This is a genomic window from Bradyrhizobium sp. 62B, assembly GCF_030272265.2.
Lineage (GTDB): Bacteria > Pseudomonadota > Alphaproteobacteria > Rhizobiales > Xanthobacteraceae > Bradyrhizobium.
On the sequence record NZ_CP092841.2, the window covers coordinates 970,001 to 1,081,275 of the forward strand.

Sequence of the window (111,275 nt, forward strand, 5' to 3'; positions counted from 1 at the left end):
ACGAAGCGCTGAAGACGCCGGCGCCTCAGGTCGAGAACAAAGGCAATATCGATCTCGTCGCCAAGTACTACGACAAGCTGGTCGCCGTGCTCGGCGACGACGAGAACTGAAGATATTTGGTGCGTTGTTTGCGCCGTGCATGCCCCCCGTACGAAAACTAGGTCTCGTCATCCCCAGTCTCGTAGGGAGAGCAAAACGAAGCGTGCCCAGGCGTCTGTCTAAGTTGAAAGAACGTGGGCACGGCGCTGTCGCGCCTTTACCGACCCTACGAGAGCTGTTGAATGGCAAAAGCCCCGGAGACATCTCCGGGGCTTTCGTCGTTTTGGACTTCGCTGTGCGTTGCAGTTATGTCCGTGTCCGCATCCGCATCATGAAGCTGTCGAAGCTGAGCTCCGCGACTTGCATCCAGGCCAGCGAGTCGGCGCGGTATGCCGTCAGGCTCGCATACATCTTGCCGAAATGCGGATTGCTCTTGGCGAGATCGGCGTAGATTTCGTTGGCCGCGCCGTAGCAGGCCTCGAGCACCTCCTGCGGGAACGGCTTGAGCGTCGCGCCGGCCGCCAGGAGTCGCTTCAGCGCCGGCGGGTTGACCGAGTCGTATTTGCCGGTCACCCAGGTGAAGGTGTCGAGCGAGGCCGCCGAGATCGCCGCCTGATAGTGCTTCGGCAGCGCGTTCCACTTTTCGAGATTCATGAGGTTGTGGCCCTGGCCGGTGCCTTCCCACCAGCCCGGATAATAATAGTACTTTGCGACCTTCACGAAGCCGAGCTTCTCGTCATCATAAGGGCCGACCCACTCCGCCGCGTCGATCGTGCCCTTCTCCAGCGCGGGATAGATGTCGCCGGCCGCGATCTGCTGCGGCACGCCACCGAGTTTTGCGATGATGGTGCCGGCGAAGCCGCCCACCCGGAATTTCAGGCCTTTGAGATCGTCGATGGTCTTGATCTCCTTGCGAAACCAGCCGCCCATCTGGGCACCGGTCGAGCCCGTCGGCACGCTGATCGTATTGTACTCCTTCAGGAGATCGTTGAGCATGTCCTGGCCGCCGTTCCATATCAGCCAGGAAATGTGTTGGCGCGTGTTGAGACCGAACGGCAGCGACGTGCCGAAGGTGAACGCCGGGTTCTTGCCCCAATAATAATAGAGCGCCGTATTGCCCATCTCGACAGTGCCGTTCGAGACGGCGTCGAGCACTTGCAGGCCCGGCACGAGCTCACCGGCCGCAAAGGGCTGGATCTGGAATCGATTGTCGGTGATCTCGGCAACGCGCTTGCAGAAATATTCGCAGCCGCCATAGAGCGTATCGAGCGATTTCGGCCAGCTTGCGGCCAACCGCCATTTCACTTCGGGCATCGATTGTGCGATAGCCGGCGCGGCCACCGCTGTGCTCGCAGCGAGACCGACGCCCGTTGCCTTCAGGAAATCACGACGTTTCATGCGTATCCCTCCAATGTGCCGATTGCTCGACTTAGGGAACGATCTTGCTGTCGTTTTGGCTTCGCCGATAACCGACGTTGTTTTGTGACGATAGGAATTACCCGGCGGCCCTTGAGGGCTTCTTCGTGGATTCCGTGCGTTGCGGCTCCGGTGGCGAGGATGGCGGGTCGTCTTCCGATAATCAAGCGTTGTCAGATCGCTCGCAGTTGCGAAGGCAGCGATCCCGCCGATGTCTGCGAGAGCTGCGCTCAACGGAAGAAGCCCCGGAGCTATCCCCGGGGCTTCTCCGACTTTAGTCGAGGAGGCGGTGACCTTACGTCTTGGCCCGCATCCGCGCCATGAAGCCGTCGAAGCTGAGCTCGGCGACCTGGGTCCAGGGCAGCGAGTCGTTCTTGAAAGCATTCATGCTGGCGAGCATCTTGCCGAAATGCGGGTTGGTCTTGGAGAGGTCGGCATAGATCTCGTTAGACGCGTTGTAGCAGGCTTCGAGCACCTCCTGGGGGAAGGCCTTGAGAATGGCGCCACCCACAATGAGCCGCTTCAGGGCCGGAGCGTTCACTGCGTCATACTTTCCGGTGATCCAGGTGAAGGTGTCGCGAGACGCCGCGTCGATCGCCGCCTGGTAGTGCTTGGGCAGCGAATTCCACTTTTCGATATTCATGATGTTGTGGCCCTGGCTCGTGCCTTCCCACCAGCCGGGATAATAGTAGTACTTAGCCACTTTCGCGAAACCGAGCTTTTCATCGTCGTAGGGACCGACCCATTCGGCCGCGTCGATCGTGCCCTTCTCGAGCGCCGGGTAGATGTCGCCGCCGGCCAGTTGCTGCGGCACGCAGCCGAGCTTGGCGAGAATGGTGCCGGCAAAGCCGCCGATACGCATCTTCAGGCCCTTGAGATCGTCGATCGATTTGATCTCCTTTCTGAACCAGCCGCCCATCTGCGCGCCGGTCGAGCCGGTCGGAATGCCGTAGACGTTGTACTCCTTGAGGAGGTCGTTGACGAGTTCTTGCCCGCCGCCCCAGAGCAGCCAGGAGATCTGCTGGCGCGTGTTCAAGCCGAACGGCAGCGCGGTGGCGAAGGTGAAGGCGGGGTTCTTGCCCCAATAGTAATAAAGCGCGGTGTTGCCGATCTCGACGGTGCCGTTTGATACGGCGTCCAGGACCTGCAGGCCGGGGACGATCTCGCCGGCTGCAAACGGCTGAATCTGAAACTTGTTGTCGGTGATGGCGGCTACTTGCTTGCAGAAATATTCACAGCCGCCGTAGAGCGTATCGAGCGACTTCGGCCAGCTCGTGGCATAGCGCCACTTGATCTCGGGGGAGCTTTGCGCGATCGCGGGCGCGGCGACGGCGGTGCTGGCGGCCAGGCTGGCGCCCGTCACCTTGAGAAAATCACGACGTTTCATGCGTATCCCTTCCATTGCGTCGATGCGTCGAGCAGAAGCGATCTTGATGTCGTTTCGTCGAGGATCGACGTTCTTTTGTTGAAATGGTCTAGGCGTTCCCGAATGGCCCTGAGGGGGCTCTTGTTGCTGGAATCCGAGCGTTGCGGTTCCGTCAGCAAGGATGACCGTTCGTTGCCCGATAATCAAGCGATCTGCATCTCGCGACTGCGAAGCGTGCCAGACACAAGTCGGGACCGTCAGCAGCCTGCTAGACGATGAGGCAATGATCAAAGAGGAAGCGCGCAATGACGGGCAAGAAGTTGGTGGTCGCCGGTGCGACCGGTCTCGTTGGCAACGCCGCCTTGCGGCACTTCGGCGCGTCGGAGCCTTGCGAGATCGTGGCGCTGTCGCGGCGAAGACCGCGCAACTTCTATGGCGCCCGCCACGTCCCGATTGACCTCACCAGTGCCGCGGATTGCCGCCGTGCGGCGGCCGAGTTCGCGGGCGCCACCCATCTGGTCTACGCCGCGCTCTACGAAGCGCCGCAGCTCGTCGATGGCTGGCGCGATGAGCAACAGATCAAGATCAACGACCAGATGCTGCGCAACCTGATGGGCGAGCTCGAGCCGGCGGCGCTCGGGCTCAAACATGTCGCCCTGTTGCAGGGGACCAAGGCATACGGCGTCCATGTCCGCCCCCTGACCGTGCCGGCGCGTGAGGGCCGCTCCGAAATGTATGAGCAGCCCAATTTCTATTGGGCCCAGGAAAACTTCCTGCGCGAGCTCCAGAAGGGAAAGGCCTGGCACTGGAGCATTTTGCGCCCCGTCCTGATCGTCGGTCTCGCCATGGGCGGCGCGATGGATCTGATCCCGCCTCTCGGCGTCTACGCCGCGATGCTGCGCGAGCAGGGCCGGCCGCTGGATTTTCCCGGCGGCGCCCCGCGTGTGGGGCAGGCCGTCGATGTCGATCTCCTCGCCCGCGCGATCGCCTGGTCGGGCGAAGCGGGGACGGCGCGGAACGAGGCCTTCAACGTCACCAATGGCGATGTCTTTACCTGGGAAAACATCTGGCCCGCCGTGGCCGACGCGCTGGAGATGAAGCCCGGCAAGCCGGTGCCGCTTTCACTTGCAAAGGAGTATCCGAACTGGATCGACGTTTGGGACGAGCTGCGGGCCAGGCATAACCTCGTCTCGCCCGGTCTCGCCGACTTCGTCGGCCTCTCATTCCAGTACGCCGACTACAGCATGCGCTACGGCCACACAGAATCCGGCCCGCCCTCGATCGTCTCCACCGTGAAGATCAACCGCGCTGGCTTCACCGAGATGATGGACACGGAAGACATGTTCAGGAAGTGGTTTCGGCAAGCGAAGGAAGAGAGGTTGTTGCCGTAACGCTTGTTGTGATGGCGGCGCAACTGTCTCTCCGCAAAAGCCGTCATGCCCGGGCTTGTCCCGGGCATTCCCGTATTTTGCGCCGCAAGGAGGCGTGGATGGCCGGGCCATGACGCCGCGGAGGTCTCACTCCTCCTTCGCGAACGCTGCCTCCATGGCCTTGCGCGTCTTCACCGTCTCGTTGCCGGGATCGAACTCGACATCGCTCCAGCGCACCACCGCGCCGTGCGCGACGTCATGCTTCAGCTTCACGCGGTGGGCGAGGCCAATCGGCAGGGCGCCCGCCTTCAGGCTCGCGGCTGCAGGTACCAGCTTGCCCCACACCGTGTAGCCGCCTTCGCCGTCCAGCATCTCGCCCGCACGCAAATTGCGCTTGGCTACCGCCGCGACGTCGCCGCGGAAGCCGCTCGCCTGTCCGGTCGGCTCGCCGCGCAGCGCCGCCGACAACACCGAGATGTTCAGCTCGAGCCCGATCAGGTGATAGGGTTTGTACATCGCCGCATAGCGTCCGCTGGCATCGGTCTTCAGGCCATATTGCCGGAAGCAGTCGGCGGCATAATCGTTCGGCGCCTCCAGCACCACATAGACGCCCCAGCGCAGGTCGCGGAATACCGGCCGGCCGTCTCGCTCGAGCGAGGAGACGACCTCGACCAGGCCGGGTCGGTCCAGCACGCCGCCGCGCGAACGCGGCCGCATGATATGCGGCAGATCGTCGACGCCGCAGGGCGGAAACAGCAGGCCGTCGGCGGGCACGTCGAGCGCGCAGGCATTGGCGATGGCGGCCATCTCGATGGCCGATTTGGTGCCGTCGAGAAACGAGTTGAACATCTGCGGATTCATGCCGGCCGACTGCGCTTCGCCTGCGGTCAGACCGTAATGATGCCAGACGCCATCAGGCGTCACGTCGTGATACGCCGGCAGATATTTTGTGCCCTTGCCGGCGGCGACCACGCGAAAACCGGTCGCGCGTGCCCAGTCGACCATCTCGGCCGTCAGCGCCGGCTGGTCGCCATAGGCGAGCGAATAGACCACGCCGGCCTTGCGTGCTTCCTCGGCGAGCAGCGGACCTGCCAGCACGTCGGCTTCGACATTCACCATCACGATGTGCTTGCCCGCGGCGATCGCGGCGCGCGCGTGGCGGATTCCAACGGCGGGATTTCCGGTCGCTTCCACCACCACGTCCATCGCGCCGCCGGCAATGGCCCGCGCGCCGTCGTCGGTGAAGACCGTCTTCGCGATGAGCTCGGCACTCCAGCCGACGGTGCGGCACGCCTCGCGCGCGCGCTCGCGGTCGAGATCGACGATGATCGGCACCTCCAGCCCCGGCGTATGCGGCACCTGCGCCAGAAACATCGAGCCGAATTTGCCCGCACCGATCAATGCGACACGGACAGGCTTGCCGGCGGACGCGCGGGCCTGGAGGAGGCGGAAGAGATTCATGGGGGATGTCCTGCGGAGCTATCGTGTCCCCGGACGCGGTGCGGCGCGAAGTGCCGCTCCGCTGAGCCGGGACCTAGAGAGAAAATTATCGATACAGTATGAGCCCCGGCCCTGCAGCGCACCGCTGAAGAAGCGCTGCGCTGCGTCGGGGCACGAGACCTGTCTACTCCGCCGCCTGCCGCGGCGCACGGGCAAGCCGCACCAGCGCATCGTCATCCACCGTCTTGATCGGCGCAAAATCGCGATGGGCGATGTAGTCCGGTCGCGTCGGGGTGCGAATGTAGTTCGAGACCGCATTCAGCGTCAGGTACACGATCTTGCGCGGATAGGGCGTGATGTTGCCTGCCGAGCCATGCACGAGATTGCCGTGGAACATCAGCATGCCGCCGGGCTTGCCGGTCGGCGCGACGATGCCGCCCTGCGCGACGAGCCGCGTCACTGTCGCTTCGTCCAGCGTCCATAGCGGATAGGAGGTGGTGGCGAGGTCGTGCGAGGCTTCGAGATCGCCGGCGTACTGGCTGCGTGGCACCAGCATCAGGGGTCCGTTGATCGGCATCACCTCGTCGAGGAAGATCGCGATGTTCATCGCCCGCGGCTCCGGCATGCCGTCGTCGCGCTTCCAGGTGCCGTAATCCTGGTGCCATTGCCAGACGTCGCCGGTGAAGGCCGATTTCGCGTTGATCTTGAACTGGTGCATGTAAACAGGCTCGCCGAACAATTGCTCGACCGGGTCGATCATGCGCGGATGGGCGCCGAGGATGCCGAACGCCTCGTTATAGAGATGCGCGGCAAACGCCGTGCGCGGCGCGCCGCTCTTCTCGCGCCAGACTTCCGGCCGGTTGGTGTCGTAGATGCCGACAGCCTCGCGCGCGAGCAGATCGACCTCCTCCTGGGCGAACAGCTCGGGCAGGAACAGCCAGCCCTCGCGGTGGAAGAACTCCAATTGCTCCTGCGATAGTTTCATGGGTCGTCCTCCTTGATTTTGTCATTCTGCTTATTGTTGTCATTCCGGGGCGTGCGAAGCACGAGCCCGGAATGACGGCGCGACTACGCCGCCGCCTCCGTCGTCCTCAATCTCTCCTCAGTCATTCGCCCCGCCGTCTGCGCATGCGCCAGCGCCGCGCGCTCGGCCGCGCTCGCATCGCCTGCGAGAATGTGCCCGGCGATCTCCGCGTGCTCCGCCCAGGCGCTGCCGCGATAGTCGAGCTCCGACAGCACCGTCGCCATCGAGCGGCGCATATGCGGCCATTGCGGCGCGATCGTCTCCTCGATCACGGGATTGCCGGCGAGCTGATAGATCGCGCGGTGAAAATCGACGTCGAGCGTGATGAGCTCGGCCAGCGGTGTCGCGCGGTCGATGCGGCCGCCGGCGGCCAGCGCCGCTTCCAACCGCGCGCGGCCTGTCGCGTCGTATCCCGCGCGCGTCGTCGCAAGCCGCGCCGCAAGCGCATCGATCGCCCCGCGCACCTCGTAGAGCTGGCGGATCCGTGAGGGATCGAGCTGGGTGACCTCGAACCCGCGCTTGCCGCTTTCGGCGACGAGGCCTTGTCGATGCAGCAGATGCAGCGCGTGCGACACCGGCTGGCGCGACACGCCGAGCCTGTCGGCGAGCTCGTTCTGCCGGATGCGCTGGCCGGGCTCCAGCGTGCGGTCGGAGATCGCCTCCAGGATGCGCGCATAGACCTGGTCGATCAGGTTCGGAAGCGGGTCGAGGGGGATCACGCCGGTAGCTCCGACAGCCAATGGGAATACGGAATTCCGTATTCGAATCTACGCTTCGTGAGGTGGGGCGGTCAAGCGGTATCGGAGGGTGACGGAATGACCTTCCGTCAGATCCGGTAAGCCATTGATCTTGCTGGGCCAGTCTACTGTGCATGGGGTTGTTTTCGCAGAATTGCGCCCAGCCTCAGCCCTCGAGCACCTCCACGTCCAGTGCGGCGACCTGCTCCGGGTCGGCCAACGCCTCGATCCCAACGATACGGTCGTCCCTGAACATCACGCGCAGCGCGATGCGCAGCCGTCCGCCGAGGATGACGGCCACTCCGATCTTGCCATCGACCAACGCCGTTCGTGCAGCCTGGGCACGGCCCTTGTAGAGCTGCGCCACCGCGTCCGCGCCGCGGATCTCGGCCAGCGTGCCGAGCCGCACCGCGGCCTGGTCGGCGCGGAAGACGACGTCGGGATCGAGCGCGGCCAGCAGCCCCTCGAAATTGCCCTCGCGCGACGCCTTGAGGAAGGCATCGACGATTGCGCGCTGGCGCGACTGGTCCGTCTCGGGCACCGGCGCGCCCTGCACCCGTCGTCGCGCCCGGCTGGCGAGCTGCCGCGATGCGTCGACCGATCGGCCGACAATCGGCGCGATCTCCTCGAAGGGCACGGCGAACATGTCGTGCAGCACGAAGGCGAGCCGCTCCGCAGGCTGCAGCGTCTCCAGCACGACGAGCAGCGCCGCACCGACGGAGTCAGCCATCTCCGCCTCGCGCAGCGGCCCCTCGTCGGCCGGCTCCGGCACATCCGGGCCCATCGGCTCTTCCTTGCGCGATTTCCGCGCGCGCAGCATGTCGAGGCAGATGCGCGCGACCACGGTGGTGAGCCAGCCGCGGAGGTTCGCGATATCAGACATGTCGTAGCGGCTGACCCGCAGCCAGGCCTCCTGCACGGCATCGTCGACCTCGGCGCGGGAGCCGAGCATCCGATAGGCCACCGCGCGCAGATGGTCCCTGCTGGCCTCGAATTGCTCAGTGAGAAGATTTTCTTCAGTCATCGGTCACATTCCCTCGTCGCGATCCGTCATCCACATGACGAAGCCAATCCGGCCGATGTGACCGGAACCTTCGAAATTCGAGCGATGGAGACGAAAAAGATGCACGCCCGCATGAATCACCCCGTGATGGTCCTTCCCGAAGCCATGAATGTCTTGCAGTCCCTCGGCAATCTCACCAAGCAGGGCCTGCCGGAAAAGCTTCTGGAACTGGTGCACCTGCGCGCCAGCCAGATCAACGGTTGCAGCGTCTGTGTCGACATGCATCCCAGGATCGCCCGCAAGCTGGGTGAGACTGACGAGCGTCTGTTCGCCGTGTCCGCCTGGCGCGATGCGCCCTATTTCACCGATGCCGAGCGCGCCGCGCTGGCGCTGGCGGAGTCCGTCACGCGTCTTGCCGATCGCGAGGATCCGGTGCCGGATGCGGTCTGGAGCGAGGCCGACAAGCATTTCGACGAACGCGAGCTCGCAACGCTGATCCTCTCGATCGCCACCATCAATGTCTGGAACCGGCTGAACGCAGCGATCAAGATGCCGGTCGGCGTGTGGAAGGTATAGGTTTTCTTCCTTCGCCTCTCCCCGCTTGCGGGGAGAGGCCGGCCGCTGGCGCCGACCTCCTTACAAGCTACTCCGCCAAGAACCTGCTCACGACCTCGCCGAAGCCCAGCGGGTCCTGCTCGAACATCCAGTGGCCGGCGTTGGGAATGACCGCCGTCTCAGCTCCCGCGATATGCTCGGCGAGCACGCGCCACATCACCGACAGGCTGCCGGTGGTGGCCCCGCCGCCGATCAGCAGCGTCGGCGTCCGGATCGCCTGCGCATCGTTCAGCGTGTAGGGCCGGCGCTGCTCGTTGATCTGGCCGAGGAAGGTCAGGGCGTTGTCGCGCAGCTGCTGCTTGGCGGCGGCCGGCACCCGGCGCCACGAACCGTCGCCCTCGATGCCCTCGTAGAAATTCTGCAGCGCGCCTTCGAGGTCGCCGGTGCGGATCATCTCGACTGAGCGCGCGGTGCGCGCCGCGAGCGGCGGATGTGCGGGCGTGCCTTCGGGTAGCGGCAGGCTGGCATCGAGATCGCCGCCCGGCTCGGCCAGCACCAGTTTCCGCAAGAGATCAGGCCGTGCCTGCGCCACGCGGAAGGCGATGTGGCCGCCGCGCGAATGGCCCATCAGATCCACAGGTGTAGGCCTCACCTGCTCGATGAACGCGATCACATCGGCGACGTGCTGCGCCATCTTGTAGTCGTCGCCGACGGCGTCCCAGTGCTCGGGAAAGAAGTGCCGCAGGCTGACCGAGATCACCCGATGGGCCTTCGACAATGGCCCGAGCACCGAATACCAGGTGCGGAAATCGCCTAGCGTGCCGTGCACGCAGACCAGCGGCGGGCCGCTTCCGACCTCGAGATAGGCCATGTCGTAGTCGTTGACGCGGAATGACTGCATGATCAGCTCGCCAGAAAATCGAGGACGATTTCAGAGTATTTCTGCGGCGCCTGTTCGAACATCGGATGCGTCGCGTTCGGGATGATCGCGGTCTTGGAATAGGGCACATGCGCTGCGAGCGCATGCAGCACCTTTGGCAAGAGGCCCTTGGTCCGCGCGCCCAGGATGAACAGCGTCGGCATCCTGATGGACTCCGCGTCCGCCTTCGAGAAAGGCGGGCGATTGTCGCGGACCTGGCCGATCAGGGTGTAAGCATTGTCGCGCAAATTCTGCTTCACCATGGCCGGCAGCCGCGGCCAGGTGCCGGCGCCTTCCAGCGTGTCGACGAAGACGGCAAGGCCGCCGTCGACATCACTGGCGGCGATCTTCTCGGCCGACGCCGTGAAGCGCGCCAGCAGCGGCGAGGGGCCGCCGACGTAATCCGGATCGAGGCTCGCATCGAGCTCGCCGCCGGGCTCCGCCAGGACGAGCCGGCGCAACAGATCAGGGCGGGCTTGCGTGACGCGGAAGCAGATGTGTCCGCCGCGGGAATGGCCCATCAGGTCGACGGGCCCGAGGTCGAGCGTCTCGATGAAGGCGATGACGTCCTGGACATGCTGGGCGATCGAATAGGTGTCGCCGATGCCGTCCCAGCGTTCCGGAAAGAAATGCCGCAGGCTGACGGCGATCACGCGACGCTGCTGCGTCAGCGGCCCGAGCACGCAACCCCAGACCCGGAAGTCGTTGAGCGAGCCGTGCACGCAGACCAGCGGCGGCCGGCCTCGGTCTTCGCCCGCGTCGAGATAGGGCATGTCGTAACCGTTGACGTGGAGGCTTTGCATTCGGGACTCGCGGGGCAGGCGGAACTGCTGTGCAAGATTCCCGGAAACCGGGTGGATCGCAACTATTTCCAAGCCTAGATTGTGGCTCAGCACACAATGGGGGCATGCGACAAGGACGCTAGCTCAGGAACCAAGCCATGACCGACCAGCATTTTGCCCTGTTCGACACCAGGATCGGCCTCTGCGCCGTCGCCTGGGGCCCGCGCGGCATCAACGGCACGCAATTGCCCATGGGTGGCGAGCAGAAGATCCGCACCCGCATCAGCCAGCGCCACGCTGACGCCGTCGAGACCGAGCCGACCGCGGAGGTGCGAGAAGCGATCGACCGCATCGTCAAGCTGCTCGCGGGCGAGCCGGACGACCTCACCGACATCGAGCTCGATCTCGATGGTGTGCCCGAGTTCAATCGCGGCGTCTACGAGATCGCCCGCGCCATTCCGCCGGGCAAGACCATCACCTATGGCGACATCGCCAAGCAGCTCGGCGGCGTGCAGCTGTCGCGCGATGTCGGCCAGGCGCTCGGCCGCAACCCATGCCCGATCGTGGTGCCCTGCCATCGCGTGCTCGCAGCCGGCAACAAGCCCGGCGGCTTCTCGGCGAATGGCGGCGTGGTGACGAAGCTGAAGATGCTCGAGATCGAAGGCGCGCTGGTGAATCACACGCCGAGTCTGTTTGATTGAGGTTCAAGGTCTCGTGCCCCGGACGCAGTGCGGCACGAAGTGCTGCACTGCTGAGCCAGGGCCCAGCATCTTGGCGAGATGGGTCCCGGCCCTGCGGTGCACCGCTCCGCGGTGCACCGCGTCCGGGACACGAATCCTCTCCTAGATCTTCGCCGTCGTCTTCGGCCAATATTTGTCGCGCAGATGCCGCTTCACCAGCTTGCCGGTCGGCGTGCGCGGCAGCTCGGGCTCGAAATCGATCGAACGCGGGCACTTGATGGCGGAGAGGCGGCCCTTGCAATAGGCGATCAGGTCGGCCTCCAGCGCCTTGCCGGCGCGGCTCATGTCGTGCGGCTGCACCACCGCCTTGACCTCTTCGCCCATTTCCTCGTTCGGGACGCCGAACACCGCGACGTCGGCGACGTCGGGGTGGGTGATCAGCACGTCCTCGGTCTCCTGCGGGTAGATGTTCACGCCGCCGGAAATGATCATGTAGGACTTGCGGTCGGTGAGATAGAGGAAGCCATCCTTGTCGAGGTAGCCGACATCGCCGAGCGTCGACCAGCCCTTGGCGTTGTAGGCCTTCTTCGTCTTCTCGGGGTCGTTGTGATAGGTGAACGCCGGTGCGTCGGCGAAGTAGACCGCGCCGATCTCGCCCGTCGGTTGCTCCTCGTCGTTCTCGTCGAGAATCTTGATCTTGCCGACCACGGCGCGGCCGACGCTGCCGCGATGCGCCAGCCATTCCTTGGAGCTGCAGACCGTGACGCCATTGCCCTCCGAGCCCGCGTAATACTCGATCAGGATCGGCCCCCACCATTCGATCATCTTTGCCTTGACGTCGACCGGACACGGAGCTGCGGCGTGAATGGCGCCCTTGAGCGTGGAGACGTCGTATTTGGTGCGAACGTCGTCCGGCAGCTTCAGCATCCGCACGAACATGGTCGGCACCAGCTGTGATTGCGTGACCTTGTACTTCTCGACCAGCTTCAGGAACTCTTCGGCGTCGAAGTGCTCCATGATGATGGAGGTGCCGCCGAGCACGATTGCCATCATGTTGAAGCGCAAGGGAGCGGCGTGATAGAGCGGCGCCGGCGACAGATAGGTGCTTTCCGCGTTCATGCCGCACATGTCGGCACAGAGCACGCGCAGAAGCGGATTCGGCTCGTCGACCGCCTTGCCCTCGAACGCCTTCTTGACGCCCTTGGGCCGACCGGTGGTGCCTGACGAATACAGCATGTCGTAGCCGGCGACCTCATCGGCAATCGGCGTCACCGGCTGGCTCGCTGCTTCCTTGTCATAGGAGCGGAAGCCTGGCAGTGGCTCGTCCATCATGTAGAAGATCGGCTCGCCGGCGGCGCCCTTGATCAGGCCCTTGATCTGGTCGGCGCATTTCGGCGTGGTGATCACGACCTTGGCGCCGCAATCGGCGATGATGTAGTCGATCTCGTCCTGCTTCAGATAGCGGCTGATCGCGGTATAATAGAGCCCGCTGCGCTGCGCGGCCCAGCACAGCTCCATGAAGGCAAGCCGGTTCTCCATCAACAGCGCGATGTGGTCGCCGGCCTTGAGGCCCAGCGAACGGAACAGGTGCGCGCCCTGGTTCGAGAGCTCGTCGAGCTCGCGATAGGTGATCGCCTTGCCGGTGCCGGCCATCTGGTAGGCGATCTTGTTCGGCGTGGCGCGGGCGTGGACGGAGGGGTGAGTCATGGCGTTTCCTCAAAACGCGAATGGCGAGCAGCGAATGGCGAATAGGGGAGAAGGGCAATCGCTCTTCGCCTACTCACCATTCGCTACTCGCCATTCACTGCTTGCTTTTGTTTTTCTTACAGTCGTTCGACGATCGTGACGTTGGCCATGCCGCCGCCTTCGCACATGGTCTGCAGGCCATAGCGCTTGCCGCGCTGGTGCAGGGCGTGGACCAGCGTCGTCATCAGCTTGGTGCCGGAGCCGCCGAGCGGATGGCCGAGCGCGATGGCGCCGCCGTTGACGTTGAGACGCTCGGGATCGGCGCCGGTGGTCTTCAGCCAGGCGGTCGGCACCGAGGCGAAGGCCTCGTTGACCTCGAACAGGTCGATGTCGCCGATCTTCATGCCGGCCTTCTCCAGTGCGCGCTTGGTTGCGTGCAGCGGAGCGTCCAGCATGATGACGGGATCGCCGCCCATCATGGTCATGTGATGGATGCGCGCCAGCGGCTTGACGCCGAGCTGCTTCAGGCCCTTTTCATTCACCACCATGACGCCGGAAGCGCCGTCGCAAATCTGACTGGCACTGGCGGCGCTGAGCTTGCCGTTCTCTGCGATCAGCTTGACACCCTTGATGCCGTCGAGCGTGACGTCGAAGCGGATGCCTTCGTCGATGTGGTGGGTGTCCTTGGAGCCGTCGGCGCGGGTGATTTCGAGCGGCACGATCTCCTTCTTGAAGTGGCCGGCCTGCGTCGCCGCGATCGCGCGCTGATGGCTGTTGTAGGAATATTGGTCGAGCTCATCCTTGGAGAGGCCGTATCGCTCCGCCATCATCTCGGCGCCGGTGAACTGGCTGAACACGATGTTGGGATATTTCGCTTCGATGCCCGGGCTCTTGTAATTGCCGAAGCCGTTCTTGGCCGGAAGCTGCGAGGACAGGCCCATGGGCACGCGCGTCATCGATTCCACGCCGGCGGCGATCACGACATCCATCGTGCCGGACATCACCGCTTGGGCTGCGAAGTGCAGCGCCTGCTGCGAGGAGCCGCACTGGCGGTCGATCGAGGTGCCCGGCACGCTCTCCGGCAGCTTCGAGGCCATGATCGCGTTGCGCGCGACGTTGTTGGACTGCTCGCCGACCTGCATCACGCAGCCCATGATCACGTCCTCGACCTGGGCGGGATCGACCTTGGTGCGATCGACCAGCTCGTCCAGCACCTTCGCGGCGAGGTCAGCCGGATGCCAGCCGGCGAGGCGGCCCCCCTTGCGCCCGCCGGCGGTACGCGCGGCGGCGACGATGTAAGCCTCGGCCATGTCGGTTTCTCCCTGAATTCTTGCTTGGGTTGGTTGTCGGGGACGGATTTAAGGGACGGGAGATCGTTTAGTCAATCGATCAATTAACTCTTGTGATGAGGCGCTGCTTGGGCTTATCTGCGCCCCGCTTCGAGCGGCAAACAGGGATCTTCCGTGGCGACCAGCGTACCGAACAGGCTCCCCAGCGGGAAGAATTCCACGGCGGAGAAATTGCTCGTGGCCGCGAGCGAGCTGATGATCGAACGCTCCTCGATCGAGATCTCGCTGTCAGACATCGCGCAGAAGTCGGGCGCCAACGCCGCGCTGGTCAAATATCATTTCGGCAACAAGGACGGCCTCCTGCTGGCGCTGCTCGCGCGCGATGCGGCGACCGAAATGTCCAATCTCGAGTACCTGTTGGCGCAGCCGATCAATTCGACGGCGAAGCTGAAGCTGCACATTGCCGGCATCATCCGCGCCTATCACCGCTTCCCCTATATGAACCGGCTGATCCACTATCTCCTGCACGAGACCAGCGCGAGCTCGGCCGATGAAGTCTCGAAATTCTTCGTCGCCCCGCTCTTGGATTTCCACCGCCGCCTGCTCGCGGAAGGCGTCAGCCGCGGCGAATTCCGCCAGACCGATCCGGTGCTGTTCTACACCAGCCTGATCGGCGCCTGCGATCATTTGTTCTTCGGACGGCACGCGATGTCCCGCGCGACCGGCGTCGGCCCTGTCACCGACGACGTGTGCCGGCAATATATCAAGCACATGGAAACGCTCATCTGCGGCGGCATCCTCACGCAAGCCGGGGAAGCTGCCGCGGCCGGATAATCCGGCCAATACTCTCAAGTCTAGAGAAGAAACGCCCAAGGAAAGGTGCCTGTCATGGAATTGAAAGACGTAGCCGTTCTCATCACCGGCGGTGGTTCGGGCCTCGGTGAAGCCACCGCTCGCGCCATGGCGGCCAAAGGCGCCAAGATCGGCGTGATCGATCAGAACAAGGAGAACGCCGAGAAGGTCGCTGCCGAGGTGAAGGGCGTTGCGCTGCATGCCGACGTCACCAGCGAGGAGCAGATCAAGGCGGCAATCGCCAAGGCAGAAGCCGCTCATGGCGTCGCCCGCGTGCTGATGAATTGCGCCGGCATCGGCGGCTCGCAGCGCATCGTCGGCCGCGATGGCGTCTATCCGCTGGAAAAGTTCGCGCGCATCATCAACGTCAATCTGATCGGCACGTTCAACTGCCTGCGTCTGTTCGCCGAGCGCCTCGTCACGATCGAGCCCGTCGGCGAAGAGCGCGGTGTCATCATCAACACGGCGTCGGTCGCAGCTTACGAAGGCCAGATCGGACAAATCGCCTATTCGGCCTCGAAGGGCGGCGTCGTCGGCCTCACCCTGCCGGCCGCGCGCGATCTCGCCAGCCAGAAGATCCGCGTCAACACTATCGCGCCCGGTCTGTTCTTCACGCCGCTGCTGATGGGCTTGAACGAGGAGGCCCGCAAGAGCCTGGGCGCCCAGGTGCCGCATCCCTCGCGCCTCGGCGATGCCAAGGAATACGGCGCGCTCGCCGTGCACATCGTCGAGAACGCGATGCTTAACGGCGAAACCATCCGTCTCGACGGTGCGATCCGGATGGCGCCAAGGTAGCTCCTTCCTTCCCCCCTTTTGGGAGAAGGTGGCGCGAAGCGCCGGATGAGGGGATCTCTCCGAGGTCTGATCTGCGGAGACAGACCCCTCACCCAAGCGAGCATGTTGCAACGAGATACGTGCCCTCTCCCACAAGGGGCGAGGGCGCAGTAATAGCCATCTCCCGCGCGGATATAAGAGGCATGCATGTCCCAACCGCTGCTGATCGAGCATGACGATGGCGTTGACCGGGTAACGCTCAATCGTCCCGAACACCTCAACGCGCTCGATCCGGCGCTGATCGACGCGCTCAACGTTTATTTCCTGGGCCTGCAGCGCAATCGCGACACGCGCGTCGTGGTGCTCAGAGGCGCCGGCAAGAATTTCTGCGCCGGCCTGGATCTCAAGGCCGCGATGGCGCGCCGGGCCGGGCAGCAGGAGCCGCCCGGTGTCACGGAGTCGCTGGATTCGCAGCGCCGCATTGCCGACATCGTGATGCTGATGCGGCGCTGCCCGCAGCCGATCCTGGCGCTGGTACAGGGCGCGGCGGCCGGCGGCGGCTTTGCGCTGGCGCTCGCCTCCGACATCCGCATTGCCTCGAAATCTGCGCGGATGAACTGCGCCTTCATCAAGCTCGGCCTCGGCGGCTGCGACATCGGCACCAGCTATTTCCTGCCGCGGCTGGTCGGCGTGTCCGTCGCGTCGGAACTGATCCTCACCGGACGGTTCATCGGCGCCGAGCGCGCGCTCGCGGTCGGCCTCGTTTCCGAAGTCGTGGACGAGGACAAGCTCAATGATGCGGCCGAGCCCTATGTCGAGGCGATGATGACGGCTTCGCCCGTGGGCCTGCGTCTCTCCAAGGAGTGCCTCAACATGAGCGTCGATGCCGGGTCGCTGGAAGCCGTGATCGCGATGGAGGATCGCAACCAGGTGCTGTGCAGCCGTTCCGAGGAATTTTCGGAAGGCATCAGGGCCTTCCTTGAGAAGCGAAAGCCTGTCTATATCAAGCGCTGAACCAGAACGATCCGCAAAGGACGATAATTCCGGGAGACGCAAAATGAGTGGAAGCGCGGCGGCCGTGATGACGAAGCCCGCCTTTCGCAAGATCGAATGGCTTGCGCGCGACATCGACGTCGAGCGCCGCAACGACGGCACGGTGGTGCTGAAGTCGCGCATTCCGCTGCAGCCTTACGAGAAACACATTCCGGCATCGCTGGCGAAGTGGGCGAAGCAAGCCCCCGAGCGCATCTGGCTGGCACAGCGCGGCGGTCCCCATCGCGAATGGCGCAAGGTCTCCTATGCCGAAGCCAAGCGTACCGTGGATGCGCTGACGCAAGGTCTGCTCAATCTCGGGCTGGATGGCCGCCCCGTTGCGATCCTCTCCGGCAATTCGATCGAGCACGCACTGATGACGCAGGCGGCGATGCAGGCGCGCGCCCCGGCAGCGCCGGTGTCGCCGGCCTACTCGCTGATGAGCCACGATCACGTCAAGCTGAAATACCTGTTCGACCTGATCAAGCCGGCCGTATTGATGGTGCAGGACGGCCCGACCTTCGAGAAGGCGCTGAAGGCGCTCGATCTCGCCGGCGTCACCGTGGTGCACGTCGCCCGGCCCTGCGACGGCATCCCAAGCGTCAGCTTCGCCGAGCTCGCGGCGACGCCGGTGACGAAGGATGTGGAGGCGTCGATCGCGAAGATCACGCCGGACACCGTCGGCAAGCTGCTGTTTACGTCAGGCTCGACCGGCATGCCCAAGGCCGTCATCAACACGCAAGGCATGATGTGCGCCAATGCGGCGATGATGATGCAGGTTCGCCCAAGGGATCCCAATGGTCCTGTTACGACCATGCTGGACTGGATGCCGTGGAACCACACCATGGGCGGCAATGCGGCGTTCCACCCGATCCTGGTCGATGGCGGCACGCTCTATATCGACGACGGCCGGCCGATGCCGGGCCAGTTCGAGGAGACGCTGCGGAATCTGCGCGAGATCTCACCCACCTATTACGCCAACGTGCCGGCCGGCTATGCCGCGCTCGCGGCGGCCATGGAGAAGGACGACGCACTCTGTCGCTCCTTCTTCAAAAATCTCTCGATCATGGCCTATGGCGGCGCGCGGCTGCCGGACGATCTCTATGACCGCATGCAGGCCCTCGCCGTGAAGACCACCGGCGAGCGCATCGTGTTCTATACCGGCTGGGGCTCGACAGAGACCGCGCCGACCTCGACCGGCACTTATTGGGACACCGAGCGCGTCGGCCTGATCGGCCTGCCGTTCCCCGGCGTCGAATTGAAGATGGTGCCGTGCGGCTCGAAATATGAGCTGCGGCTGCGCGGAGTCAACGTCACGCCCGGCTATTTCGGCCAGCCGGAGCTGACGAAGAAGATGTTCGACGAGGAAGGGTTCTACTGCATCGGTGATGCCGGCATTTTCGTCGACGATTCCGATCCGGTGAAGGGCATCATCTTCGCCGGCCGTGTCGTGGAAGACTTCAAGCTCACCACCGGCACCTTCGTGCATGTCGGCTCGCTGCGAACGGATGCGATCGCGGCGGCAACGCCCGTCGTGCATGACGCGCTGGTGGCGGGACAGGACCGCGCCTTCATCGGCCTCCTGGCGTGGCCGAACCTGCATGCCTGCCGCCAGCTCGTCGGCAATCCCGATCTCAGCTTCGCGGACGCGGTGAGGCATCCCGAGGTGATCGCCTGTCTCAGGCGGGGGCTGGAGACGCACAACCGTGAATGCGAAGGCGCCAGCAGCCGGATCATCGCGCGCGCGATGCTGATGGCCGAGCCGCCCTCGATCGACGGCAACGAGCTCACCGACAAGGGCTACATCAACCAGCGCGCCGGTCTGGAACGGCGCGCCGAATTGGTGGAGCGGCTTTATGCGGACAAGCCGGATCAGGATGTGATCGTGCTGAGATGAGTTGCGCAATTCTTCACCTCGTCATTCCGGGGCGCGCGCAGCGCGGGCCCGGAATCCATCAGGCCGCATCGATGCGGTGAAATGGATTCCGGGCTCGCCGCTCCGCGGCGCCCCGGAATGACGGCATCGATACAAGCGACAAACAATAAAAGGTAGCCCGCCATGAACTTCGACTTCTCCGACGACCAGAAACAGCTTCGCGACCAGGCGCGCAAGTTCCTCACTGAGAAATGCTCGCCCAAGGCGGTACGTGTCGTGCTCGACGGCAAGGCGCCTTACGACAAGGAGCTGTGGAAAGGCCTCGCCGAGATGGGCTTTCTCGGCGTCGCCATTCCCGAGGAGTTCGGCGGCGCGGGCGCCGGCCATCTCGAGCTTTGCGTGATCGCGGAGGAGATGGGCCGGGCCAATGCGCCGGTGCCGTTCTCCTCGACCGTGTACCTTGCCGCCGAAGCGCTGCTGATCGCCGGCAGCGACGCGCAGAAGAAGAAATGGCTGCCTGCGATTGCCTCGGGCGAGGCGATCGGCACGCTGGCACTGTTCGAGGGCAAGGGCAATCCGTCGCCGAAGAACGTCAAGCTCACCGCTGCAAACGGCGTGCTCAACGGCGTCAAGAAGCCGGTTGCCGACGGCGCCATCGCCGATTTCGCGGTGGTTGCCGCGCGCACGGGATCGAGTGGGCGCGACAGTGACATCTCGCTGTTCCTGGTCGACCTCAAGGCCGGGGGTGTCGAGGTCAAGAGCCTCACCAATCTCGATCCGACCCGCGGGCAGGCCGAGGTCACGTTCAAGGACGTCAAAGCCGAGCCGCTTGGCGCCGCGGGTGAGGGCTGGGGTATTTTGACCCAGGTGCTCGATCGTGCCGCGGTGCTGTGCGCGTTCGAACAGGTGGGCGGTTCCGACCGCGCGCTGGAGATGGGCCGCGACTACGCGCTCGACCGTATCGCCTTCGGCCGCCAGATCGGTTCGTTCCAGGCCGTCAAGCACATGCTCGCCGACATGTATGTCTCGGCGACGCTGGCGCGCTCCAACAGCTATTACGGCGCCTGGGCGCTCTCGACCAACGCGGCCGAGTTGCCGGAAGCAGCGGCTGCCGCCCGCATCAGCGCGACGCAGGCGTTCCAGCATTGCGCCAAGAACAACATCCAGGTTCACGGCGGCATGGGCTTCACCTGGGAGTTCGACTGCCACATGTATTACCGCCGCGCCAACGCGATGGCGCTGGGGCTCGGCAGTCTCAGCTATTGGGAAGACCAGCTGATCGACCGCATGCGCAAGAAGAACGCGGCGTAAGCCGATGTGCGTGTCCCGGACGCGATGCGGCGCGTAGTGCCGCTTCGCAGAGCCGGGACCCTGGGCCGCAATGGGCCCCGGATCTGCAGCGCATCACTTCGTGCTGCGCAGCGTCCGGGGAACGAACCGAGAGAAAACAGATGAATTTCGACGACACCCCGCAGGAAGCCGAATTCCGCGCCACCGCGCGGGCCTGGATCGGCGCCAACGCTCCGAAGCAATACGAGGAGGAGCTGCGCAAATCCTCGCTGGGCCGCACCGTGCTCAAGAACGCCAATATCCTGGAAGTCGCAAAGGAGTGGCAGAAGAAGAAGGCCGATGCCGGCTGGGCCTGCCTGCACTGGCCGAAGGAGTATGGCGGCCGCGGATCGTCGCCGATCGAGCGTGTGATCTGGTCGCAGGAAGAGGGGCCGTTCGGCCAGCTCTCCCGCATGTTCATCATCGGTCACGGCATGTGCGGGCCGACCATGATGGCGTTCGCGCGCGAGGAGCATAAGCGCACCTACCTGCCGCCGCTCGCCTCAGGCGAAAAAGTCTGGTGCCAGCTGTTCTCCGAGCCGGCCGGCGGCTCGGACGTCGCGGGGCTGCGAACGCGCGCCGAGAAGGACGGCGATGACTGGGTGATCAACGGCCAGAAGATCTGGACCTCGGGCGCGCATTATTCCGACTACGGCATCCTCTTGACGCGCACGGATCCGACCGTGCCCAAGCACAAGGGGCTCACCATGTTCTTCCTGGACATGAAGAGCCCCGGCGTCGAGGTGCGTCCGATCAAACAGGCGAGCGGGGCGTCCGACTTCAACGAGGTCTATTTCACCAACGTCCGCATTCCCGACCATCAGCGCCTCGGCGAGGTCGGTGACGGCTGGAACGTCTCGCTGACCACGCTGATGAACGAGCGTAGCGCGATCGGCGCGGCCGTCTCGACCGGTTTCCCTGAATTGTTCGAGTACTGCTCCAGCCTAATGCTCGACGACGGCCCGGCGATCGAGGATCGCGCCGTGCGCTCCAAGCTGGCGAACTGGGCCGTGAAGGCGAGCGGGCTGAAATATACCAGCATGCGCGCGATCTCGGCGCTGTCGAAGGGCGAGCGGCCGGGGCCGGAAAACTCCATCGGCAAGCTGGTGGCGGGATCGATGATCCAGGACGTCGCGACCTACGCGTTGGATCTGCAGGGCGCGGGCGGCGTGGTCAGCGGTGAGGATGGCGAGCTGGCCGGCCGTTTCCAGGCCATGCTGCTGCGCGCGCCCGGCACGCGCGTCGAAGGCGGCACCGACGAGATCATGCGCAACATCATCGCTGAGCGGGTGCTGGGTCTGCCCGGCGATATCCGTGTCGACAAGGACGTGCCGTTCAACAAGATCCCGACGAAGGGAAGAGGCTAGCCGTGTCCCGGACGCGGTGCGGGACGAAGTACCGCTCCGCAGAGCCGGGACCCAGAAAGCCAAAATGGGCCCCGGCTTTGCAGCGCACCGCTTCGCGCTGCGCAGCGTCCGGGGCACGAGAAAGGAGAGTTCGAAGATGAATTTCGACGACACCCCGCAGGAAGCCGCATTCCGCGAGACCGCGCGCAAATGGATCGACGCCAATGCGCCTAGGGAGCTGCATGCCGAGCTGTCAAAATCCTCGCTCGGCCGCATCCGCCTTGCCAGCCACGACATCGTCGATGTCGGCAAGGCCTGGCAGAAGAAGAAGGCTGATGCCGGCTGGGCGTGCCTGCACTGGCCGAAGGAATATGGCGGGCGCGGCGCGTCGCCGATCGAGAAGGTGATCTGGCAGCAGGAGGAGGGCGTCTATGGCAAGCTGACGCAGCCGTTCCAGATCGGCGAGGGCATGTGCGGTCCGACCGTGATGGCCTTCGGCAGCGAGGATGCGAAGCGCAGGTATCTGCCGAAGCTCGCCTCGGGCGAGGAGATCTGGTGCCAGCTGTTCTCCGAACCGTCCGCCGGTTCGGACGTTGCGGGCCTGCGCACCCGTGCCGAGGAGAAGGGCGACAACTGGGTCGTCAATGGCCAGAAGATCTGGACCTCTGGCGCGCATTATTCCGACTATGGTCTTTTGATCGCGCGCACCGATCCGAACGTGCCCAAGCACAAGGGCCTTACCATGTTCTTCCTGGACATGAAGAGCCCGGGCGTCGAGGTGCGGCCTATCAAGCAGGCCAACGGCATGCAGGAGTTCAACGAGGTCTATTTTACTGACGTGGTCATTCCCGACAGCCAGCGGCTGGGGGCCGTCGGCGAGGGCTGGAGCGTCTCGCTGACCACTTTGATGAACGAGCGCATGTCGATCGGTGCGCGGCTCGCCACCGGCGTCCCTGAAATGTTCGAGTTCTGCTCAACGCTGATGCTGGAGGACGGGCTCGCCATCGACGATCCCGCCGTGCGCTCCAGGCTGGCGAGCTGGGCGGCGAAGTCGAACGGACTGAAATTCACCAGCTATCGCACCATCTCGGCACTGTCGAAGGGCGAGCGGCCGGGTCCGGAGAACTCGATCGGCAAGCTGGTCTCGGGCATGATGCTGCAGGACATCGCGACCTACGCCATGGACCTGCAGGGCGCGGCCGGCGTGCTCACGGGCAACGACGAGGAGACCGTGCAGGGCCAGTTCCAGCAGATGCTGCTGTCCTCGCCCTCGATGCGCATCGCCGGCGGCACCGACGAGATCCTGCGCAACATCATCGCCGAGCGCGTGCTGGGCCTGCCCGGCGACATCCGCGTCGACAAGGACGTGCCGTACAACAAGATCCCGACCAAGGGGCGGTGATTGCCATTTTGCAGGGTGGGTTACGCCTTCGGGCTAACGCACCCTGCGAGGCCAATAGCGAGCAGATCCATGGACGCAAAAGTGAGTCAGACCCAAAACCGCATCGGCGTGCTCGAAGAGCTGCTCAACGAGCGCTATTCCGTCCGCGCCTTCCTCCCCAAGCCGGTCGATCGCGCGACCATCGAGCATGTGCTGACGACGGCGCAGCGCACTGCGTCCTGGTGCAACAGCCAGCCCTGGCAGGTCATCATCGCCAGCGGCGAGGCCAAGGAGCGCTTCCGCAAGGCGATCTACCAGGAAGCCTCAGGCGGCCTCGGCGACGACTATGATTTCACGCCGCCGCGCGAATATGTCGGTGTCTATCTCGACCGCCGCCGCGAAAGCGGTTTCCAGCTCTACAACACGCTCGGCATCGCCCGTGGCGACAAAAGCGCCTACGCCAGGCAGGCGCTGGAGAACTACAATTTCTTCGGCGCGCCGCATGTCGCCATCATCCACACCAACGAGCCGCTCGGCATCTACGGGGCGATCGATTGCGGCGCCTATGTCTCCAATTTCATGCTGGCCGCGCAGGCGCTCGGGCTCGGCACGATTCCGCAGGCCGCGCTGGCGCGGCATTCCGGCCTGATCCGCCGCCACTTCGATCTGCCCGACGACCGCCGCGTCGTCTGCGGCATCTCGTTCGGCTATGCCGACCACGCGCATAAGGTCAACAGCTACCGTACCTCGCGGGCGAGCGTGGCCGAGACCGTGACCTTCGTGGACGAGTGATCGGCAGCGTCATCCGTCCTGCAGACGCATGAAGGCGGCCGTGGGAACGGCCGCCTTCATCTTCATTCGAGCCCGATTGACGCCGGCCCGTTAGCCGCCGCTGCCGCCGATCACGGCCCGTACGGTCTCGTCCGGGCCAAAATCCTCGGCGCCGTCCACATAGAGCAGCGCGGCGAGCTTCGAGCGCGCACGGTTCACGCGACTCTTGATCGTGCCGACGGCGCAGCCGCAGATCGAAGCCGCGTCCTCGTAGGAAAAGCCGGAGGCGCCGACCAGGATCAACGCTTCACGCTGGTCCTGCGGAAGCTTCTCGAGCGCCGTGCGAAACTCCTCGAACTCGAGATGCGCGTTCTGCGACGGCTGTGTCTTCAGCGTCTTGGCGTAGTTGCCTTCGGCATCCTCGACCTCGCGCCGCCGCTTGCGATAGTCCGAGCGGAACAGGTTGCGCAGGATCGTGAACAGCCACGCCGGCAGGTTGGAGCCGGGCTGGAACGAGTCGATGTTGGCAAGCGCGCGGAGCAGCGTCTCCTGCACCAGATCATCGGCGCGGTCCGCATTGCCGCTGAGCGAAATGGCGAACGCACGCAGACTGGGTACGGCCGCCAGGATGTCGTTACGCAGGGAGTCCGTGAGAGGCATTAATCCCTCCCATTGTTGTTGTCGTTAGATCCCCCGTCATTTTCCACTTGGGGTGTCGCTCCCTGGGCATCAAGCTTCTTGATCAGTTCCGCGAACCGATCCGGAACCCCCTGCCGCACCACGTCATCATACATGGCGCGCAGCTGATGCCCGATCCGGGATTGAATCTCCGGAGTGAGCCCTCCCTTGCCGGGGGTCGTGCTTCTGGTTGCTTGTGACTTGAGATCTTTCATGACCTGTTCCACGTTTCCCCGAGTTAAGTGACTGTAAAATCGAGAAGTTTTCTCAACCGGGAGCCGTTCCCTGGATAGGCTCAATTCCAGGTTCGAGAAAAAGTTCCGCCTCCAGCGGAACTTTTGTTGGGCTGAGGCGTAAACAGCCCAGCAGGGGAACCGGGCCCCCCGCGTTGCCAGGATGGCCCGAAGATGAATGGAGTGGGGATGTCCCGTTCACAGCTCGTTGCTGAACACTTGCCGTTGTTGCGCCGGTATGCGCGCGCCCTGACGGGCAGCCAGGCCTCCGGTGACGCCTATGTCGCAGCCATGTTGGAAGCCATGCTGGGGGACCCGTCGGTGCTCGACGAGAGCCGTGGGCCGCGCGCCGGGCTGTTCCGTCTATTCACCCAGATCTGGAATTCGGTCTCCGTCAACGACGATTCGGAGGTGACGACCCTGCCGATGCCGCCGGAGCGGCGGCTGTCGAACATCACGCCGCTGCCGCGGCAGGCCTTCCTGCTGCTCTCGCTCGAGGGATTCTCGGAAGAGGAAGTCGGCTACATCCTCGGCACCGACGTCGCCGAGACCCGGCGGCTTGCAGACGCTGCGGGCCGTGAGATGGCGGCCGAGATCGCGACCGACGTGCTGATCATCGAGGACGAGACCTTCATCGCCATGGACCTCGAGAGCCTGGTGAAGAATCTCGGCCACAACGTCGTCGGCGTCGCGCGAACCCATGCCGATGCGGTCGCGCTGGCCAAGAACAAGCGGCCCGGCCTGATCCTTGCCGACATCCAGCTCGCCGACGGCTCCTCGGGCCTCGATGCCGTCAACGAGCTGCTGCGCACGTTCGAGGTGCCGGTGGTGTTCATCACTGCCTACCCGGAGCGCTTCCTCACCGGCGAGCGCCCCGAGCCGGCGTTCCTGATCTCGAAACCGTTCCAGCCCGCGATGGTATCGGCGGTGGCGAGCCAGGCGCTGTTCTTCCAGCGCAACTCGCGCAACCGCACGCCGAAGGCGCCGGCGGCGTAAGGCAAGCGCCGTTCGTGGAATGATTTAGTCCGGCGTGCCGCAAGGCACGCCGGACTTTTTCGTGCCGTCTGCAGCGCTTGACGCGCGTCGGCTGCGCCGCTCATACCTCCTGCATGATCCTCATCGGAGACATGCCATGGACCAGCAACTGCTCGATCGTCTCGGCATCCGCGACCTCGTCGAGAACTGGGCGGTCTGGCGCGATGCCGGAGACTGGGAGCGGTTCGCCACGGTCTGGCACGAGGAGGGCTGGATGTCCGCCACCTGGTTTCAGGGGCCGGCGCGGGATTTCATGCGGGTCAGCCAGGAGGGGTTCGCCAAGGGGGTGCGTATCCTGCATTTCCTCGGCGGCACCAGCATCGACCTTGCCGGCGAGCGGGCCATCGCCCAGACCAAGATGACGATCTCGCAGCGCGCTCCTGTGCATGACGTGCTGTGCGACGTCGTCTGCACCGGGCGGTTCTACGATTTCCTGGAGAAGCGGCAGGACCCATCAGGAGTTGGGAGATGGGGGATCGTGCGCCGCCAGCCTATTTATGAGAAGGATCGGATCGACCCGGTCGACCCCGCGGCATCCCTTCGTCTCGACCAGACGGCGCTCGCCGCGCTGCCCGAAGGCTATCGCCACCTCGCCTACATGCAGGAGCTGATCGGCTACAAGGTCAAGCGCGACATGCCGGGCCTGACCGGGCCCGAGGTCGAGAAGCTCTATGGCGAGGGGCGGGACTGGCTCGCGGGCAGCGCGAAATAAGTCGGGCCCAAATAACTTGACCCAAGTGCCCTCCAGACAAAAGTAAGGCGCGACTGGCATCACCACAGTCGCGCCCTACGTCGCCGGCTTATGGGGCAGGGGGGAATAGCCGGCTGCAGAGACGACTCCTGTCCGCGGGAGTCGTTCCAGGCCTTGCGAAATATTTTGCGCACCCTGCTGCATTTTTCGCACACGGTTAAGTGATCGTAATCACTGAGAACCCCCGATCCTTTACTCGCGTTGTTCCCGCGATCGCCATGGGGCGAGGGACAGACAGTCATGTCACAGATTCATAAGGTATTTTTGGGCGCCGTCGCGGTTGCCGCAACCCTTTGCGCGGCGCAATTGGCCTCCGGCCACGATCTGGCCGACCGCTGGCAGGCGGTCGCCGATGTGCCCACCCAGGGCTCGAAATACGCCCCGAGCCAAAACGTCTCAGGTCAAAACGTCCCAAGCCATAACGTCAATCGCGCCGGCAAGGCCGACCGCCTCGCCGAGCTCAAGCCGGCCGCGGTTCCCACCCGCACCGTCTCGATGCGGCTGAACGATCTCGCCGACACCTCTGTGCTGCTGCGGGTCCCCGCGGTGATCGAGACCGGCAACGCCAAGCCGCCGACGCTGCTGCAGAACCAGAAGAAGGCGCGCAGCAGGCCGACGATCGCCTGCGAGCCGATGGTCAGCTCGCTGACCGAGGTCGCAAAGCTGCTTCAGCCCGGTCGCTGTGTAACCTGATCCGCCGCGCTGTCGGACAGATCGCCCTTCCGCCGGCAGGGCGATTTTCCGCGTCCACTTGATCCCCCGTCGCCTCGCGTTATATCCCGGGTTTCTTCCCTTTCATTTGACCGGGTAAACGCATGACGACGTCCGATACGGCTGTGCATACGCAGCCCTTCCAGGCCGAGGTTTCCGAGCTTCTGCACCTCATGGTGCACTCCGTCTATTCCGAGACCGATATCTTCCTGCGCGAGCTCGTCTCCAACGCCTCCGACGCCTGCGACAAGCTGCGCTACGAGGCAATCGCCAGCCCGGCGCTGCTGGGCGAGGGCGACGCGCTCAAGATCCGCATCATTCCCAACAAGCAAGCCGCGACGCTCACGATCGCCGACAATGGCATCGGTATGGAGCGGCAGGAGCTGATCGATCATCTCGGCACCATCGCCCGCTCCGGCACCAAGGCATTCGTGTCGAAACTGAAGGAGGCCAAGGACGGCCTCGGCCTGATCGGCCAGTTCGGCGTCGGCTTCTATTCCGCCTTCATGGTCGCCGAGAAGATCGTCGTGGTCAGCCGGCGCGCCGGCGAGAGCGACGTCTGGACCTGGACGTCCTCCGGCGGCTCCGGCTTCGAGATCGCCCGTGCCAGTGAGGAAGAAGCGGCACGCGTGACCCGCGGTACCGAGATCGTCCTGCACCTGAAGGACGATGCCAAGAAATATCTCGAGCCCTACGAGATCGAGCGCATCGTCCACGCCTATTCCGACAACATCCTGTTTCCCATCGAACTCGTGCCGGAAGAAGGCGATCCGCGCCAGATCAATTCGGCGAGCGCGTTGTGGCAACGCTCGAAATCCGAGCTGACGGCGGAGGACTACAAGAAGGCCTATCAGCAGATCGCGTCCGCCTTCGACGATCCCGCGATGACGCTGCATTACCGTGCCGAGGGCCGCTACTCCTACGCCGTGCTGCTGTTTGCGCCCTCGACCAAGCCGTTCGACCTGTTCGAGCCGAACCGCAAGGGCCGGGTGAAGCTTTACGTCCGCCGGGTCTTCATCACCGATGATGCGGATCTGCTGCCGGGCTATCTGCGCTTCATCCGCGGCGTCGTCGACAGCGAGGATCTCCCGCTCAACATCTCCCGCGAGATGCTCCAGAACAATCCGCAGCTCGCGCAGATCCGCAAGGCGGTGGCGACCCGCGTCGTGTCGGAGCTCGAAAGCCTCGCCGAGAAGGATCCGGACAATTTTGCCAAGATCTGGGACGCGTTCGGCGCGGTGCTCAAGGAGGGCATTTACGAGGATTTCGAACGGCGCGAAAAGCTGCTGGCGCTGTCCCGCTTCACCACGACGTCGGGCGAGAAGCGGTCGCTGAAGCAGGTCATCGCCGATTTCAAGCCGAACCAGACCGAGATCTACTATCTCGTCGGCGACAGCATCGAGCGGCTGAAGTCCAATCCGCGGCTCGAGGCGGCAACCGCGCGCGGCATCGAGGTGCTGCTGCTGTCCGATCCCGTCGACGCCTTCTGGACCTCCATGCCGTCGGAGTTCGAGGGCAAGCCGCTGAAGTCGCTGAGCCAGGGCGATCTCAACCTCGACCTGATCCCGCGCGTCGATGAGGCGGACGAGGCGAAGAAGGAGGAGCCGGCCGCGGACGAGGCCGCCACCATCGCCGTGATCAAGGCCTCGCTCGGCGAGCGCGTCGGCGACGTCAAGGCCTCGACGCGCCTCACCAGCTCGGCCTCCTGCCTCGTCGCCGACAGCCAGGGCCCGAGCCGCGAGCTCGAGCGCATCCTGTCGCAGCAAAACCGGGGCATGCGCACCAAGCCGATCCTCGAGATCAATCTGCGCCATCCGCTGGTGACTGCGCTCACCAAGGCGCAAGCCGGCTCGAATGTGGTCGACGATCTCAGCCTGCTCCTGCTCGAACAGGCGCAGATACTGGACGGCGAATTGCCGGAGGACCCGGCGGCGTTTGCCGCGCGGCTGAACCGGCTGGTGTTGCAGGGGCTCGGCGCATAGCACCGCAGGTGCTAGCGCTCACCTTGCCGTCATCTGCCCCTAGGAACAGTCGCCGCCGGCCTCGTGTTATGCCATAGCAGGCCGTCGGCATCAGACCCGCCGACGCCGTCGATTCGAGGATTAAGTCCATGCGCCTGTCGATCTTGACGCTCACTGCGATTGCCGCGCTGTTCGTCGCGGCCGATGCCAGCGCCCAGACCTATGATCCGCGCTACCCGGTGTGCATGCACGTCTACACGCCGGGCGGCGGCTTCGGCGGTGGCGGCGGCGACTATTTCGACTGCTCCTTCACCTCGCTGCCGCAGTGCCGTGCGACCGCCTCGGGCCGCTCGGCCAGCTGCGACCTCAACCCCTATTACGCCTTCGACCAGCCGCCGCCGCGCAAGCGCCACAAGAAGGTCCAGTAACAATCCCGATGCAGCGTCCAGGAATATCGTTCATGCGTCTCTCGTTCGGCTTGATCATGACCGCCGGCGCGCTGCTCGCGGCCGCGCCGTCTCACGCGCAGACCTTTGATCCGCGTTACCCCGTTTGCATGCACGTCTATTCAGGTGCGAACGGGGGAGGTGGGGAATGGTACGATTGCTCCTTCACCTCAATTCCACAGTGCCGCGCCACCGCTTTCGGCCGCTCCGCGATCTGCGATCTCAATCCGTATTATCCGGTCGAGGCGCCAGCATCACATCTTCCCCGCAAGCCGCGCGGCCGCTAGCCTCCCCGCTCTCGTCGCCTGCAACGTTGCGCCAAGTCAACGCGCGCAATGCGTTTCTGGGCATCCTCATCGCGTAGCCCGACGTCAGGAGTCCGGCATCATGCCGGCCCTATCGGATCGGGCGCATGAAGCGAGGAGATTTCCATGAACTGGTGCACCCTCAAGGCGCTCATCGGCTCGACCCTTGTCATGATCGCCTTCCAGCCGGCCCGCGCGGACGTGCTCGCGCGTTACGAATGCAGCATAGCCGGCTTCTTCACCCAGGAGCCGATTGGCGACCGGGCCGATCACAATCTGGTTGCGCAGGACTATGTCTGCGTCGGCGTCGAGGGAATCTTCAAAGGCGCAGTTTATTCCGCGTCGAATGTCGTCGAGTGGGACGGTCCCAAGGCAACGATGCTGATCGGTAGCGGGGTCCACCGCATTCCCGGCGGACGCCTCATCACGCAGCTCACCGAAGGTTCCGCCCAGGCCGTGATGAAGGACGGCAAGCCCGTCGGGGTCGCATCCTCGGGCAAGGGACTCGTCAAGTTCGCATCCGGTCCATTTGCCGGGCTGAACGGTAAGACGGTTCAGTTCGTCACGAAGCCCATCAATCCGATCCGGTTCGATCTCGAATTCACGGCGGATTGAGGCGGCGCGAAACTCTGCCATCGCAGCTGGTCGGTGCTCGGGGAACGGCTACTCCTTCCTGATCCCCGACAACTCCACCACCTTGCGCCAGCGGTCGGTTTCGGCCGTCTGCATGCCGCCGAATTCACTGGCGTTGCCGTGGAGCGGGATGGCGCCGAGCTCGGCGATGCGGGCCTTGATACCGGGATCGGACAGCGCAGCGTCGATCTCGCGATTGAGCAGGTCGACGATCTCGCGCGGCGTGTCGCGCGGGGCGCCGACGCCGTAGAACGAGCTCGTCTCAAAGCCGGGCAGGGTGTCGGCGATCGAAGGAATGTCGGGCAGGATCTCCGAGCGCTCGCGCGTGGTGACGCCGAGCGCGCGCAGCTTGCCGGCGCGCACCAGCTCGAAGGACGAGGTGACGTTGTCGAACATGCCCTGGATCTGCCCGCTCATCACGTCGGTCAAGCCCGGTGCCGAGCCACGATAGGGGACGTGGGTGAACTCAACGCCGGCCATCGACTTGAACAATTCGCCCGAGAGGTGCAGCGAGGTGCCGATGCCCGAGGAGGCAACCGATATCTTGCCGGGATTGGCCTTGGCGTAGGCGATGAAGTCGGCGACGGTTTTCACCGGCAGGTCGTTGTTGACGACCAGAACCATCGGAATTCGTGCGACGCCGGCGACCGGTGCGATGCTCTTGGCGAAATCATATGGCAGCGCCGGATCGAACGAGGCATTGATCGCATTGGCGGTCGAGGTCAGCAGCAGCGTGTAGCCGTCGGGGGCTGAGGTGATGACCGCCTGCGTCCCGATATTGCTGCCGGCGCCCGGCTTGTTCTCGACGACGAAGGTCTGGCCGAGCCGGTCGGACAGCCGCTGGCAGAGCAGCCGCGACAGCAGGTCGGTTGCGCCGCCCGGCGCATAAGGCACCACCCATTTCACGCTGTGCGAGGGATAGGAGGGATTGCCGAGTGCAAAAGCGCGCGGCGCGGCGAGCGCAGCCGCGGCGCAGGCCGCGGTCTGAATGAAATGTCGTCGGGTAATCATGGCGGTCTCCGCTTCACTTCGTCCCGCCTGCGGGGCGGGGGGCACGCGCAGCGCGCCTGACAATTGGAATTGCTATCGCAAGAATTGCGCTGCGGCGCACGCCGATCCCATGGGCTTGGTAAAGGATCACTAGAGTTAATCGCGCACTAACGGAGTTTTACCTTGTCCCTTAACACCTGGGCAAAGCGCGCGGGTTAGATTGCCGGACATCAGCGGACGGCCCGAAGAGTGAACAATATGACCACCGGTGTCATCGAGCAGCCGAAAGTCGCGCGCGCGCCGTCGGCTTCAAAGATCTGGTTGAAGGCCATCGAGCTCACCGCGCGGATCGAGACCCTGCCAGGCCGTCTGTTCGCCGACGTCGTCGACGATTGGGCGCAGCGCCAGCCCGACCGCGTCGCGCTGCTGATGGATGACGCAAGTCTCGACTATTCAGGCCTGTCGAAGCGCATCAACCGCTATGCGCGCTGGGCGCGCTCGGCCGGTGTGGCCAAGGGCGACACCGTCGCGCTGATCATGCCGAACGGCATCGACTACGTCGCGGCATGGCTCGGCATCAGTCGGGTCGGCGGTGTGGTCGCGCTCCTCAACACCAGGCTGGTCGGGCTCTCGCTCGCGCATTGCATCGACGTCGCCAAGCCTTCGCATATCATCGTGGCCCATCAACTGACGGAGATGTTGGATGGCGCAGCGCCGCATCTGAAAACGCAGGCCAAGGTCTGGACGCATGGCGATGCCCGCGGCGAGCGTGCCATCGATGTCGCGCTGGCAGCGCTGGACGATGCTCCCCTTTCGCCGGAGGAGCATGGCGAGGTCACCATCAACGACCGTGCGCTGCTGATCTACACCTCCGGCACCACGGGCCTGCCGAAGGCCGCCAGCATCAGCCACCGCCGTATCCTCAATTGGGGCTTTTGGTTCGCCGGTCTCACCGGCGCGGGCCCGCAGGACCGGCTCTATGATTGCCTGCCCTTGTTCCATTCGGTCGGCGGCATCGTCGCGCCCTGCAGCATGCTCGCGGCCGGCGGCTCGGTGGCGATCGCCGAGAAATTCTCGGCCTCCCATTTCTGGTCCGACATCGTCCGGCACGACTGCACGCTGTTTCAATATATCGGCGAACTCTGCCGCTACCTGCTGAAGGCTGCGCCGTCGGAATACGAGAACCGCCATCGTCTCCGCCTCGTCTGCGGCAACGGCCTGCGCGGCGACATCTGGGAAGACTTCCAGGATCGTTTCGCCATTCCCCGTATCCTGGAATTCTATGCGGCGACGGAAGGCAATTTCTCGCTGTTCAACGTCGAGGGACAACCGGGCGCGATTGGCCGCATCCCGCCGCTGCTCGCACATCGCTTCCCGGCCAATCTCGTCAAGCTCGATCCTGATAGCGGCGTGCCGCTGCGCAACGACGAGGGATTTTGCCTCGCCTGCGCCCGCGGCGAGGCCGGCGAAGCCATCGGCCGCATCGGCACCGCCGATGAAGGCGGCGGCCGCTTCGAGGGCTATACCGATGCTGGCGAAACCGAGAAGAAGATCCTTCGAAATGTCTTTGCCAAGGGCGATGCCTGGTTTCGCACCGGCGATTTGATGCGGATCGACGACAAGGGGGTCTTCCATTTCGTCGATCGTATCGGCGACACGTTCCGCTGGAAGGGCGAGAATGTCGCGACCTCCGAGGTGAGCGACGCGATGCGCGATTTCACCGGCGTGGTCGACGCCACCACCTATGGCGTCGGCATCCCAGGTGCCGACGGCCGTGCCGGCATGAGCGCGATCGTCGTCAACGAGGGTTTTGACATTGCGGCATTGCCCGCGCATCTCGCGCAGCGCCTGCCGGCCTATGCACATCCCGTCTTCATCCGCATTTCGCGCGAGCTCGATGCGACGGAGACGTTCAAGCAGAGGAAGGGTGACCTGTCGCGGGAAGGCTTCGATCCCGCCGCGATCTCCGATCCGCTGTTCATGGTCGACCCGAGATCCGGAGCCTACGTCCCGCTGGACGCCGAGGCTTATGCACGAATCCTGGACGGCTCCATCAGGCTCTAAACCCGGCAAAATCCGCAGATAGGTCCAATTTTATCTGAATTGTCCAAGAAGCCATTTACTTCTCTCGGGTAAACAAGCCGCCATGGGGAGGCGGCCAGCAAGAGCCGCCGCAACACCAACGAATAACAAAGCGAGCCAGCCATGTCGGTAAGGTCTAAGGTCATCGAGGCGATCCAGCAGATCGCCAAGGAGCAGAACGTCACGCTTCCCGCACTTTCGGACGATCTGTCGCTGCACGAGACGGGCTTCGACTCGCTCGCCTTCGCCATTCTGGTCGCGCGTCTCGAGGACGACACCGGCGTCGACCCCTTCACCATCTCCGAGGACGCAGCATTCCCCGCCACCGTGGGCGATTTCGTGCGGGCCTACGAAAATGTCCCCGCGTGAGATCTTTGCACTCCGCGACCATCTCGGCGCGGAGCTGAAAGGACGCTCGATCTCCGACGCGCATCATGTCGTGTCGCTGACCGACATCCTGGCGCAGACGGTCCTTGGTGGCCGCCTGCATGAATTGTCGGGCCGCTCCGTGCTGCTCAAATTGTCCGACCAGCTCCGGTCGGGCCTCGCCATGATCGAGCTCGACGGCATCGCGCGCCGCATGCTGCTGTGCCCGCCCGATCTCAACCCTGATCATCTCGACGCGCTGATCGCGGATGCCGGGATCGATGCCGTCGTCACCGACGGGCCCGATCGCTGGGCCAATTCGGGCGTTGCGCTCGTCGTGACCGCGCAATTGCCGCTCGAAACCACCGCGCCGGCCAAGACCGAACGCGCCACGGAATGGCTGATGCTGACCTCGGGCACCTCGGGCGTGCCGAAAATCGTCGGCCATACGCTGGAAGCGCTGACCGGTGCCATCGTCGCCGAAGGCCCCGCGCGCGGACCTGCGCCGGTCTGGGCGACGTTCTACGACATCCGCCGCTATGGCGGCCTGCAGATCTTCCTTCGCGCAATCCTCTCCGGCGGCTCGATGGTGTTGTCGGACCCGCATGAGGTGCTCGGCGATCACGTCGCGCGGCTGAAGGCGCGAGGTGTTTCGCACATCTCCGGCACGCCGTCGCACTGGCGCAAGCTCTTGATGAGCGGTTCGGCCGCGCAATTTACCCCGGCTTACGTCCGCCTCTCCGGTGAAATCGCCGACCAGGCGGTGCTCGACGGATTGAAGGCGGCATTCCCCAATTCCTCCGTCGGTCATGCCTATGCCTCGACCGAAGCCGGCGTCGGTTTCGCCGTCAATGACGGGCTGGAGGGCTTTCCGGCCGACTATCTCGGCAATCGCAACGGCGTCGAGATGAAGGTGGTCGACGGCTCGCTCCGGATCCGTTCGACGCGTACCGCGCATGCCTATGTCGGCCGCAGCGCCGCGGCGCTCACCGATGACGACGGTTTCGTCGACAGCGGCGACATTGTCGAGCTGCGCGGTGACCGCTACTATTTCGTCGGCCGCCGCGGCGGCATCATCAATATCGGCGGATTGAAAGTCCACCCCGAAGAGATCGAGGCGGTGATCAACCGCCATCCCGACGTGCGGATGTCGCGCGCCAAGTCGCGCAAGAGCCCGATCACCGGCGGCATCGTGGTTGCCGACGTGATCCTCACCGAGGGCACTGATCCGGCGCGCGCGAAAGAGATCCGAGACCAGATCCTGGCGCAGTGCCGCACACAGCTCGCGTCGCACAAGGTGCCGGCGGTGATCCGCTTCGTCGAGGCGCTCGACGTCACTCCGGCCGGAAAACTGGCGCGAACCGATGCATAATGTCCTCGTCACCGGCGGCAGCCGCGGCATCGGTCTTGCGATCGGCAAGCGCCTCGTTGATGCCGGCTACAACGTGATCGCGGCGGCGCGGCGCGAAAGCGACGAGCTCAAGGCGGCGATCGCCGAATCCGGCGGACGGCTGCATTTCCGCGCCTGCGACCTCGCGGTGATCGACGCGATCCCGGCTTTCGCAAAGCTCGTGCGCGACGAGTTCGGCCCGGTCTACGGCCTCGTCAACAATGCCGGCCTCGGCACCGAAGGCCTGCTCGCCACCATGCATAATTCCGCGATCGAGGCGCTGGTGCAGCTCAACGTGCTGTCGCCGATCATCCTCACCAAATATGTGGCGCGGCAGATGATGGCGGACGGCACCGGGCGCATCATCAACATCTCCTCGATCATTGCGACGACCGGCTATAACGGCCTGTCCGTCTATGGTGCGACCAAGGCGGCTGCCACCGGCTTCACCCGCTCGCTGGCCCGCGAGGTCGGCAAGGTCGGCATCACCGTCAATGCGATCGCGCCGGGCTTCATCGACACCGAGCTGACGCATAATCTGTCCGATGAGGCGCGCAAGCGCATTGCCGGCCGCAGCGCGCTGCGCCGCCTGCCGGAGACGGACGACGTCGCGCGCATGGTGGAATATCTGCTGGGGGAGGGCGGCCGCAACGTCACCGGCACCGTGTTCACCATCGACGCGGGGAATACGGCATAGGCGGAACTCGGCCGGCATCATTGTGTTGATCCGGCACAATGACATTCAGCCGGATTTGGTCGTAAGATGCCCCGCAATCGATTGGGTTACGTCAATCGATCTGCCCTAATCGACAGGGAGCAGTCCATGGCCATGCCCAACATGACCGCTTCAAATCAGAGCCGGACGGAGCCATCCCGCGCGAAGCCGGATTTGGATGAAGTCCACTGCCCGCCGATGACGCATCAGAATTCCGGCAGTCACGGCTATGAAATGTACCCGCAGCAATTCGTGCGCCTGGTCGGCTGCCATGACGCGTCGCTCGATACCTTGCGCAAGCGTCAGAACGAGAAGCTGCACTAGCCGTCACGACCGGTGCTTCGGCGAGTCCTTCGGGAGGTCAATCCGTTCGTTGGAAAATTCCGGCGGCCCTTCGGTGAGGCGGCGGATGCGGCGCTCGCGCTCGTCCGCCGGCAATGCGGGATCGAGCAGCGTCTCGATCTCGTGGACAGCGATCTCTTCGATCCTGGTGGCCTCCGAGGCGATCGGATGCGCCGAACCGGGCACCGGCGGCGCGATCTTCAGGCCCAGCTCGATCAGCTTGCAGATCGCCTCCGCACGGGTCAGGCGATAGGCTTCAGCCCAGGCATCGACGGCCTCCGTCAATCGTTCGGGCATTTTCACCGCGCTGATCGGGTCGACACCCGTGCGCCGGCGGACCGGAGAGGTGGAGTCCTTGTTGCCGAAGTCGGACACCTCGATCATCCCATGTAAGGCCGTGGAGCTGAGGGACGATAGCCGCAACTCCCGGACTGCCGTTTGATGCCGATCAAACGACCCGCTGCGGCAATGCAACGCGGCGGCATCTTGTTGTCCGGAGCCGTTTCGGCCAATGATTGAAGGGGCCGCCGGCCGGCGAACCCGGATCGATCCTGCCCCGTATTTGTTTTGCATTCCAACCATCCGGCGTCCCCGATGACCTCAGGCGAATCCTTCTACGGCGGCATTCCCGTTTTCCGCGGCTTCACCAGCCTGATGGACCCTGCGCTCTATGCGCCTCTGCCGGACGATTGGAGCATCGGCGTTGCCGATATCGTCGATTCCACAAAGGCGATCGCGGCGCAGCGCTACAAAGCGGTCAACATGGCCGGTGCGGCCGTGATCGCGGCCGTGACGAATGCCTTGGCGGGGCGCGAATTCCCCTTCGTGTTCGGCGGCGACGGCGCGAGCTTTGCGGTCGCGCCCGGCGATCTCGATGCGGCACGCGACGCGCTCGCCGCGACCGCCACCTGGGTGCGAGAGGATCTCGACCTGAGGATGCGCGTCGCGCTGGTGCCGGTGAGCGCCATTCGCGCGCACGGCCTCGACGTGCGCGTCGCGCGCTTCGGTCCGTCGGCGAACCTGTCCTATGCGATGTTCTCCGGCGGCGGGCTCGCCTTTGCCGACGCCGCGATGAAGCGCGGCGAGTTCGCGGTCGCCGAGGCGCCGGCGGGCACGCAGCCCGACCTGTCCGGCCTGTCCTGCCGCTTCGAGATGATGCCGGCCTCGCGCGGGCTGATCCTGTCGATCCTGGTGATGCCGGCGCGCGGCGCCGAGCCGCATGCCTTCCGCAAGGTGATCGAGGACATCATCCATCTCGTCGAGCGCAGCCCGGACGGCGCCCGTCCGGTGCCGCCGCAGGGACCGCCGCTGAAATGGCCGCCGCAGGGCCTGGAATACGAAGCCCGCACCAGGCGCGGTGGCCCGCTGCTTGCGCGCAGGGCGAGCGTGCTGGCCTACACGCTGTTTGTCTATCTGATCATGCGCTTCGACCTCAAGGTCGGCGGCTTCGTGCCCAACCTCTACCGGCGTCAGGTCGTCGAGAACTCGGACTTCAGGAAGTATGACGACGGCCTGCGCATGATCCTCGACTGCACCCCGCAGCTCGAGCGCGCGCTGAGCGATCGCCTCGCGGCCGCCGCGCGCGAAGGCGTCGTGCGCTACGGCCTCCATCAGCAGGACGCCGCCATGATGACCTGCTTCACACCGTCGGCGCTGCGCAGCGACCATGTGCACTTCATCGACGGCGCGCGGGGCGGCTATGCCTCGGCCGCGACGGCGCTAAAGGCGATGCCGGCGTGAGGGATCTCGTGTCCCGGACGCGCTGCGGCACGCAGTGACGCTGCGCAGAGCCGGTACCCAGAGCGCGATAGGCCCCGGCTCTGCAGCGCATCACTACGTGCAGCGCTGCGTCCGGAGCACGAGAGCTCGTAGACCCGCTACCGCCCCGCGCGCGTCCAGGTCTCGCCGCCGCAGAGCGCGCCGACGCAGCCTTCGACCCGCAGCGAATCCGCTCCCGTCACGGTGACGCTGCTGGCATAGGTGCTGCCGTCGTCGGCATTGTAGATCTGGCCCGACCATTTGTTCGGACCGGAGGGCGGCATGCTGCTGAACAGCGGCAGACCGATCATCGGGCGCTTGGCGAGCGAGGGATTGGGATTCTTGCTGTCGGTGGCGGGCTGGCCGGTCGCGGTGTCGTAGGGCTCGCGCAGCCAGGCGACGACGCCGCAGATGCCGCCGCCGCATTTGGTGATCTTGACGCGCGCATCGCCCGCCTGGGTCAGCCATGTCCCGTCGACGTTCTGCGCATGAGCGGCGGACGCGCCAAGCAGCGCAACGAGGAGGACGATGAGAGCGGCGAATCTGGAAGTCATGGAAGAGGCCTCGAAAATGGAGCGCCTCCATAGCAGGCCGGCGCGATAGTGCAACGCTGGCCGGAATCACATTCCTGCGTTTATCGATGTGCGTTTACACACCTGCGCTCATTTGCCCCAGCGCACAAATGCGACCGAGGCCGCAGTCGCCAGACCGAACACGACCATGGCGCCGCCGACCAGCGCGAACAAGGTCCAGGCCGGCGCCTGCGCCATCATGAGGCCGATGCCGCCGATCGCGACGATCAAAAGTCGCGCGGTGGACGCCAGCACAGGTCCGCCGACGCGCGCCGCGCCTTGGGATGAGAAATAGAGCGACACGCCGATGCCGAAGAACACGAAGGCCGGGCCGGCCCAATGGAAATAGCTGTGCGCCGCGGCGGTGACGCCGGGATCCCGGGTGAAGAGCGCAACCCACAGCGCGGGATCGAGCGCGATGACGAGCCCGATCAGGCCGACCGTGAGTCCCGAGGCCGCAGCTGCGGTCCAGGCGACACGCCGCGCCCGCTTCACATGTCCGGCGCCCATCGCCATGCCGACCATTGGCACCGAGGCGATGCCGAAGGCGAAGGTGATCGGGATCAGCAGGAATTCCAGCCGCGAGCCGATGCCGTAGCCGGCCAGCATCTCAGTGCCGAAGGTCGCCAGGATCTTGGTGAAGATCAAGATCGTGAGCACGGTCTGGAGCGGTGACAGGCAGGCCACCGCGCCGACCTTGAGGATGTCCAGAAACATCGCGCGCTCGAATTGGAAGGCGCGGACGTCGAGGTGCAGCCGGCTGCGGCCGGACAAGAGATACCAGAGGAAGAAGATCGCGGCGCAGCTGAACGCGATCAACTGGCCGCTTGCGACGCCCGGCATACCGAATTGCGGCACGCCGAACAGGCCGAGCCCCAGCGTGCCGCCGAGTGCGATCTGCAGCACGCCCGCCGCGATCAGCGTCATCGAGGGCAGGCGCATGTCGCCGGTGCCGCGGATCACCGAGGCAAGCGTATTGACGAGCCAGATCGCGACCGCGCCGGAGAACAGCACCTGCGAGTAGCCGCTGGCTTCCTCCAGCACGCGGTCGCGTCCGCCGAGCAGGGTGAAGAACGAGTGGCCTAAGACCAGCATCATCACCGTGAAGAACAGTCCGCCGCAAAGGCCGATGATGGCGGCATGCAGCGCCAGCGTCGCGGCGCGGTCCCGATCGCCGGCGCCGAGCGCGCGGCTGATCGCGGATGATACGCCGCCGCCCATCGCACCCGCGCTCATCATCTGCGTCAGCATCGCGAACGGAAACACCAGCGCGATCGCGGCGAGCGGGATGGTGCCGAGCCGGCCGATATAGGAGGTCTCGGCGATCGCGACCAGCGTGCTGCCGACCATCGCGATCATGTTGGGAATCGCGAGCCGCAGCAGCGTCGGCAGGATCGGCGCGGTCAGCAGGCTGGCGATGGGGGAGGCGACCGGCGCGAGCGGCGGGACGGCATCTACGGGGGCGTCGATCGTCATGTTCACCGCGCGGAATATCAAATGATGATCGACATATTATAGGGCGCAAGGCCCCCGGCCAGCCCTCGCTCACGCAGGGCTCACCAGGGCAGGCCGCATAGGTCGATGGTGCCCAGCGTCGGCGCGCGGACGATGTGGAACACGTAGGGCGCCATATGGTCGAAGCGGATCCGCCCCTCCGGCTGTTCGCAATAGACCTCGCCCTTGAAGGGCAGCCAGCTCCGGGTCTCGTAGAACGAGAAATTGTGGGGTTCGCAGAACAGCAGTGCGAAGCGCGCGGCCTCGTTGGCTCTGATGGTGTGAACCGCCGCGTCGATCGCCACGGTCGCATAGCCGCGGCCGCGCTGGTCCTGGCGCGTGCAGACCCCGCCGATACCGCCGATATGGACCTTCTGCCCATTCCACGTGACGGTGCGGAAGTAGATGCCGACATGGCAGACGAGGCCGTCCTCGGGCGTCTCGATCAGCACGCGCAGATCGGCATTGGCCCATTTGACGTGGGCCCAGGGCTTCTCAGCGACGAGGTCTGGTCCCCAGACCGCCTGATGCAGCGGCTCCGCAATCGGCCACGAGGCGTCGCCGTTCAAAATGTCGATCTCGATGCTCATGGCCTGGTTCTTCGGAGCTCCGCTTCGTGGCGCATTCGTTCTGTCATAAGCGGTTCAAAGGCAATGATATTTTTACGCCGTCCGTCTCGCCTGCGGCAGAACGTCTGCGCTTGCGTCGATTTGGTGCAATTCGGCCGGATGGGCCCATCACGTGTTTTCGCAAATTGGCGGTATTTAACGGCCGCGGAACCTTCTATAAGACTCCCCGTTAAGCCAGTTCCCCATCAGTCGCGGACAAGAACCATGACCTTTACGCTGCCCCCACTCCCTTACGCCTATGACGCCCTTGGCCAGTTCATGTCGAAGGAGACGCTGGAATTCCACCATGACAAGCATCATCAGGCCTACGTCACCAACGGCAACAACGCGCTCAAGGGGACCGAATGGGAAGGCAAGTCCCTTGAGGAGATCGTCAAGGGCTCGTTCGGCAAGAACCCCGCGGTGTTCAACAATGCCGGCCAGCACTACAATCACATCCACTTCTGGAGCTGGATGAAGCCCAATGGCGGCGGCACCAAGCTGCCCGGCAAGCTCGAGAAGAAGATCAACGAGGACCTCGGCGGCTTCGAGAAGTTCAAGACCGACTTCCAGGCGGCCGGCGTCGGCCAGTTCGGCTCCGGCTGGTGCTGGCTCCAGGTCAAGAACGGCAAGCTCGAAATCTCCAAGACCCCGAACGGCGAGAATCCGCTGGTGCACGGCGCCACGCCCATCCTCGGCTGCGACGTCTGGGAGCACTCCTACTACATCGACTACCGCAACCGCCGCCCGGATTATCTCAAGGCGTTCGTCGAGAACCTCGTGAACTGGGAATACGTCGAGTCCCTGTTCGACAAGGCGTAAGCGTCAGTCCGGGCGCGCGAAGCGCGAGCCCGGAATAACAGAAAGAGGCGGTCGCTCGCGCGGCCGCCTTTTTGCTGTGCGGAATTGCCCTGCGCGGTGCGCGCACGGGTCTGTCATCACACCGTTTGCATCGCTTCGGTGGCGCGCTTAATCAGGACGGGCATCACCCTCGAGCCACCGAGCCCGTTGTCAGAACCTTTCCCGAAAACCCCCGCGCCGGCCGAGGACGCGGAGTCCGAGCCGCGGCCGGGCCGTGTGCGCAAGCCGATCGGCTGGTCGACCATCATCATCGCGGCACTGGTCGCGGTGAGCGCGGCGCTGGTCTGGCGGCGTGACGGCACCGACGGCGTTCTCGACATCCTGACCCACGACCTGTCGCTGTTCTCGGGCATCCTGCCGCGCGTGCTCGCCGGCTGCCTGCTCGGCGCCTTCATCTCGGAAATCCTGCCGCACGAAAAAGTCTCGCGCTCGCTCGGGCCGAAATCCGGCTTGATGGGGCTTCTGATCGGTACCGCCTTCGGCGCGATCCTGCCGGGTGGGCCCTTCACCGCCTATCCCGTAGCGAGCGCGCTGCTCGCGGTCGGCGCCGATTTTGGCGCCACCATCGCCATGGTCGTGAGCTGGACCCTGATCGGCTATGGCCGCGCGGTGGCCTGGGAAATCCCGATCATGGGTACCGATTTCACGCTGTGGCGGATCGTCATCTCGCTGCCACTGCCGGTGCTGGCCGGCGCGCTCGGGCGCTTCGTCTATGTCCGGCTCTATCCGAAGCGGACCGACCACGAGGACGCGGCATGAGCGCCGCGCTTCTGATCGACATCCTGCTGTGGGGCTCGGTGCTTGGCGTCGGGCTGATCGCCTTCCGCAGGGGACCGCCGGTGTTCAAGGCCTCGTTGCGCGAAGGCACGATGGACTTCATCAACATCGTGCCGCGGATCGCGCTGGGGGTGATCGGCTCCGGCTACATCGCCGCCATCATCCCGCAGGAGGTGATCACAGGCTGGCTCGGGCCGGACAGCGGCTGGCTCGGCGTTGCGACCGCCGTAGTCGCCGGCGCGGCGACGCCCGGCGGCCCCGTGGTCGGTTTCTCCATCGGCACCGTGGCGCTGAAGTCGGGCGGCGGGGTGCCGCAGGTTGTGGCCTATGTCGTCGCCTGGGCCCTGTTCGCCTTCCAGCGGGTGATCTTGTGGGAGATCCCGTTCATGCCGGCCCGGTTCGTCTGGTTCCGCTGTGCCGTCTCGGTGCCGTTCCCGTTCGTGGCGGCCGCCATCGCGATGGTGATCGGGAAGCCCTGAGGCGGCGTGGACAGGCGTAATGTTATAATATAACGTCTTGCCATGGTTCCCGCCGCGTCCCACGCCCATCATCACGACCATGCTCATGGCCATTCCCATGGTCATTCGCACGCCCACGGGCATTCACATGGGCACGACCACACCCACGCCCATGTCCACGATGCCGCCTCGCCGCATCCCGCCCAGCAGGCGCCCTGGTCGATCCTGCGCATGACCATGGCCGCGCGCCTCGCGGCGGCGCTTGCCGTCTGTGCCGTGCTCTGGGGCGTGGTTTTCCTGGCGATGAGGTGACCATGGCGGCACTGCACTTTCACAACGTGACGCTCGGCTATGACCGGCATCCGGCCGTGCACCACCTCAACGGCGAAGTCGCGCGAGGTGCGCTGGTCGCCGTGATCGGTCCGAATGGCGCGGGCAAGTCGACCTTGCTGCGCGGCATCGTCGGCATCCTCAAGCCGCTCGACGGCAGCATCCATCTCGGCGCGCTCGACAGCAGGGACATCGCTTATCTGCCGCAGAGCGCGGAGATCGACCGCAGCTTCCCGATCTCGGTGTTCGACTTCGTGGCGACCGGCCTGTGGCGCGCCACCGGCCTGTTCGGCGGCATCGGCAAGGCCGCGCGCGAAAAGGTTCTGCGCGCGATCGCCTCCGTCGGCCTCAATGGCTTCGAGAACCGTCCGATCGGCACGCTCTCGGGCGGCCAGATGCAGCGCGTGCTGTTCGCGCGCGTGCTGCTCCAGGACGCGAGCCTGATCGTGCTGGACGAGCCATTCAACGCCATCGACAGCAAGACCACCGCCGACCTGCTTGCGCTGGTCAAGCAATGGCACGGCGAGGGCCGCACCGTGCTCGCGGCGCTCCACGACATGGAAATGGTGCGCAATCATTTCAGCGAGACGCTGGTGCTGGCGCGTGGCCCGGTGGCGTGGGGGCCGACGGCGGAGGTGCTGACGCCGGAGAACCTGCTGGTCGCGATGCGGATGTGCGAAGCTTTTGACGACAGCGCGGCGGCCTGCGCCGCTGACGATACCCGTTCGCGGGCGGCTTGAGATCAGATGCTCTATGACGCGCTGATCGGCCCGTTCACCGAATTCGAGTTCATGCGGCGGGCGCTCGCCGCCGTGATCGCGCTGGCGCTGGCCGGCGCGCCGATCGGCGTGTTCCTGATGCTGCGGCGGATGAGCCTCGTCGGCGACGCCATGGCGCATGCGATCCTGCCAGGCGCCGCCATCGGCTTCCTGCTCTCAGGCCTCAATCTGTTCGCGATGACGGCCGGCGGCCTGGTCGCAGGCTTTGCCGTTGCGATCCTCGCCGGCGTGGTCGCGCGCTCGACCGGGCTGAAGGAGGACGCGTCGCTCGCGACCTTTTATCTGGCCTCGCTGGCGCTCGGCGTGACCATCGTCTCGATCAAGGGCACCAATATCGACCTCTTGCACGTGCTGTTCGGCAACATCCTCGCGATGGACGACCAGACGCTGCTGGTGGTCGCTTTCAACGCCACCGTGACGGTGCTGGTACTTGCCGTGATCTATCGTCCCCTCGTGATCGAGAGCGTCGATCCCTTGTTCCTGCGCACGGTCAGCCGTGCCGGCGGGCCTGCGCACCTGGCCTTCCTGGCGCTCGTCGTCATCAACCTCGTCAACGGTTTCCAGGCGCTCGGCACACTGCTGGCGGTCGGCCTGATGATCCTGCCGGCGGGTATCGCGCGGTTCTGGTCGCGCGATCTCACCGCGATGATCTGCATCGCCGTGATCGCCGCCGCGGTCTCCGGCTATGCCGGGCTTGTGCTGTCGTTCCAGACCCGCGTGCCGTCGGGGCCTGCGGTCATTCTCGTCGCGACGGTGCTCTACATCGTCTCCGTGCTGTTCGGCCGCGTCGGCGGTATCGTCCGGCAATTGTTTCCCGGCCGGCATCTGGAAGCGTGACGATGCGGCCTTTCCTGCTTTGCATGCTCCTGCTGATCGCCTCGCCGCTTCAGGCGGCGGAGCGGCTGAACGTCGTCGCGAGCTTCTCGATCCTTGCCGATTTCGTCCGCAATGTCGGCGGCAACCGTATCAACCTGACCACGCTGGTCGGCGCCGACAGCGACGTCCATGTCTACACGCCGGCGCCCGCCGATGCGAAGCGGGTCGCGGAGGCGAGGCTCGTCATCGTCAACGGACTTGGGCTGGAGGGCTGGCTGCCGCGTCTCGTGCAGTCTTCCGGCAGCAAGGCGCAGGTCGTCACCGCCAGCTCCGGCATCGTGCCGCTGAAGCTCGGCTCGGCCGCCGATCCTCACGCCTGGCAGTCCGTCCCCAACGCCAGGGTCTACGTGACCGACATCGCCAACGCGTTGGCCGCCGCCGCCCCGGACGACGCTGATGTCTTCCGCGCTCAGGCCAAGGCCTATCTGGAAAAGCTCGAAACGCTCGACCGCGAGGTCCGCGAGGCCGTGGCCAAAATCCCAACCGAGCGCCGCAAGGTGATCTCCACCCATGACGCCTTCGGCTATTTTTCTGCCGAATACGGTATCCAGTTCGTCGCCCCCCTGGGCGTCTCCACGGAAACCGAGCCCAGCGCACGGGACATCGCGGCCATCATCGGCCAGATCAGGGCCCAGAAAATCCCCGCCGTCTTCCTGGAAAATATCAGCGACGACCGCCTGATCCGGCGGATCGCCGCGGAGACCGGGGCAAAAGTCGGCGGGACCCTGATTTCGGACGGTTTGACCGGCGAAAAGGGGGCCGCACCCACTTACATTGATATGGTCAGGCACAATATAAAGGCCCTGACCAGCGCGCTTGACCACTAGGGCAGGGGCCACCCCGCCTCGCGTCGCGCGAAAAGCCCGAAGTCGGAGTTCTTATGTCTGAAGCGACCTCCTCCAAAATTCCCGTGACCGTCCTGACCGGCTATCTCGGTGCCGGCAAGACCACGCTTTTGAACCGCATCCTGTCGGAAAACCACGGCAAGAAATACGCCGTCATCGTCAACGAATTCGGCGAAATCGGCATCGACAACGACCTCATCATCGGCGCCGATGAGGAAGTGTTCGAGATGAACAACGGCTGCATCTGCTGCACCGTGCGCGGCGACCTCGTCCGCATCATGGACGGCCTGATGAAGCGCAAGGGCAAGTTCGACGCCATCATCGTCGAGACCACCGGCCTTGCCGATCCCGCACCCGTCGCCCAGACCTTCTTCGTCGACGAGGACGTGCAGAAGAACGCGCGGCTCGATGCCGTCGTCACGGTCGCCGACGCCAAATGGCTGTCGGACCGTCTGAAGGATGCGCCCGAGGCCAAGAACCAGATCGCCTTTGCCGACGTCATCGTTCTGAACAAGACCGACCTCGTGAGCAAGGGCGAGCTTGCTGAGGTCGAGGCCCGGATCCGCGCCATCAACCCCTATGCGAAGCTGCATCGCACCGAGCGCTGCTCGGTGGCCTTGGCCGACGTGCTCGACCGCGGCGCGTTCGATCTCGACCGCATCCTCGACATCGAGCCTGATTTCCTTGAGGCCGACGATCACGACCATGATCACCATCATCACGGCCACGATCATCACCACCATGATCACGGCCACGGCCTGAAGCACTATCACGACGAGGACATGCAATCGCTGTCGCTCAAGACCGACAAGCCGCTCGATCCCAACGTGTTCATGCCCTGGCTGCAGAACCTGGTGCAGGTCGAGGGCGGCAAGATCCTGCGCTCAAAGGGCATCCTCGCCTTCCACGACGACGACGACCGCTACGTCTTCCAGGGCGTCCACATGATGCTGGAGGGTAACCACCAGCGGAAATGGAAGGACGGCGAGCCGCGCGAGAGCCGCCTCGTCTTCATCGGCCGCGAACTGCCGGAAAAGGCCATTCGCGAAGGCTTCGAGAGCTGCATCGTCTCGTGATGAAAGAGTTTACGCCGGCCCCGGATTCCGCCTCGATCGTCTCCGTCACCGATCGCGTCAAGCCTGTGACGCTCGGCATGGGCGTGACCTCCGTGCATTTCCTCAAGGATCGCGCCGCCTTCGTCGGCGGCGAGGAGAACGTCGCCTTCGTCGATGCCAATGGCGAGATCAGCAAGGTCGCCGTGCATGGCGGCGGCATTCTCTCGACCGCGAGCGACGGCAAGCGCATCATCATGGGTGGCGACGACGGCAAGGTCGTCTCGCTCGACGCCAAGGGCGAGGTGACGCTGCTCGCGACCGACCCGAAGCGGCGCTGGATCGACGCGGTGGCGCTCCATGCTGACGGCGCCTTCGCCTGGTCGGCCGGCAAGGTTGCGACCGTCAAGAGCGGCAAGAACGAGGAGAAATCGCTCGAGGTGCCCTCGACCGTCGGCGGTCTTGCCTTCGCGCCGAAAGGCCTGCGGCTCGCGATCGCGCATTACAACGGCGCGACGCTGTGGTTTCCGAACATGGAGGGCTCGGCCGAATTCCTGCCCTGGGCCGGTTCGCATCACGCCGTCACGTTCAGCCCGGACAACAAGTTCCTGGTCACGGCGATGCACGAGCCCGCGCTGCACGGCTGGCGGCTCGCCGACAACAGGCACATGCGCATGACCGGCTATCCCGGCCGAGTCCGCTCGATGTCCTGGAGCGCCGGCGGCAAGGGCCTCGCCACCTCGGGCGCCGACACCGTCATCATCTGGCCGTTCGGCAGCAAGGACGGCCCGATGGGCAAGGAGCCCGCGATGCTCGCGCCGCTGCAGGCGCGCGTTGCGGTGGTGGCCTGCCATCCCAAGAACGACATTCTGGCCTGCGGCTATAGCGACGGCACCGTGCTGATGGTGCGTCTGGAAGACGGTGCGGAGATCCTGGTTCGCCGCAACGGCACGCCGCCGGTGGCTGCAATCGCCTGGAACGCCAAGGGCACGCTGCTCGCGTTCGCGGACGAAAATGGGGATGGCGGCCTGCTGGAGCTTTAATCTGTCATGGTTCCAGCCGTATAGGGGACCATGCGGTTTCTCACGACCTTCCAGCTGGGCGATTTCGCCGACACGTTGATCAGCCTGACCACAGCCTTCGTGCTGGGCACGCTGATCGGCGCCGAGCGGCAATACCGCCAGCGCACCGCGGGCCTGCGCACCAACGTGCTGGTCGCCGTGGGAGCGGCCGCCTTCGTCGATCTCGCCATGCAGCTGGACAACGCCGACGGCGCAGTGCGGGTGATTGCCTATGTCGTCTCGGGCATCGGCTTCCTCGGTGCCGGCGTCATCATGAAGCAAGGCATGGACGTGCGCGGGCTCAACACCGCGGCGACGCTATGGGCCTCGGCCGCGGTCGGCTCCTGCGCCGGTGCCGACATGATCGCGCAGGCAGCCGCGCTGACCGTATTCGTCATCGCCGGCAACACGATGCTGCGTCCGCTGGTCAATGCCATCAATCGCATCCCGCTGAACGAGAAGGCCTTGGAGGCGACCTACTACTTCAAGCTCGCGGTCGCGGCCGATGCCTTGCCTGACATGCGCGACCGCCTCGTCGAGAAGCTCGAGGCCGCGAAATATCCGGTGGCGGGGATCGAGGTGGTCGAGATCGGCGAGGACATGCTGGAGATCGTCGCAAAGCTGGTCGCGAGCGCGGTCGATCCGAAGGAGCTGAATGCGCTGGCGACCGACCTGCAGCATCTGCCCGGTGTGCGCCATGCCACCTGGGAAGCCAGCACGACGGAATAAGCGCGTCGTTTTGGCGCGCAGACGGGCAGTTCCCGTCTTGCCGGGGATGGAACCCCGGTCGTGCCATTTCGTTGATTCCGCGGACAAACGCGGTGATCGACATGACCGGCAATGACAAGCGCAGACTGAAGCTCGACTTGATGATCGCCTGTTCGCTGTTCGCAGCGGGTGTCGTGGTCTCAGGCGTATCGATCGCGCAAATTCGCGCCGAGGGCCGGACGCAGCTGGCGCAGGCGACGCCACCGCTTCAGGGCACGCCGTCCGAGGATCAGAACAAACCGGCGGAAGCCAAGCCCGGCGGCGATCGCCCGACCACGCCGGCCCCTGAACCGGCACGCCCCGACCCGCAGACGCAGGGCGCGGCGGGCGCGGCCAAACCAGCACTGCCGCCGGCACCGGCCGAGAAGATCGCGCCGCCGATCGAGAAGAAGTAGGGCGCAACCGCAAGCTCTTCTGCTGCGATAGCAACCCTGCGCCGGCGTGGTGGTGAGCCGTTGCTCTGCTTCACTTGCGCCGGTATGATCCGGAGCGGAAACTGACCTGCACCCCACAGGATCACTCCATGCCGACCGCAAGCCTGGCGCCCCTCGATGAGACGATTTCGATCGCGGAGCTTACGCGCGATCCTTATCCGATCTACCGGCGGCTGCGACGCGAGGCGCCCGTGCTGCGAGTGAAATCCGTGGGCCGCACCTTCCTCACCAAGGCTGCCGACACCAAATATGTGAAGGACAACGCGGCGCTGTTCAGCTCCGACGATCCGAACACGCCGATGAAGCGGGCCTTCCTGGCCCATACCTTGATGCGCAAGGACCACGACGAGCACCGCAGCGAGCGGATGGCGATGATGCCGGCTCTGATGCCGAAGACGATCGAGGCCGTTTGGGCACCCCTCTATGCGAAACTGGCCGCCGTGTATCTCGACCGGTTGCCCCGCGGCGAGGTCGTCGACCTCTTCCCCACGCTCGCCGGCCCCATCGCAGCGCGGATTCTGGCCCATGCCATTGGCGTTCCGGACGCGAGCGACGAGGACATGCAACGATGGTCCCAGACCCTGATCGACGGCGCCGGCAATTTTGGCTGGACGCCAGGACCCTTCGAAGCAACCGACCTTGCCAATGCGGAGATGGATCGATGTATCCGTGGCAATTTCGAACGCGTTCGCACCGAACAGGATTCCTCCGCGCTGTCCTTCATGGTGAACGCAGCAAACCCGATTGCCGAGAGTCAGATGATTGCCAACGTCAAGATCGCTATCGGGGGTGGCATCAACGAGCCGCGTGACGCTCTGCTGACGATCATCTACGGCTTGCTGACTAACCCGGATCAGCTCGAAGCCGTCCGAGAAGGCGGCAAATGGCGATCCGCTTTCGAGGAAGGCGTACGATGGGTGGCGCCGATCCAGGCGAGTTCGCGTCTCGTCATGGAAGACACCGAGATTCGCGGCTGCTTCATCCCGAAGGGCGACACGGTGATGACGATACAGGCCTCAGCCAACCGGGACGAGGAGGTCTTCGAGGATGGCGAGCGCTACGACGCGTTGCGCGAACCCAATCCTCATCAAGCCTTCGGCAACGGCCCGCATCACTGCGCAGGCGCGCACCTTTCGCGGCGGACGGTTGGCGCCATCCTTCTGCCGATGTTGTTCGAGCGCTTCCCCCGTATGACCCTGCCTGATCCCGCGAGCGTCCGCTGGCACGGCTTCGGTTTCCGCGGCCCGCTCAATCTGCCGGTTCTCCTCCAGTAGGCTGGCGGGACGCAGGCCTTCGATGTCGAGCCCGTAAGCGCGGTCCGTGGCGGCGAAAAAATCGCGCCGCCGATCGAGAAGAAGTAGGCTTGCTGTCATTCCGCGGCGCGCGAAGCCCGAGCTACGGTGCGCAATTGCGCACCTGAGGATCCATTTCTCTACTGACTCTGCCGCCCGATGGATTCCGGGCTCGACGCTGCGCGTCGCCCCGGAATGACGGAGGAGAGAGCCTACCTCACCGCACCAAAACGTTCTTGAACTGCCACGGATCAGACGTGTCGATATCCTCCGGGAACAGGCCCGGGCGATCCGTCAGCGGCGTCCAGTCGGTGTAGAAACCCTTGACCGGGCCGAGATACGGCAGCTGGATTTCCAGCAGGCGATCGAAATCCATCTCGTCGGCTTCGACGATGCCCTCGTTCGGGTTTTCCAGCGCCCACACCATGCCGCCGAGCACGGCGGAGGTCACCTGCAGGCCGGTGGCGTTCTGATAGGGCGCGAGCGCGCGGGTCTCTTCGATGGAAAGCTGCGAGCCGTACCAATAGGCATTCTTGTCGTGGCCGAACAGCAGCACGCCGAGCTCGTCGATGCCGTCGACGATCTCGTTCTCGTCGAGGATGTGGTGCTTCTCCTGCATCTTGGCGGCGCGGCCGAACATCTCGTGCAGCGACAGCACGGCATCGTCGGCGGGATGATAGGCATAGTGGCAGGTCGGCCGATAGATTGCCGTGCCCGAGGCGTCACGCACCGTGAAGTAATCGGCGATCGAGATCGACTCGTTGTGGGTGACGAGGAAGCCATATTGCGCGCCGCGGGTCGGGCACCAGGTGCGCACGCGGGTGTTGGCACCGGGCTGCATCAGATAGATGGCAGCGCCGCAGCCGGCCTCGTGGGTCCGCGCATTCTCCGGCATCCATTTCTCATGGGTGCCCCAGCCGAGCTCGGACGGCTGCACGCCTTCCGAGAGAAAACCTTCCACCGACCAGGTGTTGACGAAGACATCGGGCTCTTTCGGCTTCTTCGAGCGCTGGGTGTCGCGCTCGGCGATGTGGATGCCCTTGATGCCGGCCTGCCGCATCAAATCCGCCCATTCGGCCTTGGTCTTCGGCTTGGGAGCATTGAGCTTCAGATCGGCAGCGACGTTGAGTAGCGCCTGCTTGACGAAAAACGAGACCATGCCGGGATTGGCGCCGCAGCAGGAGACGGCCGTGGTCGAGCCTTTGGGCCGTGCCTTCTTGGCGGCCAGCGTCACTTCGCGCAGCGCGTAGTTGGAGCGCGCTTCGGGACCCTTCGACGAATCGAAATAGAAGCCGAGCCAGGGCTCGTTGACGGTATCGATGTAGAGCGCGCCGAGCTCGTTGCAGAGCTCCATGATGTCGGTGGAGCCGGTGTCGACCGAGAGATTGACGCAAAAGCCCTGGCCGCCGCCTTCGGTGAGCAGCGGGGTCAGCAACTCGCGATAATTGTCCCTGGTCACGGCCTTCTGGATGAAGCGGACATTGTGCTTCTCGCAATGCGCCTTGCGGCCCTCGTCCTTGGGGTCGATCACGGTGACGCGCGACTTGTCGTAATCGAGATGCCGCTCGATCAGCGGCAGCGTGCCTTTGCCGATGGAGCCGAAGCCGACCATGACGATGGGACCGGTGATCTTCGCGTAGATCTGCGAGGGAAGGCTCATGGAACGGTTTCTCCGGAACGTGCTGGCTGGCAAAGGGTGGGTGGATCAGGCGCTGCGGCGCCTTTTCAAACGCTGCGGCGCTTTTTTAGACGCTGCGGCGCTTGGCGGTGACTTCGATCTCGACCTTCATCTCGGGCTTGGCGAGAGCGCTGACGACCAGCAAGGTCGCAGCCGGCCTGATGTCCCCGAGAACCTCGCCGCAGACGGCGAAGTGGGCGTCGATGTAGCTGGCGTCGGTGACGTAATAGGTCGCACGGACGATATCGGCCATCTCGAATCCGCCCTCCTTCAGGGCGCCTTCGATGGTCTTGAAGCAGTTACGTGACTGGCTCGTGACGTCTGATGGCATCGTCATCGTGCTGTAGTCATAGCCGGTGGTTCCCGCGACAAAGGCGAACTCGCCGTCGATCACGGCACGGCTGTAGCCGGCGGTCTTCTCGAATGGGGAGCCGGTGGAAATCAGGCGACGGGGCATGGTTTGGACCTCGACTGAAGGGCGTTTCGCGGGGTTAAAGGGCGTTTCTGGCGCCCGCGCAACCCCAAAGGAACGGGCGTGGCGCAGGCGCGCTTGGGCGTTGCCGCTCAGCGCGGTTCGGGGCGTCGCGAGGAAAGCGATGCTTTAGGCCGCGCGCGCCTGGACGGTGCGAACTACCCTCCGTTTGGCGAGGGCCGCGCCGGTCGGGACGATCATCCCTTCGGCGCCGTCGAGCGCGCCTTCCGCGAACTCGATCGCCAGCAGGCGCTCGCGCTCGAACGGGCCGGGCAGCGACAGCGCACCGGTGTTCTCGCCCGAGAAGCCGAAGCGGGCGTAATAGGGGGCATCGCCGAGCAGGATCACGGCGGCATGCCCGCGCGCCCGGGCGGCGGCCAGCGCTTGATGCATCAGCGCGGCGCCGATCCCGAGCTCGCGGCAGGCAGGGTCCACCGCCAGCGGTCCGAGGACCAGAGCGGGCCTGCCTCCGGCGCTGACGTGCCACAGCCGCACCGTTCCCACGAGCTTGCCTTCGCGCATCGCCGACAGGGCAAGGCCTGCGGCAGGTGCACGTCCGTCGCGCAGGCGCTGGCAGGTGCGGCCGTGGCGGTTCTCGCCAAAGCAGGCATCGAGCAGCGCTTCACGCATCGCAACGTCTCCAGCACGCTCGCTGCGGATCGCGAACGGAGCGGCTTTCGAGGTGGGGGCGGCTTGTGGCTTCCGAGGAGCAGTCATGGCGCGTCAGTCCCCGCTTGAACGGACGTGCCCGAAGGCGCGCCTGTGCAAGACGTCGTCAGATCGAAATGTCAGAAAGGAGCCGGCAAGCCGGCTCCCGGGTTCGTCAGGCCTCTTGAAAAGAGAGGCGGATCAGATGTGATACGTCTTCAGCGGCGGGATGCCGTTGAACGCCACCGACGAGTAGGTCGACGTATAGGCCCCGGTGCCTTCGATCAGCACCTTGTCGCCGATCTCGAGCGTGACGGGAAGCGGATACGGGCTCTTCTCGTACAGCACGTCGGCGCTGTCGCAGGTGGGGCCTGCGAGCACGCACGGCGTCATGTCCGCGCCGTCGTGACGGGTGCGGATGGCGTAGCGGATCGACTCGTCCATGGTCTCGGCGAGACCGCCGAACTTGCCGATGTCCAAGTACACCCAGCGCACCTCGTCCTCGTCGCTCTTCTTCGAGATGAGCACGACCTCGGATTCGATGATGCCGGCGTTGCCCACCATGCCGCGACCCGGCTCGATGATGGTCTCCGGAATCTGGTTGCCGAAGTGCTTGCGCAGCGCACGGAAGATCGAGCGGCCGTAGGTCACGACCGGCGGCACGTCCTTCAGGTACTTGGTCGGGAAGCCGCCGCCCATGTTGACCATGGACAGGTTGATGCCGCGCTCGGCGCAGTCGCGGAACACCTGCGAGGCCATCGCCAGCGCACGGTCCCACGCCTTCACCTTGCGCTGCTGCGAGCCGACATGGAAGGAGATGCCGCACGGCTCCAGCCGGAGGCGCTTGGCGAGGTCGAGCACCTCGACCGCCATCTCCGGGTCGCAGCCGAACTTGCGCGACAGCGGCCATTCGGCGCCGGCGCAATCATAGAGGATGCGGCAGAACACCTTCGCGCCGGGAGCGGCACGGGCGACCTTCTCGACCTCGGCGCCGCAATCGACCGCGAACAGCCGGATGCCGAGCGCGAAGGCGCGCGCGATGTCGCGCTCCTTCTTGATCGTGTTGCCGAAGGAGATGCGGTCGGGCGTCGCACCCGCGGCCAGCGCCATCTCGATCTCGGCGACCGTCGCGGTGTCGAAGCAGGAGCCCATGGACGCCAGCAGCGCCAGCACTTCCGGCGCCGGGTTCGCCTTGACGGCGTAGAACACGCGGCTGTCGGGCAGCGCCTTGGCGAAGGTCTGGTAATTGTCGCGCACGACCTCGAGGTCGACGACGAGGCACGGCTCGGTGTCGAGGCCATCCTTGCGGCGGTTGCGCAGGAATTCCTGGATACGGTCGGTCATAGCACTCTCCCAAACGGCCCAGCGACGGGGATCCGTTCAAAAAATGTCGTCGGATAAGCGCCCCGGCCAGATCGCGCGATGGAGGCGCGACGAGCCAAAGACTCAAATCAGACTGTGCTGCCGTGGATTGGTTGGGAGTGTTCCCGCCCGCACACCTGGCAATGAAGGACAAGCCTTTTCAGTAGCCCGCGCCGGCGTTGGACTGCCGGTAGAGACCAAAAAAGCCCGATCCGTCGTTGCTTTAAGTCGCGTCCCCCGTTGAGAGCGGGGTGCGCCGGTTCGCCTCCGGCTGCCAGTCACGGTTGCAAAAAGTGAAGTCACCTTCGACAAGGCATCTCTTGAGAGAGATGCTGGACGCTCCGGGTTTGCTTTCGTCTTCCGGCTAAGAGCCTTCCGACGTCCACACTTCCGAAGAGCCCCTCGGCTTCTTCACCCCTTGGCGGCTGTCCGGCCTCTTGTCCGGATACCTACCGACTGACACACGACCACAGGCACGTGCGAAATTGGGCAAGTCCGCACATAAGTGTTTTGACTCGGCTTCGCAAGAATTTTTTTAGGCTGCGAACAGAATTGCCTAACATCTGCTTGCGCGGTGTTGCGCGAGCGACGTGGAAGATGAACGGGCGTTAAGTTTTCCGTGGCAGCGCGCGCGTCTGTCGCGCGCGAGAGACGTCAGCCGCGCTTGGTGAAGGGCTCGACGCGCTGAGCCGCGCGGATGAAGGCGGTCATCACGAGCACGCCGAGCGCGAACAGCACGGCCTGCAGGATATGCGTGCCTTGATCGCCGAGGCCGAACAGGATCGCGAGCGCCCAGCCGCCGGCGAACGCCGCGCCGAACACTTCGGCACCGATCAGGATGGCGGCGCTGATGACGGTGATGACGCTGGGCCAGACGATCTGTCGGGAAGACGAGGAAGGCGCGTTCATGAGCTCAAGGGGTCCCTAGGCTTCGAGGGCCGCAATCTCCTCGAAAAGGCGGCCGGGAGCAAGGCCAAATGGCCCAAAAAAGCCCCATCGCATGCTATAGCTGGCCGCCACAATCGAGCCATGAAAACCGGGACTTGCGATGTCAGAACCCCGCCAAAATACGGACTCCGAGATCAATCCGCTGCTGAAGGCCTGGGTGACGCCGTTTGCGACCCCGCCCTTCGACGAGATCAAGCCGGAGCACTTCCTGCCGGCCTTCGAGCAGGCCTTTGCCGACCACTCCGCCGAGATCGCGGCGATCACCAATGATCCGGCCGCGCCCGACTTCGCCAACACCATCACGGCGCTGGAGCGCTCCGGCAAGCTGCTGAGCAAGGTCGCGGCCGTGTTCTACGACCTCGTCTCGGCGCATTCCAATCCGGCCATCCTGGAGATCGACAAGGAAGTCTCCTTGCGGATGGCGCGGCACTGGAATCCGATCGTGATGAATGCCGTGCTGTTTGGTCGCATCGCCCAGCTGCACGAGAACCGCGCCAATCTCGGTCTGTCACCCGAGCAGCTCCGCCTCTTGGAACGCACCTATACCCGCTTCCACCGCGCCGGTGCCGGCCTCACCGAGGAGGCCAAGACGCGGATGGCCGAGATCAACGAGAGGCTCGCCCAACTCGGCACCAGCTTCAGCCATCATCTGCTCGGCGACGAGCAGGATTGGGTCATGGAGCTCGGGGAGGCCGACCGCCAGGGCCTGCCGGAGAGCTTCGTCGCCGCCGCCAAGGCTGCGGCCGAAGAGCGCGGCATGGCAGGCAAGGCCATCGTCACGCTGTCGCGGTCCTCGGTCGAGACCTTCCTGAAGAGCTCGGCCCGCCGCGACCTGCGCGAGAAGGTCTACAAGGCCTTCATCGCCCGCGGCGACAACGGCAATGCCAACGACAACAACGAAGCCATCGTCGAGATCCTGAAGCTGCGCGAGGAGAGCGCGAACCTCCTGGGTTATCCGACCTACGCCGCCTACCGGCTCGAGGATTCCATGGCCAAGACGCCGGACGCCGTGCGGGGCCTGCTGGAGCGGGTCTGGAAGCCAGCGCGCGCCCGGGCGCTCGCCGACCGTGACGAGATGCAGGCGCTGATCACGACGGAGGGCGGCAATTTCAAGCTCGCTCCCTGGGATTGGCGCTTCTACGCCGAGAAGCTGCGCCTGCAGCGCGCCAATTTCGATGATTCCGCGATCAAGCCCTATCTGTCGCTCGACCACATGATCGAAGCGGCCTTCGACTGCGCCACGCGGCTGTTCGGCGTCACCTTCGAGGAGCGCAAGGACGTTCCGGTCTGGCATCCCGACGTGCGGGTCTGGGAGATGAAGGGCAGCGACGGCCAGCACAAGGCGCTTTTCTACGGCGACTATTTCGCCCGGCCGTCGAAGCGCTCCGGCGCCTGGATGACCTCGCTGCGCGACCAGCAGAAGCTCGACGGCGAGGTCGCTCCGCTGGTCCTCAACATCTGCAACTTCGCCAAGGGGGCCGATGGCGAGCCCTGCCTGCTGTCGCCCGATGATGCCCGCACCCTGTTCCACGAGTTCGGCCACGGCCTGCACGGCATGCTCTCCAACGTGACCTACCCGTCGCTGTCGGGCACCTCCGTCTTCACCGACTTCGTCGAGCTGCCATCGCAGCTCTACGAGCACTGGCAGGAGCGGCCCGAGGTGCTGCAGAAGTTCGCCCGTCACTACCAGACCGGCGAGCCGCTGCCCGACGACCTGCTGCAGCGTTTCCTTGCCGCGCGAAAGTTCAACCAGGGCTTTGCCACGGTCGAGTTCGTCTCCTCGGCCCTGATCGATCTCGAGTTCCACACCCAGCCGGCCGCTGCCGCGCAGGACGTCCGCGCCTTCGAGAAGAAGGAGCTGGAGAAGATCGGCATGCCCGAGGAGATCGCGCTGCGTCACCGTCCCACGCAGTTCGGTCACATCTTCACCGGCGACCATTATGCCGCGGGCTATTACAGCTACATGTGGTCGGAGGTGATGGACGCCGACGCCTTCGGCGCGTTCGAGGAGGCCGGGGACATCTTCGATCCCACGGTGGCCAAGCGCCTGCACGACGACATCTATTCGAGCGGTGGATCGCTCGATCCGGAAGCGGCCTATGAGGCCTTCCGCGGCCGTCCGCCGGAACCTGACGCGCTGCTGCGCCGCCGCGGCCTGCTCGACGACGCCAAGGCGGCTTGATGAGGATGCGGGCCCTGATCGGATGGCTGCTCGCCGCCGGCCTGTCACTCGTGGCGGGCACGGCGAGCGCGCATCCGCATGTCTGGATCACTGCGACCAGCGAGTTGCTCTACGCGGCTGACGGCAGCATCACCGGCGTCCGCCATGCATGGACATTCGACGACATGTTTTCGAGCTATGCGGTGCAGGGGCTCGAGAGCAAGACCAAGGGCGCCTATACGCGCGAGGAGCTCGGGCCGCTGGCGCAGACCAACGTCGAGTCGCTGAAGGAATATGCCTACTTCACCTTTGCGCGAGCCGACGGCAAGAAGGAACGATTCCAGGAGCCGGTCGACTATTTCCTCGACTACAAGGACACCGTGCTGACCCTGCACTTCACGCTGCCGTTGAAGAACCCGGTCAAGCCGAAGCAATTGGTGCTCGAAGTGTTCGACCGTTCCTTCTTCATCGATTTCCAGATGGCCAAGGACAATCCGGTCAAGCTGGTCGGCGCGCCCGCGGGCTGCCAGATGAGGCTTGACCGTCCCAGCGACGGCACCGCCACCGCGCAGAAGCTCAACGAGCAGACCTTCATGAGCGGCGAGAACACCAATTTCGGCATGATGTTCGCCAACAAGATCACGGTGGATTGCCCTTGAAGCCGCAACTCCCTCCGCTCGCGCGCGGGCTGCTCGCCTGCGCCGTCGTCCTGCTGGCGGTCAGCCTGGTCGATGCCGCGCTCCATGATCTCCTCGCGCAAAACCCGTTTGGTGCGCCCCGCCCGGCGCAGGCCGCCGCGCCCGAAGCCAGCGGCATCATCGGCTGGCTCTTGGCAAAGCAGTCGGAATTCTATCGGCAGATGTCGTCCACGATCCGCGCCGCGAAGTCCGACGGCTCTGCGGTTTGGACGCTGCTGTTCATCTCGTTTGCCTACGGCATCTTCCATGCCGCCGGCCCCGGCCATGGCAAGGCGGTGATCGCCTCCTATCTCGTCGCCAACCGCGAGACCGCCCGGCGCGGCATCGCGCTGTCGTTTGCCTCGGCGCTGATGCAGTCGCTGGTCGCGATCCTCATCGTCGGCATCTCGGCTTGGGTCCTGAATGCGACCGCCAAGACCATGTGCAAGGCGGAAGGGGTGATCGAGATCGCGAGCTACGCCCTGATCGCGCTGTTCGGGCTTCGCCTCGTCTGGGTCAAGGGCCGCACGTTCATCCGGTCGCTGCAGGCGGCCCAGCCGGTGCCGGCGATCGCCGGCGTGCCGCACCACCATGATCATCATCATGATGCCCACGATCATCACGGTCATGATCACCATCACCACGATCACGGTCATGCGCACGCCCATGCCCATCACGGCCATGACCACGTCCATGACGAGCATTGCGGCCATTCCCACGGTCCGACGCCAAGCGAGCTCGGCGGCCCCGGCGGGTGGCGGCGTGGCTTTGCCGCGATCCTCACCGTCGGCATTCGTCCCTGCTCCGGCGCCATCCTGGTGCTGGTGTTCGCGCTCGCCCAAGGCCTGTTCTGGGCCGGCATTGCCGCGACCTTCCTGATGGGGCTCGGCACTGCGATCACGGTCGCGACCATCGCCGTTATCGCCGTTTCCGCCAAGGACATCGCTGCCCGCCTCAGCGCCGGGCGCGACGGCGGCGGCGCGCTGTTCATGCGCGGCATCGAATTCGCGGCCGCAGGCGTCGTGCTGCTGTTCGGCGCGGGCCTGTTGCTCGGCTACATTGCGGCTGAACGGACGACGTGTTTCTGAGCTCTTCCCCTCTCCCCTTGTGGGAGAGGGTGGCTCGCCGCATAGCGGCGAGACCGGTGAGGGGTCTCCCTCCACGGATGAGCGTCTCGCAGGCGAGCTTGCCGATAGAACCCCTCATCCGGCGCTTCGCGCCACCTTCTCCCGCAAGGGGAGAAGGAAGAACGTCACACCGGCAGGAACCGCTTCAAGGCCGGCATGAAAAAGATCCCGAGATTGATCGCAAAGCCGGCGCTCCAGAGGATCGAGCGCAGCGTCGGACGGTTGCCGAGATAGGTCAGCACGTAGGCGAGGCGGACGATGAGGAAGAGGGCCGCGAGCTCGTCGATCAGCCGCTGCGGCGAATCTCTGTATTCGGCGAGCAGGACCGCGAAGGCGAAGAACGGGAAGGTCTCGATGCCGTTCTGGTGCGCGCCGAGCGCGCGCTGCGACAGTGCGTCCTCATAGAAGGCAGGATCGCGCGGCCGGGAATTGTCGAAGCGGCGAAACCTGATCCATTTGACCGCGGCGATCGTAGACAGATAGAGCAGCAGCGCCCCAAAGACGCACCATTCCGCGAGTGTCATCTTCTTTCCCCCGCCTGGGTGCGACCCTATCGAAATCGGCCTCATCTTGACAAGTTCGGACCAACGCGCGACCCACACAGCCATGACCAGCGTCGTCCCCATCGAGACCGCAAGACCAGCAGCCCAATCCGCCTTGCCGCGCGTTGGCGTGCTCCTGATCAATCTCGGAACGCCCGACACCGCCGATGCGCCGGGCGTGCGGGTCTATCTCAAGGAGTTCCTCAGTGACGCCCGCGTCATCGAGGACCAGGGCCTGATCTGGAAAGCCGTGCTGAACGGCATCATCCTGCGCAGCCGCCCCCGCACCAAGGCGCTGGACTATCAGAAGATCTGGAACACCGAGAAGAACGAGTCGCCGCTGAAGACCATCACGCGGTCGCAAGCCGACAAGCTCGCCGCCGCACTGTCGGACCGCGCCCACGTCGCGGTGGACTGGGCGATGCGCTACGGCAATCCTTCGATCAAGTCGGGTATCGATGCGCTGATCGCCAAAGGCTGCGAGCGCATCCTGGCGGTCCCGCTCTATCCGCAATATTCCGCCTCGACCTCGGCGACGGTCTGCGACGAAGTGTTCCGCGTGCTCGCCCGCCTGCGCAACCAGCCGACGCTGCGGGTGACGCCGCCTTACTACGAGGACGCCGCCTATATCGAGGCGCTCGCGAGCTCGATCGAGACGCATCTGGCGAGCCTGCCGTTCACGCCGGAGCTGATCGTGGCGTCCTTCCACGGCATGCCGAAATCCTATGTCGACAACGGCGATCCCTATCAGCAGCACTGCATTGCCACCACGCAAGCGCTGCGCCGCCGGCTCGGCATGGACGAGACGAAGCTGCTGCTGACCTTCCAGTCGCGCTTCGGCAATGCCGAGTGGCTTCAGCCCTATACGGACAAGACGATGGAGCGGCTCGCGAAGGAAGGCGTGCGCCGCATCGCGGTGGTGACGCCCGGCTTTTCCGCTGATTGCCTGGAGACGCTGGAGGAGATCGCGCAGGAGAACGCGGAGATCTTCAAGCACAATGGCGGCGAAGCGTTTTCCGCGATCCCCTGCCTCAACGACAGCGAGCCCGGGATGGATGTGATCCGCACCCTGGTGCTGCGCGAGCTCCAGGGCTGGATCTAGTTCCGTGAATCGCCGCGAGCTCCTGACGCTTGGGATGATCGCGGCGCTGCCGGCGCCGGTGCTGGCGCAGCAGCCGAACGCGCTGCGCCGGCTCGGCGTGCTCTCGGTCACGGCTGCCGATGATGCGATCGGCCGCACGCGCAGCATGGTCCTGGTCGAGGCGCTCGCCGGCCTTGGCTGGAAGGAGCGCGACAACCTCAAGGTCCACTGGCGCAGCGGCGGCGGTGACCGCGCCCGCATCGCGCAGTTGGCCGACGAGCTGATTGCGCTCAAGCCCGACATCCTGCTCGCGGTCGGCACGCCCTCGGTCGAGGAGCTGCGCCGGCGCACCACGACGATCCCGATCGTGTTCGCCGTCGTTACCGATCCCGTCAGCCAGGGCTTTGTCGAAAACCTCGCGCATCCCGGCGGCAACGTCACCGGCTTCACCGATTACGACGGCCCCCTGGCCGGCAAATGGCTGGAGATGCTGACGCAGGTCACGCCGAAAGTGTCCAGCGTTGCCGTCGTCTACAATCCCGCCACCGCGCCGTTCGCCCCGCTGATGCTGCGCACCATCGAGGATGCGGCCCGGACCCTCCACGTGACGGTCGAGCCCGCGCCGGTGCATGACACAGCCTCGATCGTGGCGCTGGCCTCGCGGAAGGCCGACGGGCTGCTCGTCCTGCCTGACTTCTTCACCATGGCCAACCGCGCGCACCTTCTGGCGGCCGTTGCGCAGGCGCGCGTGCCCGCGGTGTTCTGGAGCCGTGCGTTCGTCGAGGAAGGCGGGCTGATGTCCTACAGCACCGACAGCACCGAGCAGCTCCGCCGCGCCGCCTCCTACGTCGACCGTATCCTGAAGGGAGCGCTGGCGGCCGACTTGCCGGTCCAGAATCCCACCAAGTTCGAGCTCGCGATCAACCTCAAGACGGCGAAGTCTCTGGGTGTCACGCTGTCTCCGGATCTGCTCGCACTCGCCGACGACGTCATCGAATAACGCCGTCTGCGGCGGGGCTGGCCGGAATTCGTTAATTTTCCCGCTAGGTCTGCGCCTGCCCGCTTTCAAGAGCCAGTCCGCAAACACATATCGAGGCCATTCCCTGCCTCGGACGCCTTGTGCGGAATTGCGCCGATACCGACGTGAATTGCGACCGCTGAACCGGTAGGGTCACGCTCCCGACCAATGACAGCGCGGGAAAGGCCTTTTCCCGGCTTCTTTCCCGCCTTGGAGGAAATATGAGCGGTTTCGACATTTTCGCGATTGTTCTGGTCTTGCTCGTCATCGTCACGCTGGTGGCCGGCGTGAAGACGGTGCCTCAGGGCTATGACTGGACCATCGAGCGCTTCGGCAAATACACCCAGACGCTCAGCCCCGGCCTCAATCTGATCGTGCCCTATTTCGATCGCGTCGGGCGCAAGATCAACATGATGGAGCAGGTGATCGACATTCCCGAGCAGGAGGTCATCACCAAGGACAACGCGACCGTGACGGTGGACGGCGTCGCCTTCTACCAGGTGTTCGACGCGGCCAAGGCGAGCTACGAGGTCTCCAACCTGACGCAGGCCATCACCGTGCTGACCATGACCAATATCCGCTCGGTGATGGGCGCGATGGATCTCGACCAGGTGCTGTCGCATCGCGACGAGATCAACGAGCGCCTGCTCCGCGTGGTGGATGCTGCGGTCTCGCCCTGGGGGTTGAAGGTCAACCGCATCGAGATCAAGGATATCGTGCCGCCAGCCGATCTCGTCGAAGCCATGGGCCGTCAGATGAAGGCCGAGCGCGTCAAGCGCGCCGACATCCTCGCCGCCGAAGGCCAGCGCCAATCGGAGATCCTGCGCGCCGAGGGCGCCAAGCAGGGCCAGATCCTGCAAGCGGAGGGCCGCAAGGAAGCCGCGTTCCGCGACGCTGAGGCCCGCGAGCGTTCTGCGGAGGCGGAAGCAAAGGCCACCCAGATGGTGAGCGAAGCCATTTCCAAGGGCGACGTCGCCGCTTTGAACTATTTCATCGCCGACAAATATATCAAGGCGTTCGGCCAGTTCGCGGAAGCGCCGAACCAGAAGATCATCATGCTGCCGATCGAAGCCACGAGCATGCTCGGTTCGCTCGCCGGCATCGGCGAGATCGCCAAGGCGACGTTCGGCGAGAGCGCGGCTTCTGCGGCTGCCGCCGCTCGCCGCCCCGGCTCCGTGCCGCCGACCGGCAGCCCGCCGCCGGCGGTGCCGCCGCGGCAGGGATAGTCACCGGCGTGCCTCTCCGACAGGGGCGCGCACCATGATAGAAGGTCGTGTCATGACCGACATGTTCGTATCGCTCGGCACCTGGAACTGGTTGATCTTCGGCTTCATCCTGATGGCGCTGGAAGTGCTGGCGCCGGGCATCTTCCTGTTCTGGCTCGGGCTCGCCGCGCTGCTGGTGGGATTGATCTCGTTTACGGTCGTCATATCGTGGCAGATCCAGCTCGTGATGTTCGCGCTGTTCGCGGCCGCCGCCGTGCCGGTGTGGCGGCGCCTGGCCCGGCCGAAGCCGGACGCGAGCGCCAGCCCCTTCCTCAACAAGCGTACCGAGGCCTTGCTCGGGCGCGAGTTCACCCTGGAGAAGCCGATCATCGACGGCTCAGGCACCGTGCGCATCGGCGATACCGTGTGGCGTGTCGCCGGTCCCGACACGCCGGCGGGCACGCGGGTGAAGGTGGTGCAGGTGGATGGTGCGAACCTGACGGTCGCCGCGGCGTGATCGCTCTCACCCTCCAGGGGAGGGTAAGAGAAGCGCTATCTCTTCCACTTCTCCGCGAACCGGTGCAGCGGCATGACCATCTCGCACAATTCCCGCCCGAGCGGCGTCAGCCCGTAACCTCCGGCATCGCCAAGCTCGACGAAACCCGCCTCACGCAGCTCCGTCAGCCGCGCCTGCAGCACCGTCGGCGAGGCTTCGTCGCAGGCGGTGCGCAGCGCGCGGGAGGTGAGGGGGCCTTCGCGTAACTCCCACAGGATCCGCAAGCTCCAGCGCCGGCCGAGCAAATCGAGAAGCGCCATGATCGGCCGGCCCGTGCGCGATCCCCGCACCGGACGCGTCGTCGTGCCTGCTTGCCTGGCCATCGTCCCCTCTTGCGAATTGCTACAAATAATGTAGCGTGTTGCTACGGTAATTGTAGCAACGAAAGACAGCGCATGTCTCAATCCGCTCCGCGCATTGCGCCGCTCACCCCGCCTTATCCCCCGGAGATAAAGGCACAGTTCGACCGCATCATGCGCGGTGCGCCGCCTTTGACGCTGTTCCGGGTGATGGCGGGCCACGGCCGCGCCTGGGACAAGTTTCGTGCCGGCGGCCTGCTCGATCCCGGCCCGCTGTCGCTGCGCCAGCGCGAGATCGTCATCGACCGCACCTGCGCGCTGAACAGGTGCGAGTATGAATGGGGCGTGCATGTCGCGATCTTCGCCGGGCCGGCGAAGCTGACCGAGGGCGAGGTACGTGCGACCGTACAAGGCGATGCGAGCTCGGCCTGCTGGTCCCCAGCTGAGCAGGCGCTGATCGCAGCCGTCGACGCGCTGCACACCCGCGCGACGCTCGATGACGCCGAGTTCGCCGCGCTGTCGGCGCATTATGACGAGGCGCAGATCCTGGAGATCATGCTGCTGTGCGGCTTCTATCGCACGGTGTCGTATCTGGCGAACGGGCTGCGGCTGCCGCTGGAGGAGAACGCGGCAAGATTCCCGGTATAAGTCTCTCCCCGTCATGGCGAGGAGCGCCTTTCCCTCCTCGTCATTCCGGGGCACGCGAAGCGTGAACCCGGAATCCATCGTGCAGCGTCCACTGAGATGAATGGATCCCGGGCTCGCGCCCAAGCAGGCGCGCCCCGGAATGACGGCGGAGAGAAACGGGCCCGCCTTACGCCACGCCCGCCCGCAGCAGATCGTGCAGGTGCACGATGCCCACCACCTTGCCCGCCTCGGTCACGACCAGCGTCGTGATCTTGCGGGTGTTCAGCACCTCGATCATCTCGGTCGCGAGCATCGAGGGCGGCACCGTTTTCGGCTGCCGGGTCATGATGTCGTCGACCGATGCCGTCAGCAGGTCGGGACGCATGTGGCGGCGCAAATCGCCGTCGGTGATGATGCCGACGGCCTCGTTCGCCTCGTTGACAATGCAGACGCACCCCAAACCCTTGGCCGACATCTCGACCACGGCCTCCGACATCGCGGTGCCCTCGGGCTTGACCGGGATTTCCGCGCCCGTGCGCATGTAGTCGCGGACGAATTTCAGCATCGCGCCCAGCTTGCCGCCGGGATGGAAATGCGCGAATTCGAGCGCGGTGAAGCCGCGGCCTTCGAGCAGCGCGATCGCGAGCGCATCGCCGATCGCAGCCTGCATCAGCGTCGACGTCGTCGGCGCCAGATTGTGCGGGCAGGCCTCGCGCGCCCTCGGCAGCTCGATCACGATGTCGGCCGCTTGTCCCAGCGAGGACGCGGCGTTCGATGTCACCGCGATCATGGGAATCGCAAAGCGCGCCGAATAGTTCACGAGGTTCTTCATCTCCGGCTGCTCGCCGGACCAGGACAGCGCCATGATGACGTCGTCGGTGGTGATCATGCCGAGGTCGCCATGACCGGCCTCGGCCGCATGCACGAAGAAGGCGGGCGTGCCGGTCGAGGCCAATGTCGCCGCGATCTTGCGCCCCATATGGCCTGACTTGCCGAGCCCGGTGACGATGACGCGGCCCTTGGCGTTGCGGATCAGGTCGACCGCCCTGGCGAAGGTCTCGCCCAGCGGGCCGCGCAGGGCGGCTGCGAGCGCGTTGATGCCGCCGCTCTCCGTCTCCAGGGTGCGGAGCGCGGATTCGACGCTGTCGGGGATAGGGCCGGATGATGCGGTCATCAGCGGTTTCGAGCTCGGCATGTTTTCGTCCAGGGAAGGGTGGGGCGTTCGCCCGTTGGCGCCTGCTTAGCACGGCCCGGGCAGGGAGGCGACGCGCCGCCCTCGGCCCTCAACGGGTCATTAACCATAATTGTTTTAACTCCATTAACGATGGTTCCCGCCAGCCGGTGGGGACGATCGTGAAAGTGTTTGATTTCGTTGGAGTTATTCCATCGTGGGGTCGTCTCCAGGCACCGGCCGGAGCAAGCGCGCGCTCATTCTGCGCGCGGCTTTGCCGTGTCTTGTCCCCTGTCTTGCGCTGACGACCCTCGGAAGCGCCCCCGCGGCCGCCCAGAGCCTCACGCCCGACCTGTTCAATCCCAACCGCGGTGGCTTCGCCTCGCCCGAGACGTTGCCGACGCGCCGCACGGCGGGCGTGCCGCAGGCGCCGTCGGATGCGCTGCCGGCGCTGCCAGACCCCAACGCTGATCCGCGCAAGCGGCAGCAAGCGCCGGCGACCTCGCGTATCGGTCAGGTCCCGACATATGGATTGCCCGCCGCGAGCGGCGCGAGCAGCTCCGGCTACGACGCCCTCAACCGCAAGCGGCAGCAACCCAAGCTCTATCCCGGCCAGCCGAAGCCGAAGCGCGCGGCCGGTCCCGGCTCGCCGGCGCCGACCACAGCGCCGCCGCCGTCCACGCTCGGCCTGCCGAAGATTGCACCGCCGCCATCGGCGTCCGCAAACAAGTCACCCGTGCCTGCGGCGATGGCGGGCACCGTGCCCGGCCAACCGCTGCGCCGCCGCCTCAAGGCCGATGACGATCCGTTCGGAGCCGTCGGCGATTACGCCGGCAGCTTCCTGATCAAGGGCGGGCTCGAGCTCTCCGCCGGCTACGACACCAACCCGACGCGTCTGAACAAGCCGGTCGGCTCCCCGGTCTACGTCGTCGCGCCGGATCTGCTTGTGGTGTCCGACTGGGAGCGTCACGCGCTGGTGGCCGACCTGCGCGGCTCGTTCTCCGGCTACACCACCAACATGCCGGCGACGATCAACGGTTTTGCCTCGCCGTCGCCGGTCGAGGCCGATCGCCCCGACTTCACCGGCCATATCGACGGCCGGCTCGACGTCGACCGCGACCTCAAGCTGACCTCGCAGCTGCGCCTGCGGCTCGCCACCGACAATCCTGGCAGCCCCAACGTGCAGGCCGGCCTGCAGAAATACCCTGTTTACGCCGCCTACGGCACGACGGTCGGCTTCGACCAGACCTTCAATCGTTTCCAGGTCGCCGCCGGCGCCACAATCGATCGCACCGCCTACACGGATTCGAGGCTCACCGACGGCTCGACCTTCAGCAACGACGACCGCAACTTCAACCAGTATGGCGGCGTGGGGCGCTTCTCCTACGACCTCAAGCCGGGCCTGAAGCCGTTCGTCGAGATCCAGGGCGACACCCGCGTCCACGACCAGGCCGCCGACCGCAACGGCTACTTCCGCGATTCCAACGGCGGCTATGCCAAGGTCGGCTCGTCCTTCGAATTCTCGCGCATCCTCACGGGCGAAATCTCCGTGGGCTATTCCGCGCGCAACTACACTGATCCGCGCCTCAGCCAGCTCGCAGGCTTCCTGACGACTGGCTCGCTGATCTGGAACGCGAGCGGCCTCACCACGGTGAAATTCTTCACCGACACGCAGATCGCCGAGACCACCGTTCCCGGCTCCTCCGGCGTCCTGGTGCGCACCTACTCCGCCGAAGTCGACCACGACTTCCGCCGCTGGCTCACCGCCGTCGGCAAGTTCACCTACGGCACGCTCGACTACCAGGGCCAGAACCGCAACGACAAGACCTACTCGTTCGAGAGCAACCTGATCTACAAGCTCAACCGCAACATCTGGGTCAAGGGCACGCTGCGCCACGACATCCTGGATTCGAATGTCGCGGGATCGAGCTCGCAGGGGACGGTGGTGATGCTGGGCGTGAGGCTGCAGAATTAGAGTCGCCTGCTGCCGAGCGCATTCAGCGCGATCACGATGCAAGGCACCGCTCTTTCCGCTGTCATTCCGGGGCGCGCGAAGCGCGAGCCCGGGATCCATTTAAACACCGGCCCTGAGGCTCGATGGATTCCGGGCTCGCACCAAGTGGCGCGCCCCGGAATGACCTACTCTACCGCGGCAGATCCGTCTTCCCCATCAGGAACGTATCGATCGACCTTGCGCAAAGCCGACCCTCGCGGATCGCCCAGACCACCAGCGACTGGCCGCGGCGCATGTCGCCGGCGGTGAACACGTTCGGGCGCGAGGTCTGGTAGTCGAGCGTGTTGGCCTTGACGTTGCCGCGAGGGTCGAGCTCGACCGAGAGCAGCTTGAGCAGGCCCTCGTGCACGGGGTGCACGAAACCCATCGCGAGCAGGACGAGCTCGGCATCGAGCTCGAACTCGGTGCCGGCAATCGGCTTGAACTTGTCGTCGACGTGCACGCAGTGCAGCTTCTTGACCTGGCCGTTCTCGCCGGAAAACTTCTGCGTCAGCACGGCGTATTCGCGCACCGCGCCTTCGGCCTGGCTGGAGGACGTCCGCATCTTCAGGGGCCAGTTCGGCCAGGTCAGGCCCTTGTTCTCGCGCTCGGGCGGGGCGGGCATGATCTCGAGCTGGGTCACCGAGAGCGCGCCTTGGCGCAGCGAGGTGCCGATGCAGTCGCTTCCGGTGTCGCCGCCGCCGATGACGACGACGTGCTTGCCGCCGGCCAGGATCTCCTGGACGCCGCCGAGCGGCTCCTCGGAGACGCGGCGGTTCTGCTGCGGCAGGAAGTCCATGGCGTAGTGGATGCCGGACAGCTCGCGGCCGGGGATCGGCAGATCGCGCGGGGCTTCCGCGCCGCCGGTCAGCGCCACGGCGTCGTACTCGTTGAGCACCTCGCGCGGATCGACATTGCCGTCGGCGCCGACATGGCTGTTGTAGTGGAAGGTGACGCCTTCGCCTTCCATCTGCTTGACGCGGCGGTCGATGACGCCCTTCTCCATCTTGAAGTCGGGGATGCCGTAGCGCAGCAGGCCGCCGGCCTTGGCGTACTTCTCGAACAAATGCACGTCGTGGCCGGCGCGCGCGAGCTGCTGCGCGCAGGCCATGCCGGCCGGGCCCGAGCCGATCACGGCGACCTTCTTGCCGGTCTTGACGGCTGCGACCTCAGGCTTCAGCCAGCCATTGTCCCAGGCGCGGTCGACGATCGCGCATTCGATGGTCTTGATGGTGACCGGGTTGTCGTCGATGTTGAGCGTGCAGGACGCTTCGCACGGCGCAGGACAGATGCGGCCGGTGAACTCCGGGAAATTGTTGGTCGAGTGTAGATTGCGCGAGGCCTCTTCCCAATTGCCCTGATAGACGAGGTCGTTCCAGTCGGGGATCTGGTTGTTGACCGGGCAGCCGGGCGTGCCGGGCGCCACCGAGCCGGTGCCGTGGCAATAGGGAATGCCGCAATTCATGCAACGCGCGGCCTGGTCGCGCACCTCTTTCTCCGAGAGGGGAACGACGAATTCCTTGTAATGCTTCACGCGCTCGGCGACCGGGGTGTACTTGCGGTCGCGCCGTTCGATTTCGAGAAAACCCGTGATCTTGCCCATTAAACCCGAAGTCCCTGCCGCTTAGGTTTCTTTTCCGTCGTTCCGGGATGCGCGCGCCGCGCGCTGACCCGGAACCTGGAGGTTATCTTTGCGAGATTCCGGGTTCGCGCTTCGCGCGCCCCGGAATGACGCGAGGTGAGAATTACGCCCCGATCGCGATTTTCGGCTCGGCGTCCGCGTTGGCGGCCATTTCGCGCAGCGCGCGCCGGTACTCGACCGGCATCACCTTGCGGAATTTGGGCAGCCAGTCCTTCCAATTGGCGAGGATGTCGGCGGCGCGCTTGGAGCCGGTGGCTTTCGCGTGGCGCGAGATCAGGACGTGCAGCCGCTCGACGTCGGAGGCGAGCAGGTTCTTGAACACGTCGACCCGGCCATGCGCTTCGAGGTCACCGGAATGGTGATAGGTGCCGGCGTTGATCAGCTCTTCCGACAGCACCGGCTCGAGCTCGACCATCGCCATGTTGCACAGCCTGTCGAAGTCACCGGTCTCGTCGAGCACATAGGCGATGCCGCCGGACATGCCGGCCGCGAAGTTGCGCCCGGTCTTGCCGAGCACGACCACGATGCCGCCGGTCATGTATTCGCAGCAATGATCGCCCGCGCCCTCGACCACGGCGACCGCGCCCGAGTTGCGCACGGCGAAGCGTTCGCCGGCGATGCCGCGGAAGTAGCACTCGCCCTCGATCGCGCCGTACATCACGGTGTTGCCGACGATGATGCTCTCTTCCGGCACGATGGCCGAGTTTCTTGGCGGCTTGACGATGATCCTGCCGCCCGAGAGACCCTTGCCGACATAGTCGTTGCCTTCGCCTTCGAGCTCGAAGGTGACGCCGTGGGCGAGCCAGGCGCCGAAGGCTTGTCCCGCGGTGCCCTTGAGGCTGACATGGATGGTGTCGTGCGGCAGGCCGGCATGGCCGTAGATCTTGGCGACCGTGCCGGACAGCATCGCGCCGGCGGAGCGGTTGGTGCTGTTGATCGTGGCCTCGATCTTCACCGGCGCGCCGCGGTCGAGCGCAGGCTGCGCCTTCTCGATCAGCGAACGGTCGAGCACCGCCTCCAGATGATGGTTCTGGCGCTCGGAGTGATAGATCTTCTGGCCCTTCTCTTCCTTCTGCTTGACGAAAAGCTTCGAGAAGTCGAGGCCCTTGGCCTTCCAATGCGCGACCAGCTTGGTCTGGTCGAGCAGCTGAACCTGGCCGACCATCTCATTGAAGCTGCGGAAGCCGAGCGAGGCCATGATCTCGCGGACCTCCTCCGCGACGAAGAAGAAGTAGTTGATCACGTGCTCGGGCTGGCCGGTGAAGCGCTTGCGCAGGACGGGGTCCTGGGTCGCGACGCCGACCGGGCAGGTGTTGAGATGGCACTTGCGCATCATGATGCAGCCGGCCGCAATCAGGGGCGCGGTGGCGAAGCCGAACTCGTCCGCGCCGAGCAGCGCGCCGATCACGACGTCACGGCCGGTGCGGAAGCCGCCGTCGACCTGGACCACGATGCGGCTGCGCAGCCGCTCGCGCACCAGCGTCTGGTGGGTTTCGGCAAGGCCGATCTCCCACGGCGAGCCTGCGTGCTTGATCGAGGTCAGGGGCGAAGCACCGGTGCCGCCCTCGAAGCCAGCGATGGTGACATGGTCGGCGCGCGCTTTCGCAACGCCCGCGGCGACCGTGCCGACGCCGATCTCCGAGACCAGCTTGACCGAGACGTCGCCCGCCGGGTTGACGTTCTTGAGGTCATAGATGAGCTGCGCCAGATCCTCGATCGAGTAGATGTCGTGATGCGGCGGCGGCGAGATCAGGCCCACGCCCGGCGTCGAGTGCCGGACCTTGGCGATGGTCGCGTCGACCTTGTGGCCGGGCAGCTGGCCGCCTTCGCCGGGCTTGGCACCCTGCGCCATCTTGATCTGCATCATGTCGGAGTTGACGAGATACTCCGTGGTGACGCCGAAGCGGCCCGAGGCGACCTGCTTGATCGCCGAGCGCATGGAATCGCCGTTCGGCATCGGCTTGAAGCGGTCGGCTTCCTCGCCGCCTTCGCCGGTATTCGACTTGCCGCCGATCCGGTTCATGGCGATCGCGAGCGTGGTGTGTGCCTCGCGCGAGATCGAGCCGAAGCTCATCGCGCCCGTGGCGAAGCGCTTGACGATGTCCTTGGCCGGCTCGACCTGGTCGAGCGGGATCGGCTTGCGCTTCTCTTCCTCGGCGTTCTTGATCCGGAACAGGCCGCGCAGCGTCAGCAAACGCTCCGACTGCTCGTTGAGGATCTTTGCGAAGGCGCGATAGCGCTCCTGCGAATTGCCGCGCGCGGCGTGCTGGAGCAGCGACACCGATTCCGCGGTCCAGGCATGGTCCTCGCCGCGGCTGCGATAGGCATATTCGCCGCCGACATCGAGCGCGGTCTTGTAGACCTGCGCGTCCCCGAACGCATCGGCATGACGGCGCACGGCCTCTTCGGCGATCTCGCCGAGACCGACGCCCTCGACGCGGGTATGCGTGCCGGCGAAGAATTTTGCGACGAAATCGGCCTTGAGGCCGACCGCATCGAAGATCTGCGCGCCGCAATAGGACTGGTAGGTCGAGATGCCCATCTTGGACATCACCTTCAGAAGGCCCTTGCCGATCGACTTGATGTAGCGCTTGACGATCTCGTAGTCGTCGAGCGAGCCGGGCAGGCGGTCCTTCATCGCGATGATGGTCTCGAACGCGAGGTACGGATTGATCGCTTCCGCGCCGTAGCCGGCAAGGCAGGCGAAGTGATGCACTTCGCGCGGCTCACCGGATTCGACGACGAGGCCGACCGAGGTGCGCAGGCCCGTGCGGATCAGGTGATGATGCACCGAAGCACAAGCCAGCAGCGAGGGGATCGGCACCCGGTCGGTGCCGACCATGCGGTCGGACAGGATGATGATGTTGACGCCCTCGCGCACCGCGCTCTCGGCGCGCGCGCAGAGCTCGTCCAGCACCTGGTCCATGCCGGCCGCGCCGAGCCCGGCGTGGAAGGTGGTGTCCAGCGTGCGCGATTTGAAGTGAGTGTCGGCCACGTCCGAGATCGAGCGGATCTTTTCGAGGTCCGCGTCGGTCAGGATCGGCTGGCGCACTTCGAGGCGCTTGGTGGTGGCCATGCCCTGCAGGTCGAACAGGTTCGGCCGCGGCCCGATGATCGAGACGAGGCTCATCACCAGCTCCTCGCGGATCGGGTCGATCGGCGGATTGGTGACCTGCGCGAAGTTCTGCTTGAAGTAGGTGAACAGCGGCTTGGCCTTGTCCGACAGCGCCGAGATCGGCGTGTCGTTGCCCATCGAGCCCGCGGCTTCCTCGCCGGTGGCGGCCATCGGCGTCATCAGGATGGCGATGTCTTCCTGGCTGTAGCCGAACGCCTGCTGGCGATCGAGCAGCGACAGGTTCGAGCGCACGCCAGTCGTCGGGACCTTCGGCAGCTCTTCGAGGACGATCTGGGTCCGCTCCAGCCACTCCTTGTAGGGATGGCTCTTGGCGAGCTCGGCCTTGATCTCGTCGTCGGGAATGAGACGACCTTGCTCGAGGTCGACCAGCAGCATCTTGCCGGGCTGCAAGCGCCACTTGGTGATGATCTGGTCCTCGGGGATCGTCAGCACGCCCATCTCGGACGCCATCACGATGCGGTCGTCCTTGGTGACGAGATAGCGCGCGGGGCGCAGGCCGTTGCGGTCGAGCGTGGCGCCGATCTGGCGGCCGTCGGTGAAGGCGATCGCGGCGGGGCCGTCCCACGGCTCCATCAGCGCGGCATGATATTCGTAGAAGGCGCGGCGCTTCTCATCCATCAAGGGATTGCCGGCCCACGCCTCCGGGATCATCATCATGACGGCGTGCGGCAGCGAGTAGCCGCCCTGCACCAGGAATTCGAGCGCGTTGTCGAAGCAGGCGGTGTCCGACTGGCCTTCGTAGGAGATCGGCCAGAGCCGGTTGATGTCCTTGCCGTACAGCTCGGAGCTTACAGAGGCCTGCCGCGCCGCCATCCAGTTGGTGTTGCCGCGGAGCGTGTTGATCTCGCCGTTATGCGCGATCATGCGATAGGGATGCGCCAGCGACCAGGCCGGGAAGGTGTTGGTCGAGAAGCGCTGGTGAACCAGCGCGAGCGCGCTCTCGAAATCCTTCTCGTGCAGGTCGGGATAGTACTTGCCGAGCTGGTCGGCGAGGAACATGCCCTTGTAGATCACCGTGCGGCAGGACATCGAGCAGGGATAATAGCCTGCGCCGCCGCGGTCGCGGCGCTGGTAGATCGCCTGCGAGATCGACTTGCGCAGGATGTAGAGCCGGCGCTCGAAATCGTCCTCGGTCTTGGCGGTGCCGTTGCGGCCGATGAACACCTGCATGCAGGCGGGCTCGGTCGGCTTCACCGTGACGCCGAGCGAGGAATTGTCGGTCGGCACGTCGCGCCAACCGAGCAGGGTCAGGCCCTCTTCCTTGATCTGGTCGGCGATGATGCTCTTGATGACGTTGCGCCAGGCGGTGTCGCGCGGCATGAACAGCGCGCCGATGGCGTATTCGCCGGGCTCCGGCAGCGCGAAGCCGATCTCCTTCGCCTTGCGGCTGAAGAAGGCGTGCGGGATCTGCACCAGGATGCCGGCGCCGTCACCGGCGCGCGGGTCGGCGCCGACGGCGCCGCGGTGCTCGAGGTTGCAGAGGATGCTCAGCGCGTCCGCGACAATCGCGTGCGACTTCTGGCCCTTGATGTTGGCGATGAAGCCGACGCCGCAGCTATCCTTCTCCAGGCTCGGATCGTACAGGCCTTCGGCCGGAGGGCGCGAATTATGCTCCTGGATCGGATCGGTCGTTTTCGAGGCGACCGTCGCCGACAGCTCTTCTGCCACGATGCTTGCGCGCTCGAATTGCGACCCGTTCATTGTTCCAATCCTCTCCATGCGGCAAGCTGCCTCACCGCCATCTTCGGCGCACCTTGGGCGTTCCGCGGCACCCGCCTCTGGGTCACCGCTCGTCCGCTAGCGAGCCGCATTTTCTTAAATTCAGGCCTAGGCGTTCTTCGTCCCCGAGAACGGCTTTGCCTGTTGCCTTCTTGGTGCTCGAGAGCACCGACTTTCGCTGCAATCCCTATGCCGGAACCGCAAGCAAAATTGAGACAGTCTTCCTGTCCTAACCATCACCTTGCCAAATTTTTGTCTAGCACACAAGCGTGCGGAAGTCCCGATTCCCGATATGTCAATCAATCGCTTTCCGAAAGTTGCGCAGCCTCGATTTCGGAGCAAACGCGCCCCGATCCGGCCCTGTGGGCGCCGAAATCCCAAATGAAGCTTCGCCTCAGCCCTTCGAACCGAGCGCCACGCTGCAAGAAGCGAAAGAGCGCGAGGCATTCGGGGGCCGACAGGAGCGTATCGACCATGAAGTTTTTCACAGGATGTGTGGCCGCTGCCACGCTGGCGCTGGCCGCAAGCGCGGCTCAAGCCCAAGTTCCCGCGAACGGTATCGCAGGAGGGGCCATGATCGCGGTGTCGGATTTCGACGGCCCGTATGCGCCGCCGGAGGCCGCTCCGCCACCGCCGCCGCGTTACGGCTACGGTTATGGCTATGAGGAGCGCGGCCCGGCGCCCGCGCTGTTGCCGGCCACCGAGGTCTATGCGGTTCTGCGCGACAACGGCATCTCGCCACTCGGCATTCCGCGCTTGCGCGGTGGCGTCTACACCATCGCGGTGATTGACCGCCGCGGTGATGACGGGCGGCTCGTGATCGATGCCCGCGACGGGCGGATCATCCGCTTCCTGCCGACCGCCGATGCCTACGGCATGGCGCCCGCCTATGAGGACCGCGCGGTCGCGCCTTACGGCCCGCAAACCGCGCTGCCGCCGCCGACCATGGTCCGCAGCGGCCCGCCGCGCCCGCCGGCTGCGATCCCGCATGTCGCATCTCGCGCTGTGCCGCTGCCCAAGGCAGCCCCACGGCGCAGCGAGACGCCGGTCGCCGCGGCGAAGCCGGCCGAGCCGGTGACGCAGCAGCAGGCACCGGTTCCGCAAGCTCCGGCACAGCAGACCGCTGCCGTGCAGGCAAAGCCTGTCGAGGCTGCACCGCCGGCCGCCGCGCCGACTGTCGGTCAAGCCAAGCCGGCGCCTGCGATCCTGCCGACACAGGACATGCCTGCCGCGCAGGGGCTGGATTAGCGCTGTCCGTTTGGCGCGACGGCGTCAGCCGCACCCAACGCTGTCATCCCTGCGAACGCAGGGATCCATACCGCGTGATCTATCGGTGGGGATGAGATGCGAGTACCGGTCTGCTGGTCTTCGCCGAACTGCTCCCTGTGGTCGTGGGTCCCTGCGTTTGCAGGGACGACAGCGGTAATCGCGGAGAAGTCGGGCCAAGCAAAAAGCGCCTGAGCAATTCAGGCGCCTCCCGCATTTCAGCAATCACCTCAGCTTCGCGGATACCCCGCCGCCTCCAGGATCAGGTTCGCCACCTCCTTCGGGTGCGAGACCAGCGAGAGATGGCCGGCATCGAGCTCGATCGTGGTGGCGTTCATGCGCTTGGCGAGGAAGCGCTCGAGATCGGGGTTGATGGTGTAGTCGTTCTTCGACACCGCGTACCAGCTCGGCTTCGCATGCCACGCCGCTTCCGTGGTGCGGCCGGCGAAGATCGAGGCCGCGGTCGGCCATTGCACGGCGTAGAGCTCCTTCGCCTGCTCCGGCTTCACGCCGTTGGCAAAATACTTCAGGAAGGCATCTTCCGAGAGTTTTGTGGTGCCATCGCGCTCGACGATGCCGGCACGGGCAGGGCCCGCGGGAAACTGCTTCGACAGCGCGACGAAATCCTCGTTCGCATCGGGGGCGCGGGCTGCGACATAGACGAGGCCGGTCACTTTCGGGTCGATGCCGACCTGGCTGATCACGGTGCCGCCCCAGGAATGCGCGACCAGCACGGTCGGACCATCCTGCTCGGCCAACGCGCGCTTGGTCGCTTCGACGGAGTCGGCGAGCGATGACAGCGGATTCTGCACGGCCGTCACATGCAGGCCCGCGGCCTGCAGGATCGGGATCACCTCCGACCAACTGGAGCCGTCGGCCCAGGCGCCGTGCACCAGCACGACGTTGGTCGCCTTCACGGTCTGCGGTGTCTGTGCGTGAGCGAGGCTGATAGGAGCCGCCAGCAGGCTCGCGGCGACGAAAAGGCTGCGCCAAAAAGTCATGATCGTTCTCCGTCTTGTTCTTGGGTTCGATGCCCAAAGGACGGAGCGCGCGGCCACCCTGTTACGCGGCCTCACCGCTCTGTGATACAGCGCAAATAAAAACGCCCCGGGGCACCGGGGCGTTTTCGTAACTTGGAAGTGGCGCGTGCGGATTACGCTGCGACTTGCGCGGCCGAGTTCTCGATCACCGGCGCCTTCGCGTTGGTGTTGATCGCGATCTGGCGCGGTTTCTTCGCCTCGGGAATCTCGCGGACGAGGTCGACGTGGAGCAGCCCGTTCTCGAGCGAGGCGTCCTTCACCTGCACGAAGTCGGCGAGCTGGAAGGCGCGCTCGAAGGCACGCGCGGCGATGCCGCGGTAGAGCACTTCATTCTTGCTGTTCTCGTTGGCGACCTTTTCGCCCTTGATCGTCAGCGTATTTTCCTTCGCGACGATGGAGAGCTCATCCTTGGCGAAACCCGAAACCGCAACGGTGATGCGGTAGGCGTTCTCGCCGGTACGCTCGATATTATAGGGGGGATAACCGGGGCTGCCGTCCGAACTGGCCTGGTCGAGCAGGCTGAAAAGGCGGTCGAAGCCGACGGTGGAACGATAGAACGGGGTTAGATCGTAGCTACGCATGGTCAAGTCCTCCATTGAGCGACTGTTGGTAACCCGCCCGCCAATCGGGCCGGGCTTTAGTCTGTGTGCAGCCTGATGTTCCGGTTCCGAAACACTGGTAGCGGCCTGCACGAAGGTGATATGGGTGGAACGAGACGGCGTTCAAGAGGGCGGCATTGGCGCCTTTTCGGCGCTTTAGCCCCTTGATTTGCAGTACTTGCCGCCTATGACGCTGGTCTCGATCCCGTCCAATCCCGTTCCCGAAAACGTCGTCAGCGGTACCATCAAGACTCCCGATGGCGTCGAGTTGCGCTTTGCGCGCTGGGCGCCGCCGGCTGGCCGCAAGGGCACCGTCTGCGTCTTCACCGGGCGCAGCGAGCAGATCGAGAAATATTTCGAGACGGTGCGCGATTTGCGCGACCGCGGCTTTGCGGTGGCGATGATCGACTGGCGCGGGCAGGGCCATTCCTCGCGCCGCCTGCGGGACCCCCGCAAGGGTTATGTCCGCGATTTCTCCGATTTCGAGATCGACGTCGAGGCCTTCGTGCAGCAGGTGGTGCTGCCGGATTGCCCGCCGCCGTTCTTCGCGCTGGCTCATTCCATGGGCGGCACGGTGCTGCTCCGGGTGGCGCATGCGGGCAAGCGCTGGTTCGACCGCATGGTGCTGTCGGCACCGATGATCGACCTGCCCGGCCGCACCACGTCGTTTCCGGTACGGGCGCTATTGAAGACGATGCGCCTGCTCGGGCAGGGCGGCCGCTACGTTCCCGGTGGCAGCGACCGCCTCACCGGGCTCGATCCCTTCATCAACAATCCCGTGACCAGCGATCCGGTTCGCTATGCGCGCAATGCCGCGATCCTGGAGGAAGATCCCACGCTCGGACTGGCGTCACCGACCGTCGCCTGGGCCGATACCGCCTTCCGCGCGATGCACACGTTCAAGGGCAAGAACTATCCCTCCCAGATCCGCCAGCCCATCCTGATGCTGGCGGCCTCCAACGACACCGTGGTCTCGACCGCGGCGATCGAGGAGTTTGCCTATCATTTGCGCGCCGGGTCCCATCTCGTGATCGCCGGCGCCAAGCACGAGATCCTGCAGGAGCAGGATCGCTACCGCTCCCAGTTCTGGGCCGCCTTCGACGCCTTCGTGCCGGGCACGCCGCTGTTCAAGTGAGGAGAGAGCGCGTTATCGCGCCACAGACTCTGTCATGCCCGGGCTTGTCCCAGGCATCCACGATCTTTGCGCCGCCGAAGCAAGGCGTGGATGGCCGGGACAAGCCCGGCCATGACGACGACGAGACCTGGCCCGCTACAGCGTCTTCAGATACTCGATCAGATCGTAGCGCTCGGCGTCGTCCTTGAAGATGCGGCCGATCACACCGGGACGTTTCGGCTCGCCGTCCTTGCGCTCGAAGGAATGGCCCAGCACGCTGTTGCCCTGGACCGGCTTGCCGTCCGATCCCGTCGCAGAGAACTCCGTCTCACCCGTCTTGCACTTTTCGTTTGCGCTGACCGCGAAACCGACGGTCTCGGGATCATAGTCGCGGCGGCCCATGCAGAATTTTTGCGGTCGCTCGCCCGCCGGCTTCAGCAGCCAATACAGCGAGGGCACCGAACCGTTGTGCAGGTAAGGCGCCGTGGCCCAGATGCCGTTCAGCGGCCGCGCGCGATAGCGCGGATCGGGCGCGGGATTGAGGCAGTTCTTGCGCGCGAGATTCCAGATTTTCGCCCGCTCGGCCTCCGGGACCTTCTCGTCGTCCATCCATTTGCGGGCGACGAGGTCGACCACCGTCATGAGGCCGAGCGCATACACCATCTCGTTCGGCGATTTGCTCGCGGTCGGGATCTCGCATTGCCACCATTTCTGCAGGTCGGCCGTATTCACCTTCAGGAAGCCGGGCACGTCGACGACCCTGTTGCTGAGAACGAGCGATTGTTCGGGATCCGTCTTGATCTCGTCGAGGGGGATCGTCACCGCGTTGAGAACCTGGCTGTCGCCGCTCGGCTCCCAATGCTTCGATGACCAGAAGGCCGGGGTGTCGGTGGCCGGCAGGTGGCATCCGGAGCACATCTCGGCATAGATGGCGCGGCCGCGCTCGACGCGATCGGGCTTCAGCCGCCATGCATCGCCGAGGATCTGCGACGGCCATTTCGGCGCGAGCAGGCCGCCGAACTTCGGACCGGTGGAAGGATCGGGCGACTTGAACGGATCGGGGCCTCTCAGCATGTCCTCGATCCAGCCGAGCGTCCTGATGTTCACCGAGGAGCGCCAAATCCTGTCCTCCGGATAGGCGTCGGACAGGTTGAGCAGCGCGGTCACGCCGAGCGCTTCGCCGGCGTTGCGGATCAACGGCTGCTCGATCGAAGCGTCGTATTGGGCGAACTTGAACCACGGCACGGTCCAGATCGCGGGATAGCTGACCGGGGCGTCCTGGGCGTGCAGATTCTTCTCGAATCCCTTGACCCCGCTCAGCGCGAGATCCTGCGAGAAGACCTGGTTGCCGATGCGGTTGAGCGCGTCGAGGCGGCCGAACCCTTCTTCGGTGTCCTTCTGCTGCTTGCCGTCCCAGGTCTTCTTGCCTTCAACAGTTTTTTCCTGGGTTTGCGCCCAGTCGATCAGGAACGTAGCGGTTGCGCTGAGCTTCTGCTTGAGCGCGGCGCGGTCCGTCTTGCTGGCATCGGGGCCGAGCACGCGATCGGCAAAGCGCTGAAAGCGGAACGGAACGTACAGCGTGTAGGCGATCGACAGGCCGGTGGAGAGCTCCAGCTTCTTCAGGTCGGTCATGGCCGGGCCGCCGTCGAAGCGGACGTCCACGCCCTGGTAGTGGATCTGGCCGGTGTGGCAGGCCGCGCAGGTCAGTCCGATCTTGTCCTCCTCGCGATGACCAGTCGCCGGATCGACGACGCCCGTCATCCGGGCGAAGCCGACCGGCAGGCCGTCGACGTTCTCCGCCGGCGTCCACCTGGTCGACCAGTCAGGCACCTGCGTCGTCTCGTAGACATTGGCGTAGCCGAAGCGGCGCAATGTCGTCGTGTCGGTCTGGATCGACTGCGGGCTCGGGATGAAGCCGAAGCTTTCGAGATAGGCGCTGTCCTTCATCATGCCCGGCTTCGAGAACAGATGGAGGCGTGGCTGCTCCAGCGCCATGAACCACTCATAGGGCACCGGGAAGGTCGCGGTGCCCTGGCTGGCATGATGGAACCAGTGCCGGTCCTTCAGCGACCAGTTCTGCTCGAGCCAGAAGGCGGCCTTCGTCTCCGGCACCGCAGGCAAAGGCGGGGGAAGCAGATTCACGAGGATGCCCTTTTGGGGCAGCATGGCGCGAACCTGGTTGGGGAATTCGGCGATGGCCACCAAGGCGACGAGGCCTAGGCCTAGGACGAACGCCGTCAGTGCCACCGCCCAGCGGAAACGGAGCTGGCAGGTGGACAGCAGCGGCTGCGACACGATCCGCTGATTGATGCGGTCGGGGAATCGGCGCTCGTTGAAAAGGGTGCGCACGTCGGCGACGCTGAGATAACGCTCTGCGTCCGTCTTGCCCTTGCCGATGATCTTCAAAAGGATGGGCCATTCGAACTTCATCAGCAGCGGGTAGTACCAGCGGGCGGCGCTGCCGGCGCGCTTGAGGTTGTCGCGCATGAAGGTGTTGATTTCCGTAGCGTTGAGGCCGGGCTCGCTGCTGCCGGTGTTCGGGTCGGTGTAGGTCCGGCCGTAGCTCGCGAGCCGCGCGATCTCGTCCTCGTTGACCTTGCCGTCGACGCCGAGGATGCGCGAGCCGGCGCCGCGCTTGTCGAGCGGACCGCCGCGCAGCGCGTCAAGCTGCGCGCCCGACCAGATGCTCTTCAGGATGTGCTTGAAGCCGTTGGCGATGAGCGCAACGCCGCGGACCTGGATGCGGGCCGAGACCTTCTTCAGCCCCGTCTCGCCGGTCGCATTCGCGATGGTCTGCGACAGCGTGTTGAGCGGCACGGTGCCGCCCTCGACGAAGCCTTCGCCGACGAGGCCGCGCAGGAACGGGCATGGATTGTTCGGCGAGACCGGGATCGAGGGATCGAAGGGGGGCTTCGAGGCGGGGTGATGCATGGCCCAAATCCTGAAAACAGCGAATCGCGAAATGGCGCGCCGATCAAGCGCGGAAAGTCCTAACAAACCGGCAGCAAGCTATACTACTTGAGCGTGTGGCGAAGTGTGGCCGAATTCACTGTTCTGTCAATAAAGGCAGGCGCGTTCTGGCCAAGACGTAGCAGAACGCCCGAGGGGAGCGCGGGCCCGCCGGTCAGGACTCGGCGACGCGTTTGACGTCGCTCTGGACTAGGGTCAGCTTGCCGAGCGGCACGCCGGCCTTCAGCAGGCCCTCGCGATAATGGGCGAGATTCTCGGGCTTCTTCCAGTGGAAGTTGCGCAAGTGACGATCGACATTGAGGGTCGGGTAGTTGCTCATCAGCACGTGGACGGCTTCGCTCGCCTCGTCGCTTCGTCCCAATTGTGCCAGGGCGGCGGCACGGATCGCCAGCGCCTGCATGTGGTTGGGGTTGATGTAGAGCTGCTCCCGCGCCCACGACAAGGTCGCGTCATATTGGCGCAACAGATAGTGGCTGAAGGCGTTCAGCGCCGCCCATTGATAGCGCGGGTCGCTGTTGTCGCGCTGCGAGGCCATCGAGAACAGCTCGATCGCCTCGCGGTGCTCGCCGATCACGAAATGGCAGATGCCGAGCACGCCGCGCGCGCCGTTGTCGTAGGGGTTGAGCGCGACCGCGCGCTTGGCGGCGTCCATCGCCGCCTCGTAATGCCCTTCCATGGCATGAGCCCAGGACAGGATGGAGAACGCAAAGGACGAGCGCGGATCGAGCCGGACGCTGGTTTCGGCGAGGTTCATCGCCTCGGCCCACATCTCGCGCGTGCCCTTGACCCAGCCGAACTGGATGCTCTGGATCTGGATCGTGGCGAGATAGGCGTGCGCGATCGACAGTTTGGGATCGACCTCGATGGCCTGGCGGAACAGATCGACGGCGGCGGCGAGGTCTTCCTTGGTCTGCCGATAGTAATGCGACAGTCCCTTGAGAAAGCGGTCCCAGGCCGTCACGTCGGTTGACAGCCTCGCCGGCGCCGAGGCCTCGGCCCGGACGATCTCGGTGGCGATGGCGGCGGACAGGTTGGTCGTGATCTCGTCCTGCATCGCGAAGAAATCGCCGATGTCGCGGTCGTAACGGCCGGTCCAGAGCTGCTCGCCGGTCTCCGGCGCGATCAGCTCGGCGGTGACGCGGATCTTGGCGCCGGCGCGCCGCACCGAGCCTTGGATCAGATAGGTGGCGTCGATCTCGCGCGCGATCAGGCGGGTGCTGGTATTCTTGCCCTTGAAAGCGAAGGTCGAGTTGCGGCTCAGCACGCGATAGAAGGATTGCAGCGACAAAGCGTGGATCAGATCTTCGGTGAGGCCGTCCGAGAAATATTCGTCCTGGGCGTCGCTGAGATTGGCGAAGGGCAGCACGCCGACGATCGCCGTGCGGTACTGTTGCGACAGCGCCGATGCTTCCCGCAATTCGGGGGCCAGCGCCGGTGCCCCATCGGGCATCCAGGCAAAGACCCCGATCGGATCCTTGATGTTCTTGAAACGGTGGTTGCCGGCATCGGTCAGCGGCACGGACAGATGCTTGCTGGCCTCGCGATAGGCCTTGGCGGAGATCGCGAAGCCACCGGGGCTCGCCACCGATTCGAGGCGGACGGCGATGTTGACATCGTCACCGAACACCTCGTCCTCGTCGGCGATGACGTCGCCCATGTGGATGCCGAGGCGGAACTGCATGGCGCGGTCGGCGGGCAGATGGTGGTTGCGTTCCGTCATCAGCGTCTGCATCGCGATCGCGGCCTCGGTGGCGCCGACGATCGAAGGGAACTCGAGCAGGAAGCCGTCGCCGGTGTTCTTCACGACCCGGCCGCCGTGATTGAGGATGATGGGGTGGATCGCGCTGCGATGGGCCTTGAAGGCGGCATGGGTGCCGGCCTCGTCGCTGCCCATCATGCGCGAATAGCCGGCGACATCGGCGCAGACAATGGCGGCCAGACGTCTTTCCATATTCTCGCAGCTCCAAGGGAGGACAGACCGGCCACGAAATGGCAGTCGCCTCGAATCCCGCATTTCAAGAACCCTGCCTTTATAGAGCAGAAGCGGCCGGGCGATAGTAGTATCCGCATTGCAAATTCGAGGTAAATCCTACGCAATTCCGGCGGTGGACGGGACGGGACGAACGGACTATGCCCGTGCTCCCGAGGCGGGGGCACGTCGCATATGCTGGGCATTCACGAAATCTGGCTGTTCATCCTGTCGGGGGTGCTGCTCAACATCACGCCGGGGCCTGATTCCGTCTACGTCATCGGCCGCAGCATGCAGATGGGCTGGCGGGGCGGAGCCGCGGCCGCATTCGGCATCAGTTGCGGCTGTTTCGTCCATGTCGCGGCCGCAGCGATCGGCCTTTCGGCCCTGCTGATGGCCTCGTCCACCGCCTTTTCGATCCTGAAGCTGGTCGGCGCGGCCTATCTGGTCATGACGGGACTTCAGATGCTGTGGTCGCGGCCGGTGCTGGCGGCGGTCAGGGACGACGCCGAGCGCAGCTCGCTGCGGCGGGTCTTCCTCCAGGGCGTCTTCACCAACGCGCTCAATCCCAAGGTCGCGCTGTTCTTCCTGGCTTTCCTGCCGCAATTCGTCGCAGCCGACTCGGCCCACAAGCCGCTGGCCTTCCTGACGCTCGGCCTGATCTTCATCTTCACGGGAACGCTGTGGTGCCTGGTGCTGGCAGCGTTCGCGGCGAAAGCTGCGCACCGGCTGCGGGCATCCGAGGGTGCCATCGCCTGGGTCAACCGCGCGCTCGGCGGCCTCTTCATCTATCTCGGCATCCGCGTCGCCATGCTGGAGAGCCGGTAGCTCGTTCGAACGAATGAGGGAGGCTGCCCCGATCGGGGCGGCGCTCGGGAGGTTTCAATGATCCGTGGAAGCTGTCTGTGCGGCGCCGTGCGTTTCGAGATCGGCAAGGTGCGCGCGCTGACGCATTGCCATTGCGCCAATTGCCGCAAGCTGACCGGAGCCGCATTCGCCACCTACGCCCATGTCGATGCCGACAAGTTTCGCTTCGTGGCCGGCGAGGACGCGACCGTGGCTTATGAATCCGCGCCGGGGAGCTTCCGCTATCGCTGCAAGACCTGCGGCTGCTTGACGCCGGGCAATGCAAGCTATCTTCCGACCGTCAGCGTTCCCGCCGGCCTGCTCGACGACGATCCGCAAACCAGGCCCCGCCTGCACGTCTTCACATCCTCGCGCGCGCCATGGTGGACGATCGCGGACGATCTGCCTCAGCACGAAAAATGGGTGCCTGGTTACGAGCCGAAATCGTAGGATCAGGCGAATTCCTTCACCAGCGCGCTGCCGGCGAGATAGAGGCCCAGCAAAATCATCGCGATCAGGAACCAGCGGCGGAAGGCTTCCGCCGGCATCCGCGCCCGTACCGACTGGCCGATGAACATGCCGGCAAAGGCCATGGCCATGCCCACGGCGCCCGGCACGGCATTGGCCGGCGTCAACAGGCCGACGGCGGTGAGGTTGAAGGCGAGCGCCAGCGTCGCCGTGGTGAAAAACACGCCGAGCGCCTGCACCAGCTCGTCCTTCTCCATGCCGATCGCCTGCATGAACGGCATCGAGGGGATCACCTGCACCCCGGTCGAGGCCGAGATCACCCCAGTGATCACGCCGACCACGCCGCCGACCCATTTCTCGTTCCTGGGCGAGACGTGGAACTGGAACTTGTTCAGCCCGATCACGGCATAGATGACGAGCAGCACGCCGAGCACGATCGTGCCGTAGCGCGCATGCGGGCCGGTCAGCGCGCCGGCATTGAGCCAGCAGCCGATCACGGTGCCGATCATCAGCGGCCACAGCCGCCGCAGGATGTCGCGCAAATACGGGCCGACGAAGGTCTGCCAGATGTTGGTGACGATGGCGGGCACGATCACGATGGCAATGGCGCGGCTCGGCGCCATGCTCACCGCGAGCAGGCCCATGGACACCGTCGGCAGGCCGAGCCCGACCACGCCCTTGACGAATCCGGCGAGCAGGAAGACGGCGGCGATGAGGATCAGGAGTGGGTCGATCATGCCCGCACATTGACCGAAGCTGCGCGGGCGCACAATCTGGAGGTTACGGAGTAAGCCTTCGCTTGGAACGAAGGCTGGGGGACCTGTCCATGCGCTTCGACCTTGTCGACCTCCAGCTCTTCATCGCGGTCGCCGACCAGCGCAGCATCACACGCGGCGCGGAACGGTCGCATCTGGCCCTGGCCTCGGCCAGCGCGCGCATCAAGGGGCTCGAAGACGCGCTCGGCGTCGCGCTGCTCAAGCGCGGCCGCCGCGGCGTCGAATTGACCGCGGCCGGCGAGAGCCTGCTCGACCATGCGCGGCTCGTCATCCACCAGGTCGATGCCATGCGCGGCGATCTCGCGGGCTTTGCCTCTGGCGTTCGCGCCAGCGTGCATTTCCTCGCCAACACTTCGGGCCTGTCGGAGCATCTGCCCAAGGCGCTGGCGAGCTTCCTGCGCGAGCATCGCGACGTCGCTGTCGACATCGAGGAGCGCGAGAGCACCGACATCGCCGCCGCGATCACCGCGGGCGCCGCCGATCTCGGCTTCGCCGCCGAGCACGCGCTGCCCGAGCATATCGAGCGCTTCGTGTTCAGCGAGGACCGCCTCACGCTGGTGACCGCGCGCCGCGGTCCGTTCGCCGGCCGCCGCCAGATCGACTTCCAGGAGGCGGGGGCCTGCGACTTCGTCGGCCTGACCAGCGCCACCGCGCTGCAGATGCACATCTCGAAACATGCGGCCCGGCTCGGCATGCGCCCGCATTTTCGCGCGCGCCTGCGCGATTTCGATGCGATCTGCCAGATGGTCGCCGCCGACGTCGGCGTTGCCCTGGTGCCAGAATCCGCCGCCCGCCGCTGCGCAAAGCTGATGCCGCTGGCCATGGTCCGCCTGCGAGATGCCTGGGCGAACCGCCGCCTCGTGATCTGCGCGCGCAGCTTCAAGGCGCTGCCGCGGCCGGCCAAGATGCTGGTGGAGCATTTGCGGGCGGCGGCGGTGTGAGCGGGGCTTCCGAGAGTTACTTCGCCGTCTCCACCCCGGCGTCCTTGATCACCTTCGCCCACTTCGTCGTCTCATCCGCGATGAAGCTGCGAAAATGCTCCGGCGCGTCGCCGACCAGCGTCGCGCCCTGGGCTGCGAGCTTCTCCTTCACCGCGGGATCCGCCATCGCCTTCGTTGCGAGGCCGTGCAGCGCCGCGACGATCTCTTTCGGCGTGCCCTTCGGCGCGACCATGCCGTACCAGTTCTCGACGCGCAGATTGGGAAAGCCGGCTTCCGAAAGGGTCGGCACGTCAGGCGCGGTCGGCGCGCGCTCGGCCGAACCGATCGCGATCGGCTTCAACGCCCCCGCCTTGACCTGCGGCAGCAGCACGGGAAGATCGAGGAACGTCATCTGCACCTGCTGGCCCAACAGGTCGTTCACGGCCGGCGCGGCCCCGCGATAGGGCACGTGCACGATGTCGATCCCGGCCGTCAGCTTGAACAATTCGCCGGCGAGGTGCGGCAGGCTGCCGGGGCCGGAGGAGGCGAAATTGAGCTTGCCGGGCTGCGCCTTGGCCAGCGCAATCAGCTCGCCGATATTTTTCGCCTCCACATTGGTGGCGACCACGAGCATTTCCGGCACGGTCGCAACCAGCGTCACCGGCGTGAGATCGGTCTGCGTGTCGTAGGCGACTTTCTCCATGCTCGGGCTGATCGCGAGCGCGCCGGCCGAGGAGATCGCGATGGTGTAGCCGTCGGGCGGGGCCTTGGAGACGGCGTCGGTGCCGAGCACGCCGCCCTGGCCGCCGCGATTGTCGATCAGCACCGGTTGGCCCGACAGCTCCGACATGCGCTGGCCGATTACACGCGCGATGATGTCGTTGGGCCCGCCGGCCGGGAACGGCACGATCAGCTTGATCGGTTTGGCGGGGAAATTCTGCGCCGCCACCGCTGACGGCAGCAGCAGGAACAAGCCAAGGAGAAGCCGGCGTGAGATGGTCATGCAAGCCTCCCGCTCGCGTCTGTTATTGGTTCAAGAGCTTCAGTGCTTCTTCGTGAACCCTGGCGTCCCCGGCCGCGACGATGCGGCCGCCGCCCTGGGCCGGCTTGCCCTCCCACGTGGTGACGACGCCGCCGGCGCCGGTCACGATCGGGATCAGCGCGGCGATATCGTACGGCTTCAGCTCGGTCTCGACCACGAGGTCGACGTGACCCGCGGCCAGCATGCAATAGGAGTAGCAGTCGCCGCCATAGCGCGACAGCCGGGCGCCTTGCTCGATGCGGCCGAAGATGGCGCGGTCGCGCTCGTTCATCAGCAAAGGGCTGGTGGTGTAGGTCGTGGCTTCCGCGAGCGAGGCGCAGCGGCGAACCTGCAGCCGACGCTCGCCGGAGGGGCCCTTGTAATTGGCCGAGCCGTTGTCGCCGGAGAAGCGCTCGCCGATGAAGGGCTGGTGCATCATGCCGAACACCGGCGCGCCCTTGTGCAGCAGCGCGATCAGCGTCCCCCAGATCGGAAAGCCCCCGATGAAGGATTTGGTGCCGTCGATGGGATCGAGCACCCAGACATAGTCGGCGTCCTCGCCTTCGTTGCCGAATTCCTCGCCGACGATGCCGTGCTGGGGGAAATTGGCCTTGATCAGCCGGCGCATCACCGCCTCGGCGGCGCGGTCGGCTTCGGTGACCGGATCGAAATCCTTGGTCTTGCTCTTGTCGTCGATCGACAGCGAGGTGCGGAAGAACGGCAGGATGGTTTCGCCGGAGGCGGTGGCGAGCCGTCCGATGAAGGCGGAGAAATCGATCACCGTCACAGGCCAATCCTCAAAGCGAAAGTTGGGTGAAGCTCGGCTCCTGCCTAGCTCAATTCGCCTCCCGCGTGCAGCGCTGTCTTGATTTGCACCCTGGTATTTTGGATGCCGAAGCGGATTGCCCCATTCAAGTCATCCGCTGGACAAATATCGATCACGGCATTGAAAACTTAGTTCCGACCCTGCCTCGTTCGTATGCAAACGTCTATCAAGCCATTGAATTTCCTTATCAAAGAAACTGAATCTGGGTTTCCATGGAAGCAACTGAGCCATGTGCGTATTGCATGGGAAATGGCTCAAAAGCTCTTGCGTTTTGTGCGGCGCGGTCGCATATTGTTGCGGTGCGGTAGCGCTTGGCGTTACCGCTGCCCTCCTTGGGCGTTTCCTCCCTAGACTTGGGCCGCTTGCGTCATTCGCGAGCGGCCCTTTTTTCTTGCCGCGGTCGTTTTCATTTTTGGGCGCGCAAGCTTGCGAAGCGAAAGCGCGCTCGCGCCTGGAGCATCGTCGTTCGAGAGAGAAGCCGGCGCCTATTCCGCCGCGGCCTGGAACGGGCCGAGGTCGGCGAACGGAATCGTGGTCGCCAGCACGTCGGCGAGAACGCCGAAGTCGGCCGCCACTTGTGCAAAGCGCGGGCTGCGCTCGCGTCGCCGCTCGTCCATGTAGATGGCGCGGTTGAGCTCGAGCTGCACCGCGTGCAGGCCGCTCGCGGGATTGCCGTAATGCTCGGTGATGAAGCCGCCGGCATAGGGCTTGTTGCGGCCGATCGAATAGCCGAGCCCGGTCATGGTCTCCTCGACCCGGTCGGGCAGCAGCGGCGTGCAGCTGGTGCCGTAGCGGTCGCCGATCACGACGTCGGGCCGGCGCGGCTCGTCCCTGCTGACGCCGACCGACGGCATCGAGTGGCAGTCGACCAGCACCACGGTGCCGAACATCTGGTGCACCTTGTTGATCAGCCGGCGCAGCGCGCGATGGTAAGGCTTGTACAGCGTCTCGATCCGCCCCAGCGCATCGTCGACCAGGATGCGGTCGCGATAGATCTCCTGGCCGTCGCCGACCACGCGCGGAATGGTGCCGAGACCGCCGGCGACCCGCATCGAACGGGTGTTGGCGAAGCTCGGCAGGCGGCCGGTGAACATGCGCGGGTCGAGCTCATAGGGCTCGCGATTGACGTCGACATAGGAGCGGGGAAAGTTGACCCTGACGGTTGGAAAGCCGCGCTCGCTCAAATGGCCGATCAGCTCGTCCATGAAGGAGTCTTCGGACCGGCGCAGCGTCGTGAGGTCGATCCTGGACGCGGCAAGGAATTCAGCCGGATAGGTCGAGCCGGAATGGGGCGAGTTGAAGATGACCGGCGCGCGCCATTGCGCGGGCTCTACGATCTCGAAGGCTGGCGACGTCTCGCCGTCAAACCGGGTCATCTTCTCAGGCTTCGTCCCTTCGCGCCGGCATCTGGCAGGGGCCAGACCGCAGTGATTCGGCCGATGGATGCGGCTCTTATGTGTCGTCATTGTCCGGAATCGCAACCATTCTGCCAAGCGAAAAGATGTAGCGGTCCCTTGGAACACGTCTTAACCGTGCGGGCAGGGAGGCGGGGATGCGCCGGCGCGGTTCGATTGCTTCGAGCCGTTTTCCGGTTCACAAGGGTGCGGCAGCGCGAGCCGGCCCAGGGTAAAGATTTTCACCCCAAATTTACCCTCTGTCGGGCTTAGTGACCTCTGCTGATATCCTCTGGGGATGCGACGATTCCTGCCATGCCAAAGATCCTGCTCGCCGAAGACGACAACGACATGCGCCGTTTCCTGGTCAAGGCGCTAGAAAACGCCGGTTTTCAGGTCTCGTCCCATGACAACGGCATGGCCGCCTATCAGCGGCTGCGCGAAGAGCCGTTCGAGATGTTGCTCACCGACATCGTGATGCCGGAGATGGACGGCATCGAGCTTGCCCGCCGGGCCTCGGAACTCGACCCCGACATCAAGATCATGTTCATCACCGGCTTCGCGGCGGTCGCCCTGAACTCGGATTCGGACGCCCCCAAGAACGCCAAGGTACTGTCCAAGCCCGTGCACCTGCGCGAATTGGTCAGCGAAGTGAACAAGATGCTGGCGGCCTGAATAGGCCTCCTTCCGTCCTTGCGCCGGGTCCCCTGAGCCGTTATAGGGACCCCACCCGACCCAAGTGGACTTTTAGGGCACGTAGCTCAGCGGGAGAGCACTACCTTGACATGGTAGGGGTCACAGGTTCGATCCCTGTCGTGCCCACCACGCTTCGCCAAAAGGCGTCGCGTGGCGCAACCACGCCCAATAAAGGCGAAGCGTGTCCGGCGTAGCTCGCAGAGCGAAGACGGACCTAGGTGCCTTCTCGGTATCTCCGAACGAATCGCGCCGTCCCGGATGACGCTTGCGTCCCATCCGGGCTACGATGCCGTCTCCGACGTGAGACCGCCCATGAGCATATCCGTCATCGAGCAAGCCAAGATCCAGGCGCAGGTGCTGGTGCCGCTGGTCAAGGCGCTGCAGGCCGAGCTCGGCGCGGCGCGGGCCAACGCGCTGGTGCGCAAGGCGCTCGGCGATCTCTATCGCGGCTTTGGCGAGGAATTCTGGAAGGCCAAGAAAGAGAGCGACCTTGGCAAGGCCGTGTCCTCGGCCTTCAGAACCTACGCCCGCGACGACGCACTCGCCTATGACGTGATCGAGCAGTCACACGACGCCTTCGCGTTCGATGTGACGCACTGCGCCTATGCCGAGTTCTACAAGGCGCTGGGCGAGCCGGAGCTCGGCTTCCTGCTGGTCTGCACCGCCGACTTCGCGACCGCGGAAGGGTTTGGCGCTGACGTCCGGCTCACGCGCACGCAGACGATCATGCAAGGCGCCGATCATTGCGACTTCCGCTACCGGCGCGATAAGGGTGGAGCGCCATGAAGGCAATGATCAGGGCGATCTGCCCTGCCATGGTGTTGCTGGCGTCGATCGCCCCGCGCGCTGAGGCTGGGATTGTCGATTGGCAAGCCGAGCTCCAGCGCTGCCGCGAGCTGCGCCAGAACGTGGCGCCGTTGCTTCAGGCCGGCGAGGGGATTTCCGCCGTCGGCCGCTCCAGCAGATCCGTTCGCCGTTGCCTCTGGATCCAGCGCATGGCGGTGCGCAGGAAAATCCCCGGCGCGGAGATGTGGTAGCCAGAGCGTCCCTCAGGGCCGATCCTTCCGCCCGAGCAGCAAGCCCTTCAGCCCGGTTGGATAGAGGTGCGGTCCGCCCGCGACATCGAGATCGGCGAGGTCGAACCAGCGCGCGACGATCTCTTCGCCGTTGTCTTCGCGGAAGTCGATGCGGTCCTGGCCGGCGAATGCGCCGTCCGGAAACGCGACCTCCGCGATGAACATCACCTCGTGTCCGGTCGATCCCTCGTGCACAAAGATGTTCTCCATCATCCGCGGCTCGCTCGTGATGGCGACGTCGATGCCGAGTTCTTCGCTGAACTCGCGCACCAGCGCGGTCTGCCAGCTCTCGCCAAACTCGATCTCGCCGCCGAGCGGGCGCACGCCCTTGATCCGCCCCGCATCATCGCGCACCTCGGCCGCCAGCAGCCGCCCGCCGCGCCAATGCAGGCCGAGCGCGACGACGCGGATATGGGAGTGAGGGCGCCAAATGGTCATGGAGAATCGTTATCGCGCTCGCCCAAGCTGCGCAATGCGCGGAAGGCGAAGTCTTGTCGGGCCGATCCGCCACACCCCCGGCACGCAGGAGCGTCGCGACCTTGATCCGCGACGGGCCGCCTGCCATTGTCCACGCGTCCACCACGGCGACGATGCCCATGCGTCGTTTGCCGATGCGAAAAGAGGCGAGCAACCGAGATGAGCGGCGTCAACAAGCCTGGCGGCAACTATTTGCCGGTCATCATTCACAGTGGAATTGCCTATGTCAGCGGCCAGCTACCCCGTCGCGGCGAGGACCTGCTGTGTGCAGGCAAGGTCGGCGCCGGCGTCGATATCGCGGCCGCGCAGGAGGCTGCGGCCCTCTGCGCCGATCTCTGCATCGCCGCCATCAACCACGCCACAGGCGGAGAGGACAGGATCGTTCAAATCCTGCAGGTCGTGGGATACGTCGCGTCAGCGCCTGGATTTACCCAGCAGTCGCAAGTCATGAACGGGGCTTCCGACCGGCTGATCGAACGCCTCGGCGATCGCGGCCGCCACACGCGGACGTCCGTCGGCGTCGCCGAGTTGCCGCGAGGGGCTCCGGTCGAATTGAACATGATTGCCGCCGTTCGATCGTAGCAGGCGTCGCTATGTGACGAAATATCTGGCGACCGCCGCCTCGTCCCATGCAATCCCATTCCCAGGCTCCTCGCTCGGCAGCGCAAAGCCGTCCTTGATCTCGAGGCGCGTCGACAGCACGGCATCAGCCCAGTCGACATATTCCAGCCAATGCGCCGTCGGCGTGACGCAGAGCAAATGCGCGCTGACTTCAGAGAACAGATGCGAGGACATCTCGATGCCGGCAGCCTGCGCGAGCGCGGCGGCGCGCAGCCAGCCGGTGACGCCGCCGATCCGCTGTACATCGGGCATCACGTAGTCGCAGGCTTCCGCCGCGAGCGCCGATTGCATCGAGAACGCACTGTCGAAATTCTCGCCGATCTGGACAGGCGTATGCAGCGCATCGGCGATGCGGGCGCAGCCGGCATGGTCGTCGTGGCGGATCGGCTCCTCGATCCAGGTGAGGCCCTCGTCGTCGAGCATCTCGCCGCGACGGATGGCGTCCGTCACCGTGAGCGCCTGGTTGTAGTCGCACATCAGGGTGACCTCGTCGCCGACGGCTTTCCGTACCGCGCGGACGACGGCGAGATCCTCCCGCGCGTCGGGACGGCCGACGCGGATCTTGGCGGCCCGAAACCCTTCAGCCAGCAGCTTGTGCGCCTCGTCCACGGCGGCGCCCGCCGGCATGATGCCGAGCCCCTTCGAATTGTAGGCCTTGACCGGTTTCGGGGCGCCGCCGAGCAGGCGCGCCAGCGGCAGGCCCTTGGCTCGGGCGAGCGCATCCCAGGCCGCCATGTCGATGCCGGATTGCGCCAGTCGCTGCAGGCCGGCGAGGCCCAGCAGCGTGAAGCGCTGGGTCAGCTTGCGCTCGATCTCGAACGGCAGCAGCTCGTCGCCGGCGAGCAGCTCTGACATTTCCGCGACCATCGAGGTCAGCGGCTTCAAGGCCGACGGCGTGATCGAGAACAAATAAGCGTGCCCGCGCGCGCCCTGGTCGGTTTCGCAGTCGATCAACACCAGCGGCGCCTTCGCCACGGCCCCGGTCGAGGTTTTGAGCGGCAGGCTCATCGGCACGATCACGGGACGCGCGTGAAAGCGCTTGATGCGGATGGTCTCGGTCATGGGCGCTGGCTCCGATCAATGCAGATTGATGCCGATCTTAAACATTCGTCATGAAACGAAAAGGCGCCCGGTCCGATCACCATGAAAGGGGGTTGCGTGTGTCAGCGTTTTCTGGGCTCTGTGCCGCCGCATTCCTTGCCGCAAATTCCGGGAGTTTGCGACAAAAAGGTACACAACGGAGCCATGGCGTGAAACAAGAGATCTCCGAAGAACAGCTCAAGAACGGCATCCTCATTGGGGCCGTGATCGCCTTCCTGCTGCTCGCCTTGCCGCTCGCGGTGTGGCTGGACCTGACCGAGCTCTCCAAGACCGCGCTGCGCCGGCAGGCGGTCGATCTCAACTCGGTGATCACGAGCGTGCGCAGCTATTACGCCTCCAACGTGGTCGGGCGCGTGCTGGCGAACCCCGACGGCACCACCAAGGTGGTGCACAATTACGAGTCCGTTCCGGGCGCGATCCCGATTCCGGCGACGCTGTCGCTGGAGCTCGGACGTGTCATCGGCGCACAGCAGGAGAACATCACCTACCGCTTCGTCTCGGACTTCCCGTTCCAGAACCGCGCGTCGCACCAGCTCGACAAGTTCGAGAAGGACGCGCTCGACGCGCTCCGCAAGGATCCCGAGCAGAAGATCCTGGACACCGAGACTTCGCTGTTCTCGGACAAGGTTCGCCTGGTCGCGCCCGTCACGATGGGCCCGGCCTGCGTGAGCTGTCACAACAGCCATCCCGAGAGCCCGAAGAAGGACTGGAAGGTCGGCGACGTCAGAGGCATCCAGGAGGTGATCATCGCGCAGCCGATCGCCGCCAACATCTTCTCGTTCAAGTTCCTGCTGGCCTATTTCCTGATCGCCGCCGGCAGCGGCCTTTCGTTTCTCTCGCTGCAGCGAAGGCAGGCCGGCCGCATCAAGACCATGAACCGGGAGCTCGAATCCGCCAACGACTTCCTGGCCTCGCTGTCGATGAAGATCTCGCGCTACATCCCGCCGCAGGTCTACAAGAGCATCTTCTCCGGGCAGAAGGACGTCACCATCCACACCGAGCGCAAGAAGCTCACCATCTTCTTCTCCGACATCCAGAATTTCACGGCCACCGCCGAACGGCTGCAGCCGGAGCAGCTGACCCAGCTCCTCAACGAATATTTCACGGAGATGTCGGCGATCGCCCATGATCATGGCGGCACCATTGACAAGTTCATCGGCGACGCCATGCTGATTTTCTTCGGCGATCCCGAGACCAGGGGCGACCGCGCCGATGCGCAGGCCTGCCTGCAGATGGCCTGGCACATGCAGCAGCGCCTTGCCGAGCTCAATGCGAAATGGCGGGCGTCCGGCATCGAGCAGCCGTTCCGCTCGCGCATGGGCATCAACTCGGGCTACTGCAATGTCGGCAATTTCGGCAGCTCCGACCGCATGGACTACACCATCATCGGTGCCGAAGCGAACCTCGCCGCGCGCCTGCAGTCGATCGCCGAGCCCGGCGGCATCGTGCTGAGCTACGAGACTTTTGCCCTCGTCAGCGACATCGTTCGCGCCCACGCTTTGCCGGCGATCACGATGAAGGGCATCAGCCGCGAGGTCATTCCCTATTCGGTCGACGCACTGAACGATGCGGGGGAGAACAGCGGCATCATCACCGAGCGCGCGCCGGGGCTCGAGCTGTACCTTGACCCGGCGGTGGTGAAGTCAGGCGATGCCGCGCGGGTGCGCGCGCTGCTGGAGAGCGCGCTGGCCTCGCTGAAGCCGGCGTGAATCTTCTTACCCTCCCCGTTACCGCGCGCCCCCCGTCATCTCACCTTGCCGCCCCCTCCGTGAATGCCGTCTCGATCACCTCCCCAAATGGCTGCCACGACCGTCCGTCGAACTGCACCAGCCGCATCTGCCTGATCGGCAGATAGTTGCTCGGCGAGGTGTTCATCCTGATGTCGGGCAGCGCGACGGAGGGGTTGTAACCCTTCAGCGAAGCCGCCTGACGCATGATGTTCTCGCGTGACAGGTCGTCGCCGCATTGCTTCAGCACCTGCGTCAACGCCTCGGCCGCGGCATAGCCGTAGACCGCGGCGTTGTTGTTGGTGCTTTCGACCTGATGGTACTTCTCCATGAAGGCGAACCATTGCTTCATGGCGGGATCGTCTTTCCAGGCGGGATCGCTCGGGTCCTTCAGGAAGGCCGCCGAGATCACGCCGGCCGAATTCTCCAGGCCCGCGGGCGCCATCGCATTGGCGATCGAGGCGGAGGTGTCGTTGACGATGAAGACCGGGCGCCAGTTGAGCGAAGCCGCGAGCTTGATCACCTTGGAGGCTGTCGACGGCACGCCGAGGAAGACGAAGATGTCGGCGCCGGCGCGCTTGAGGATGGAAACGTGCCCGTCGAGATGCTCGTCGCGGATATCGAAGGCGATGTCGACGAGGACATGGCGGTTGAGATCGCCGAGGCCGTCCTGGATTCCCTTGTAGAGCATGCGTCCGAACTGGTCGTTCTGCCAGAGCACGACGATTTTCTTCCTGGGATAATAGGCCTGGATGTAGTTGGCGTAGATGCGCCCTTCCGACCGGATCGACGGCTGCCAGCCCATGGTCCACGGGAACGCCCTGGCCTGGCTCAACTCCTCGTCGCCGGAGGCGACGAACAGTTGCGGGATCTTCTTCTCGTTCAGATACCAGCGCGCGGCGAGATTGCCGGGCGTGCCGAACGAGCCGAACATCAGGTGCACGTCGTCCTTCTCGACCAGGTTGCGCGTCAGCTCCAGCGCGGTCGACGGATCGGAATTGTCGTCGCGCGTGATGAAGCGGATCTTGCGGCCGTTGATGCCGCCGCGCGCGTTGATCATGTCGAAATAAGCGGCTTCCGCCTGGCCGATCGCGCCGAATTCAGACAGCGGTCCGGAATACGGCATGACATTGCCGATGCGGATTTCCTTGTCGTCCGCCGCCTGCTCGGCGCGTCGCTGCGACATCGCTCCCAGCGAGGCGAGAGCGGCGATCAGAACGAACAGCACTTTTCCGGTGACGCGCATGCTCGACACCTTGTCGTTGGCCCCCAACGAGGTCGGCTCAATCCGCACCCAGGGCGGTTGATCTAGGTCAAGCGTTTGGCAATCGTGTGGCCTGGCAGGGGTTCAGGCGAGTGCACGCGGCGAATAAACGGCAGGCATGTTGACCGGCTGTGGCCCAGCAAAAGGTCGGAGTCGTAAGCGCGTCGCGGACAAGACGGCGCTACGGCAGTCCCCGCGCCTCCAGTTGATGCACCAGCAGCAAGGTCGGCTCGGCCAGGCTGTCGCCGGAGCCGTCGAGGCCGAAGGCGCTCGCGATGCCGTCGCGGCTGCGCAGCAGCGCGCTGCGCGGGCAATGGCCCGCGCCGCAGAGCGTCTTCTTCAAGGTCTCGCCCTGCGCGACGGTTCCCGTGGAATCGTCCGCGGCCCAGGCCAGCACGATCGGCACATCGACGTTGAGGATGCCCGGGAAAACCGAGCGCTTGTTGTACTGGCTGACGTCGCTGCCGAGATAGGCCTTCTCGCTGTCGCTCGCCTCCTTGCCGGCGCGGTAGATGCCGGACACCAGCACAACGGCGGCGACATCGGCGCGGTCGGTCTGAAGCTCGGGATGCGCCAGCAGGGTGGCGACATGGAAAGCGCCCGCGCCGTAGCCGACCGCAACGATCTCGCGGGCGTCGCCGTTGAACAGGTCGATATTGCCGTGAACCCAGGACAGCGCCGCCGCCACGTCGGTCGCCCCGGCGGGCCACGTCGCCGCGGGCGCCAGGCGATAGTTGACGCGCACGCCGATCATGTCGTTGCGCGCGGCGAAGCACATCGCCTGGTCCTGGATCTGGCGCGACAATTCCGGCGCGGCGCGGTCGCCGGTGAAGCTGTCGCCGGTCACGAACAGCAGCACCGGCCGCGGCGTGTCCGCCTTGGTGGCGCTGGTGGCGACATCGAGCACATTGGCTTCGCTCTCGCCGTAGCGCAGGCCGCGCGAGAAGGTGACTTGCTCGCAGAGCCGCGCGGTGCCGCCGGCGGTGGTGTCGGAATCGGTGAGGCCCGCCTGCACGAGATCGGAGGGCAGAGGCAGCCGGGCCGGCAAGGGACCGTGGGCGGAAGCTGCCGTCGCGGCGAGAACCAGGAGAAATGCGAGATGATTCTTCATGTTGATGCTAGCGTTGCGCTCTCATATCGGCTCTCGCGTTTGGCCTGTCTTTTCAATTCGCCTTTATAGTTTTGTGTCGGCTTGAGGCAATTTCGCGGCGCGCCACGCTCGTCGGGGTATGCCAGGGTCCGAAGCTCACCCAAATGCAAGTTGCAAAGTCATCGCGGCCAAGGCTGTCGGAGCGTGCGCCTTGGTCCCCGGCGGACCTGCGTGGCGCTCAAGCGCTGCCGATTATCGATAGCTATTTTAGCTCAGGCTTAGAAAGGCCGCCCCCATTACCGTCAAACGCCACTGCCGCCTTAACGCGTGTGACAGAATCCGGCCAGAGTGTCGTAGATCGGTCAAATACACTGATAACTCGAATAGGATACTAGCGATCTCGTCGGCGGATTTTCCGCCGCGGGAACACAGCATGGCGAATGTCATTCAATTCCGCTCGAAGCGTTGTGACGCCGAAGCGCCGAAGGGGCCTTGCGGCTCAAAAAAGTACGTTGGGGCAGCCGCATTGTGCGCGAGCGCGGGAGATGCGCTCGGCCTACTGACCAGCCAACTCGAACTTGCCATCCAGCATGCGCGCATCATCGAACCGCGTATTCACAATCCCGAAATGCGTCGGCTATTCAGCGATCGGATCGAACTCACCCAGCGTTTGCTCGAAGTCGCGCATCTCAAGATATTGCTCCTCCAATTCGGGGCGCCACCTGACGATGGCCGACGCCCTGCTTTTCCGGGAAAATAACGATGCGAACCAATCTGCCTATTACCGTAACCGAGTATCCGCTCACGGATGAGACGCTGATTGTCTCGAAGACCGATCTCAAGGGCAAGCTGACCTATTTCAACGATCAATTCGTCCAGGCCTCGGGGTTCACTGAACAGGAACTCGCCGGACAGCCGCACAACATCGTTCGGCATCCGGACATGCCCCCTGAAGCCTTTGCCAATCTTTGGGAGACGCTGAAGAGCGGCAAGCCCTGGGCCGGTGCCGTCAAGAACCGGCGCAAGAACGGCGACTATTATTGGGTGATGGCCAGCGCGACGCCGATCTGGGAAGGTGAACGTGTCGTCGGCTACATGTCCATCCGCACCAAACTGCCCCGAGACCAGCGCGAACAAGCCGAACAGGTCTACGCAGCGATCCGGGAGAAGAAGGCGGGCGCCTTCAAGATAGAGGCGGGCATGATCCGCAAGCGCTCGATTTTCGACGTCCTTGCTCCATTCACGAGGTCCTTCAAGGCGCGTCTGACCACGATGGTCGGCGTGCTGTCTCTCGCGATGCTGGTCATCGGTGCCGTCGGTTTGCTGGGGTTGAAGGAAGTCAACCAGCGCGCCAAGTCGATCTACGAGGATCGCTCGGTTCCTCTGGCCCAGCTCTTCGAGATCAACGACCGCATGAAGGAAAATTCGCTCGTCATGTTGCGATCCGCTATCGAGGGACGTAACCGCCGCGATCTCTCGGAGGTCCAGGGTATTATCACGGCCAACATCGAACGGATCACCAGGCTCTGGTCGGACTACATGTCCACCTACTTGACCCCGGAAGAGAAGTCGGTCGCGGAGTCGTTCACCCCGAAGCGCATCGCGTATGTCGATCATGGCCTCAAGCCGGCGCTCGCAATGCTGGCCGACGGAAAATATGACGAACTGAACGTCCACATGACCGGCAGGGCGGCGGACCTTTTCCAGGCGGCGAAGGTGGACATGGATCGTCTGGTCTCGATTCAGGTCAAGGAAGCAAAGTTCGAGTATGACGCAGCGGAGAGCACTTTCTTCGTTGCGGAAGTCGCCGCGATTGCCGCGCTGTGCCTTGGTCTGCTCTTGGCGGCCTGGTTCTCCGTGGCGACCGTCCGGGCCATCGCAAGGCCGCTCGGCCATCTGAACGACATCATGTCGAAGATCGCGCAAGGGGTCTTCAACAGCCGCGTCAATGTCGAGCGAGACGACGAAGTTGGGGTTGCACTGCGCAATCTTCAGGCGCTCCAGGCCAAGCTTGGATTCGATCGGGAGGCGCAACGCGATATGGAGAGGCGCGCAGCAGCCCAGCGTCAGGCCGATATGCGCCGGCTGGCGGGCGAGTTCGAAGCCGCCGTGGGGAACATCATCGAAACCGTGGCGAGCGCGGCAACGGAGCTCGAAGCATCCGCTGGAACGTTGACGAGCACCGCTGAATCGACCCAGCAACTGTCGATCGCCGTCGCGGCGGCTTCGGAGGAGGCATCTACCAACGTGCAATCGGTCGCCTCGGCGACCGAGGAGATGTCGTCCTCAGTGACGGAAATCAGCCATCGCGTACAGGACTCCGCCAGAATGGCGGCGGAGGCGGTCAATCAGGCCCGGCAGACCAACGACCGTGTCAGCGAATTGTCGCGAGCTGCCGCCCGGATTGGCGACGTCGTTGAGCTGATTCATAGCATCGCGGGCCAGACCAATTTGCTGGCGCTCAACGCGACGATCGAGGCCGCGCGCGCCGGGGATGCTGGTCGGGGCTTCGCCGTCGTGGCGTCCGAGGTGAAGGCGCTGGCGGAGCAGACGGCCAAGGCGACTGGAGAGATCAGCCAACAGATCACTGGTATTCAGGTAGCGACACAGGAATCGGTCGTCGCGATCGGGACGATCGGAGAATCGATCGGCCGTCTGTCCGAGATCTCGGCGGCGGTCGCTGCGGCGGTCGAGGAGCAGGGCGCCGCGACGCAGGAGATCTCCCGCAACGTACAGCAGGCGGCTCAGGGCACGCAGGACGTCTCGTCGAACATCACCAACGTGCAGCGCGGCGCGTCGGAGACGGGATCAGCCTCGTCTCAGGTGCTGTCCTCGGCGCAGTCGCTGTCGATCGAGAGCAATCGGCTGAAGACCGAAGTCGACAGGTTCCTGGCGACCATCCGCGCGGCTTGAAGCGGCTGGGCGGTCTACTGTGCATGGGGTTGTTTTCGAAGTTTTGTTTTGGGCGGCCTGTCAGGTCCGCTTCATGGTCCGGAACGTGACGGAGTAACGGCGCGCCTCGACCGGCGGGATGCTGTGCTCCCATTGCGCGCGCGCCTCGCCGTCCATCATGTAGAGCGAGCGCGGCTGCGCCTCGAGCGTGTGGCGCTGCCATGTGTCGCCGCTGCGGCGGCGGAAGCGGAACTTGCAGGCCGAGCCGAGCGACAGTCCGAGGACCTTGTCGAAATGCGGCTTGTCGCGGTGCCAGCCGATGCCGACACCGACCTCGTATTCGGTGCACAGCACCTGCCGGACGCTGGCCTCCGCCAGCCCCGCCCACGCCTCGGCCCGCCGCGCGATCGGCAGGAGCCAGTCCGGGATCGGCTCCGCCTCGGCCAGCCGTTGCAGGGAATAGTCATAGCGGTAGCCGAACGACGCCACCCGGCGGTTGCCCTCGAACGCCCCGAACTGGAAACGCTCGAGCGGCAATGCTGCGATGCGGCCGATAAGATCCTGCTCGACGGCGGCTTCGATAAAATTGTCGATATAGCGAAGTCCGGAAGGCCCAGCTTCCGGCTCAGCGAATAATCCGAGCTGCGTCATTCCTCGCATTTCCGTGACGGAACCTTTTGCCGGCCCAAGCGACTTACATATGACGCGGGAAGGAACGTGCGAGAGGCTGTCATGGCACAGAAGCATACCGCCGATCCGGCAGAGATCATGCGGGCGACCGGTCACCCCGAACTGGAATATGCCGCCGGCTGGACCATCGCCGGTCTGGTCACCATCGGCACCATCGTCGCGGCCTGGGTGTTCGCGATCTAGGCCGTTGGAAACCGAAGCTCGAAGGCGGCCCCCTCATCGGTCGGGCTGAGGCTGATCGAGCCGCCATGGCTCGCCATCACCGCGCGTGCGATTGCCAGCCCCATCCCGGTGCCGCCCTGGTCGCGGCGGGTCGTGAAGAACGCGTCAAAAATCCTGTCGCGGTTGGGCGCCGAGATCGGTTCGCCGTCATTGCTCACCGTCAGACGCAAGGTCGTCCGCTCGAAGCTCGCCTCCAGCCGGATTGACCGCGCCTTGTGCCGCACCGCGTTGTCGGCGAGATGCGACAGCACGATCAGCGCCTTTTCGCCGGACATGCCGATGGCGCGGTCGAGGGGGCCGCTCGCCTCGATCGAACTTGCCGGAAACCGGCTCTTGAGGTCGGCGATCACCGGCGCGAGCTCGGTGCGCTCGTTCTGCGGCAGGCTCTCGGCGCGGGCGAGCTCGCGCAAGCGCTGCGCCATCGCCTCCAGCCGCTGCGTGTCGGACAGGATGTTGGCGATGAACGTGTTCTGCTCCGCCGGCGTCAGGCTGCCCGCTTTGCCCTGAACCGAATCCTGCAACAGCTCGGCCGCGCCCTTGATCGAGGTCAGCGGCGATTTCAGCTCATGGGTGAGGTGGGCCGAGAATGTCGCGATATAGTCCGAGCGCCGCGCCAGCTGCTCGGCCATGCCGAGGAAGCTGTGCGAGAGCTGGGCGAACTCGCGCGTGCCGTAATGCCGCAGTGGCCGAAACGCCTCGCGGTCGCCGCGGCCGATCCGGGCGGCGCGGTCGATCAGCTCGCGCATCGGCAGGGTGATGGTGCGCGAGAACACCAGGCCGATCGCGATCGTGCCGAGGATCACGGCAAGTCCCGCCAGCACGAACTTGGCCCGCTCCTGGTAGAGATGATCGAAAATGTTGCTCGGCGTCCGCGTGGCGTAGATGACGCCCGCGACGCGGTTGTTGACGATCACGGGCATCGCCGAGAACACGTGCACGCCAAGGCCGCGGCTGAAGGAATAGATCGGCGGCGGCGGCTTGTCCGGCACGCGGTTGCGCAAGGTCGCGCGGTATTGCCCGTGCAGTGCGTCCGCGACCTCCTCGATATGGGCGAGCGACTGCCCGACCTCCTGCCGCCCGGCGATGACGACGCCCTGGGGATCGAGGATTCGGAAGCCCGCCAGCGTCACCTTCTGGGTCTCGCGGATGATCGGCGTCAGTCTTGCGCCGATCTCCACATAGCCGGGCTGCGCGGGCTGGGACGCGGGCAGCGCATCCGGTCGCCGCCGCAGCAGGTCGTTGGCGGTGAGATCGAGCGCGGGCCGGATCGGCGTGACCTGGTCGCCGGGGTCGGGCAGCACGTTCGGCGGCACCTCGGGCCCGAGCGTCAAGCCGTTGTCGAGCCTTGCCGTGACCTCCTGCGCATAGATCGTCGCGAGCACGCGGCTCTGCGCGATCAGTTCGGCCTGGGTCTGGCGGATCAGCTGGTTGTCGTAGAGGCGGAAGAAGAACAGGCCGACCAGCGGCAGCACGACGACGGTGGCCAGCACCGTGAAGATCACGAGGGCGAGCGACGGTCGCCATTTGTCGGGCGCCGCGCTCATGCCTCTTTCTCGCAGCGGCCGAGCTTGAAGCCGACGCCGTGGATGGTCTCGATCACGCTCTCGCAATTCTGCGCCGCGAGCTTGGCGCGGATGTTGCGGATGTGGCTGTCGATGGTGCGGTCGGAGACCTGGATGTTGAGCTGATAGGCTGCCCGCATCAGCTGCTCGCGGTTGAACACCGAGGTCGGCCGCGTCAGGAACGCACGCAGGATGCCGAACTCGATCGCGGTCAGCTTCAGCGGCGTGCCGGCAAAGGACGCGACGTGCTGCTCGGGATCGATCAGCAGACCGCCCTGGGAGAGCGTGCTGGGGCCAGCCTTGGCCTCGCCATTGCGCGGGCTGAGGCGGCGCAGGATGACATTGACCCGCGCCACCAGCTCGCGCGGGCTGAACGGCTTTGTCACATAGTCGTCGCCGCCGATTTCGAGACCGAGGATGCGGTCGATCTCCTCGTCGCGCGCCGACAGGAACAGGATCGGCACGTCGGAGGTCTTGCGCACCTCGCGGCAGACGTCGAGGCCGTCGAACTCGGGCATGCCGATGTCGAGCACGATCAGGTCGGGCTTGTCGGCGGCGACGCGGAGAAGCGCCTCCTTGCCGTCGCGGGCCTCGATCACGTCCATGCCGGCCTTCTTCAGGGTGACGCGGATGACCTCGCGGATGTGGCCTTCGTCGTCGACGATGAGGATGCGATGCGCCAAGAAACTCTCCGCTCACCCGACCGGCCGGCTGCCGGAGGGGTCTTTCGCCAGCGCGTCCAGCCAGCGCTGCAGCCGCCAGCTCCGGAAGCCCCAGCTCCACCAGGCCAGATCCTGGCGCTGCTGTTCTACAAGGCGGTCGCGTCGCGACACAAGGCAGCTCTCGGGAGTGCCGGGTCGAAGCATGATCGCCTTGTCGATGGCGGGCAGCGCTTGCGGTCCGAGCGTCAGGAGATAGTTCATGTCGATCTGCAGGCCGTTGCCCGAAGCTTCCCGGCTGTGGGCCACATTGTAGTCGGCAATGAAGGCGTCGAAGTTCACCAGCGAGCAGCCATAAAGCGAGATCGCGAGCGCGATCAAATTGGCGCCCACGAGCCATTGGTTGGATCGGTTGAGGACGATGCGGGCGACGATCAGGATCAGTCCGAGCGCGACCAGTCCCATCCAGATGAACGCCGCGATGCGCCAGTAGGTCAGCATGTAGATGTCGACGTAGAGGTCGAGACGCAGGATCGAGGAGGCGACGAGAAGGACGTTCTGTCCCACCCAGAGATACACCAGCGGCCGGATGACCTTCGATTTCTCGGCCGGCCCGCCCGGCCGCATCGTCACCAGCACGAAGGCCGCGGCGAGCAAGGCGGTTACGATCAGCGGGTAGGCACCGCGATGCGCGTAGCCCGCATAGGTCAGATTGTCGGGCAGCGCCAGATGGCCCCAGAGATAGATGCCGTCGAGAATGGACTGCGCCGCGAACAGCAGATTGAACAGGATCAGCGAGCGCAGGATGGTGGAGGGACCAAGAAATTCCGCCGAGACGAGCGGTGGAAGCGGAGGCGGCTCTACGGCTTCGGCGGCGGCGGTGATTTTCTTGCGCCGCCAGCGCACATGGATGAACGGCCAGACCAGCGCCAGCATCAAGGCCCAGAACAGCACCCGAGGGATGCTGATATATCCGAGGATAAGTTTCGGATTGAGCAAGGACAGCCATTGCTCGATCACCGGATTGGCCGCGGCGAAGAGCGCCACGAAGACGGCGCTGAGCGCCGCCGGCATCAGCCAGAGCGCGATGCCGCGGGTGAATGCCGACGCGTTCAACGCCTGGGGCGCATCGAGAAAGAACCTGAAGGGACCGAGCAGGACAAAATTGCGCAATGCGCGAACGCGGTCGGCGAGGCCGGTCGATTCCGCGTTGGTCACGAGCTGCAACGCAATGGCCATCGAGGCGACAAGGATCAGGAACGACAAACTGTTGAGCTCCTCGACGACAGGCACCAGCCCGACGGCGAGAACGGCCGAGCCGATCATGGCGCGACGCAGGTCCAGCGCCGCACGATTGACGAGCACCGATACGCCGGCGAGCGCGATCGCAAAGAGCGTCAGCGACAGTCCGACCCGCTGCCCGTAGAACAGCCAGTCGGCGAGTGCGGCCAGCAGCAGCGCGAGGCCGACCTTGGCCGGGATCGAGGAATGACCGATCGGCTTGATCTCTTCCACGATCGTCGAAGCCAGACTTGTCATATCGGTAAGACCTTTCGTGATGGTTGGCATCACGAAGTCTGAACGTCGTTTGTGCAGAAGGCGGGATCACCGTCTGCATGGTTTCAGGAGTCTTTTGCAGTTTTCGTGCAGGCATGCGTTTGCCCCTCGCGCGGGGCAAATCGCTTTGATAGGTGCGAAGCATTCGCCGCTCCTCACATGTGATGCATCATGCAATTCCTCGGTCGTATCGGTCTCATCCTGCTCTGGCTGGCTGCGCCTCTCCTTGCATTCGCGGCAGCGAACAAGAACGATCCCTATCTGCTCGTGATGCGTGGCGCTGGAAACATCGTGCTTGCCGTCGCAAGCATCGCGATCGTCATCCTTCTGCTGCGCAAAGGACGTTGGCGCATCATTGCGGGCAAGCTGCTCGTCATGCTCTGGTGCCTGCCGCCGGTCCTGATGACCGCGGCGCATCTGAAGTTCGAGTGGCGCAAGCACGAAGTTCTCGGTGCCAGTGCCGCCGATGCGCGCCATCTCGGGCCTCATTTCATGGTCGGCTATTCCTCCTTCCCGGAGGTTGCACGCCTTGCCAAGCAGGGATTGATCGGCGGCGTCTATGTCACCCGCCACAACATTCGTGGCAGGACCGTCGCGGCGCTGCAGGCGGAGATCGCGGCGCTTCAGGACATCAGGCGCTCAGCGGGCCTGCCGCCGCTGATCGTTGCTGCGGACCAGGAGGGCGGCATCGTCGGCCATCTCGCGCCGCCGCTGACGAAAGTGCCGGCCCTGGCGACGCTCGCCGGGCTTGCTTCCGACGACCAGCAGGCCAAGGCGCAAGAGTTCGGCCGCATCCACGGCCGCGAGCTCGCCGGCCTCGGCGTCAATCTCAACCTCGCCCCGGTGCTCGATCTCAAGCCGCCGGCGCGGCGCAACCGGCTCGATTTCCACACGCTGATCGGCCAGCGCGCGATCGCGACCGATCCGGCCGTCGTCTCGACGATTGCGGGCGCCTATGTGCGCGGGTTGGAAGAATCCGGCGTCGGTGCCACGCTCAAGCATTTTCCCGGCATCGGCCGCGTGCGCACCGACACGCATCATTTCAGCGCCAATCTCGACACGCCGGTGAAGGAGCTCGAGGCATCCGACTGGCTTCCGTTCCGCGAGGTGCTGTCGCATTCGCGCAGCGCGCTCATGGTTGGCCATGTCACGCTCACCGCGGTCGATCCCGATCGCGCCGCATCGCATTCGAAACGCGTCGTCGAAGGCATCCTCCGGCAGACATGGGGCTATCAGGGGGTGGTGATGACCGACGACCTCGTGATGGGCGCGATCTACCAGAACGACGTCTGCAAGGCCGTGGTCGAAGCGGTCAATGCCGGCGTCGATTTGCTGCTGGTCGCCTATGACGGCGCCCAGTTCTACCGCGTCTTCGCCTGCGCCCTGGACGGGGCGCGGCAGGGCAAGCTCGATGTCATGATGCTGAATGCGAGCGCGGCGCGGCTGGCACGGGGCTTTTCGACCGAGCAGGCGCGCACGGCGTCAGGCGTGATCCGCATCGTCGGTACGCATTAGCTCTCCTGCATGTCGAGCGAGGTCTGGGCCTTGCAGCCTATCTCAACTCCTCCGCCAGGTAGTCGACCAGGGCCCGTATCTTGCTGGAAGGACGTGGGCCACCCGGGAAGACGGCATGCACGGAGAGCGGCGAGGCCTTGTAGCCTTTCAACAACGGGACCAGCGCGCCCGACTTGATCTCGGGGGCGGCCATCACCGACGTTGCCATCGAAATGCCGAGGCCCGCCAGGGCGCAGGCGAACACGCCCGGACCCGAGTCGGTGTGGATGCGGCCGCGCACGTCCACCGACGTTTCCGCGCCGTTGCGCGTGAACACCCAACTCGCCCGGCCGGAATGACCGGGTCCGAAGATGCAATCATGTGAAGCGAGATCGGCCGGCGTTTTCGGCGTGCCGCGCGCGGCGAGATAGGAGGGGGACGCCACCAGGAGACGCTGCAAGGTTTCGAGCTTGCGTGCGCCGAACGCGGAATCGTCGAGTTCGCCGAGGCGGATGGCGAGGTCGGCGCCTTCGGCAACGAGATTCTGCCGTTCGTCGACCACCGACAGCTCGACGTGGAGTAACGGATGCATCGCCAGGAATTTCCGCAGATGCGGAATGATCTGCCGCATGCCGTACATGATGGGCATTGCGATGCGGATGGTCCCGCGCAGCGAGTCGATTCCGCGCGCCGCGTCCTCGGCGTCCTCGATGTCGGCGAGGACCTCACGCGCGCGCGTGAGGAAGAGCGCCCCGGCGTCGGTCACGGTGATGCGACGCGTGGTCCGCAGCAGCAGCTTGACGTCGAGCCGCGCCTCCAATTCGCTGATGATGCGGGACACCGAAGGCTGAGACAGGCCAAGTTCGCGGGCAGCCTTGGAAAAACTGCCGCATTCGGCGGCCCGGACGAACACCGCCATTTCCTGAAGCCGATCACTCATTTGTATTCCAAATAAATCTTCTGCGTCCGAGCGGTATACCCTCGCGCTGCCGAATGATCCAGATAGGGCCGGCCAACAGCAATCGATGGAGTTTCGCCGTGGCCCTGCAAGACAAGCTCGATGCATTCAAAGCCGATTTCGAAGGCGGCCGCCTGCCGCTCAAGCCCAGCCGCGAGGTGCTCGACATCATGCACCGCGCGACCGCCGAGCTGATCGCGAGCGGTCAGATGCAGCGCGCAAAAAAGGCCGGTGATGCCGCGCCGGATTTCACCTTGAAAGACCCCGAGGGCAAGCCGGTCGCCTTGCGCGAGCTGCTCGCCAAGGGACCGCTGGTCGTGTCGTTCTATCGCGGCGCCTGGTGTCCTTATTGCAATCTCGAGCTCCAGGCGCTGCAGGAGGCGCTGCCGGAGATCGTCGCCCGCGGTGCCAGCCTGGTTGCGATCTCGCCGCAGACTGCGCCGAACAGCCGGAAATCGGAGCGCGACAACAAGCTGTCGTTCCCGATTCTGAGCGACGTCAGGAGTGCGGTCGCGGAGGCCTTCGGCGTTCGCTTTGCGCTGCCGGCCGAGCTCGTCGCGCTCTACAAAGCGTTCAAGAACGACCTGCCGACGTTCAACGACGATCCGGCCTGGGTGCTGCCGATGCCGGCGCGTTACGTCATCGGCCGCGACGGAATCATCGCCTATGCGGAGGTGAATCCGGACTACACGCGCCGTCCTGATCCGTCGGAACTGTTGCCGGTGCTGGATCGCCTGCGGGCCGGCAAGGCGGCTTGAGACTTGCGACGTGACCGCTCCGCGCGCCGAGGCGCGCGGGGTGGTCGGATTCCGCCGTGAAGCGCTACCGCTGGCGTGCGATCAATCCGTCGATCATCGCGCGCACGAGGCCCGCGATCTCCTCGCGCAGCGCTGGCAGCGGCACGGCGACCAGCTTCTGCTCCAGTCCCAGCGCGACCATGCCGTGCACTGCCGAGAACAGGCTGCGCGCCGTGATGCCGAGCTCTTCGTGGTTGCGCTTTGGAAACAGCATGGCCAGCGGCTGGTAGATGTGGCGGAACAGCTGCATCTGATCCTGGACCGACCAGTCGGGGACAGTCTTGTCGGCCTCCATGCGGTGCTCGAACAGCGCGCGCCAGAGCTGGAGATTCTCGGCCGCGAAATCGCAATAGGCGATGGCGATGCGGACCAGCGTCTCCTGCGGGGATGGCTCGCCGGCGCTGACCGCGGCACTGAGTGCCCCATCAAGCCGGAGCAGCGTGCGCGAGCCCACACGCAGGATCAGCTCGTCCATGTCAGCCACGAGATTGTAGACCGCGCCATTGGCGCAGCCGATCTCGCGGGCGAGATCCCGGGTTTTCAGGCCGGACAAGCCACGGTCGGCGATCATCCGCTCCGCCGCCAGGATCAGAGCTGATCGAAGTTTCTCTCTTCGTTCCAAGGTCTTAGACATCAACTGCAAAATTCTTTGAGCGCTGCTCAAAATATTATTGAACTATGTTCAAATTTGCTGCTACAAACGGTTTGTGAGCAACGCTCATAACAGGGAGCAGCAGATGTTCAAGACCGTCGTGACACTTTTCCGCGGCAGCGTCGCCGCCGCCGGCGAGGAGCTGGAGGACCGGACGGCCCTCCTCATTCTCGACCAGCAGATGCGCGATGCGGCAGCCGCCGTCGAGCGCAGCAAGCGAACGCTGGCACTGGCGATTGCGCAGGACCAGCAGGAGGGCCGCAAGCTGGACGCGACAATTGCCCGCATTACCGATCTCGAAACCCGCGCGGTTGCGGCGCTCGACGGCGGTCGTGAGGATCTCGCCAAGGAGGCCGCCGAAGCCATCGCCGGCCTGGAGGCCGACCGGGATGCCGCGATGACGGCCCGTGCGTTGTTCGCGACCGAAATCGCCCGCCTGAAGCGGCATGTTGCAAGTGCGCAGGCCCGCATCACCGAGCTCGATCGCGGCCGCCGTCTGGCCCGCGCTTCGGAAGCCGTGCGCTCGCTTCGCCGCAGCGGCATCGAGGCGGCGCGTCCCTACGAATCCACGCTGCCGGAGGCGGAGAGCACGTTGCGGCGTCTGCGCGATCGGCAGATGGAAGCGCAGGCTGCCGACGATGCGCTGGTCGAGCTCGATGCGGCCACAGGTCCCATCGCGACCGCCGAGAGGCTCGCCGAGCAAGGCTTTGGCCCGCGGCTGAAAACCACCGCGGACGACGTGCTCGCACGGCTGAAGTCAAGGCGCGCGCCGGCAGCCTGATCCCAACCCATCATCATCGCAGCAACACAGGAGACCATCATGAACCAGAACGGCCAGCCCCACAGCAGCGCCTGGGTGACCTTCACCTATGCGTCCTTCGCAGCCTCCGCCTTCCTCGTCGCCATCGGCGTCTTTTTCCTGCCGATCGATTTCTGGATGAAAGGCTATCTCACCATGGGTATCGTCATGCTGATCCAGACCTGCATCACCCTCACCAAGACCGTGCGCGACAATCACGAGAGCAGCCGGCTGGTCAATCGCATAGAGGACGCGAAGGCCGAGCGGCTGCTGATGGAGGTTTCCAAAGCCGCGTAAGCGACGCGCCTGATCCTGACGACGCGCAAGAGAGCCGCGGAACAGCGCCCCGCGGCTTTCGGCGTCATCGATCCGCATCCCGCATTGTGCTCCGGCCGCAGGTGCGATATGGCTCGCGCGCTTTCCAGAGGCGGAGACGAGCTTTGTCGAAACAATCGCTGCGTGAGGAGGCCGAGCGCCTGATCCGCGAATCCATGGAAAAGAAGTCCATCGTCGTCAAGCAGGGCACGACCCGCATCGAGGCCGTCTGCGGCAAGTGCGGCGCGCCGAACCGGGTGCAGGCGGAGAAGGGCCAGAGCCGGGTCAAGTTCGCCTGCAAGAATTGCGGGCACCAGCAGGAGACGCTGTAGGCTTGTTCCCTCTCCCACAAGGGAGAAGGAGGGCGGTCACTCCCCCTCCACAAACCTCTTGAACGCATCCGCATAATCCGGATGCCAGCGTGACAGTGGCGGGCGGTTCTCGACGATGTCGCCGGCGGCCCACAGCATGCGCTTCTCGTCGAGCGCGCGTGGCACGTCGTTGTCCGGGCACAGGATGTAGAAATCGCCGGCCTCCAGCCGCGCCAGCATGAAATCGACCGTCTGTTCCGGCGTCCAAGCGCCGGCCGGCTTTTCGGTGCGGCCCTTCGCGGTGAGGCCGGTGAACACGAAGCCGGGGATCAGCAGGTGCGCTGTGATGCGACAGTCCTTCGTGTTGCGCAGCTCATGCTGGAGCGCCTCAGTGAACGCTTTCACCCCGGCCTTGGAGACATTGTAGGCGGGATCGCCCGGCGGCGTGGTGATGCCCTGCTTCGAGCCGGTGTTGATGATGAGGCCGCGCCTGCCGCGCGCGATCATGCCCGGTGCGAAGATGCGCGAGCCGTTGATGATGCCCCACATGTTGACGCCGATGATGCGCTGCCAATGGTCGGGCTCGCCGAACAGCGTGCTGCCGGGCTGGATGCCGGCATTGTTCATCAGGACGTCGGTGCCGCCGAACCGCTCGCGCACCACGCGCTCCAGTTCCGTCACGCTGTCGGCCTTGCTGACATCGACCGCGAAGGTTATCACATCTGCGGCAGTGGTGACGGATGACAGTCTTGCTGCAGCTTCTGCCAACCGGGG

111 protein-coding genes and 1 tRNA gene (2 of these 112 running past the window's edge) are annotated in these 111,275 nt (G+C 64.9%); 66 read left to right on the top strand and 46 right to left on the bottom strand.

Going from position 1 to position 111,275, the window contains the following annotated elements; all coding sequences use genetic code 11:
- Positions 1-110, top strand: the end of a protein-coding gene (locus ML401_RS04575; protein ID WP_285810209.1) for a hypothetical protein. It extends 487 nt beyond the left edge of the window; only the last 110 of its 597 coding nucleotides appear in the window; its start codon lies off the left edge, out of view; the stop codon is at positions 108-110.
- A 235-nt stretch (positions 111-345) separates the two neighbouring features.
- Here the strand turns inward: ML401_RS04575 and ML401_RS04580 are convergent, their stop codons facing one another.
- Complete coding sequence (locus ML401_RS04580) at positions 346-1,437, bottom strand: TRAP transporter substrate-binding protein (RefSeq protein WP_211418669.1); 1,092 nt, start codon at positions 1,435-1,437, stop codon at positions 346-348.
- Positions 1,438-1,750: 313 nt separating this feature from the next.
- Positions 1,751-2,842, bottom strand: coding sequence for a TRAP transporter substrate-binding protein (locus tag ML401_RS04585; RefSeq protein ID WP_194405874.1), 1,092 nt, complete (start codon positions 2,840-2,842; stop codon positions 1,751-1,753).
- 284 nt (positions 2,843-3,126) lie between these two features.
- Between ML401_RS04585 and ML401_RS04590 the strand changes: the two genes are divergently transcribed.
- Positions 3,127-4,212 carry an NAD-dependent epimerase/dehydratase family protein gene (locus ML401_RS04590; RefSeq protein ID WP_285810212.1) on the top strand — a complete coding sequence of 362 codons (1,086 nt, stop codon included), beginning with the start codon at positions 3,127-3,129 and terminating at the stop codon, positions 4,210-4,212.
- Positions 4,213-4,338: 126 nt separating this feature from the next.
- Here ML401_RS04590 and ML401_RS04595 read toward each other — a convergent pair whose 3' ends face one another.
- The 4 genes from ML401_RS04595 to ML401_RS04610 form a co-directional block, all read right to left on the bottom strand.
- On the bottom strand, positions 4,339-5,652 hold the full coding sequence (locus ML401_RS04595) for an NAD(P)H-dependent oxidoreductase (RefSeq protein ID WP_212065915.1): 1,314 nt from the start codon (positions 5,650-5,652) through the stop codon (positions 4,339-4,341).
- 163 nt (positions 5,653-5,815) lie between these two features.
- The gene (locus ML401_RS04600) at positions 5,816-6,616 is read right to left on the bottom strand and encodes a phytanoyl-CoA dioxygenase family protein (RefSeq protein ID WP_285810215.1); all 801 of its coding nucleotides are present in this window, start codon (positions 6,614-6,616) and stop codon (positions 5,816-5,818) included.
- An 83-nt stretch (positions 6,617-6,699) separates the two neighbouring features.
- Positions 6,700-7,374 carry a GntR family transcriptional regulator gene (locus tag ML401_RS04605; RefSeq protein WP_194405877.1) on the bottom strand — a complete coding sequence of 225 codons (675 nt, stop codon included), beginning with the start codon at positions 7,372-7,374 and terminating at the stop codon, positions 6,700-6,702.
- A 184-nt stretch (positions 7,375-7,558) separates the two neighbouring features.
- Positions 7,559-8,416 (bottom strand): sigma-70 family RNA polymerase sigma factor, encoded by an 858-nt coding sequence (locus ML401_RS04610; protein WP_211418665.1) that lies wholly within the window; start codon positions 8,414-8,416, stop codon positions 7,559-7,561.
- A gap of 99 nt (positions 8,417-8,515) precedes the next feature.
- Between ML401_RS04610 and ML401_RS04615 the strand changes: the two genes are divergently transcribed.
- The gene (locus ML401_RS04615) at positions 8,516-8,971 is read left to right on the top strand and encodes a carboxymuconolactone decarboxylase family protein (protein WP_285810218.1); all 456 of its coding nucleotides are present in this window, start codon (positions 8,516-8,518) and stop codon (positions 8,969-8,971) included.
- A gap of 67 nt (positions 8,972-9,038) precedes the next feature.
- Here ML401_RS04615 and ML401_RS04620 read toward each other — a convergent pair whose 3' ends face one another.
- Positions 9,039-9,851, bottom strand: a complete 813-nt coding sequence (locus ML401_RS04620; RefSeq protein WP_285810220.1) for an alpha/beta fold hydrolase — start codon at positions 9,849-9,851, stop codon at positions 9,039-9,041.
- Between the two features lie 2 nt (positions 9,852-9,853).
- Entirely contained in the window at positions 9,854-10,672 is an 819-nt protein-coding gene (locus ML401_RS04625; RefSeq protein WP_285810223.1) for an alpha/beta fold hydrolase, read from the bottom strand.
- A 137-nt stretch (positions 10,673-10,809) separates the two neighbouring features.
- Here ML401_RS04625 and ML401_RS04630 point away from each other — a divergent pair, with 137 nt between their 5' ends.
- Positions 10,810-11,352 (top strand): methylated-DNA--[protein]-cysteine S-methyltransferase, encoded by a 543-nt coding sequence (locus ML401_RS04630; protein ID WP_194405882.1) that lies wholly within the window; start codon positions 10,810-10,812, stop codon positions 11,350-11,352.
- A 141-nt stretch (positions 11,353-11,493) separates the two neighbouring features.
- Here ML401_RS04630 and ML401_RS04635 read toward each other — a convergent pair whose 3' ends face one another.
- Together ML401_RS04635 and ML401_RS04640 are read right to left on the bottom strand one after the other, a co-directional pair.
- Positions 11,494-13,038, bottom strand: a complete 1,545-nt coding sequence (locus ML401_RS04635) for an acyl-CoA synthetase (RefSeq protein ID WP_212065920.1) — start codon at positions 13,036-13,038, stop codon at positions 11,494-11,496.
- Positions 13,039-13,154: 116 nt separating this feature from the next.
- The gene (locus ML401_RS04640; protein WP_211418660.1) at positions 13,155-14,327 is read right to left on the bottom strand and encodes an acetyl-CoA C-acetyltransferase; all 1,173 of its coding nucleotides are present in this window, start codon (positions 14,325-14,327) and stop codon (positions 13,155-13,157) included.
- 210 nt (positions 14,328-14,537) lie between these two features.
- Here ML401_RS04640 and ML401_RS04645 point away from each other — a divergent pair, with 210 nt between their 5' ends.
- The 8 genes from ML401_RS04645 to ML401_RS04680 all read left to right on the top strand — a co-directional run bounded on the left by ML401_RS04645 (position 14,538) and on the right by ML401_RS04680 (position 23,688).
- Positions 14,538-15,140 (top strand): TetR family transcriptional regulator, encoded by a 603-nt coding sequence (locus ML401_RS04645; RefSeq protein WP_249131628.1) that lies wholly within the window; start codon positions 14,538-14,540, stop codon positions 15,138-15,140.
- 54 nt (positions 15,141-15,194) lie between these two features.
- Entirely contained in the window at positions 15,195-15,953 is a 759-nt protein-coding gene (locus ML401_RS04650) for an SDR family NAD(P)-dependent oxidoreductase (protein WP_128954145.1), read from the top strand.
- A 186-nt stretch (positions 15,954-16,139) separates the two neighbouring features.
- A complete protein-coding gene (locus tag ML401_RS04655; RefSeq protein ID WP_194405886.1) occupies positions 16,140-16,946 on the top strand; it encodes an enoyl-CoA hydratase/isomerase family protein in 807 nt (268 codons plus the stop codon).
- A gap of 43 nt (positions 16,947-16,989) precedes the next feature.
- Positions 16,990-18,861 (top strand): AMP-binding protein, encoded by a 1,872-nt coding sequence (locus tag ML401_RS04660; RefSeq protein WP_285810228.1) that lies wholly within the window; start codon positions 16,990-16,992, stop codon positions 18,859-18,861.
- A 162-nt stretch (positions 18,862-19,023) separates the two neighbouring features.
- A complete protein-coding gene (locus tag ML401_RS04665) occupies positions 19,024-20,151 on the top strand; it encodes an acyl-CoA dehydrogenase family protein (protein WP_259215549.1) in 1,128 nt (375 codons plus the stop codon).
- A gap of 140 nt (positions 20,152-20,291) precedes the next feature.
- Positions 20,292-21,536: an acyl-CoA dehydrogenase gene (locus tag ML401_RS04670; protein WP_285810230.1), complete on the top strand. Its 1,245-nt coding sequence runs from the start codon at positions 20,292-20,294 to the stop codon at positions 21,534-21,536.
- A 136-nt stretch (positions 21,537-21,672) separates the two neighbouring features.
- Entirely contained in the window at positions 21,673-22,917 is a 1,245-nt protein-coding gene (locus tag ML401_RS04675; protein WP_285810231.1) for an acyl-CoA dehydrogenase, read from the top strand.
- Positions 22,918-22,986: 69 nt separating this feature from the next.
- Positions 22,987-23,688 carry a nitroreductase gene (locus ML401_RS04680; protein ID WP_285810233.1) on the top strand — a complete coding sequence of 234 codons (702 nt, stop codon included), beginning with the start codon at positions 22,987-22,989 and terminating at the stop codon, positions 23,686-23,688.
- Positions 23,689-23,778: 90 nt separating this feature from the next.
- On the opposite strand, the gene ML401_RS04685 is transcribed toward ML401_RS04680, so the two are convergent.
- Together ML401_RS04685 and ML401_RS04690 are read right to left on the bottom strand one after the other, a co-directional pair.
- Complete coding sequence (locus tag ML401_RS04685) at positions 23,779-24,327, bottom strand: sigma-70 family RNA polymerase sigma factor (protein ID WP_011090521.1); 549 nt, start codon at positions 24,325-24,327, stop codon at positions 23,779-23,781.
- Positions 24,327-24,560 carry a NepR family anti-sigma factor gene (locus ML401_RS04690; RefSeq protein WP_164718820.1) on the bottom strand — a complete coding sequence of 78 codons (234 nt, stop codon included), beginning with the start codon at positions 24,558-24,560 and terminating at the stop codon, positions 24,327-24,329. Before ML401_RS04690 ends, ML401_RS04685 begins: the two co-directional genes overlap by 1 nt.
- Before the next feature lie 207 nt (positions 24,561-24,767).
- Here ML401_RS04690 and ML401_RS04695 point away from each other — a divergent pair, with 207 nt between their 5' ends.
- The 7 genes from ML401_RS04695 (at position 24,768) to ML401_RS04725 (ending at position 30,402) form a co-directional block, all read left to right on the top strand.
- Positions 24,768-25,574, top strand: a complete 807-nt coding sequence (locus ML401_RS04695; protein WP_285810247.1) for a response regulator — start codon at positions 24,768-24,770, stop codon at positions 25,572-25,574.
- 136 nt (positions 25,575-25,710) lie between these two features.
- The gene (locus ML401_RS04700; RefSeq protein ID WP_285810248.1) at positions 25,711-26,325 is read left to right on the top strand and encodes a nuclear transport factor 2 family protein; all 615 of its coding nucleotides are present in this window, start codon (positions 25,711-25,713) and stop codon (positions 26,323-26,325) included.
- Positions 26,326-26,604: 279 nt separating this feature from the next.
- Positions 26,605-27,057 (top strand): hypothetical protein, encoded by a 453-nt coding sequence (locus ML401_RS04705; RefSeq protein WP_285810249.1) that lies wholly within the window; start codon positions 26,605-26,607, stop codon positions 27,055-27,057.
- A gap of 122 nt (positions 27,058-27,179) precedes the next feature.
- Positions 27,180-29,057, top strand: coding sequence for a molecular chaperone HtpG (gene htpG, locus ML401_RS04710; protein WP_211418649.1), 1,878 nt, complete (start codon positions 27,180-27,182; stop codon positions 29,055-29,057).
- A gap of 128 nt (positions 29,058-29,185) precedes the next feature.
- Positions 29,186-29,464, top strand: coding sequence for a DUF3551 domain-containing protein (locus ML401_RS04715; RefSeq protein ID WP_194405895.1), 279 nt, complete (start codon positions 29,186-29,188; stop codon positions 29,462-29,464).
- Between the two features lie 32 nt (positions 29,465-29,496).
- Entirely contained in the window at positions 29,497-29,769 is a 273-nt protein-coding gene (locus ML401_RS04720) for a DUF3551 domain-containing protein (protein WP_285810250.1), read from the top strand.
- A gap of 144 nt (positions 29,770-29,913) precedes the next feature.
- The gene (locus tag ML401_RS04725; protein ID WP_194405897.1) at positions 29,914-30,402 is read left to right on the top strand and encodes a hypothetical protein; all 489 of its coding nucleotides are present in this window, start codon (positions 29,914-29,916) and stop codon (positions 30,400-30,402) included.
- 48 nt (positions 30,403-30,450) lie between these two features.
- On the opposite strand, the gene ML401_RS04730 is transcribed toward ML401_RS04725, so the two are convergent.
- The gene (locus ML401_RS04730; RefSeq protein ID WP_285810251.1) at positions 30,451-31,431 is read right to left on the bottom strand and encodes a tripartite tricarboxylate transporter substrate binding protein; all 981 of its coding nucleotides are present in this window, start codon (positions 31,429-31,431) and stop codon (positions 30,451-30,453) included.
- Positions 31,432-31,659: 228 nt separating this feature from the next.
- On the opposite strand from ML401_RS04730, the gene ML401_RS04735 reads away from it, so the two are divergent.
- The 5 genes from ML401_RS04735 (at position 31,660) to ML401_RS04755 (ending at position 36,287) form a co-directional block, all read left to right on the top strand.
- Positions 31,660-33,474, top strand: a complete 1,815-nt coding sequence (locus ML401_RS04735; RefSeq protein WP_285810252.1) for a long-chain-acyl-CoA synthetase — start codon at positions 31,660-31,662, stop codon at positions 33,472-33,474.
- Positions 33,475-33,615: 141 nt separating this feature from the next.
- Positions 33,616-33,861, top strand: coding sequence for an acyl carrier protein (locus ML401_RS04740; RefSeq protein WP_194405899.1), 246 nt, complete (start codon positions 33,616-33,618; stop codon positions 33,859-33,861).
- Entirely contained in the window at positions 33,848-35,230 is a 1,383-nt protein-coding gene (locus ML401_RS04745) for a class I adenylate-forming enzyme family protein (protein ID WP_285810253.1), read from the top strand. The genes ML401_RS04740 and ML401_RS04745 overlap by 14 nt, the downstream gene beginning before the upstream one ends.
- Positions 35,223-35,945 (top strand): SDR family NAD(P)-dependent oxidoreductase, encoded by a 723-nt coding sequence (locus tag ML401_RS04750; protein WP_212065935.1) that lies wholly within the window; start codon positions 35,223-35,225, stop codon positions 35,943-35,945. The genes ML401_RS04745 and ML401_RS04750 overlap by 8 nt, the downstream gene beginning before the upstream one ends.
- A 126-nt stretch (positions 35,946-36,071) precedes the next feature.
- Positions 36,072-36,287 carry a hypothetical protein gene (locus ML401_RS04755; RefSeq protein ID WP_211418643.1) on the top strand — a complete coding sequence of 72 codons (216 nt, stop codon included), beginning with the start codon at positions 36,072-36,074 and terminating at the stop codon, positions 36,285-36,287.
- A 3-nt stretch (positions 36,288-36,290) separates the two neighbouring features.
- Here the strand turns inward: ML401_RS04755 and ML401_RS04760 are convergent, their stop codons facing one another.
- A complete protein-coding gene (locus ML401_RS04760; protein WP_211418854.1) occupies positions 36,291-36,689 on the bottom strand; it encodes a hypothetical protein in 399 nt (132 codons plus the stop codon).
- A gap of 210 nt (positions 36,690-36,899) precedes the next feature.
- On the opposite strand from ML401_RS04760, the gene ML401_RS04765 reads away from it, so the two are divergent.
- On the top strand, positions 36,900-38,045 hold the full coding sequence (locus ML401_RS04765) for a DUF3095 domain-containing protein (protein ID WP_285810254.1): 1,146 nt from the start codon (positions 36,900-36,902) through the stop codon (positions 38,043-38,045).
- 137 nt (positions 38,046-38,182) lie between these two features.
- On the opposite strand, the gene ML401_RS04770 is transcribed toward ML401_RS04765, so the two are convergent.
- The 3 genes from ML401_RS04770 to ML401_RS04780 form a co-directional block, all read right to left on the bottom strand.
- Positions 38,183-38,617 carry a DUF2147 domain-containing protein gene (locus ML401_RS04770; RefSeq protein ID WP_285810255.1) on the bottom strand — a complete coding sequence of 145 codons (435 nt, stop codon included), beginning with the start codon at positions 38,615-38,617 and terminating at the stop codon, positions 38,183-38,185.
- Positions 38,618-38,725: 108 nt separating this feature from the next.
- Positions 38,726-40,111, bottom strand: a complete 1,386-nt coding sequence (locus ML401_RS04775) for an MATE family efflux transporter (protein ID WP_285810256.1) — start codon at positions 40,109-40,111, stop codon at positions 38,726-38,728.
- Between the two features lie 80 nt (positions 40,112-40,191).
- On the bottom strand, positions 40,192-40,719 hold the full coding sequence (locus ML401_RS04780; protein WP_285810257.1) for a GNAT family N-acetyltransferase: 528 nt from the start codon (positions 40,717-40,719) through the stop codon (positions 40,192-40,194).
- A gap of 243 nt (positions 40,720-40,962) precedes the next feature.
- On the opposite strand from ML401_RS04780, the gene ML401_RS04785 reads away from it, so the two are divergent.
- The 12 genes from ML401_RS04785 to ML401_RS04840 all read left to right on the top strand — a co-directional run bounded on the left by ML401_RS04785 (position 40,963) and on the right by ML401_RS04840 (position 50,252).
- Positions 40,963-41,559, top strand: coding sequence for a superoxide dismutase (locus ML401_RS04785; RefSeq protein ID WP_014491764.1), 597 nt, complete (start codon positions 40,963-40,965; stop codon positions 41,557-41,559).
- Between the two features lie 186 nt (positions 41,560-41,745).
- Positions 41,746-42,357 (top strand): permease, encoded by a 612-nt coding sequence (locus ML401_RS04790; RefSeq protein WP_211418638.1) that lies wholly within the window; start codon positions 41,746-41,748, stop codon positions 42,355-42,357.
- Entirely contained in the window at positions 42,354-42,854 is a 501-nt protein-coding gene (locus ML401_RS04795) for a hypothetical protein (RefSeq protein ID WP_211418637.1), read from the top strand. The genes ML401_RS04790 and ML401_RS04795 overlap by 4 nt, the downstream gene beginning before the upstream one ends.
- Before the next feature lie 42 nt (positions 42,855-42,896).
- On the top strand, positions 42,897-43,145 hold the full coding sequence (locus ML401_RS04800; RefSeq protein WP_212065941.1) for a hypothetical protein: 249 nt from the start codon (positions 42,897-42,899) through the stop codon (positions 43,143-43,145).
- 2 nt (positions 43,146-43,147) lie between these two features.
- Positions 43,148-43,903, top strand: a complete 756-nt coding sequence (locus tag ML401_RS04805; protein ID WP_285810258.1) for a metal ABC transporter ATP-binding protein — start codon at positions 43,148-43,150, stop codon at positions 43,901-43,903.
- A gap of 6 nt (positions 43,904-43,909) precedes the next feature.
- Entirely contained in the window at positions 43,910-44,779 is an 870-nt protein-coding gene (locus tag ML401_RS04810) for a metal ABC transporter permease (RefSeq protein ID WP_211418634.1), read from the top strand.
- A 2-nt stretch (positions 44,780-44,781) separates the two neighbouring features.
- Positions 44,782-45,645 (top strand): metal ABC transporter solute-binding protein, Zn/Mn family, encoded by an 864-nt coding sequence (locus tag ML401_RS04815; RefSeq protein WP_211418853.1) that lies wholly within the window; start codon positions 44,782-44,784, stop codon positions 45,643-45,645.
- 53 nt (positions 45,646-45,698) lie between these two features.
- Positions 45,699-46,739, top strand: coding sequence for a GTP-binding protein (locus ML401_RS04820; protein WP_211418633.1), 1,041 nt, complete (start codon positions 45,699-45,701; stop codon positions 46,737-46,739).
- Positions 46,739-47,758, top strand: a complete 1,020-nt coding sequence (locus ML401_RS04825) for a WD40 repeat domain-containing protein (RefSeq protein WP_212065996.1) — start codon at positions 46,739-46,741, stop codon at positions 47,756-47,758. Before ML401_RS04820 ends, ML401_RS04825 begins: the two co-directional genes overlap by 1 nt.
- A gap of 30 nt (positions 47,759-47,788) precedes the next feature.
- Positions 47,789-48,505 carry an MgtC/SapB family protein gene (locus tag ML401_RS04830; protein WP_211418631.1) on the top strand — a complete coding sequence of 239 codons (717 nt, stop codon included), beginning with the start codon at positions 47,789-47,791 and terminating at the stop codon, positions 48,503-48,505.
- A gap of 101 nt (positions 48,506-48,606) precedes the next feature.
- Positions 48,607-48,939, top strand: coding sequence for a hypothetical protein (locus tag ML401_RS04835; RefSeq protein ID WP_194408170.1), 333 nt, complete (start codon positions 48,607-48,609; stop codon positions 48,937-48,939).
- Between the two features lie 128 nt (positions 48,940-49,067).
- A complete protein-coding gene (locus ML401_RS04840) occupies positions 49,068-50,252 on the top strand; it encodes a cytochrome P450 (protein WP_211418630.1) in 1,185 nt (394 codons plus the stop codon).
- A gap of 235 nt (positions 50,253-50,487) precedes the next feature.
- Here the strand turns inward: ML401_RS04840 and ML401_RS04845 are convergent, their stop codons facing one another.
- The 5 genes from ML401_RS04845 to ML401_RS04865 all read right to left on the bottom strand — a co-directional run bounded on the left by ML401_RS04845 (position 50,488) and on the right by ML401_RS04865 (position 55,339).
- Complete coding sequence (locus ML401_RS04845) at positions 50,488-51,930, bottom strand: homospermidine synthase (RefSeq protein WP_285810260.1); 1,443 nt, start codon at positions 51,928-51,930, stop codon at positions 50,488-50,490.
- A gap of 85 nt (positions 51,931-52,015) precedes the next feature.
- Positions 52,016-52,405, bottom strand: a complete 390-nt coding sequence (locus tag ML401_RS04850; RefSeq protein ID WP_194405917.1) for a RidA family protein — start codon at positions 52,403-52,405, stop codon at positions 52,016-52,018.
- A gap of 144 nt (positions 52,406-52,549) precedes the next feature.
- Entirely contained in the window at positions 52,550-53,137 is a 588-nt protein-coding gene (locus ML401_RS04855; protein ID WP_285810263.1) for a GNAT family N-acetyltransferase, read from the bottom strand.
- 132 nt (positions 53,138-53,269) lie between these two features.
- Complete coding sequence (locus ML401_RS04860; RefSeq protein WP_194405919.1) at positions 53,270-54,412, bottom strand: type III PLP-dependent enzyme; 1,143 nt, start codon at positions 54,410-54,412, stop codon at positions 53,270-53,272.
- Positions 54,413-55,084: 672 nt separating this feature from the next.
- A complete protein-coding gene (locus ML401_RS04865; RefSeq protein WP_106949259.1) occupies positions 55,085-55,339 on the bottom strand; it encodes a hypothetical protein in 255 nt (84 codons plus the stop codon).
- Positions 55,340-55,478: 139 nt separating this feature from the next.
- Here ML401_RS04865 and ML401_RS04870 point away from each other — a divergent pair, with 139 nt between their 5' ends.
- The 3 genes from ML401_RS04870 to ML401_RS04880 are packed head-to-tail and all read left to right on the top strand — an operon-like array spanning position 55,479 to position 59,304.
- Positions 55,479-57,560, top strand: coding sequence for a M3 family metallopeptidase (locus ML401_RS04870; RefSeq protein WP_212065942.1), 2,082 nt, complete (start codon positions 55,479-55,481; stop codon positions 57,558-57,560).
- Complete coding sequence (locus ML401_RS04875; RefSeq protein WP_212065943.1) at positions 57,560-58,198, top strand: DUF1007 family protein; 639 nt, start codon at positions 57,560-57,562, stop codon at positions 58,196-58,198. Before ML401_RS04870 ends, ML401_RS04875 begins: the two co-directional genes overlap by 1 nt.
- Entirely contained in the window at positions 58,195-59,304 is a 1,110-nt protein-coding gene (locus tag ML401_RS04880) for a nickel/cobalt transporter (RefSeq protein ID WP_212065944.1), read from the top strand. Before ML401_RS04875 ends, ML401_RS04880 begins: the two co-directional genes overlap by 4 nt.
- A 164-nt stretch (positions 59,305-59,468) precedes the next feature.
- Here ML401_RS04880 and ML401_RS04885 read toward each other — a convergent pair whose 3' ends face one another.
- Positions 59,469-59,867, bottom strand: a complete 399-nt coding sequence (locus ML401_RS04885; protein ID WP_211418623.1) for an MAPEG family protein — start codon at positions 59,865-59,867, stop codon at positions 59,469-59,471.
- An 82-nt stretch (positions 59,868-59,949) separates the two neighbouring features.
- Between ML401_RS04885 and hemH the strand changes: the two genes are divergently transcribed.
- The 4 genes from hemH to ML401_RS04905 all read left to right on the top strand — a co-directional run bounded on the left by hemH (position 59,950) and on the right by ML401_RS04905 (position 63,706).
- Positions 59,950-60,987: a ferrochelatase gene (hemH, locus tag ML401_RS04890; RefSeq protein WP_285810266.1), complete on the top strand. Its 1,038-nt coding sequence runs from the start codon at positions 59,950-59,952 to the stop codon at positions 60,985-60,987.
- 4 nt (positions 60,988-60,991) lie between these two features.
- A complete protein-coding gene (locus ML401_RS04895; RefSeq protein WP_212065946.1) occupies positions 60,992-61,966 on the top strand; it encodes an ABC transporter substrate-binding protein in 975 nt (324 codons plus the stop codon).
- 239 nt (positions 61,967-62,205) lie between these two features.
- Positions 62,206-63,210 (top strand): SPFH domain-containing protein, encoded by a 1,005-nt coding sequence (locus ML401_RS04900; RefSeq protein ID WP_212065947.1) that lies wholly within the window; start codon positions 62,206-62,208, stop codon positions 63,208-63,210.
- 52 nt (positions 63,211-63,262) lie between these two features.
- A complete protein-coding gene (locus ML401_RS04905; RefSeq protein WP_212065948.1) occupies positions 63,263-63,706 on the top strand; it encodes an NfeD family protein in 444 nt (147 codons plus the stop codon).
- A gap of 35 nt (positions 63,707-63,741) precedes the next feature.
- Here ML401_RS04905 and ML401_RS04910 read toward each other — a convergent pair whose 3' ends face one another.
- The gene (locus ML401_RS04910; protein ID WP_211418618.1) at positions 63,742-64,068 is read right to left on the bottom strand and encodes a helix-turn-helix domain-containing protein; all 327 of its coding nucleotides are present in this window, start codon (positions 64,066-64,068) and stop codon (positions 63,742-63,744) included.
- 72 nt (positions 64,069-64,140) lie between these two features.
- Here ML401_RS04910 and ML401_RS04915 point away from each other — a divergent pair, with 72 nt between their 5' ends.
- A complete protein-coding gene (locus ML401_RS04915; RefSeq protein ID WP_259215612.1) occupies positions 64,141-64,692 on the top strand; it encodes a carboxymuconolactone decarboxylase family protein in 552 nt (183 codons plus the stop codon).
- 166 nt (positions 64,693-64,858) lie between these two features.
- Here ML401_RS04915 and ML401_RS04920 read toward each other — a convergent pair whose 3' ends face one another.
- Complete coding sequence (locus tag ML401_RS04920) at positions 64,859-65,866, bottom strand: SIS domain-containing protein (protein ID WP_285810273.1); 1,008 nt, start codon at positions 65,864-65,866, stop codon at positions 64,859-64,861.
- 193 nt (positions 65,867-66,059) lie between these two features.
- Between ML401_RS04920 and ML401_RS04925 the strand changes: the two genes are divergently transcribed.
- Positions 66,060-67,817: an outer membrane beta-barrel protein gene (locus ML401_RS04925; protein ID WP_285810274.1), complete on the top strand. Its 1,758-nt coding sequence runs from the start codon at positions 66,060-66,062 to the stop codon at positions 67,815-67,817.
- Positions 67,818-67,986: 169 nt separating this feature from the next.
- On the opposite strand, the gene ML401_RS04930 is transcribed toward ML401_RS04925, so the two are convergent.
- Together ML401_RS04930 and gltB are read right to left on the bottom strand one after the other, a co-directional pair.
- A complete protein-coding gene (locus tag ML401_RS04930; protein ID WP_285810275.1) occupies positions 67,987-69,438 on the bottom strand; it encodes a glutamate synthase subunit beta in 1,452 nt (483 codons plus the stop codon).
- Between the two features lie 142 nt (positions 69,439-69,580).
- Entirely contained in the window at positions 69,581-74,314 is a 4,734-nt protein-coding gene (gene gltB, locus ML401_RS04935; RefSeq protein WP_211418612.1) for a glutamate synthase large subunit, read from the bottom strand.
- Between the two features lie 492 nt (positions 74,315-74,806).
- Here gltB and ML401_RS04940 point away from each other — a divergent pair, with 492 nt between their 5' ends.
- A complete protein-coding gene (locus ML401_RS04940) occupies positions 74,807-75,580 on the top strand; it encodes a hypothetical protein (protein ID WP_285810276.1) in 774 nt (257 codons plus the stop codon).
- 248 nt (positions 75,581-75,828) lie between these two features.
- Here ML401_RS04940 and ML401_RS04945 read toward each other — a convergent pair whose 3' ends face one another.
- Complete coding sequence (locus tag ML401_RS04945; protein WP_285810278.1) at positions 75,829-76,599, bottom strand: alpha/beta fold hydrolase; 771 nt, start codon at positions 76,597-76,599, stop codon at positions 75,829-75,831.
- A 152-nt stretch (positions 76,600-76,751) separates the two neighbouring features.
- Positions 76,752-77,219 (bottom strand): Hsp20 family protein, encoded by a 468-nt coding sequence (locus ML401_RS04950; protein WP_285810280.1) that lies wholly within the window; start codon positions 77,217-77,219, stop codon positions 76,752-76,754.
- 205 nt (positions 77,220-77,424) lie between these two features.
- Between ML401_RS04950 and ML401_RS04955 the strand changes: the two genes are divergently transcribed.
- Positions 77,425-78,372 carry an alpha/beta hydrolase gene (locus ML401_RS04955; RefSeq protein WP_194408171.1) on the top strand — a complete coding sequence of 316 codons (948 nt, stop codon included), beginning with the start codon at positions 77,425-77,427 and terminating at the stop codon, positions 78,370-78,372.
- A 135-nt stretch (positions 78,373-78,507) separates the two neighbouring features.
- Here ML401_RS04955 and ML401_RS04960 read toward each other — a convergent pair whose 3' ends face one another.
- Together ML401_RS04960 and ML401_RS04965 are read right to left on the bottom strand one after the other, a co-directional pair.
- Positions 78,508-81,282, bottom strand: a complete 2,775-nt coding sequence (locus ML401_RS04960) for a di-heme-cytochrome C peroxidase (protein ID WP_285810281.1) — start codon at positions 81,280-81,282, stop codon at positions 78,508-78,510.
- Between the two features lie 193 nt (positions 81,283-81,475).
- The gene (locus ML401_RS04965; RefSeq protein WP_285810283.1) at positions 81,476-83,272 is read right to left on the bottom strand and encodes an adenylate/guanylate cyclase domain-containing protein; all 1,797 of its coding nucleotides are present in this window, start codon (positions 83,270-83,272) and stop codon (positions 81,476-81,478) included.
- 213 nt (positions 83,273-83,485) lie between these two features.
- Here ML401_RS04965 and ML401_RS04970 point away from each other — a divergent pair, with 213 nt between their 5' ends.
- Positions 83,486-84,118, top strand: coding sequence for a LysE family translocator (locus ML401_RS04970; protein WP_285810285.1), 633 nt, complete (start codon positions 83,486-83,488; stop codon positions 84,116-84,118).
- Between the two features lie 57 nt (positions 84,119-84,175).
- Positions 84,176-84,586 (top strand): GFA family protein, encoded by a 411-nt coding sequence (locus tag ML401_RS04975; RefSeq protein WP_194405940.1) that lies wholly within the window; start codon positions 84,176-84,178, stop codon positions 84,584-84,586.
- A 2-nt stretch (positions 84,587-84,588) separates the two neighbouring features.
- On the opposite strand, the gene ML401_RS04980 is transcribed toward ML401_RS04975, so the two are convergent.
- Positions 84,589-85,341 carry a sulfite exporter TauE/SafE family protein gene (locus tag ML401_RS04980; RefSeq protein WP_211418607.1) on the bottom strand — a complete coding sequence of 251 codons (753 nt, stop codon included), beginning with the start codon at positions 85,339-85,341 and terminating at the stop codon, positions 84,589-84,591.
- 89 nt (positions 85,342-85,430) lie between these two features.
- Between ML401_RS04980 and ML401_RS04985 the strand changes: the two genes are divergently transcribed.
- Positions 85,431-86,321: a LysR substrate-binding domain-containing protein gene (locus ML401_RS04985; protein WP_211418606.1), complete on the top strand. Its 891-nt coding sequence runs from the start codon at positions 85,431-85,433 to the stop codon at positions 86,319-86,321.
- Positions 86,322-86,337: 16 nt separating this feature from the next.
- On the opposite strand, the gene ML401_RS04990 is transcribed toward ML401_RS04985, so the two are convergent.
- Together ML401_RS04990 and hisN are read right to left on the bottom strand one after the other, a co-directional pair.
- Positions 86,338-87,303 carry a tripartite tricarboxylate transporter substrate binding protein gene (locus ML401_RS04990; protein ID WP_212065958.1) on the bottom strand — a complete coding sequence of 322 codons (966 nt, stop codon included), beginning with the start codon at positions 87,301-87,303 and terminating at the stop codon, positions 86,338-86,340.
- A 22-nt stretch (positions 87,304-87,325) separates the two neighbouring features.
- On the bottom strand, positions 87,326-88,108 hold the full coding sequence (gene hisN, locus ML401_RS04995) for a histidinol-phosphatase (RefSeq protein ID WP_211418604.1): 783 nt from the start codon (positions 88,106-88,108) through the stop codon (positions 87,326-87,328).
- 26 nt (positions 88,109-88,134) lie between these two features.
- On the opposite strand from hisN, the gene ML401_RS05000 reads away from it, so the two are divergent.
- Entirely contained in the window at positions 88,135-88,347 is a 213-nt protein-coding gene (locus tag ML401_RS05000; protein WP_285810289.1) for a hypothetical protein, read from the top strand.
- A gap of 285 nt (positions 88,348-88,632) precedes the next feature.
- Here ML401_RS05000 and ML401_RS05005 read toward each other — a convergent pair whose 3' ends face one another.
- Positions 88,633-89,523: an N-formylglutamate amidohydrolase gene (locus ML401_RS05005; protein ID WP_285810290.1), complete on the bottom strand. Its 891-nt coding sequence runs from the start codon at positions 89,521-89,523 to the stop codon at positions 88,633-88,635.
- Positions 89,524-89,856: 333 nt separating this feature from the next.
- On the opposite strand from ML401_RS05005, the gene cpdR reads away from it, so the two are divergent.
- The 4 genes from cpdR to ML401_RS05025 all read left to right on the top strand — a co-directional run bounded on the left by cpdR (position 89,857) and on the right by ML401_RS05025 (position 91,274).
- Positions 89,857-90,216, top strand: coding sequence for a cell cycle two-component system response regulator CpdR (cpdR, locus tag ML401_RS05010; protein ID WP_007597092.1), 360 nt, complete (start codon positions 89,857-89,859; stop codon positions 90,214-90,216).
- Between the two features lie 75 nt (positions 90,217-90,291).
- Positions 90,292-90,366 (top strand) — tRNA-Val (locus tag ML401_RS05015).
- Between the two features lie 183 nt (positions 90,367-90,549).
- Complete coding sequence (locus ML401_RS05020; RefSeq protein ID WP_211418601.1) at positions 90,550-91,023, top strand: L-2-amino-thiazoline-4-carboxylic acid hydrolase; 474 nt, start codon at positions 90,550-90,552, stop codon at positions 91,021-91,023.
- Positions 91,024-91,028: 5 nt separating this feature from the next.
- Positions 91,029-91,274: a hypothetical protein gene (locus tag ML401_RS05025; RefSeq protein ID WP_259217474.1), complete on the top strand. Its 246-nt coding sequence runs from the start codon at positions 91,029-91,031 to the stop codon at positions 91,272-91,274.
- A gap of 12 nt (positions 91,275-91,286) precedes the next feature.
- Here the strand turns inward: ML401_RS05025 and ML401_RS05030 are convergent, their stop codons facing one another.
- On the bottom strand, positions 91,287-91,751 hold the full coding sequence (locus ML401_RS05030; protein ID WP_285810333.1) for an NUDIX hydrolase: 465 nt from the start codon (positions 91,749-91,751) through the stop codon (positions 91,287-91,289).
- Positions 91,752-91,949: 198 nt separating this feature from the next.
- Here ML401_RS05030 and ML401_RS05035 point away from each other — a divergent pair, with 198 nt between their 5' ends.
- A complete protein-coding gene (locus tag ML401_RS05035; protein ID WP_211418599.1) occupies positions 91,950-92,372 on the top strand; it encodes a RidA family protein in 423 nt (140 codons plus the stop codon).
- Positions 92,373-92,381: 9 nt separating this feature from the next.
- Here ML401_RS05035 and ML401_RS05040 read toward each other — a convergent pair whose 3' ends face one another.
- Complete coding sequence (locus tag ML401_RS05040) at positions 92,382-93,473, bottom strand: enolase C-terminal domain-like protein (RefSeq protein ID WP_285810334.1); 1,092 nt, start codon at positions 93,471-93,473, stop codon at positions 92,382-92,384.
- Positions 93,474-93,661: 188 nt separating this feature from the next.
- Here ML401_RS05040 and ML401_RS05045 point away from each other — a divergent pair, with 188 nt between their 5' ends.
- The gene (locus tag ML401_RS05045; protein ID WP_285810335.1) at positions 93,662-95,221 is read left to right on the top strand and encodes an adenylate/guanylate cyclase domain-containing protein; all 1,560 of its coding nucleotides are present in this window, start codon (positions 93,662-93,664) and stop codon (positions 95,219-95,221) included.
- A gap of 40 nt (positions 95,222-95,261) precedes the next feature.
- Here the strand turns inward: ML401_RS05045 and ML401_RS05050 are convergent, their stop codons facing one another.
- Both ML401_RS05050 and ML401_RS05055 read right to left on the bottom strand, forming a co-directional pair.
- Positions 95,262-96,485: an ABC transporter substrate-binding protein gene (locus tag ML401_RS05050; RefSeq protein WP_285812629.1), complete on the bottom strand. Its 1,224-nt coding sequence runs from the start codon at positions 96,483-96,485 to the stop codon at positions 95,262-95,264.
- A 199-nt stretch (positions 96,486-96,684) separates the two neighbouring features.
- Positions 96,685-97,614, bottom strand: coding sequence for an alpha/beta hydrolase (locus ML401_RS05055; RefSeq protein ID WP_285810336.1), 930 nt, complete (start codon positions 97,612-97,614; stop codon positions 96,685-96,687).
- Between the two features lie 412 nt (positions 97,615-98,026).
- Between ML401_RS05055 and ML401_RS05060 the strand changes: the two genes are divergently transcribed.
- Both ML401_RS05060 and ML401_RS05065 read left to right on the top strand, forming a co-directional pair.
- Positions 98,027-98,353 carry a hypothetical protein gene (locus ML401_RS05060; protein ID WP_211418596.1) on the top strand — a complete coding sequence of 109 codons (327 nt, stop codon included), beginning with the start codon at positions 98,027-98,029 and terminating at the stop codon, positions 98,351-98,353.
- A 2-nt stretch (positions 98,354-98,355) separates the two neighbouring features.
- Positions 98,356-100,506 carry a methyl-accepting chemotaxis protein gene (locus ML401_RS05065; protein WP_285810337.1) on the top strand — a complete coding sequence of 717 codons (2,151 nt, stop codon included), beginning with the start codon at positions 98,356-98,358 and terminating at the stop codon, positions 100,504-100,506.
- A 60-nt stretch (positions 100,507-100,566) separates the two neighbouring features.
- Here the strand turns inward: ML401_RS05065 and ML401_RS05070 are convergent, their stop codons facing one another.
- Positions 100,567-101,136, bottom strand: a complete 570-nt coding sequence (locus ML401_RS05070) for an alpha-ketoglutarate-dependent dioxygenase AlkB (RefSeq protein ID WP_285810338.1) — start codon at positions 101,134-101,136, stop codon at positions 100,567-100,569.
- An 81-nt stretch (positions 101,137-101,217) separates the two neighbouring features.
- Between ML401_RS05070 and ML401_RS05075 the strand changes: the two genes are divergently transcribed.
- Complete coding sequence (locus tag ML401_RS05075) at positions 101,218-101,358, top strand: hypothetical protein (RefSeq protein WP_164718835.1); 141 nt, start codon at positions 101,218-101,220, stop codon at positions 101,356-101,358.
- On the opposite strand, the gene ML401_RS05080 is transcribed toward ML401_RS05075, so the two are convergent.
- Genes ML401_RS05080 through ML401_RS05090 form a run of 3 tightly spaced genes read right to left on the bottom strand, consistent with a single transcriptional unit; the run spans position 101,355 to position 105,157 of the window.
- Positions 101,355-102,941: an ATP-binding protein gene (locus ML401_RS05080; protein ID WP_285810339.1), complete on the bottom strand. Its 1,587-nt coding sequence runs from the start codon at positions 102,939-102,941 to the stop codon at positions 101,355-101,357. The genes ML401_RS05075 and ML401_RS05080 overlap by 4 nt on opposite strands.
- On the bottom strand, positions 102,938-103,642 hold the full coding sequence (locus tag ML401_RS05085) for a response regulator (protein WP_285810340.1): 705 nt from the start codon (positions 103,640-103,642) through the stop codon (positions 102,938-102,940). The genes ML401_RS05080 and ML401_RS05085 overlap by 4 nt, the downstream gene beginning before the upstream one ends.
- 12 nt (positions 103,643-103,654) lie before the next feature.
- Positions 103,655-105,157, bottom strand: coding sequence for a DUF4173 domain-containing protein (locus tag ML401_RS05090; RefSeq protein WP_285810341.1), 1,503 nt, complete (start codon positions 105,155-105,157; stop codon positions 103,655-103,657).
- Between the two features lie 189 nt (positions 105,158-105,346).
- Here ML401_RS05090 and ML401_RS05095 point away from each other — a divergent pair, with 189 nt between their 5' ends.
- The gene (locus tag ML401_RS05095) at positions 105,347-106,690 is read left to right on the top strand and encodes a glycoside hydrolase family 3 N-terminal domain-containing protein (RefSeq protein ID WP_285810342.1); all 1,344 of its coding nucleotides are present in this window, start codon (positions 105,347-105,349) and stop codon (positions 106,688-106,690) included.
- A gap of 37 nt (positions 106,691-106,727) precedes the next feature.
- Here ML401_RS05095 and ML401_RS05100 read toward each other — a convergent pair whose 3' ends face one another.
- Positions 106,728-107,609: a LysR family transcriptional regulator gene (locus ML401_RS05100; RefSeq protein ID WP_285810343.1), complete on the bottom strand. Its 882-nt coding sequence runs from the start codon at positions 107,607-107,609 to the stop codon at positions 106,728-106,730.
- Positions 107,610-107,707: 98 nt separating this feature from the next.
- Here ML401_RS05100 and ML401_RS05105 point away from each other — a divergent pair, with 98 nt between their 5' ends.
- Positions 107,708-108,385 carry a peroxiredoxin-like family protein gene (locus tag ML401_RS05105; RefSeq protein ID WP_285810344.1) on the top strand — a complete coding sequence of 226 codons (678 nt, stop codon included), beginning with the start codon at positions 107,708-107,710 and terminating at the stop codon, positions 108,383-108,385.
- A 64-nt stretch (positions 108,386-108,449) separates the two neighbouring features.
- Here ML401_RS05105 and ML401_RS05110 read toward each other — a convergent pair whose 3' ends face one another.
- On the bottom strand, positions 108,450-109,058 hold the full coding sequence (locus ML401_RS05110) for a TetR/AcrR family transcriptional regulator (protein ID WP_285810345.1): 609 nt from the start codon (positions 109,056-109,058) through the stop codon (positions 108,450-108,452).
- A gap of 103 nt (positions 109,059-109,161) precedes the next feature.
- Here ML401_RS05110 and ML401_RS05115 point away from each other — a divergent pair, with 103 nt between their 5' ends.
- The 3 genes from ML401_RS05115 to ML401_RS05125 all read left to right on the top strand — a co-directional run bounded on the left by ML401_RS05115 (position 109,162) and on the right by ML401_RS05125 (position 110,522).
- The gene (locus ML401_RS05115; protein ID WP_211418586.1) at positions 109,162-109,857 is read left to right on the top strand and encodes a PspA/IM30 family protein; all 696 of its coding nucleotides are present in this window, start codon (positions 109,162-109,164) and stop codon (positions 109,855-109,857) included.
- A 39-nt stretch (positions 109,858-109,896) separates the two neighbouring features.
- Positions 109,897-110,172 (top strand): YiaA/YiaB family inner membrane protein, encoded by a 276-nt coding sequence (locus ML401_RS05120; protein ID WP_063197515.1) that lies wholly within the window; start codon positions 109,897-109,899, stop codon positions 110,170-110,172.
- A 143-nt stretch (positions 110,173-110,315) separates the two neighbouring features.
- Positions 110,316-110,522, top strand: coding sequence for a hypothetical protein (locus ML401_RS05125; RefSeq protein ID WP_028134265.1), 207 nt, complete (start codon positions 110,316-110,318; stop codon positions 110,520-110,522).
- Positions 110,523-110,558: 36 nt separating this feature from the next.
- Here the strand turns inward: ML401_RS05125 and ML401_RS05130 are convergent, their stop codons facing one another.
- Positions 110,559-111,275, bottom strand: the 3' portion of a protein-coding gene (locus ML401_RS05130; RefSeq protein WP_285810346.1) for an SDR family oxidoreductase. The gene runs 129 nt beyond the window's last position; the window shows 717 of its 846 coding nt (coding positions 130-846); the start codon falls outside the window, past its right edge — the gene reads right to left on this strand; it ends in the stop codon at positions 110,559-110,561.

Coding starts and splice junctions, on each gene's coding strand:
- ML401_RS04580 (WP_211418669.1), bottom strand. CDS start 1,437: ATGAAACGTCGTGATTTCCTGAAGGCAACGGGCGTCGGTCTCGCTGCG.
- ML401_RS04585 (WP_194405874.1), bottom strand. CDS start 2,842: ATGAAACGTCGTGATTTTCTCAAGGTGACGGGCGCCAGCCTGGCCGCC.
- ML401_RS04590 (WP_285810212.1), top strand. CDS start 3,127: ATGACGGGCAAGAAGTTGGTGGTCGCCGGTGCGACCGGTCTCGTTGGC.
- ML401_RS04595 (WP_212065915.1), bottom strand. CDS start 5,652: ATGAATCTCTTCCGCCTCCTCCAGGCCCGCGCGTCCGCCGGCAAGCCT.
- ML401_RS04600 (WP_285810215.1), bottom strand. CDS start 6,616: ATGAAACTATCGCAGGAGCAATTGGAGTTCTTCCACCGCGAGGGCTGG.
- ML401_RS04610 (WP_211418665.1), bottom strand. CDS start 8,416: ATGACTGAAGAAAATCTTCTCACTGAGCAATTCGAGGCCAGCAGGGAC.
- ML401_RS04615 (WP_285810218.1), top strand. CDS start 8,516: ATGCACGCCCGCATGAATCACCCCGTGATGGTCCTTCCCGAAGCCATG.
- ML401_RS04620 (WP_285810220.1), bottom strand. CDS start 9,851: ATGCAGTCATTCCGCGTCAACGACTACGACATGGCCTATCTCGAGGTC.
- ML401_RS04625 (WP_285810223.1), bottom strand. CDS start 10,672: ATGCAAAGCCTCCACGTCAACGGTTACGACATGCCCTATCTCGACGCG.
- ML401_RS04630 (WP_194405882.1), top strand. CDS start 10,810: ATGACCGACCAGCATTTTGCCCTGTTCGACACCAGGATCGGCCTCTGC.
- ML401_RS04635 (WP_212065920.1), bottom strand. CDS start 13,038: ATGACTCACCCCTCCGTCCACGCCCGCGCCACGCCGAACAAGATCGCC.
- ML401_RS04640 (WP_211418660.1), bottom strand. CDS start 14,327: ATGGCCGAGGCTTACATCGTCGCCGCCGCGCGTACCGCCGGCGGGCGC.
- ML401_RS04650 (WP_128954145.1), top strand. CDS start 15,195: ATGGAATTGAAAGACGTAGCCGTTCTCATCACCGGCGGTGGTTCGGGC.
- ML401_RS04655 (WP_194405886.1), top strand. CDS start 16,140: ATGTCCCAACCGCTGCTGATCGAGCATGACGATGGCGTTGACCGGGTA.
- ML401_RS04660 (WP_285810228.1), top strand. CDS start 16,990: ATGAGTGGAAGCGCGGCGGCCGTGATGACGAAGCCCGCCTTTCGCAAG.
- ML401_RS04665 (WP_259215549.1), top strand. CDS start 19,024: ATGAACTTCGACTTCTCCGACGACCAGAAACAGCTTCGCGACCAGGCG.
- ML401_RS04670 (WP_285810230.1), top strand. CDS start 20,292: ATGAATTTCGACGACACCCCGCAGGAAGCCGAATTCCGCGCCACCGCG.
- ML401_RS04675 (WP_285810231.1), top strand. CDS start 21,673: ATGAATTTCGACGACACCCCGCAGGAAGCCGCATTCCGCGAGACCGCG.
- ML401_RS04680 (WP_285810233.1), top strand. CDS start 22,987: ATGGACGCAAAAGTGAGTCAGACCCAAAACCGCATCGGCGTGCTCGAA.
- ML401_RS04685 (WP_011090521.1), bottom strand. CDS start 24,327: ATGCCTCTCACGGACTCCCTGCGTAACGACATCCTGGCGGCCGTACCC.
- ML401_RS04690 (WP_164718820.1), bottom strand. CDS start 24,560: ATGAAAGATCTCAAGTCACAAGCAACCAGAAGCACGACCCCCGGCAAG.
- ML401_RS04695 (WP_285810247.1), top strand. CDS start 24,768: ATGTCCCGTTCACAGCTCGTTGCTGAACACTTGCCGTTGTTGCGCCGG.
- ML401_RS04700 (WP_285810248.1), top strand. CDS start 25,711: ATGGACCAGCAACTGCTCGATCGTCTCGGCATCCGCGACCTCGTCGAG.
- ML401_RS04705 (WP_285810249.1), top strand. CDS start 26,605: ATGTCACAGATTCATAAGGTATTTTTGGGCGCCGTCGCGGTTGCCGCA.
- htpG (WP_211418649.1), top strand. CDS start 27,180: ATGACGACGTCCGATACGGCTGTGCATACGCAGCCCTTCCAGGCCGAG.
- ML401_RS04715 (WP_194405895.1), top strand. CDS start 29,186: ATGCGCCTGTCGATCTTGACGCTCACTGCGATTGCCGCGCTGTTCGTC.
- ML401_RS04720 (WP_285810250.1), top strand. CDS start 29,497: ATGCGTCTCTCGTTCGGCTTGATCATGACCGCCGGCGCGCTGCTCGCG.
- ML401_RS04725 (WP_194405897.1), top strand. CDS start 29,914: ATGAACTGGTGCACCCTCAAGGCGCTCATCGGCTCGACCCTTGTCATG.
- ML401_RS04730 (WP_285810251.1), bottom strand. CDS start 31,431: ATGATTACCCGACGACATTTCATTCAGACCGCGGCCTGCGCCGCGGCT.
- ML401_RS04740 (WP_194405899.1), top strand. CDS start 33,616: ATGTCGGTAAGGTCTAAGGTCATCGAGGCGATCCAGCAGATCGCCAAG.
- ML401_RS04745 (WP_285810253.1), top strand. CDS start 33,848: ATGTCCCCGCGTGAGATCTTTGCACTCCGCGACCATCTCGGCGCGGAG.
- ML401_RS04750 (WP_212065935.1), top strand. CDS start 35,223: ATGCATAATGTCCTCGTCACCGGCGGCAGCCGCGGCATCGGTCTTGCG.
- ML401_RS04755 (WP_211418643.1), top strand. CDS start 36,072: ATGGCCATGCCCAACATGACCGCTTCAAATCAGAGCCGGACGGAGCCA.
- ML401_RS04760 (WP_211418854.1), bottom strand. CDS start 36,689: ATGATCGAGGTGTCCGACTTCGGCAACAAGGACTCCACCTCTCCGGTC.
- ML401_RS04765 (WP_285810254.1), top strand. CDS start 36,900: ATGACCTCAGGCGAATCCTTCTACGGCGGCATTCCCGTTTTCCGCGGC.
- ML401_RS04770 (WP_285810255.1), bottom strand. CDS start 38,617: ATGACTTCCAGATTCGCCGCTCTCATCGTCCTCCTCGTTGCGCTGCTT.
- ML401_RS04775 (WP_285810256.1), bottom strand. CDS start 40,111: ATGACGATCGACGCCCCCGTAGATGCCGTCCCGCCGCTCGCGCCGGTC.
- ML401_RS04780 (WP_285810257.1), bottom strand. CDS start 40,719: ATGAGCATCGAGATCGACATTTTGAACGGCGACGCCTCGTGGCCGATT.
- ML401_RS04785 (WP_014491764.1), top strand. CDS start 40,963: ATGACCTTTACGCTGCCCCCACTCCCTTACGCCTATGACGCCCTTGGC.
- ML401_RS04795 (WP_211418637.1), top strand. CDS start 42,354: ATGAGCGCCGCGCTTCTGATCGACATCCTGCTGTGGGGCTCGGTGCTT.
- ML401_RS04800 (WP_212065941.1), top strand. CDS start 42,897: ATGGTTCCCGCCGCGTCCCACGCCCATCATCACGACCATGCTCATGGC.
- ML401_RS04805 (WP_285810258.1), top strand. CDS start 43,148: ATGGCGGCACTGCACTTTCACAACGTGACGCTCGGCTATGACCGGCAT.
- ML401_RS04810 (WP_211418634.1), top strand. CDS start 43,910: ATGCTCTATGACGCGCTGATCGGCCCGTTCACCGAATTCGAGTTCATG.
- ML401_RS04815 (WP_211418853.1), top strand. CDS start 44,782: ATGCGGCCTTTCCTGCTTTGCATGCTCCTGCTGATCGCCTCGCCGCTT.
- ML401_RS04820 (WP_211418633.1), top strand. CDS start 45,699: ATGTCTGAAGCGACCTCCTCCAAAATTCCCGTGACCGTCCTGACCGGC.
- ML401_RS04825 (WP_212065996.1), top strand. CDS start 46,739: ATGAAAGAGTTTACGCCGGCCCCGGATTCCGCCTCGATCGTCTCCGTC.
- ML401_RS04830 (WP_211418631.1), top strand. CDS start 47,789: ATGCGGTTTCTCACGACCTTCCAGCTGGGCGATTTCGCCGACACGTTG.
- ML401_RS04835 (WP_194408170.1), top strand. CDS start 48,607: ATGACCGGCAATGACAAGCGCAGACTGAAGCTCGACTTGATGATCGCC.
- ML401_RS04840 (WP_211418630.1), top strand. CDS start 49,068: ATGCCGACCGCAAGCCTGGCGCCCCTCGATGAGACGATTTCGATCGCG.
- ML401_RS04845 (WP_285810260.1), bottom strand. CDS start 51,930: ATGAGCCTTCCCTCGCAGATCTACGCGAAGATCACCGGTCCCATCGTC.
- ML401_RS04850 (WP_194405917.1), bottom strand. CDS start 52,405: ATGCCCCGTCGCCTGATTTCCACCGGCTCCCCATTCGAGAAGACCGCC.
- ML401_RS04855 (WP_285810263.1), bottom strand. CDS start 53,137: ATGACTGCTCCTCGGAAGCCACAAGCCGCCCCCACCTCGAAAGCCGCT.
- ML401_RS04860 (WP_194405919.1), bottom strand. CDS start 54,412: ATGACCGACCGTATCCAGGAATTCCTGCGCAACCGCCGCAAGGATGGC.
- ML401_RS04865 (WP_106949259.1), bottom strand. CDS start 55,339: ATGAACGCGCCTTCCTCGTCTTCCCGACAGATCGTCTGGCCCAGCGTC.
- ML401_RS04870 (WP_212065942.1), top strand. CDS start 55,479: ATGTCAGAACCCCGCCAAAATACGGACTCCGAGATCAATCCGCTGCTG.
- ML401_RS04875 (WP_212065943.1), top strand. CDS start 57,560: ATGAGGATGCGGGCCCTGATCGGATGGCTGCTCGCCGCCGGCCTGTCA.
- ML401_RS04885 (WP_211418623.1), bottom strand. CDS start 59,867: ATGACACTCGCGGAATGGTGCGTCTTTGGGGCGCTGCTGCTCTATCTG.
- hemH (WP_285810266.1), top strand. CDS start 59,950: ATGACCAGCGTCGTCCCCATCGAGACCGCAAGACCAGCAGCCCAATCC.
- ML401_RS04900 (WP_212065947.1), top strand. CDS start 62,206: ATGAGCGGTTTCGACATTTTCGCGATTGTTCTGGTCTTGCTCGTCATC.
- ML401_RS04905 (WP_212065948.1), top strand. CDS start 63,263: ATGACCGACATGTTCGTATCGCTCGGCACCTGGAACTGGTTGATCTTC.
- ML401_RS04910 (WP_211418618.1), bottom strand. CDS start 64,068: ATGGCCAGGCAAGCAGGCACGACGACGCGTCCGGTGCGGGGATCGCGC.
- ML401_RS04915 (WP_259215612.1), top strand. CDS start 64,141: ATGTCTCAATCCGCTCCGCGCATTGCGCCGCTCACCCCGCCTTATCCC.
- ML401_RS04920 (WP_285810273.1), bottom strand. CDS start 65,866: ATGCCGAGCTCGAAACCGCTGATGACCGCATCATCCGGCCCTATCCCC.
- ML401_RS04930 (WP_285810275.1), bottom strand. CDS start 69,438: ATGGGCAAGATCACGGGTTTTCTCGAAATCGAACGGCGCGACCGCAAG.
- gltB (WP_211418612.1), bottom strand. CDS start 74,314: ATGAACGGGTCGCAATTCGAGCGCGCAAGCATCGTGGCAGAAGAGCTG.
- ML401_RS04940 (WP_285810276.1), top strand. CDS start 74,807: ATGAAGTTTTTCACAGGATGTGTGGCCGCTGCCACGCTGGCGCTGGCC.
- ML401_RS04945 (WP_285810278.1), bottom strand. CDS start 76,599: ATGACTTTTTGGCGCAGCCTTTTCGTCGCCGCGAGCCTGCTGGCGGCT.
- ML401_RS04950 (WP_285810280.1), bottom strand. CDS start 77,219: ATGCGTAGCTACGATCTAACCCCGTTCTATCGTTCCACCGTCGGCTTC.
- ML401_RS04955 (WP_194408171.1), top strand. CDS start 77,425: ATGACGCTGGTCTCGATCCCGTCCAATCCCGTTCCCGAAAACGTCGTC.
- ML401_RS04960 (WP_285810281.1), bottom strand. CDS start 81,282: ATGCATCACCCCGCCTCGAAGCCCCCCTTCGATCCCTCGATCCCGGTC.
- ML401_RS04965 (WP_285810283.1), bottom strand. CDS start 83,272: ATGGAAAGACGTCTGGCCGCCATTGTCTGCGCCGATGTCGCCGGCTAT.
- ML401_RS04970 (WP_285810285.1), top strand. CDS start 83,486: ATGCTGGGCATTCACGAAATCTGGCTGTTCATCCTGTCGGGGGTGCTG.
- ML401_RS04975 (WP_194405940.1), top strand. CDS start 84,176: ATGATCCGTGGAAGCTGTCTGTGCGGCGCCGTGCGTTTCGAGATCGGC.
- ML401_RS04980 (WP_211418607.1), bottom strand. CDS start 85,341: ATGATCGACCCACTCCTGATCCTCATCGCCGCCGTCTTCCTGCTCGCC.
- ML401_RS04985 (WP_211418606.1), top strand. CDS start 85,431: ATGCGCTTCGACCTTGTCGACCTCCAGCTCTTCATCGCGGTCGCCGAC.
- ML401_RS04990 (WP_212065958.1), bottom strand. CDS start 87,303: ATGACCATCTCACGCCGGCTTCTCCTTGGCTTGTTCCTGCTGCTGCCG.
- ML401_RS05005 (WP_285810290.1), bottom strand. CDS start 89,523: ATGACCCGGTTTGACGGCGAGACGTCGCCAGCCTTCGAGATCGTAGAG.
- cpdR (WP_007597092.1), top strand. CDS start 89,857: ATGCCAAAGATCCTGCTCGCCGAAGACGACAACGACATGCGCCGTTTC.
- ML401_RS05020 (WP_211418601.1), top strand. CDS start 90,550: ATGAGCATATCCGTCATCGAGCAAGCCAAGATCCAGGCGCAGGTGCTG.
- ML401_RS05025 (WP_259217474.1), top strand. CDS start 91,029: ATGATCAGGGCGATCTGCCCTGCCATGGTGTTGCTGGCGTCGATCGCC.
- ML401_RS05030 (WP_285810333.1), bottom strand. CDS start 91,751: ATGACCATTTGGCGCCCTCACTCCCATATCCGCGTCGTCGCGCTCGGC.
- ML401_RS05035 (WP_211418599.1), top strand. CDS start 91,950: ATGAGCGGCGTCAACAAGCCTGGCGGCAACTATTTGCCGGTCATCATT.
- ML401_RS05040 (WP_285810334.1), bottom strand. CDS start 93,473: ATGACCGAGACCATCCGCATCAAGCGCTTTCACGCGCGTCCCGTGATC.
- ML401_RS05050 (WP_285812629.1), bottom strand. CDS start 96,485: ATGCGCGTCACCGGAAAAGTGCTGTTCGTTCTGATCGCCGCTCTCGCC.
- ML401_RS05055 (WP_285810336.1), bottom strand. CDS start 97,614: ATGAAGAATCATCTCGCATTTCTCCTGGTTCTCGCCGCGACGGCAGCT.
- ML401_RS05060 (WP_211418596.1), top strand. CDS start 98,027: ATGGCGAATGTCATTCAATTCCGCTCGAAGCGTTGTGACGCCGAAGCG.
- ML401_RS05065 (WP_285810337.1), top strand. CDS start 98,356: ATGCGAACCAATCTGCCTATTACCGTAACCGAGTATCCGCTCACGGAT.
- ML401_RS05070 (WP_285810338.1), bottom strand. CDS start 101,136: ATGACGCAGCTCGGATTATTCGCTGAGCCGGAAGCTGGGCCTTCCGGA.
- ML401_RS05075 (WP_164718835.1), top strand. CDS start 101,218: ATGGCACAGAAGCATACCGCCGATCCGGCAGAGATCATGCGGGCGACC.
- ML401_RS05080 (WP_285810339.1), bottom strand. CDS start 102,941: ATGAGCGCGGCGCCCGACAAATGGCGACCGTCGCTCGCCCTCGTGATC.
- ML401_RS05090 (WP_285810341.1), bottom strand. CDS start 105,157: ATGACAAGTCTGGCTTCGACGATCGTGGAAGAGATCAAGCCGATCGGT.
- ML401_RS05095 (WP_285810342.1), top strand. CDS start 105,347: ATGCAATTCCTCGGTCGTATCGGTCTCATCCTGCTCTGGCTGGCTGCG.
- ML401_RS05100 (WP_285810343.1), bottom strand. CDS start 107,609: ATGAGTGATCGGCTTCAGGAAATGGCGGTGTTCGTCCGGGCCGCCGAA.
- ML401_RS05110 (WP_285810345.1), bottom strand. CDS start 109,058: ATGTCTAAGACCTTGGAACGAAGAGAGAAACTTCGATCAGCTCTGATC.
- ML401_RS05115 (WP_211418586.1), top strand. CDS start 109,162: ATGTTCAAGACCGTCGTGACACTTTTCCGCGGCAGCGTCGCCGCCGCC.
- ML401_RS05120 (WP_063197515.1), top strand. CDS start 109,897: ATGAACCAGAACGGCCAGCCCCACAGCAGCGCCTGGGTGACCTTCACC.